Source organism: Mixta calida, assembly GCF_002953215.1.
In the GTDB taxonomy this organism is placed as follows: Bacteria; Pseudomonadota; Gammaproteobacteria; order Enterobacterales; family Enterobacteriaceae; genus Mixta; species Mixta calida.
On the sequence record NZ_CP026378.1, the window covers coordinates 4,166,831 to 4,282,173 of the forward strand.

A 115,343-nucleotide genomic window follows, 5' to 3' on the forward strand; every position below is an offset into this window, starting at 1 on the left:
GTCGTGAATGGTATGGCAAAGAAGGTCCATGCCCGTTAATGGCTCCGTTTCCGTGTCTGCTCGACGATCTTATGCGTGAATGCCGATCTGAAAACGAGGAGACGGTTGGAAACCGATACCGGAAAATTGATGCTAACCGTCAGATTGTTGATGCACTGTGAAGAAAACGCCAGCGTTCAACAAGGGAAACAAACTACAGGTAAGTTCGTAATGCAGTAGATTTAACTTAGCATGCTTCATGCCGGGCGTCTAGCGGTCAGGAAAAAATTACTCGGACCGCCAGCGCCGGCAATGAAATCAGCTCAGGTTCGCGTTCAGGAACTCTTTGAGCTGGCCTTTGGACAGCGCGCCGACTTTCGTCGCCGCCACTTCACCATTTTTAAACAGCAGCAGCGTCGGGATGCCGCGAATACCGTATTTCGGCGCCGTTTCCGGGTTCTCATCGATATTCAGTTTGGCAATGGTCAGCTTACCGTCATACTCTTCTGCTACTTCATCAAGGATAGGGGCGATCATTTTGCATGGACCGCACCATTCCGCCCAGAAGTCCACCAGCGTTAAACCTTCGGCTTTCAGCACGTCGGTTTCGAAGCTTTTGTCGGTCAGATGAACGATTTTATCGCTGCTCATGTCTTACTCCACAAGATTATGCCTGGCTGGTTGGCGTAAAATCTGCCAACGTAGGTTGACTTTATTTCACCGGATACGCTTTCGTAAAGCAATAGTAAGCTGATATTCTACCACACTATGAGCAAAACACACTTAACCGAACAGAAGTTTTCCGACTTCGCCCTGCACCCAAAAGTTATCGAAGCCCTTGAAACTAAAGGCTTCCATAATTGTACGCCTATTCAGGCGTTAGCATTGCCGCTCACGTTGGTCGGGCGCGATGTTGCCGGTCAGGCGCAAACCGGAACCGGGAAAACGATGGCGTTTCTGACGTCAACGTTCCATTACTTGCTTTCTCACCCTGCCGCTGAAGGCCGCCAGGTTAATCAGCCGCGCGCGCTGATTATGGCCCCGACGCGCGAACTGGCCGTGCAGATTCATGCTGACGCCGAGCCTCTGGCGCAGTCGACCGGATTGAAGCTGGGCCTCGCCTACGGCGGCGACGGCTATGACAAACAGCTTAAGGTGCTGGAAAACGGCGTCGATATTCTGATCGGCACCACCGGCCGCTTAATTGATTACGCTAAACAGAATCATATCAACCTGGGCGCTATCCAGGTCGTGGTGCTGGATGAAGCCGATCGCATGTTCGATCTCGGCTTTATAAAAGATATTCGTTGGCTGTTCCGCCGTATGCCGGCCGCGAACCAACGCCTCAACATGCTTTTCTCCGCTACGCTGTCTTACCGTGTGCGCGAGCTGGCGTTCGAGCATATGAACAATGCCGAATATGTTGAAGTCGAACCAGAGCAGAAAACAGGCCACCGCATCAAAGAGGAGCTGTTCTATCCCTCTAATGAAGAAAAGATGCGTCTGCTGCAAACGCTGATTGAAGAAGAGTGGCCGGATCGCGCCATTATCTTCGCTAATACCAAACACCGCTGCGAAGATATCTGGGGCCATCTGGCCGCCGATGGTCATCGCGTAGGGCTGCTGACCGGCGACGTGGCGCAGAAAAAACGCCTGCGTATTCTGGAAGATTTCACCCGCGGCGATCTCGACATTCTGGTGGCGACCGACGTTGCCGCGCGCGGCCTGCATATTCCGGCAGTGACGCACGTCTTCAACTATGACCTGCCCGACGACTGCGAAGATTACGTTCACCGCATCGGCCGTACTGGTCGCGCCGGCGCCAGCGGTCATTCCATCAGCCTCGCCTGTGAAGAGTATGCGCTGAACCTGCCCGCGATCGAAGAATACATCGGCCACGGCATTCCGGTAAGCAAATACAACAGCGACGCGCTGATGACCGATCTTCCGCCGCCGAAGCGTCTGACCCGTAGCCGCCCAGGCAATGGTCCTCGTCGCGCGACCGGCAATAACCGTCGCAGCGGTCCACCGCGTAATAATAACCGTAAACGTTCGGGTTCATGACACTATGCTGAGCGCGTCGTCACTTTATGCTGCGATTGATCTGGGTTCTAACAGTTTTCACATGTTAGTGGTGCGCGAGGTGGCTGGAAATATCCAGACCGTCGCGCGCATCAAGCGTAAAGTACGTCTTGCCGCCGGCCTTGATGGCGACGGAGAACTGTCAGAAGAGGCAATGGAACGGGGCTGGCAATGTCTGCAACTCTTTTCAGAGCAGCTACAGGATATTCCCGCCGATCAGATCCGCGTGGTGGCGACCGCCACGCTGCGTCTGGCGAATAATGCCCGTCAGTTCCTCTCTCAGGCGGAAGCCATTCTCGGTTGTTCAATCAACGTTATTACCGGCGAAGAGGAAGCCCGCCTGATTTATCAGGGCGTTGCGCACACCACCGGCGGTTCCGATCAACGTCTGGTGGTCGATATCGGCGGCGGCAGCACCGAGCTGGTTACCGGCAACGGCGCGCAGGCGACCGCCCTGTTCAGCCTTTCCATGGGCTGCGTCACCTGGCTGGAGCGCTACTTTGGCGATCGCCATCTGGGTAAAGAAAACTTCGCCCAGGCGGAACAGGCCGCGCGCGACATCATTCAGCCGGTAGCCGATCGACTGCGGGAACAGGGCTGGCAGATTTGCGTCGGCGCCTCCGGCACAGTGCAGGCGCTGCAGGAAATTATGGTCGCGCAGGGCATGGATGAACGCATTACGCTCAGCAAGCTACAGCAGCTGAAGCAGCGCGCCATTCAGTGCGGCAAACTGGAAGAGCTGGAAATCGAAGGCCTGACGCTGGAACGCGCGCTGGTATTCCCCAGCGGACTATCGATTCTGATCGCCATCTTTGAAGAGCTGAAAATCGAGAGCATGACGCTGGCGGGCGGCGCACTGCGCGAAGGTCTGCTGTACGGCATGCTGCACTATCCGGTCGATCGCGATATTCGCAGCCGAACGCTGCATAATATTCAGCGCCGCTTTTCCATTGATATTGAACAGGCCGAGCGCGTGCGTCAGCTGGCGGCCAGCTTTGTGCGCCAGGTCAACCCGCACTGGAAGCTGGATAACTATTGCCGCGAGCTGCTGGAAAGCGCCTGCCTGATCCATGAAATCGGCCTGAGCGTTGATTTTCGCCTGGCCGCGCAGCACGCTGCCTATCTGGTGCAGCATCTTGATCTGCCCGGCTTCACGCCAGCCCAGAAAAAATTGCTCGCCACCTTGCTACAAAACCAGAGCAGCGGCATCGATCTCTCCTTGTTGAATCAGCAAAACGCCGTGCCGCCGCGTACGGCTGAGCATATGTGTCGACTGCTGCGTCTGGCGATCATTTTCGCCAGCCGTCGTCGCGACGATACGCTGCCTGCCGTGCGTCTGCACAGTGAGGATGACACGTTGCAGGTGACGCTGCCGCCAGGCTGGTTGAAAGCGCACCCTTTACGGGCGGAGCTGCTGGAACAGGAGAGCCGCTGGCAGTCCTATGTGCACTGGCCGCTTGCGGTGGTGTAAGCTCTTCGCAGGCTGCATAGTCGCTTATATGCAGCCCTCTTTCAGGCCCCTTTTTTCGCTTTATCCAGCATAGCGCGCAGCCCGGCTACACGACTCTGCCCGGTTTTCATGCGTTCTTCAGCGCTCACTACCTTACGCTCGGTTTCCCAAATAAGATCGTCCTGCGGCAGTTCCAGCAGAAAACGGCTCGGCTCCGGGCGCACCAGCTCGCCATACTGCCGACGTTCACGGCACAGGGTAAAAGTCAGCTCTTTCTGCGCTCGGGTAATGCCGACATAGGCCAGGCGCCGCTCTTCCTCGATGTTATCTTCATCGATGCTGCTCTGATGCGGTAACAGCCCTTCTTCCATGCCCACCAGATAGACGTAGGGAAATTCAAGGCCTTTTGAAGCATGCAGCGTCATCAGCTGTACCTGATCCAGCTCCTCATCGCTTTCGCCGCGCTCCATCATATCGCGCAGCGTAAAGCGCGTAACAACCTGCGTCAGCGTCATCGGCTCGTCCAGCTCGCTGCCCTCCAGCATCTCCGTCATCCACTGAAACAGCGTATTCACGTTCTTCATGCGCATTTCCGCCGCTTTCGGGCTGGCGGAAGTCTCGAACAGCCAACTCTCATAATCGATACCGCGGATCAGATCGCGCACGGCGCTGATGGGCTCGCGCTCGGCCAGGCGAGCAATCTCCTGTAGCCAGCCGGTAAAGCGCTGCAAATTTTCCAGACCGCGGCCGGTCAGCGTCTGGCCAAGCCCCAGATCGAAGCTGGCGCTGAACAGGCTTTTATTACGCTGGTTGGCCCATTCGCCCAGCTTTTGCAGCGTCGCCGGGCCGATTTCACGCCGCGGCGTATTGATAATGCGCAGAAAAGCGCTGTCGTCGTCCGGGTTGGTCAGCACGCGCAGATAGGCCAGCAAATCCTTGATCTCCGGGCGGGAGAAAAAGGAGGTGCCGCCTGAAATACGATAGGGGATGCGGTTCTGCATCAGCATTTTTTCAAACACGCGCGACTGGTGGTTGCCGCGATAAAGGATGGCGTAATCCTTGTACTGGGTTTTATTAATAAAGTGGTGCGCGATCAGCTCTCCGGTGACGCGCTCCGCTTCGTGATCCTCGTGATTGGCGCTCAGCACTTTCAGCTCGACGCCATAGCCCAGCTCAGAGAACAGGCGCTTTTCAAAGACGTGCGGGTTGTTGGCGATCAGAATGTTCGCCGCCTTCAGAATACGTCCGGTAGAGCGGTAATTCTGCTCCAGCTTGATCACCTGCAGCGCGGGGAAGTCTTCTTTCAGCAGCACAAGGTTTTGCGGCCTGGCGCCCCGCCAGGAGTAAATCGACTGGTCATCATCGCCTACTACGGTAAAACGCGCCCGCGCACCCACCAGTAGCTTAACCAGCTCATACTGGCTGGTGTTGGTGTCCTGATACTCATCCACCAGCAGGTAACGGATACGCTGCTGCCAGCGCTCGCGCACCTCTTCATTACGTTGCAGCAGCAGCGTCGGCAGCAGGATCAGATCGTCAAAGTCCAGCACGTTGCACGATTTTAGATGCCGATCGTACAGTTCATAGCAGTGCGCGAAAATACGATCGCGCTCCGACTGGGCACGCGCCTGCGCCTGAGCCGGATCGATCAGATCGTTTTTCCAGTTGGAGATCGTTGAGATCAGCTGTTGCAGCAGATTTTTATCATTTTCCAGCCACTGCTCGGTCAGGTCTTTCAACAGCGCCAGCTGATCCTGATCGTCGAACAGCGAAAAGTTGGATTTCATGCCTAGCGCGGCATATTCGCGCTTGATGATCTCCAGCCCTAAGGTATGGAATGTGGAGATCATCAGGCCGCGCGCTTCTTTACGACCAAGCGTTTGCGCCACGCGCTCTTTCATCTCGCGCGACGCTTTGTTGGTAAAGGTAACGGCGGCGATATGACGAGCCTGATAACCACACTCGCGAATAAGGTGAGCAATTTTATTGGTTATCACGCGCGTCTTGCCGGAACCCGCGCCAGCCAGCACCAGGCAAGGGCCGGTGACGAATTCGACAGCGTGTTGTTGGCTGGGATTAAGGCGCATAGAAGTACTCAGTGAAAAGGAGGAGGGTTGATTAACAGCGTGGTAGTATATCCAGCAGCATCCATACGACTCAAGGCACGATCATGGCAAAAACCGCAGCGGCAATGCATATCCTTGTAAAGGAAGAAAAACTGGCGCAGGAACTTCTGGCCCAGCTGGAAAAGGGCGCCGACTTTGAAAAGCTGGCGAAAAAACACTCTACCTGTCCCAGCGGACGCAAAGGCGGACATTTAGGCGAGTTTAAAAAAGGGGCGATGGTGCCCGCTTTTGATAAAGTGGTATTTTCCTGTCCCCTGCTGACGCCTTACGGCCCTCTGCATACCCAGTTCGGTTATCACATCATTAAAGTGCTGTACCGAAACTAAAAAAAACGGGAGAGCGATGCGCTCTCCCGTTTTGCCTTCTACGGCTGCGGCCAATTAGCCGGCAACGCTGATACGTTTCATATCAGTCATGTAGCCGCGCAGCTTGCGGCCGACCGCTTCGATCGGATGGTTGCGCACCGCTTCATTCACGTCGCGCAGCTGAGCGTTATCAACCGCCGCCGGCGCCACTTCTTTTCCTAAATCGCCTGCCTGCAGCGTGGTCATAAACTCTTTCAGCAGCGGCACCGCCGCGTTAGCGAACAGGTAGTTGCCATATTCCGCAGTATCGGAAATCACCACGTTCATTTCATACAGACGCTTACGGGCGATGGTGTTAGCGATCAGCGGCAGCTCGTGCAGCGATTCATAATAGGCGGACTCTTCGATGATGCCGGAATCAACCATGGTTTCAAACGCCAGCTCAACGCCCGCTTTTACCATGGCGACCATCAGCACGCCGCGATCGTAATATTCCTGCTCGGAAATTTTTCCGTCATACTGCGGCGCGTTTTCAAACGCGGTCTGGCCGGTCTCTTCGCGCCAGGTCAGCAGTTTTTTATCGTCGTTCGCCCAGTCCGCCATCATGCCGGAAGAGAATTCGCCGGAAATGATGTCATCCATATGTTTCTGGAACAGCGGCGCCATAATGGTTTTCAGCTGCTCCGACAGAGCGTAAGCACGCAGCTTAGCCGGGTTAGAGAGGCGGTCCATCATCAGGGTAATGCCGCCGTGCTTCAGGGATTCAGTGATGGTTTCCCAACCGAACTGCAACAGTTTGCCCGCGTAAGCTGGATCAACGCCCTCAGCCACCAGCTTGTCGTAGCACAGCAGAGAACCCGCCTGCAGCATACCGCAGAGAATGGTCTGCTCGCCCATCAGGTCAGATTTCACTTCGGCAACGAAGGAGGATTCCAGCACGCCCGCACGATGACCGCCGGTCGCCGCGGCCCAGGCTTTGGCGATCGCCATGCCTTCGCCTTTCGGATCGTTTTCTGGATGCACCGCGATCAGCGTTGGGACGCCGAAGCCGCGCTTGTACTCTTCGCGCACTTCCGTGCCCGGACATTTCGGCGCCACCATCACAACGGTAATGTCTTTACGGATCTGCTCGCCTACCTCAACGATATTGAAGCCGTGCGAATAGCCCAGCGCCGCGCCGTCTTTCATCAGCGGCTGCACTGCCTGCACGACGGATGAGTGCTGTTTGTCCGGCGTCAGGTTAACCACCAGATCGGCCTGCGGAATCAGCTCTTCATAGGTGCCGACTTTAAAGCCATTTTCGGTCGCCTTGCGCCAGGAAGCGCGTTTTTCCGCAATCGCTTCAGCGCGCAGCGCATAAGAAACGTCCAGACCAGAGTCACGCATGTTAAGGCCCTGGTTGAGACCCTGGGCGCCACAGCCAACGATGACGACTTTTTTCCCTTTCAGGTAGCTTGCTTCATCAGCAAATTCGTCGCGCGTCATAAAGCGACATTTACCTAATTGCGCCAGCTGCTGACGCAGGTTCAAAGTGTTGAAATAGTTAGCCATGGGCACTCCGTTTTTGAGGTTGTGTTTACCGTTATTTTATGGCGAAGCCGTATATTGCTTCGTCTGATATAGCCCCATCATATGACAGGAAATCCGTTGCTTAAATTGATATATTAACAACGCCGCATTGCAATAACTGCAACGTAAAAACGAGGCCTGAATCGCATGGATTTACGAGACCTGAAACTTTTTTTACATTTGGCCGAGAGTCGACACTTTGGTCGTACCGCCCGCGCAATGCACGTTTCGCCTTCCACCCTGTCGCGCCAGATACAGCGGCTGGAGGAGGATTTAGGGCAAAGCCTGTTTTTACGTGATAACCGTACCGTCACGCTGACCGAAGCAGGCGAACAACTGCGCCAGTTCGCGCAGCAAACGCTGCTGCAATATCAGCAGCTGCGTCACGCGATAGACCAGCACGGACCTTCGTTAAGCGGCGAACTGAAGCTGTTCTGCTCTGTAACCGCCGCCTACAGCCATCTGCCGCCGATCCTCGATCGTTTTCGCGCCGAGCATCCGCAGGTGGAAATCAAGCTCACTACCGGCGATGCCGCCGACGCGGTTGACAAAGTGCAAACCGGCGAAGCGGAGCTGGCGATTGCCGGTCGTCCTGAGATGCTGCCCGCCAGCATCGGCTTTACCCCGCTAGGGTATATTCCGCTGGTGCTGATCGCGCCAGCGCTGCCTTGCCCGGTTCGTCAGCAGGCGACGCAGCCCGATCCAGACTGGGCACAAATCCCCTTTATTCTGCCGGAACAGGGCCCGGCGCGACGCCGCATCGATCTGTGGTTCCGCCGTCGGCGCATTGCTAATCCGCTGATTTACGCCACCGTTTCCGGTCATGAAGCCATTGTTTCTATGGTGGCGCTGGGCTGTGGTATCGCTCTGCTGCCTGAGGTGGTATTGGAAAACAGCCCGGATCCGGTGCGCAACCGGGTTCTGGTGCTGGAAGATGTTGACGCCGTCGCGCCCTTTGAACTGGGCGTCTGCGTACAGAAAAAGCGGCTCAGCGAGCCGCTAATTAGCGCGTTCTGGCAGCTACTGTAATTATCCCGCCAGGAAAAAACGAAACGCCGGGTTTTCGCTTTCATCATGAAAGTCGTAGCCCAAAGCGGCAAGATGCTCGGCGAAGCGCGGTTCATCCTCGCCCTGCTCGAAAGCGGCCAGTACCCGACCATAGTCGGTGCCGTGACTGCGATAGTGGAACAGCGAAATATTCCAGTGCGCGCCCAGCGTTTGCAGAAATTTCAGCAGCGCGCCGGGCGCTTCAGGGAATTCGAAGCTGAAGAGACGCTCACGCAGCGGCCGGGAAGGTCGACCGCCTACCATATAGCGCACATGCAGCTTGGCCATCTCGTCATCAGAGAGATCGACGACCTGATAGCCACCTGCCGTTAATTCGCTGATAATTTCCCGACGCTCTTCGCGGCCGCGCGTCAGCCGCACCCCGACAAAAATGCAGGCGTTATCGGCATCGGCGTAACGGTAGTTAAACTCCGTTACCGCTCTGCCGCCCAGCGTCTGGCAGAACTTGAGAAAGCTGCCCTGCTGTTCGGGAATGGTAACGGCAAGCAGTGCTTCACGCTGTTCCCCCAGTTCACAGCGTTCGGAAACGTAGCGCAGCCCGTGGAAATTGACGTTCGCGCCGGAAAGGATATGCGCCAGCCGTTCGCCCTGCAGATTGTGCTGTTGGATATACTTCTTCATTCCCGCCAGCGCCAGCGCCCCGGAAGGCTCCGCCACCGCGCGCACATCCTCAAACAGATCTTTCATCGCCGCGCAGATGGCATCGCTGTCGACGGTGACGATATCATCCAGCCAGGCCTGGCAAAGACGAAAAGTTTCGCTGCCGATACGCTTCACCGCCACGCCTTCCGCAAACAATCCGACACGCGGCAGATCGACCGGCTCGCCCGCCTCCAGCGCCGCTTTCAGACAGGCGGAATCCGCCGCCTCTACCGCAATCACTTTAATTTGCGGCATCAGCTGTTTAATCAACACCGCGACTCCTGCCGCCAGCCCGCCGCCGCCGACCGGCACGAAAATGCGATCGAGATGCGCGTCCTGCTGCAACAGCTCCATCGCCAGCGTGCCCTGTCCGGCGATCACCGCCGGATGGTCAAAAGGCGGTACGAAGGTATAGCCCTGCTGTTCCGACAGCTCGATGGCTTTCGCCTTCGCCTCATCGAAATTAGCGCCGTACAGGTAAGTCTCACCGCCAAAGGCGCGCACCGCGTCGACTTTAATATCCGCCGTGGCGACCGGCATCACGATCAATGATTTAATGCCGAGTTTGCTGGCGGAAAGCGCCACGCCCTGCGCATGGTTGCCGGCAGAAGCGGTGACGACGCCGCGCGCCTTCTGCTCTTCGTTAAGCCCGGCGATCATCGCGTAGGCGCCCCGCAGCTTAAAGCTATGGACCGGTTGGCGATCTTCGCGCTTCACCAGCACCGTGTTGCCAAGGCGCGCGGAGAGCTTCTCCATATGCTGTAATGGCGTCACCTGCGCCACTTCGTAAACGGGCGAGCGCAGCACGGCGCGCAGATATTCAGCGCCGCAGGGCGCCTCCGGTAACGGTTGAGACTCAGCCATCCTTAGCCTCCCAGCTTCGATTTGTCGCGTACAGCGCCTTTATCCGCGCTGGTCGCCAGCGAGGCGTAGGCGCGCAGTGCGAATGAAACCTGACGCTGACGCGAATGCGGCGTATACGCGGCGTCGCCGCGCGCTTCTTCCTCTTCGCGACGCGCATGCAGTTCGTTATCCGGCACATCCAGTCGGATGCCGCGATTCGGAATATCGATTTCGATCATATCGCCATCTTTCACCAGCGCGATGGTACCGCCGCTGGCCGCTTCTGGTGAGGCATGGCCGATAGAGAGCCCTGAAGTGCCGCCGGAGAAACGTCCGTCAGTGATTAACGCGCAGCTCTTACCTAATCCCATCGATTTCAGGTAGGTGGTGGGATAAAGCATTTCCTGCATGCCCGGCCCGCCTTTCGGCCCTTCGTAACGGATAACGACTACATCGCCCGCGACCACTTTGCCGCCCAGGATCGCTTCAACGGCGTCTTCCTGGCTTTCGTACACTTTCGCCGGGCCGCGGAAGGTCAGAATCTCTTTATCCACGCCCGCGGTTTTCACGATACAGCCATCTTCCGCCATGTTGCCGTACAGCACCGCCAGCCCGCCATCCTGGCTGAATGCATATTCGCGTGAGCGGATGCAGCCTTCGCGACGATCGTCGTCAAGCGTATCCCAGCGGCACTCCTGCGAAAACGCCTGAGTGGTGCGGATGCCTGCCGGTCCGGCGCGGAACATCTTTTTCACGGCCTCATCCTGCGTCAGCATGATGTCGTAGTTATCAAGCGTTTCACGCAGCGTGGTGCCCAGCACGTTATGAACGCTGGTATCCAACAGCCCGGCACGATCCAGCTCGCCCAGGATGCCGATTACGCCACCAGCGCGGTGAACATCTTCCATATGGTATTTCTGCGTGCTGGGCGCCACTTTGCATAAGTGCGGCACCTTGCGCGACAGGCGATCGATGTCAGAGATATTGAAATCGATTTCGCCTTCCTGCGCCGCCGCCAGCAGGTGCAGCACGGTGTTCGTGGAGCCGCCCATGGCGATATCCAACGTCATGGCGTTTTCAAAGGCGGCCTTATTCGCGATACTGCGCGGCAGCGCCGTTTCATCGTCCTGTTCGTAGTAGCGTTTCGCCAGCGTAACGATGCGCTTGCCAGCATTGATAAACAGCTCTTTGCGATCGGCATGGGTCGCCAGCAGCGAGCCGTTGCCCGGCTGAGACAGCCCCAGCGCTTCGGTCAGACAGTTCATTGAGTTCGCGGTAAACATGCCGGAGCAGGAGCCGCAGGTCGGACAGGCGGAACGCTCGATCTGCTCGCTGTCGGCGTCGCTGACGTTAGGGTTGGCGCCCTGAATCATGGCATCGACCAGGTCCAGCTTGATGATCTTATCGGAGAGCTTGGTTTTACCCGCCTCCATCGGCCCGCCGGAGACGAAAATCACCGGAATGTTCAGGCGCAGCGCGGCCATCATCATTCCCGGCGTGATTTTATCGCAGTTGGAGATGCAGACCATGGCGTCCGCGCAGTGCGCATTCACCATATATTCAACCGAGTCGGCAATCAGCTCGCGCGACGGCAGTGAATAGAGCATGCCTCCATGACCCATAGCGATGCCGTCATCGACCGCAATGGTGTTGAATTCTTTCGCCACGCCGCCGGCAGCTTCAATCTGATCGGCAACCAGCTTGCCCAGATCGCGCAGATGAACGTGTCCCGGCACGAACTGGGTGAAAGAGTTAACGACGGCGATAATCGGTTTGCCGAAATCCGCGTCAGTCATTCCTGTTGCGCGCCACAAGGCACGGGCACCGGCCATATTACGGCCATGAGTAGTAGTGGCGGAACGGTACTTAGGCATGCTCTGTTTACTCCAGTCTGGATAAATAAGCGGGCCCGACCGGGCGCCCGCAACTGTCTGTCTTATGGGTTTACCTGATCTAACCAGCCCCATTTATCTTCGGTTTCACCGGTGAACAGGCCAAAGAAGGCCTGCTGAATACGTTTGGTGATCGGCCCGCATTTGCCTTCGCCGACCTGGATGCCGTCTACGCTGCGCACCGGCGTGATTTCCGCCGCGGTGCCGGACATAAAGACTTCGTCCGCCAGGTAGAGGGACTCACGCGACAGTACCTGCTCGCGTACTTCAATGCCCGCATCTTTCGCCAGCTTGATAATGGCGTCGCGAGTGATGCCCGGCAGCGCGGAAGAGGTGAATGGCGGAGTGAAAAGGATGCCGTCTTTTACTTCAAACAGGTTCTCGCCCGCGCCTTCGGAGATATAGCCGTTGGTATCAAGCGCAATACCTTCCTGATAGCCGTGGCGGCGCGCTTCGCTGCCGACCAGCAGTGAGGAGAGGTAGTTGCCGCCCGCTTTCGCGGCGGTAGGAATAGTGTTCGGCGCGACACGGTTCCAGGAGGAAACCATCGCGTCGATGCCCTGCTCCAGCGCTTCAGCGCCCAAATAGGCGCCCCACGGGAACGCGGCGATGATTACGTCCGTGCTGTAGCCTTCCGGCGGGTTAACGCCCAGGCCAACGTCGCCGACAAAGGCCAGCGGGCGAATATAAGCGCTTTTCAGCTTGTTGACGCGCAGGACTTCGCGGCAGGCTTCCATCAGCTCATCCACGCTGTGCTTCAGCGGGAAGCGATAAATTTTGGCGGAGTCGTGCAGGCGCTGCATATGTTCACGATGACGGAAGACTACCGGTCCTTTGTGCGAGTCGTAGCAGCGGACGCCTTCAAAAACCGACGTGCCGTAATGCAGAGCATGAGACATGACGCTGACCTTCGCCTCTTCCCACTTCACCATCTCGCCGTTGAACCAGATAAAGTCTGCTTTCTTCGTACTCATTCTTATTTCCTTTCGCGACTATGCGCGGATTTGTTGTGTTGTCTGTTGTTGAATCTGGACGCAAGCGACATCCATCAGTTTGCTCAGCTGTGTTGACAGTAAATCGACTGAACGCAGGCTGGCAACGGTCATTTCAATATTAATATTTTCGGCGTTTGCGACGGCGGCCATATTCATGGCGCAAACCTGAAAGCCGCGATGACGGACAACGCGCAAAATGCGTTCCAGAACTTCAGGGCGGAAACGCGCTTCGATAGACAACTGATGCTGGTTCATACGGTTTTCTCCATCATGTTTGCGTTGCTGGCGCCGGGTGGCACCAGAGGCCAGACGTTTTCATGCTCATCAATGGCCACATGCAACAACCAAGGTCCTTTACTGGTCAGCAGAGCATCTAATGCGGCGTCGACCTGATCTTTACGAGTAATACGCTGGCCAGGAATATCAAAGGCGCTTGCCAGCGTCAGAAAATCGGGATTATCAGAAAGGTTGGTTTCACTGTAGCGCTCAGAGAAAAAGAGCTGCTGCCACTGACGCACCATTCCCAAACGTTGGTTATCCAGCAGGACGATTTTGATCGGCAGAGCTTTACGTTTAATGGTGCCTAACTCCTGCACGTTCATCATGAAAGAGCCGTCGCCGGAGACGCAGATCACCATATCGTCAGGACGGGCGACCTGCGCGCCTACCGCAGCCGGCAGCCCGAAGCCCATGGTGCCCAGGCCGCTGGAAGTAATGAAATCCTGGGGCGCGTTGAAGGACATATGCTGCGCTGTCCACATCTGGTGCTGGCCGACATCGGTGGTCACAACAGCCCGCGCCGCTTTGCGGTCTGACAGCTGGCGCAGAAACAACGGCGCATAAATCGCCTCGCCGGGATGATCGTAGCGCCACCCATGCTGCGCCTTTAACGCCATGACTTCCGTACGCCATGCATCAATCTGGCATGGCTGCGTCAAAGCGGGCAGCAGGGTTTTTATATCGCCCTGTAAACCCACGTGCGCGCGGCGCAGCTTATTCAGCTCAGCCGGATCGATATCCATATGAATAACGCTGGCATGCGGTGCGAAGGTATCCAGCTTGCCGGTAACTCGATCGTCAAAGCGCGCGCCGACGGCAATCAGCAGATCGCACTGCTGGACGGCCAGATTCGCCGCTTTGGTGCCGTGCATGCCCAACATGCCGAGATAGCAAGGATCGCTGGGATCAGGCGCACCCAGACCTTTCAGCGTCGCAACGGCAGGTATACCCGTTTGCTGAACGAACTCACGCAACGTCGGTACCGCCTGCGCAATGCCGACGCCGCCGCCGATATATAAAACCGGCTTTTGCGCCTGGGCAATCAACGCGCGCGCCTGCGCGATCTCCTGATGCGGATGAGCCAGTGTTTCCTCTACGGGCAGCAGATGCGGCGTCAAGTCGCCGCTGGCGACCTGAATGTTTTTGGGAATATCGACCAGAACCGGGCCCGGACGGCCAGACTGCGCGATGGCGAAGGCTTCAGCCATCACTTCCGGCAATGTCTCCAGCGACTCGACTAAAAAGCTGTGTTTGGTACAGGCCAGCGACAGGCCTAATACATCGATTTCCTGAAAGGCGTCGGTGCCAATCAAAGGGGCAGCGACCTGGCCAGTGATGGCGACAACGGGAACAGAATCCATCATGGCATCGGCGAGACCGGTAATCAGGTTGGTGGCCCCTGGACCGGAAGTGGCGATACAGACGCCGACTTTCCCGGTAGCACGCGCGTAGCCAATAGCGGCCATGGCAGCGCCCTGCTCATGACGGCACAGTAGGTGTTCGACGCCTCCATCATAAAGCGCGTCGTAAACCGGCATAATCGCGCCGCCCGGATAGCCGAATACGGTTTCTACCCCTTGCGCACGCAACGCTTGAACCACCCACTGCGCTCCAGTCATCGTTATTCCCCTGTATTTTCCGGGGAACAACAGTGTTTTATGCTACTGTACATTGTTTGTTCCTCTTTCATTGACTGCCCCGATGCCTGACCATAAAAAAACCCCCGGACCTTTCGGTGCGGGGGTTCTTTTAGATTCAGGCTTGATTTTTAAGCCTTTCTTCCTCCGAGCGCAGCCCCGCACGGTGTGATAATAATCACCACCACGCTAATCACGACTAGGCTAATCACTCGTAGAAGGGCTTTCATATGATGTTCAAAATTTCACTTATTCGAAGTAATGCCTAAAGAGTTATCACAGACAGGCAGGGTTAGACAACCTTTTTTAATAGTTATTTTCAAGCTGCTTTAATGTAATTAGCAAAAAAGCTTTTTTATTCAAACAATAACCATGACTGAAAGTTATTCATTACGTCCCTTCCGTAATAAATAAAAAGCCTGACCCATTTTGAACCTGACGCTTTTTCATTCCGAACATCACAGGGACGTTTTTTTACGAGACGTCACGCAATGCGTTGTCGGACGCATCGCGTTATAAATAAACTCTGCGCATACTCCAGGCTTAAAGCAAAAAGGAGGGAGTATGTCTTTATCCCACGTTGCCACACGTGCAGCGCTTGGCGTCACGGCGCCACTGGTTACGGTGGAAGTACATATCAGCAATGGATTGCCAGGGCTTTCGCTGGTGGGTTTGGCCGAGACGACGGTAAAAGAGGCGCGCGATCGCGTACGTAGCGCTATCATCAACAGCGGCTTCACCTTTCCGGCTAAACGTATCACGGTTAATCTGGCCCCAGCGGATCTGCCTAAAGAGGGCGGACGTTTCGATCTTCCCATCGCCATCGCAATTCTCGCGGCTTCTGAACAGCTTCCTGAGGCTAAACTGGCACAGTTTGAATTCCTGGGCGAGCTGGCGCTCAGCGGAGCACTCAGAGGCGTACAGAGCGCCATCCCGGCGGCGATGGCGGCAAATGAAGCGGGCAGGACGCTGATCGTACCGGCGGAAAATGCGCCAGATGTCGGTTTAGTAGAAAAGAAAGAATCACTGGTTGCGGGAAATCTGCCGGAGGTATGTGCTTTTCTTCTTAATCAATGTCAGTTGCATCCCGGACACGCAGATTTACCGCAAGACGAGGCGAAAAGTGAAGATCTGCACGATATCATCGGTCAGCAGCAAGGTAAGCGCGCACTGGAGGTGGCCGCAGCGGGAGGACATAATCTGCTGCTTATCGGCCCGCCCGGCACAGGAAAGACTATGTTGGCGATGCGGCTCATTGGTCTGTTGCCGCCGCTTAGCGATCGGGAGGCGCTGGAGTGCGCGACCGTGGCAAGTATCATTAATAGTGGAGACGTTCATAAGCAATGGCGAAAACGTCCGTTTCGAACGCCTCATCATAGCTCAACACTGTATGCTCTGGTTGGCGGCGGTTCGCTTCCTCAGCCAGGTGAAATCACGCTGGCACATAATGGTATTTTATTCCTTGATGAGCTACCCGAATTTAGCCGTAAAACGCTGGATGCGCTGCGTGAGCCGCTTGAGACAGGGGAAATCACTATTTCACGCGCCCGCGCTAAAGTGAGCTGGCCAGCGCGCTTTCAGTTAGTTGCCGCTATGAACCCTGGCCCCTCAGGACATTACCAGGGCAAGCATAACCGCTGTACACCACAGCAGACGCTGCGTTACCTCAGCCGGTTATCAGGGCCGTTCCTCGATCGCTTTGATCTCTCTTTAGAGATTCCTCTTCTTCCCGCCGGAATGCTCAGCCAGCCGCATAAAGAAATGGAATCCAGCGCTCAGGTGCGGCAACGCGTTATCGCCGCGCGTAATCAGCAGTTAGCGCGTCAGGGAAAGATTAATGCATTAATGGATAACAATGAGGTGCAACGGTGGTGCGCGCTGGCGAAAGAGGATGCCGAATGGCTTGAATCAATACTTATTGCCCTGGGACTCTCCGTCAGGGCATGGCAAAGGCTACTGAAGGTATCGCGTACGATTGCCGATCTGGCTGGCGAGGAGGCGCTTACGCGTTCACATCTGCTGGAGGCGTTAAGCTATCGCGGGATGGATCGTATGTTAATTCATTTGCATAAAAGCCTGGAATGAAAATGGGGCCGCAGCCCCATCATTTTAACGCCAGCTTCTCAACAGGCGAGCAGCCTACGATTAATCTTCTGAATCGCTATAGTCTTCAACACCTTCCATCTGCGGCTTACCGCCAGAGAGGGTATGAAAACGTTTCGGACGCTTGATGCGTGTCATGTATTTACTCCATACACGCTCAGCTTCAGTTTGTGGTTCACGTAAACCACGACATACTTCTATAAACTGACGCTCTTCTTCTGTCACAGGTTCACGCCTGGCCAGATCAAGCTCATTGAACGCGTAACCATGCCTTTCGAGAAGCTGAGCTTCTTTAATAGTGAAATCACCGTGACGCGAAAACCCACGCGGGTAGTGTTTGTTATCAAAAAAACGATTAGTTGTTGCGAAGCTATCCGCCATTTTACACGCTCCTAACTCTTCTATGGCCGTGCGATTTATGGCGCGGAGTATTAGTTAGGCTTGACAGAGTGTAAAACAAAACATTTAAATCATTACGACAAACATTTTTTTGGAGTTGGCTGTGGATACGGAATTACTGAAGACCTTTCTTGAAGTGAGCAGAACGCGCCATTTTGGACGCGCCGCAGAAGCGCTCTATTTGACGCAATCCGCCGTCAGTTTTCGCATCAGACAGCTGGAAAATCAGCTGGGCGTGAACCTTTTTACCCGGCACCGCAATAATATACGGCTTACTTCCGCCGGCGAGCGCTTGCTTCCTTATGCAGAGAGCCTGATGAGTACCTGGCTAATGGCTAAAAAGGAAGTCGCCCATACTCAGCAGCATCATGAACTCTCTATCGGCGCCAGCGCATCCCTGTGGGAAGCTTATCTGACGCCCTGGCTACAAACGCTTTATGAAAACCGTGAGAGTCTTCATTTGGAAGCACGCGTAGCGCAGAGGCATCTGTTGGTAAAACAGCTGCATGAGCGACAGCTCGATCTGTTAATTACGACAGAAGCGCCAAAAATGGACGAGCTGACAAGCCAGCAGATCGGTCATATTTCTCTTACCCTTTTCCGCTCACGTAAAAGTGAAAAACGGGAGAAATATGACTATATCAAGCTGGAGTGGGGCGCAGACTTTCATCAGCATGAAAGTTATCTGGCTGGCGCCGATGATGTGCCCGTGCTGACCACAACCTCTGCGCATTTAACTCGACAGCTTTTGCATACAACCGGGGCTTGTGCATTTTTGCCAGATAGCTGGATGCAGCTCTATCCCGATTTAACGGTCATTCCTGATACGCCTGTCGCTGTTCGGCCTTTATACGCCGTGTGGTTGCAGAATAGCGATCAACAAACGCATATCCGACAGCTGCTGAAGTTCCCGGTACTGATACAAGCATGACATTTTAATAAACAGGGAGTTATAAAAGACGGGAGGGGTGAGGCTATTTCCGCTCATCCCGGGAGGATGGAGCCGCCAGGTAAAATAAACGCAAAAAAAAATCCTTTGCGTTAGCAAAGGATCCTTTATCTGGCAGGGGCGGAGGGACTCGAACCCCCAACACCCGGTTTTGGAGACCGGTGCTCTACCAATTGAACTACGCCCCTAAATAGGGTGGCGGTGCGGACGGGACTCGAACCCGCGACCCCCGGCGTGACAGGCCGGTATTCTAACCGACTGAACTACCGCACCACCGAATACTGCATTACCAGCGGGGTCTCGCTGATAACCGGTGTCGACCTTTACAGGACTAACCTTGATTTGATGCCTGGCAGTTCCCTACTCTCGCATGGGGAGGCCCCACACTACCATCGGCGCTGCGGCGTTTCACTTCTGAGTTCGGCATGGGGTCAGGTGGGACCACCGCGCTCTTGCCGCCAGGCAAATTCTTTGTGCCGGAAACGAATCTCTCGCGCTGCTGCTGCGTTGGCCGCATTCGCGTCACTCAGTCACATACCGCTGTATGCTCCTTCCTGACGTCTCATTTGCCGCCTTGCTTCAGCGCAACATCTTTCGTTTCCGCAGATTTCTTTTATCCGGTAAACAATGCTGAAAATCGTCTCTCATCCCCAAAACGCCTGTGGCGTTGTAAGGTTAAGCCTCACGGGTCATTAGTACCGGTTAGCTCAACGCATCGCTGCGCTTACACACCCGGCCTATCAACGTCGTCGTCTTCAACGTCCCTTCAGGAGACTCACGGTCTCAGGGAAGACTCATCTCGAGGCAAGTTTCGTGCTTAGATGCTTTCAGCACTTATCTCTTCCGCACTTAGCTACCGGGCAGTGCCATTGGCATGACAACCCGAACACCAGCGGTGCGTTCACTCCGGTCCTCTCGTACTAGGAGCAACCCCTCTCAGTCTTCCAGCGCCCACGGCAGATAGGGACCGAACTGTCTCACGACGTTCTAAACCCAGCTCGCGTACCACTTTAAATGGCGAACAGCCATACCCTTGGGACCTACTTCAGCCCCAGGATGTGATGAGCCGACATCGAGGTGCCAAACACCGCCGTCGATATGAACTCTTGGGCGGTATCAGCCTGTTATCCCCGGAGTACCTTTTATCCGTTGAGCGATGGCCCTTCCATTCAGAACCACCGGATCACTATGACCTGCTTTCGCACCTGCTCGAACCGTCACTCTCGCAGTCAAGCCAGCTTATGCCATTGCACTAACCTCACGATGTCCGACCGTGATTAGCTGACCTTCGTACTCCTCCGTTACACTTTGGGAGGAGACCGCCCCAGTCAAACTACCCACCAGACACTGTCCCCACGCCAGATTATGGCGCCAGGTTAGAACATCAAACATTAAAGGGTGGTATTTCAAGGATGGCTCCACGCAGACTGGCGTCCACGCTTCAAAGCCTCCCACCTATCCTGCACATCAAGGCTCAATGTTCAGTGTCAAGCTGTAGTAAAGGTTCACGGGGTCTTTCCGTCTTGCCGCGGGTACACTGCATCTTCACAGCGAGTTCAATTTCACTGAGTCTCGGGTGGAGACAGCCTGGCCATCATTACGCCATTCGTGCAGGTCGGAACTTACCCGACAAGGAATTTCGCTACCTTAGGACCGTTATAGTTACGGCCGCCGTTTACCGGGGCTTCGATCAGGAGCTTCTCTTGCGATAACCCCATCAATTAACCTTCCGGCACCGGGCAGGCGTCACACCGTATACGTCCACTTTCGTGTTTGCACAGTGCTGTGTTTTTAATAAACAGTTGCAGCCAGCTGGTATCTTCGACTGGCTTCGGCTCGGGGAGCGGGTCCCTCCACCTACATGCCAGCGTGCCTTCTCCCGAAGTTACGGCACCATTTTGCCTAGTTCCTTCACCCGAGTTCTCTCAAGCGCCTTGGTATTCTCTACCTGACCACCTGTGTCGGTTTGGGGTACGATTCACTGTTACCTGATGCTTAGAGGCTTTTCCTGGAAGCAGGGCATTTGTTGCTTCAGCACCGTGGTGCCTCGTCGTCACGCCTCAGCCTTGACCTTCCGGATTTGCCTGGAAAGTCAGCCTACACGCTTAAACCGGGACAACCGTCGCCCGGCCAACATAGCCTTCTCCGTCCCCCCTTCGCAGTAACACCGAGTACGGGAATATTAACCCGTTTCCCATCGACTACGCCTTTCGGCCTCGCCTTAGGGGTCGACTCACCCTGCCCCGATTAACGTTGGACAGGAACCCTTGGTCTTCCGGCGAGCGGGCTTTTCACCCGCTTTATCGTTACTTATGTCAGCATTCGCACTTCTGATACCTCCAGCATGCCTCACAGCACACCTTCGCAGGCTTACAGAACGCTCCCCTACCCAACAACGCATTCGCGTCGCTGCCGCAGCTTCGGTGCATGGTTTAGCCCCGTTACATCTTCCGCGCAGGCCGACTCGACCAGTGAGCTATTACGCTTTCTTTAAATGATGGCTGCTTCTAAGCCAACATCCTGGCTGTCTGGGCCTTCCCACATCGTTTCCCACTTAACCATGACTTTGGGACCTTAGCTGGCGGTCTGGGTTGTTTCCCTCTTCACGACGGACGTTAGCACCCGCCGTGTGTCTCCCGTGATAACATTCTCCGGTATTCGCAGTTTGCATCGGGTTGGTAAGCCGGGATGGCCCCCTAGCCGAAACAGTGCTCTACCCCCGGAGATGAATTCACGAGGCGCTACCTAAATAGCTTTCGGGGAGAACCAGCTATCTCCCGGTTTGATTGGCCTTTCACCCCAGCCACAGGTCATCCGCTAATTTTTCAACATTAGTCGGTTCGGTCCTCCAGTTAGTGTTACCCAACCTTCAACCTGCCCATGGCTAGATCACCGGGTTTCGGGTCTATACCCTGCAACTGAGCGCCCGGTTAAGACTCGGTTTCCCTGCGGCTCCCCTATACGGTTAACCTTGCTACAGAATATAAGTCGCTGACCCATTATACAAAAGGTACGCAGTCACCCTCATAAATGAAGGCTCCCACTGCTTGTACGTACACGGTTTCAGGTTCTTTTTCACTCCCCTCGCCGGGGTTCTTTTCGCCTTTCCCTCACGGTACTGGTTCACTATCGGTCAGTCAGGAGTATTTAGCCTTGGAGGATGGTCCCCCATATTCAGACAGGATACCACGTGTCCCGCCCTACTCATCGAGCTCACAGCACATGCATCTTCGTGTACGGGACTGTCACCCTGTACCGTGCGCCTTTCCAGACGCTTCCACTGACACACATGCTGATTCAGGCTCTGGGCTGTTCCCCGTTCGCTCGCCGCTACTCAGGGAATCTCGGTTGATTTCTTTTCCTCGGGGTACTTAGATGTTTCAGTTCCCCCGGTTCGCCTCGTTAAGCTATGTATTCACTTAACGATAGTGTGACGAATCACACTGGGTTTCCCCATTCGGACATCGCCGGCTGATAGCGGTTCATATCACCTCACCGGCGCTTTTCGCAGATTAGCACGTCCTTCATCGCCTCTGACTGCCAGGGCATCCACCGTGTACGCTTGGTCGCTTAACCTCACAACCCGCAGGCGTCTTGCGACACCGCATGGTGCGAGAAATTGAGAGACTCTGAACAGTTCTTTATACAAGAAGCTGCTCTTTCAAATTTTCAGCTTGTTCCGGATTGTTAAAGAGCAAATACTGCACAATACATTCGTGAATGTATTCTGGAGTGGTCATCAACCTGACGTTGATGGTGGAGCTAAGCGGGATCGAACCGCTGACCTCCTGCGTGCAAAGCAGGCGCTCTCCCAGCTGAGCTATAGCCCCAGATATACTGTAAAATCACCGTTAACCTTTAATTCCGTTCAGGACAAGGCATGGTTTCGCGAAGCATAGTAAACTATGCAAGCCGGAACCATAACGCCGTACTGGAAGGAATTGGTAGGCCTGAGTGGACTTGAACCACCGACCTCACCCTTATCAGGGGTGCGCTCTAACCACCTGAGCTACAAGCCTGCCGGGATTTTACTGCTCGTTAATTTCTATCAGACAATCTGTGTGAGCACTGCACGGGAAGGTATCAGCTTGGTAAGGAGGTGATCCAACCGCAGGTTCCCCTACGGTTACCTTGTTACGACTTCACCCCAGTCATGAATCACAAAGTGGTAAGCGCCCTCCCGAAGGTTAAGCTACCTACTTCTTTTGCAACCCACTCCCATGGTGTGACGGGCGGTGTGTACAAGGCCCGGGAACGTATTCACCGTGGCATTCTGATCCACGATTACTAGCGATTCCGACTTCATGGAGTCGAGTTGCAGACTCCAATCCGGACTACGACGCACTTTATGAGGTCCGCTTGCTCTCGCGAGGTCGCTTCTCTTTGTATGCGCCATTGTAGCACGTGTGTAGCCCTGGTCGTAAGGGCCATGATGACTTGACGTCATCCCCACCTTCCTCCGGTTTATCACCGGCAGTCTCCTTTGAGTTCCCGCCATCACGCGCTGGCAACAAAGGATAAGGGTTGCGCTCGTTGCGGGACTTAACCCAACATTTCACAACACGAGCTGACGACAGCCATGCAGCACCTGTCTCACGGTTCCCGAAGGCACTAGGGCATCTCTGCCGAATTCCGTGGATGTCAAGACCAGGTAAGGTTCTTCGCGTTGCATCGAATTAAACCACATGCTCCACCGCTTGTGCGGGCCCCCGTCAATTCATTTGAGTTTTAACCTTGCGGCCGTACTCCCCAGGCGGTCGACTTAACGCGTTAGCTCCGGAAGCCACTTCTCAAGGAAACAGCCTCCAAGTCGACATCGTTTACGGCGTGGACTACCAGGGTATCTAATCCTGTTTGCTCCCCACGCTTTCGCACCTGAGCGTCAGTCTTCGTCCAGGGGGCCGCCTTCGCCACCGGTATTCCTCCAGATCTCTACGCATTTCACCGCTACACCTGGAATTCTACCCCCCTCTACGAGACTCAAGCCTGCCAGTTTCAAATGCAGTTCCCAGGTTAAGCCCGGGGATTTCACATCTGACTTAACAGACCGCCTGCGTGCGCTTTACGCCCAGTAATTCCGATTAACGCTTGCACCCTCCGTATTACCGCGGCTGCTGGCACGGAGTTAGCCGGTGCTTCTTCTGCGGGTAACGTCAATGACGGCGCGTATTAAGCACCATCCCTTCCTCCCCGCTGAAAGTACTTTACAACCCGAAGGCCTTCTTCATACACGCGGCATGGCTGCATCAGGCTTGCGCCCATTGTGCAATATTCCCCACTGCTGCCTCCCGTAGGAGTCTGGACCGTGTCTCAGTTCCAGTGTGGCTGGTCATCCTCTCAGACCAGCTAGGGATCGTCGCCTAGGTGAGCCGTTACCCCACCTACTAGCTAATCCCATCTGGGTTCATCCGATGGTGTGAGGCCCGAAGGTCCCCCACTTTGGTCTTGCGACGTTATGCGGTATTAGCCACCGTTTCCAGTGGTTATCCCCCTCCATCGGGCAGATCCCCAGACATTACTCACCCGTCCGCCACTCGTCAGCGAAGCAGCAAGCTGCTTCCTGTTACCGTTCGACTTGCATGTGTTAGGCCTGCCGCCAGCGTTCAATCTGAGCCATGATCAAACTCTTCAATTAAAGTCTGATGCTCAAAGAAAAACGTCGTAATGAATTACGTGTTCACTCTGAGACTTGATACTGCAAATGTGTTTTGCGATACCCGTCCTGTGAGTGCCCACACAGATTGTCTGATAAATTGTTAAAGAGCGGCGCCACATTCTCAGTGGCGCGGGCTGCGTATACTACGCTTTCCCGCTGAAGAGTCAAGAATTTATTTTCTTTTCCCTTCCTGACAAGGCCGACTAAGAAGCCGTTGTTCCGTGTCAGTGGAGGCGCATTATAGGGAGTTCTTTTCGGCTGACAAGTACTAATTTCAAAAAATAAATCAGATGTCGATTTTTTCGTCAAACCGTTAGTTTTTCCAGCTTTTCAAAGCCGTAACGCTGTAAAACGGGCATTAATTGCACAGCGTCCGGCGTCATTTCCATGCAAAACGCGACATTACTCTCTTTAGAGCGTGCGTCCGGAGCTTCATGTTCCAGCAGCCAAACGGTGCGACGCGCGATTGCCGCTCCAGAATCAATCATTCGGGTGCCTTCAGGCAATACCGCCTGCAGCTCGTCAGCCAGCAGCGGGAAATGGGTACAGCCCAGTACGACCGTATCCGGCGGCTCTGCCATCCGCAGCCAGGGCTGCAGGATGCGACGCACGGCATCAAGTGAAACCTGATGACCATGTAACTTCATTTCGGCTAATTCTACCAGCTCGCCTGAACCTAACATTTCGGTCTTACATTCACTGGCGAATTGCGCCACCAGCTCCTGAGTATAAGAACGACGCACCGTCGCCCGCGTCGCCAGAAGACCAACGACGCCATTACGCGTCAGTCTGGCGGCTGGCTTAATCGCCGGCACAACGCCGACAACGGGAAAACCAAAGCGCGCGCGCAGCGCAGGTAAAGAAACAGTGCTGGCGGTATTACAGGCAATCACCACCATAGATAAAGGATAACGACGCGTTACCGCTTCAACGATAGCGACCACGCGCTCAACGATGAACGCTTCCGTCTTTTCGCCATACGGAAAGGCGACGTTATCGAAAGCGTAAAGATAATGAAGATTCGGCAGCAGCTGCCGAATCTCATCATAGACAGAGAGCCCGCCCACGCCGGAATCAAATACCAGCACGGTGGGTCGTAATTCAGAAGCTGTAAGTTCCGCTGAGGTAGTACTCACGTCCTGCGGTTGGGTAGCCATACGCTGTCTCGTAATCTTTATCGAACAGGTTGGCAATTCTACCACGAACCGTCAGGTGAGAGGTGACAGGATAAGAGGCTGAAAGATCCACCAGGCTATAGCTCGGCATACGTCGCTGCTCGCTGGCGAATTGGTTGGTATTGTTGTAATACCCTTTTCCATAATATTGCCAGGCCACATCCATATCAAACCCGAACATCGCCCAGTCCAGCTGATATTTGAACTGTTGACGTGAGCTATGCGCCAGAACTTCATTATCGCTGTCACGACGCGGATCGATATAGCTTAGGGTAACGCGATGCGAAAAGATGCCGGTATCCATGCTGCCGGTCCATTCTACGCCACGGATTGTTGCCGATTGTATATTGTAATAAGCGCCCTGGAACGTGCTGCCGTTATAGAAATAATCAATCAGGTTATCGATTTTGTTCTGATAGGCTGAGAGCCGCCAGTCAACGGGGCCAGTAAGCCCTTCAAGACCTACTTCCCACTGCTTCGACTTTTCCGCTTTCAAATCGGGCGAAGCGACAATATATAGCCGTTGCTGACCATACATTTGCCCTAGCGTTGGCGCCTGAAAAGCCGTCGCATAGGAGAGCGTAGCGCGGTAGCCCGGCGTAAACGTCCAGCCGACGGCAGTCTGCCAGGTCGTATTCCAGCCGAACTGATTGTTATCGTCGCCGCGTAATGCTGCTTCTAGCGTCACGTCATTAAACGCTTGCTGGCCCGTCAGGTAATAACCGGTATTGATACGCTTATAACGATCGGAGGCGTAGTCGTCATGCGAGACCAGCCGTTGCTCCTGTCGATCGATCCCGGCGCTGACCATACCGCGGCCAATGCGGTAACTATTGCCCCATTGCAGGTTGCGCTGCTCCATATCATCCAGCGACGTGCCGCGCTGATAGCGTCCCTGCGTGCTGGCATAGTTATAGTCTTTATATTTTTGCAGGCTCAGTGTGAGCTGCGAGGTGTAATCGCCTTGGGTAAAAGAGAGGCCGCTTTCCCAGGTATGATTGTAAAGCTGGCGGATATCGCCGCCGTCGGGATAATTCGCGTCATATTCGCTTTTATTATCATAGCCGTAACCACGAATAAAGCCTGAAAAGGCATCGCTAAAGCGATGATCGACACCGGCCCAAAATGTTTTACTGCGGAAGCCGTCACGGTCGCTATCCACCACATATGTAGATTGCGGCTGTACGTTAAAGCCTTTCGTATCCTGAAAAGCGCCCGCTACGGTCAAAAGCGTATCTTTTCCTAACGTCTGACGCAGCGCGCCGTCATATTGCTGATAATGGTTAGAACCTACGCCAACCTGAAGCTGGCTTACCGGTTGCTCCGCCTGGGTGATAATGTTGATTACCCCGCCGATAGCGTCAGCGCCATAAACCGCTGAGCGCGCACCCCGGATAAACTCAATGCGCTGCACAAGCGAAATCGGGATCTGATTGTAGTCAGCAATTCCGGTAATACCCGGCTTTGCCAGCGGGATGCCGTCAATCAGCACCAATGTATGGCGCGCCTCGGTACCGCGGACATAGAGGGAATTTACCTGCCCCATTCCGCCGTTTTGCGCAATGTCGACACCTGGCAGACGACGCAACGCGTCCGTTAGCGTTTTTGCTTGCCAGCGATCAATATCAGCTCGCGTAACAATATCAACCGGGGCCAGCACGCTGGATACAGGCTGTTGGGTTCGGTTTGCGGTAACGGTCAGTTCTTCATTATCCGCCGCAGCGCCGGGCTGCGCCCAAAGGGAAATCGCCGTGACGGCCAGCGCCAACGGCGTTTTTTTCATTATCATCATTATCAAAGCATCCGAAAGATCGATCGGGATGCCGCAGGCGTACGGCCAATAGCTCGCGATAGCCGTAAAGTGCGACGTATTGCCGGCAGGTCTTCGGGCTTGGAATCGATAATATGGCGATGACTTCCCATCAGATGACAGTGTCTGCTATTCGCAATCGCCACGACATTCCTTACCGCTGCGCGTCAGCTCCAGATTTACACTGGATTCCCTATTAACTCGGCGGGAGACCGGCCCGCACAGTCTACAATCGCCCTTTTCGGAAGTCCAGACTTCCAGGTTGCTATAATGTGCAGGGAATGACAGAGCTGGACATCCCGTATTGAATCCCTACAATCGCCCGGCAAGTTTGCCATTCAATCAGGAAAAGCCATGACGCCCGAAAAACTGCCCGTCGAACATTATGAAACCCAGCTCGCGGAAAAAGTGACGCGCCTGCAACAGCTGATGGCGCCCTTCTCCGCGCCGGAAATCGAGGTGTTTCGCTCGCCGGTCAGTCACTATCGTATGCGCGCGGAATTCCGCATCTGGCACGATGGCGACGATCTCTACCACATCATTTTCGATCAGCAGACGCGCCAGCGCATCCGTGTCGATCAATTCCCCGCCGCCAGCGAATTGATCAATCAGATGATGCCGCTGATGATCGCCGCGATCCGCAATCACGCGGCGTTGCGACGCAAGCTTTTCCAGATTGATTATCTTTCGACGATGAGCAATCAGATCGTTATCTCCCTGCTTTATCACCGCAAGCTTGATGAAGCGTGGCAGCAGGCGGCGGAAGCGCTGCGCGATGCCCTGCGGGCGCAGGGTTTCGATGTTCAGCTGATTGGCCGCGCCACCAAAACAAAAATCTGCCTCGATCGGGATTACGTCGATGAACGCCTGCCGGTTGCCGGGCGAGAGATGATCTATCGCCAGATTGAAAACAGCTTTACCCAGCCTAACGCGGCAATGAATATTCAGATGCTGGAATGGGCGCTGGACGTAACGAAGAACGCACAGGGCGATCTGCTGGAGCTTTACTGCGGCAACGGCAATTTTTCGCTGGCGCTGGCGCGTAATTTCCGCCGCGTGTTGGCGACGGAGATCGCCAAGCCTTCGGTCGCCGCCGCGCAATACAACATTGCGGCAAACCAGATTGATAACGTGCAAATAATTCGCATGGCGGCGGAAGAGTTTACGCAGGCGATGAATGGTGTACGCGCATTTAATCGCCTGGAGGGGATTGATTTACAGAGCTATCAGTGCGAGACCATTTTTGTCGATCCGCCGCGCAGCGGCCTCGATGAGGAGACGGTAAAACTGGTGCAGGGTTACCCACAGATCCTCTATATCTCCTGCAACCCGCAAACCCTGTGCGACAACCTCGCGACGCTGGCGCAGACTCATGCTGTAACGCGTCTGGCGCTGTTCGATCAGTTCCCGTATACCCATCATATGGAGTGCGGCGTTCTGCTGACGCGTCGCTAATAAGCGGTTTGAGGTCGGAGCCGCGGAATGAGCGGCGAAGCGGGGAAAGATCACGGCCTACTTCCCTGTAGGCCCGATAATTATGCGCTGACGGTCTGGTGTTAGCGCTTCCGACGCAGACGCGTGCCAATCCAGAAGATCAGCGCCACCATCAAGACCACCGGAAGAAAGTTAGAGCCGATTTCAGGATAGTCGGCGCGTACGATCGCGCTGTAGAGCAGGATACCGAGCAGGAAAAAGGCGGCGGCCAGCGAAGGCATGCCTTCCGGCATGGCGCGATTAAGATAACGCTGGTGCAGACACCAGGCCGCCAGCCCCAATGCAATTAGCGGGAAAATCGAAAACGGGACAAAAGCGTTGAAAAGCACGGAAAAAGAACCGTTGATCGCGAGGCCGGTAATAAACGCCAGCAGTAAGGTTCCTTTATCGCGAGGGTTCTGATCTGTCATGTCATATCCTTTTTTATTTAATTAGGACTATCGAGCGTGACCGCTGTCCGCTCCTGCTCACGGCGATACCAATAGTAGGCGCCTTTGGAGATCATACGCAGCTGGAGCACCAGCCGCTCTTCCAGCTTCCGGCGCTGTTCCGCATCAACATCCAGCGCTTCTGCGCCCGCATTAAAAACAATGATGACCATCGCTTCCGCCTGCGCTTCGGTAAAACTGCGCGGCATACGGTTTTCCAGCTCCAGATAATCTGCCAGCTCAGCGATAAAATGCTGAATTTCGCGCGCGACGGCGGCGCGAAAAGCGGCGGAGGTACCCGATCTTTCACGTAACAACAGACGGAAGGCGTTGGGATTGCTTTCAATAAATTCCATAAAGGTGGAGACGGAGGTTTTGATAACGCTGCCGCCTTTGGCGATGCGCTGGCGCGCCTGACGCATAAGCTGCCTTAACATCAGGCCGCTTTCATCCACCATGGTTAATCCCAGCTCATCCACATCGCGGAAATGGCGGTAAAAGGAGGTCGGGGCAATACCGGCTTCACGGGCAACTTCCCGTAAACTCAGACTGGCAAAACTGCGCTCGGCACTTAACTGACTAAATGCCGCCTCAATAAGCGAACGTCGTGTACGTTCTTTTTGCTGTGCTCTGACGCCCATTTTTCTGCCTGTTAGCTTCCCGAAGGCCCACTATAACAAATATTTCAGCGTACAGTCCGTCAAAGTTTGTGAACGGCTGTTAACCTCACGCTTTAGCAAATTGAGGCTAAAATCACACGAAGAATTGGGATGTCCGCGTCGGGATGTTAGAATCTCGTTGCTAAAATGTATATAAAATAAAGGAAGTGCCGGTATGCAACATGCTTACGATTACGATGTTATTGTGATTGGCTCCGGCCCTGGCGGTGAAGGCGCCGCAATGGGCCTGGTGAAACAGGGCGCCCGTATCGCCGTTATTGAGCGCTATCACAATATAGGCGGCGGCTGTACCCACTGGGGGACCATTCCTTCCAAAGCGTTACGCCACGCAGTAAGCCGCACCATCGAATTTAATCAAAACCCTTTATACAGCGACCACACCCGCCATCTTCGCTCTTCTTTCGCTGACATCCTGAATCATACGGAAAATGTGATTAACCAGCAGACGCGTATGCGTCAGGGCTTTTACGAGCGCAACCGCTGCGAACTGTTTCAGGGCGACGCTCGGTTTCTGGATGCCAATACTATCGGCCTGACGCACCCTGACGGCTCGGTTGAACGCCTGACGGCGGAGAAATTTGTTATCGCCTGCGGCTCGCGTCCTTACCATCCGGCGGACGTCGATTTCACCCACCCGCGCATTTATGATTCCGATTCCATCCTGAACCTTCATCACGAACCAGGTCATGTGATTATTTACGGCGCCGGCGTTATCGGCTGTGAATATGCTTCGATTTTCCGTGGTCTCAACGTTAAGGTGGACCTGATCAACACGCGCGATCGTCTGCTGGCGTTTCTCGATCAGGAGATGTCCGATGCGCTCTCTTACCACTTCTGGAACAGCGGCGTGGTGATTCGCCATAATGAAGAGTTCGAGAAGATCGAAGGCGTCAGCGACGGCGTTATCATTCACCTGAAATCGGGCAAGAAAGTGAAGGCGGACTGCCTGCTTTATGCCAACGGCCGCACGGGCAACACCGATTCGCTCTCGCTGGAAAATGTGGGTCTGGAAGCGGATGGCCGCGGTCTGCTGAAAGTCAACAGTATGTATCAGACGGCGCAGCCGCATATCTATGCGGTAGGCGACGTTATCGGCTACCCAAGCCTGGCGTCAGCCGCCTACGATCAGGGCCGCATCGCCGCGCAGGCGGTGATGAAAGGCGAAGCGACCGCGCATCTGATTGAGGATATTCCCACCGGTATTTACACCATCCCGGAAATCAGCTCGGTCGGAAAGACGGAACAACAGCTAACGGCGATGAAAGTGCCGTATGAGGTAGGTCGGGCGCAATTTAAACATCTGGCACGCGCGCAGATCGTCGGCATGAACGTGGGCAGTCTGAAAATCCTGTTCCACCGCGATACTAAAGAAATTCTCGGCATCCACTGCTTCGGCGAACGTGCGGCGGAGATTATTCATATCGGTCAGGCGATTATGGAGCAAAAAAATGGTGGCAACACGATTGAGTACTTCGTGAATACCACCTTTAACTATCCCACGATGGCGGAAGCGTATCGCGTTGCCGCCCTGAACGGATTAAACCGCCTGTTTTAGCGTGGTTTCCATCTGACCTTGCATGTGGCTACGGATAGCCTCGGCCAGCTGCTCATAGCGGCTGCGCAGAGGCGATCCCGGCCGGTAAACCAGCGCGATAGTGCGCTGCGGCACCGGCTTGTAACAGGAGAGATAGGTAATGCCGTCGCGCGTGCGCTCCTGCGGCACCGCCAACGCCGGCAGCAGCGTAATGCCGCTCCCCGCCGCCACCATATTGCGCAGCGTCTCAAGGCTGGTCGCGCGGAAATGGGTATCTTCATCAGCGCCGGCCTGGAAACAGAAGCCCATCGCCTGATCGCGCAGGCAATGTCCATCCTCCAGCATCAGTAATTTCTCGCCAGCCAGATCGGACATCGGCACGCGATCGCGGTCTTTCCACGGATGATCCTGCCAGACCGCCAGCTTCATCGGCTCATCGAACAGCGGAACTTCAATAAAGGCTTCGCTCTCTTTCACCAGCGCCAGAATCGCGCAGTCGAGTTTGCCGCTGTCCAACTGGTTCAGCAGCTGCTGCGTTTGCGCTTCATGAAGATACATTTCCAGCTTAGGGAAGCTTTGGTGCAGCATCGGGATGATATGCGGCAGCAGGTAAGGCCCTACCGTCGGGATCAGACCAATATGCAGCGGGCCGGACATCGCCTCGCCCTGCTGGCTGGCCATCTCCTTCAGCACCTTCACTTCGCGCAATACGGTGCGCGCCTGATCGACCAGCAACAGACCGGCCTGCGTGAACAGCACTTTGCGGCTGGTGCGTTCCAGCAGCATAACGCCCAGTTCATCTTCAAGTTTACGGATCTGTCCGCTCAGCGTGGGCTGGCTGACATGACAGGCATCGGCGGCACGCCGAAAATGACGATGTTCAGCGAGGGAAACCAGGTATTCAAGATCACGAATATTCATTTTATCCTCCGAGCCACGATAGCCCGTGGCAATGAATAGAATAGCAATGAACGATTAGCCCTATCAAGCCTGGATGAGAATAATGCACACCAGAAGTTAAAGAAATCAAACGCAACGTTAATAAAGAGGTATTGATTCTTATGTTTGCAAGTCAGGAAGGTAAAAGCGTCCCACAGGTCACTTTCCATACACGTCAGGGCGACAGCTGGGTCGATGTTACAACTGACGAGCTGTTTAAGGGCAAAACCGTTATCGTATTTTCGCTGCCGGGCGCGTTCACCCCGACCTGTTCTTCCAGCCATCTGCCGCGCTATAACGAACTGGCGGGCGTCTTCGCTCAGCACGGCGTCGACAGTATCCTGTGCGTTTCCGTTAATGACACCTTCGTGATGAACGCATGGAAAGCCGATCAGCATGCGGACAACATCACCTTTATTCCAGACGGCAACGGTGATTTCACCCGCGGGATGGAGATGCTGGTTGAGAAAGCCGACTTAGGTTTTGGTCCGCGCTCATGGCGCTACTCTATGCTGGTGCGCGACGGCGTGGTGGCGAAAATGTTTGTTGAGCCGAACAAACCGGGCGACCCGTTTGAAGTCTCCGACGCTGACACCATGCTGCGTTACCTGGCGCCGGAATTTAAAGTGCAGGAATCCGTTTCTCTGTTTACCAAGCCGGGCTGCCCGTTCTGCACCAAAGCAAAACAGATGCTGCTCGATCGCGGCATTCAGTATGAAGAAATCGTACTGGGACAAGACGCCACTACTGTCAGCCTGCGCGCCATGACCGGCCGCGCGACCGTACCGCAGGTCTTTATCGGCGGACGTCATATCGGCGGCAGTGACGATCTGGAAAAATTCTTCCAGGTTGCTTAAGAATCCGGGAACCGGCTCCGTTACCCAGGCCGGTTTTCAGATGTGCCTATAAAAAGAAATATCTGAAGTCAGAGGTTGGCGGGCAAGAATGCCCGCCTTTTTTTATCCGCTTTTCACGCAAGGCTTAGCGTTGCTGTAGACGCTTTTTCGCCTCAGCTATCGCTGCCGTGACCTGCTGCGGCGCGACGCCGCCTTTGGCGTTACGTTTATCCAGGCAGGATTGCAGCGACAATACCGGATAGACATCCTGTCCGATAATCGGACTGAACTGTTGCAACTGCGTCAACGTTAACGCTTCCAGCGCCACGCCCTGATCGATGGCGGCGACAACCGCTTCGCCGACGATATGGTGCGCCTCGCGGAAGGGAACGCCTTTCGCCACCAGATAATCCGCCAGCTCCGTGGCGTTGGCGTAACCCTGCTCTGCTGCTTCCTGGCAGCGCGAACGCTTCACCTGAATGCCGTCCAGTACCAGCGCCGACATATGCAGGCAATCAAGCCAGGTGTCGAGCGCATCGAACAGCCCTTCTTTGTCTTCCTGCATATCTTTATTGTAGGCCAGCGGCAGCCCTTTCAGCGTCATCATCATGCCGGTCAGCGCGCCCTGCACCCGACCGCATTTGCCGCGAATCAGCTCCAGCGCGTCCGGGTTTTTCTTCTGCGGCATTAACGACGAGCCGGAAGTCACGCGATCGGAGAGCTCAACGAAGTTCGCTTCGCCGGTATTAAAGAAAATCAGATCTTCTGCAAAGCGGGAAAGGTGCACCATGCCGATAGCCGCATCGGAAAGCAGCTCCAGCGCATGATCGCGATCGGAAACGCTGTCCAGGCTGTTGCGTGTGGCGGAGGCGAAGCCCAGCCAGCCGGCCAGCTGCTCACGGTCGATCTCATAGGCGGTGCCGGCCAACGCGCCGCAGCCCAGCGGGCTGACGTCCAGGCGCTTCAGCGTATCTTCTAAACGGCTCTCATCGCGCGCCAGCATCTCGACATAAGCCAGACACCAGTGGGCGAACGTTACCGGCTGGGCGCGTTGCAGGTGCGTATAGCCCGGCATCACCGCGTCCTGATTCGCTTCCGCCGTCGCCACCAGCGCCTGTTGCAGCTCGCGCACCGCGCTCAACAGCAGCAGCACCTGCTCTTTGCACCACAATTTTAAATCGGTGGCGACCTGATCGTTACGGCTGCGCCCGGTATGCAGTTTCTTGCCCAGCGCGCCGACTTTATCGATCAGGCGCCCTTCCACCCAGCTATGAATATCTTCCGCATCGCTTGCCAGAATCTGCTGCGGATTCGCGCGCACTTCCTCCAGCAGCACGTTCAGCGCGGCTTCCAGCTGCAGCTGCTCATCCTGCGTCAGCACGTTTACGGTAACCAGCGCTTTCGACCAGGCGACGGAGCCGATAATATCCTGCTCCGCCAGGCGATAATCAAAGCGCAGCGAGTCGTTAAACTGTTTAAACCGTCCATCGGCCGCCTGTGTAAACCGTCCACCCCATAGTGCCATCTTCAATGCTCCTGAAATCTGTTGCGCGCAAGGCTCTGTCTGCTTGATTCAGGGCGGCGAAACAAACGCCGCCCCTGTGCGTTACTTCTTCTCGTTCAATGCGCGAATGCGTGAAGAGAGCGAGAACAGACGGATAAAGCCGCCCGCATGGCTGTGGTCGTACACTTCATCTTCGCCGAAGGTGGCGAATTCTTCGGAATAGAGGCTGTTGGCGGATTTTTTCTGAATCGCCGTGACCTGGCCTTTATAAAGTTGCAGCACCACTTCGCCGTTGACCTCAGCGGCCAGCGATTCTGCGGCGGCCTGCAGCGATTTGCGCAGCGGCGCGAACCAGCGGCCGTCATAAACCACATAGGACATCTCCAGGCCCAGTTGTTCGCGCCATTTGAAGCTGTCGCGATCCAGCACCAGCTGCTCTATCGCGCGCAGCGCGTTGACCATAATGGTGCCGCCAGGCGTTTCATAGCAGCCGCGCGATTTGATGCCTACCAGACGGTTTTCAACAATATCGATACGGCCCACGCCGTGCTTTGCGCCCAACGCGTTCAGTTTTTCCAGGCACTGGAACGGACTTAAGCGTTCGCCGTTTACCGCCACCACACAGCCTTTCTCTACCGTTACGGTAACCTGCTCCGGCTGATCCGGCGCTTCCAGCGGATCGACGGTCCAGACCCAGCAATCTTTATTCGGCGCGTTCCATGGGCTTTCCAGCACGCCGCCTTCCGTTGAGATATGCCACGCATTCTCGTCGCGGCTGTAGATTTTTTCCAGCGACGCGGTAGTCGGGATATTGCGCTCTTTCAGGTAGTCGAGCAGCGCTTCACGCGAGCGCAGGTTCCATTCACGCCACGGCGCCACCACTTTCAGGTGCGGCGCCAGCGCGGTATAGGTCGTTTCGAAACGCACCTGATCGTTGCCTTTGCCGGTGGCGCCGTGGCACAAGGCGTCAGCGCCGACCTTCAGCGCCAGCTCAACCTGGGCTTTGGCAATAATCGGACGCGCCATGGAAGTGCCCAGCAGATAAGTGCCCTCATACAGCGCGCCAGTTTGCAGCACCGGATAGACGTAGTCGCGGATAAATTCTTCACGCAGGTCGGCAATATGGCACTCAGATGCGCCGGATTGCAGCGCCTTCTTCTCCACGCCGACCAAATCTTCGCGATCCTGGCCGATATCGGCGACAAAGGCGACCACTTCACAGCCGTAGTTCTCTTTCAGCCATGGAATAATGGCTGAAGTGTCCAGACCGCCGGAATAAGCCAGAACGATTTTTTTGATGCCTTGGTTTTGCATTTCTTAATCCTTGAATGTGGTGGTGTTATGCGTGGATCCGGGTGCCAATCGACACGCCATTAAACAGAGAAGGAAGCTGCTCGGCATGGCGCCAGCTGGCGATATCTACCGGGCGGCCCAGCGTGCGCGCCGCGTCCAGCGCCGCATGCACTTTAACGATCATGCCGTCGGTAATGATGCCCTGGGCGATCAGCTGCTCCGCTTTCGCCGCGGTCATTTCCTCAATCCGCTGGCCTTTGCCGTCAAGAATGCCGCTGACGTCGGAGAGTAAAACCAGATCCGCGCCCAGCGTCGCCGCCAATGCTGTCGCCGCCTGGTCTGCGTTGACGTTCATTAGATCGCCCTGTTCAGTAATGCCGATTGAACTGACGACCGGCATATAGCCCGCCTGCAGCAGCGTATTCAGCAGCGCTGGCGAACCTGGCAGCGCATTGCCGACATGGCCCAGCTCCTCGTCAAACTGCGCGACATTGACCATACCGCCGTCGCCCAGGCAGAGACCGACCGCCTGGATATGATGTTTCTTCGCCCAGGCCATCAGCGTCTTGTTCGCCGTGCCCGCCAGCGCGCCGGTGATAATGTCGATCTGATCCGCAGGCGTCACGCGCAGGCCGTTCTTTTTCTTTACGGGCAGCGCCAGCTTTTTCATCAGCTCATCCACCAGGCAGCCGCCGCCGTGAACGATCACCAGCGGGCGCTGATGCGCTTCCCGGTAGGTCACCAGCGCATTAAACAGACGCGCCAGCGCTTCTTCGCTATCCAACAGCACGCCGCCCAGTTTGATAATCAATGGAGTGGTCATAATCTTCATCCGCTTAAATAAGTGACTGGGTTTCCGGGAAACCGAAACGAATATTGAGACACTGCACCGCCTGCGACGCTGCGCCTTTCAACAGGTTATCTTCCGCTGCGACCACGATCAGATGTTCATCCTGCAGCGCGAAGCCGATATCGCAGAACGGCAGCCCTACCACCGATTTCAGCGCCGGCACGCCCTGTTCATAGACGCGCACCAGCGGCTTATCCTGATAGGCGTTGTGAAACGCCTCCGCGATATCTTCCCGGCTGACGCCCGGCTGTAAACGGCAGGTAATGGTGGCGAGGATGCCGCGCGGGAAATTGCCGAGATGCGGGGTAAAGACCACCGGCACGCCGAGATGCGTCTCGATTTCCGGCCGATGACGATGGGTAAACAGGCCGTACGGCTGCAGGCTGACTTCGCAAAAGCTATTGTTCATTGTCGCCTTGCGCCCGGCGCCGCTCACGCCGCTGGTGGCGTTAATCACCGGCCACTGCGCCTCATTCAGCAGTCCCGCTTCGATCAGCGGCTTCAGCGCCAGCTGCGCGGCGGTGGGATAGCAACCGGGCACGGCGATCAGCTGCGCCTCTTTGATAGCGTCGTGCTGCCATTCCGCCAGGCCGTAAACCGCCTTTTCCAGCCATTCCGCATGCTGATGGCTGAAACCGTAGCAGCGTGAATAAAATTCAGGGTCGTTAACACGGAACGCGCCTGAAAGATCGAACACCACGCAGCCCGCCGCCAGAAACTGCGGCGCCAGGTCATGGCTGACTTCATGCGCAGTGGCGAGAAACACCACGTCCACTTTATCGGCATAAACAGCGACGTCGCTTAACGGCTCCAGCGGCAGATCGACCATGCCCTTCAGCTGCGGATGCAGGTCGGAAAGACGTTTTCCGGCATCCGGGCTTTGCGCTGAAACCGCTAAAGCGGTTATGTTCATATGCGGATGGCGATTCAGAAAGGTCGCCAGTTCAACCCCAGCGTAGCCGCTGGCACCAACAATCAGCGTATTCAACATCAGGCCGTCTACCTTATTACAGTCGTTCAGATCCGGTGTGCAGCCCTGTCGCCGCGCGCCCATGAAGTCTAACGTTAAATAGCGGGTTAATTTATTTCCCATCCCGCGCACGTTATTGTATTTTTATTCACTATTAATGCATGAATATTGATACATCCTAACTCAAGGACCGTCAACAGTGAAGACAAAATTACCGCCTTTTATCGAACTCTATCGCCAGCTGATCGCCACGCCGTCCATCAGCGCCACCGACAGCGCGCTCGATCAGAGCAATGAGAATTTAATCACCCTGCTGGCCGGCTGGTTCCGCGATCTCGGCTTCAGCGTGGAAGTGCAGCCGGTGCCAGGCACACGTCATAAATTCAACATGCTGGCCAAAAGCGGCGAAGGCGCAGGCGGTCTGCTGCTGGCGGGACATACCGACACGGTTCCCTTTGATGATGGCCGCTGGACGCGCGATCCCTTTACGCTCGCCGAACATGACAACAAACTCTACGGCTTAGGCACGGCGGATATGAAAGGCTTTTTCGCCTTTATCCTTGATACGCTGCGCGACACCGATATTACGAAGCTGAAGAAGCCCCTCTATATTCTTGCCACGGCGGATGAAGAAACGACAATGGCAGGCGCCAAATATTTCGCTGAATCCGCCACGCTGCGACCGGATTGCGCGATTATCGGCGAGCCGACTTCGCTGAAGCCGGTGCGGGCGCATAAAGGACATTTGTCTAACGCCATTCGCGTGCAGGGGCAGTCGGGGCACTCCAGCGATCCCGCGCGCGGCGTGAACGCGATCGAGCTGATGCACGAGGCGATCGGCCACCTGATGCAGCTGCGCAATACGCTGAAAGAGCGCTATCATCATGACGGCTTCGCCATTCCTTATCCCACGATGAACTTCGGCCATATCCACGGCGGCGATGCGGCGAACCGTATCTGCGCCTGCTGCGAACTGCATATGGATATTCGTCCGCTGCCGGGACTGACGCTGAGTGATTTAGACGCCTTACTGAATGAGGCGCTGGAGCCGGTCAGCGCGCGCTGGCCAGGCCGCCTGACCGTCGCGGAACTGCATCCGCCGATTCCGGGATACGAATGCCCGCACGATCATCAGCTGGTGCAGGTAGTGGAAAAACTGCTCGGCACGCCGACGGAGGTAGTGAACTACTGCACCGAAGCGCCGTTTATTCAGCAGCTCTGTCCAACGCTGGTATTGGGCCCAGGCTCGATTAACCAGGCGCATCAGCCGGATGAGTTTATCGATACGGCATTCATTAAGCCGACTCGCTTGCTGATTGGACAACTGGTTAACCATTTCTGTTACTGATGTGCAGCATTTAGGGCAATTCACTGCTAAAGCGTTAAATTGCCCCAGCAAAGTTCCAACTTTGCTGATAAGAATAACTTATCCCACTTCAGTCTTGTTAAATTTCTTAAATTACTGCGACTTAACGACATTACGCGCCACGTTCTGCGCAATTGACGAATGGGCAGTTACATGGCTAGATAAAAGGCGGCGTTACGCCCGCAAGGGTAAAAATTAAAAGACAAGAAGGGTGTCAGGGGTCATATGAACGAACAATATTCCGCAATGCGAAGTAATGTCAGTATGCTCGGCAAACTGCTCGGGATACGATTAAGGATGCGCTGGGAGAAAACATCCTTGATCGGGTGGAAACCATCCGCAAACTCTCTAAGTCATCCCGCGCGGGAAACGATGCTCATCGCCAGGAGCTGCTTACCACGCTGCAAAATCTCTCTAATGATGAACTTCTGCCGGTCGCGCGCGCCTTTAGCCAGTTCCTCAATCTGACCAACGTCGCCGAACAGTACCAGACCATTTCGCCGCACGGCGAAGGCGCCAATCATCCTGAATTGATGAAAAAAGCGTTCGAGCGTCTTAAGCAGCAGCCCGATCTGAATGAATCCAATATCCGCGAAGCCATCGAATCCCTTTCGCTGGAACTGGTTCTGACCGCTCACCCCACCGAAATTACACGCCGCACCCTGATTCATAAACTGGTTGAGGTAAATACCTGCTTAAAGCAGCTCGACCATAACGATATTTCCGACTACGAGCGCAACCAAATCATGCGCCGTTTGCGTCAGCTGGTGGCTCAGGCCTGGCATACCGACGAAATCCGCAAGTATCGCCCCTCTCCCGTCGACGAAGCCAAATGGGGCTTTGCGGTGGTGGAAAACAGCCTGTGGGATGGCGTGCCTGGTTTTTTGCGCGAACTGAACGAGCAGGTTGAAGAAAGCTTCGGCTATACGCTGCCGGTCGATTTCGTGCCGGTGCAGTTCACCTCCTGGATGGGCGGCGACCGTGACGGCAACCCGAACGTCACCGCCAGCATTACCCGTCACGTTCTGCAGCTGAGCCGCTGGAAAGCGACCGACCTTTTCCTGCGCGATATTGGCGTGCTGATTTCCGAGCTGTCGATGTCGGAATGTACCGATGAACTGCGCGAGCTGTGCGGCGATCCGCAGGCGCAGGAGCCTTACCGTGAAATTCTGAAACGTCTGCGCACGCAGCTGATGACTACGCAGTCTTATCTGGAGCGCCGGCTGAAAGGCGAACGTCTGCCGCGCCCGGAAGGGCTGCTGATCTCGAACGATCAGCTGTGGGAGCCGCTTTATGCCTGTTATCAGTCGTTACAGGCGTGCGGCATGGGCATTATCGCTAACGGGCAACTGCTTGATACGCTGCGCCGGGTAAAATGTTTCGGCGTGCCGCTGGTGCGCATCGACCTGCGTCAGGAAAGCACCCGTCACACCGAAGCGATCGCCGAGATAACGCGCTATCTGGGGCTGGGCGATTATGAGAGCTGGTCCGAAGCGGACAAGCAGGCTTTCCTGATCCGCGAGCTGAACTCCAAACGGCCGCTGCTGCCGCGCCAGTGGGAACCCAGCGAGGAAACGCGCGAGGTGCTGGATACCTGTCGCGTCGCCGCTGAAGCGCCGCGCGGTTCTATCGCCGCCTATGTTATCTCAATGGCGAAAACGCCGTCTGACGTGCTGGCGGTTCACCTGCTGCTCAAAGAGGCGGGCATTCCGTTCGCGCTGCCGGTTGCGCCGCTGTTTGAAACCCTTGATGACCTGAATAACGCCAATGATGTGATGTCGCAGCTGCTCAACATCGACTGGTATCGCGGCTTTATCCAGGGCAAGCAGATGGTAATGATCGGCTATTCCGATTCGGCCAAAGACGCAGGCGTGATGGCGGCTTCCTGGGCGCAGTATCAGGCGCAGGACGCGTTAATCAAGACCTGCGAAAAGGCGGGCATTGCGCTGACCCTGTTCCACGGCCGCGGCGGCACTATCGGTCGCGGCGGCGCGCCTGCGCAGGCGGCGCTGCTTTCACAGCCGCCGGGCAGTCTGAAAGGCGGCCTGCGCGTTACCGAGCAGGGAGAGATGATCCGCTTTAAATATGGTCTGCCGGAGGTGGCAATCGCCAGCCTGTCGCTCTATACCAGCGCCATTCTGGAAGCCAACCTGCTGCCGCCGCCGGAGCCGAAAAGCGAATGGCGCAGCATTATGGATCAGCTTTCCGACGTCTCCTGCGGCATTTACCGCGGCTACGTGCGTGAAAATCCTGATTTCGTTCCCTACTTCCGCTCCGCCACGCCGGAACAGGAGCTGGGTAAGCTGCCGTTGGGCTCGCGGCCAGCCAAGCGCCGGCCAAGCGGCGGCGTCGAATCGCTGCGCGCCATTCCCTGGATCTTCGCCTGGACGCAAAACCGTCTGATGCTGCCCGCCTGGCTGGGCGCCGGTGCGGCGCTGCAGCAGGCGATGGACGAAGGCCATCGGGATCAGCTGGAGGCGATGTGTCGCGACTGGCCCTTCTTCTCTACCCGCCTCGGCATGCTGGAGATGGTCTTTTCCAAAGCAGATTTATGGCTGGCTGAATATTATGACCAGCGTCTGGTCGACGTTTCACTGTGGCCGCTGGGCAAGCAGCTGCGCGATCGTCTGGAAGCGGACATTAAAGCGGTGCTGACTATCGCCAATGATGCGCATCTGATGGCGGACGAGCCCTGGATTGCAGAATCTATCGCTCTGCGCAACGTCTATACCGACCCGCTTAACGTACTGCAGGCTGAGCTGCTACACCGCTCCCGCGCGCAGGAAGCACGTGGTGAAGAGGTGGATCCGCGCGTTGAACAGGCGCTGATGGTGACCATCGCCGGCGTCGCCGCCGGTATGCGCAACACCGGTTAATCATGGCCGAACGGTTCATGCCCTACGGGGCATGAACTTTTTTAACGCGCCGCCTCATTGATGGGCGACCAGCTAAACCAGTAATCCAGCACCCTGACGCCGTACTGATTTACTTCTTCGATCACCTCAATGCGATCCATCCCGCGTTGATGATGCGTATCCATCCACGCTTTGCTGCTGCAAAACTCAATCCAGCGTTGCAGATGTTGATCTTTTATTTTCAATCCCATTTCGCAGCGGGACGATTTGCCGCGCGACGGTCCCGGAAAAGAGACGGTAAAGTCGGTGCGGTATTGCAAACGCTGATGCGGAAGGTAACGCACCAGGGCGCTGGGGATCTGCAGAGAGAAGATGGCGATCATAAAAGCGCTGGTGCCAAAGAGTTTAAGCAGCTTTCGCCCGGTGAAACGCGAGCGGCGGAATAGCCAGCCTGCGCCCGCGATCGGCAGCGCGCCCGTCAGGCCGCAAATCGCGGCGACGCGAAAAGGCAGATCCGGATCGGCCAGGAAGACCTGACGGGAAAGATTGCTCCAGTAGGTCATGACAATAAAGGGCAGCAGAAGCAGAGCAACAGTCATCAGGCAGCCCTTAACGCCGCGCTGCCTCACGCCATCGATAAATCTTTGGAGAACCACGAGAAACCTTCCCTGTTATGGAAGGCGGAATAATAACCAATATGCCGCGCCTCGGGAAGCGCGGCGTTGATATCAGGCCACCAGCGCCGCAGCAGGGCGCACGCCCAGCGTATGGCAAATGGCATAGCTCATTTCGGCACGGTTCAGCGTATAGAAGTGAAAATCTTTTACGCCCTCGCGGCTGAGAATTTTCACCATATCCATCGCCACGTTGGCGCCTACCATTTTGCGCGTTTCCGGATCGTCATCCAGACCTTCGAACATGCTGTTCATCCAGCCGGGAACCCGCACATTGGTCATCGCCGCAAAGCGCTGCAGCTGTTTGAAGTTAGAGACCGGCAAAATGCCCGGCACAATCTCGACGTCGATGCCGGTCGCTACACAGCGATCGCGAAAGCGCAGGTAGCTCTCCACATCAAAAAAGAACTGGGTAATCGCCCGGTTGGCCCCGGCGTCAATTTTGCGCTTCAGGTTAATTAAGTCAGCCTGCGCGCTTTTCGCCTCAGGGTGCACTTCCGGGTAGGCGGCGACAGAAATATCAAATTCCCCGACCTCTTTCAGCAGCGCAACCAAGTCGGCGGCGTACATATCCGGCTTGCCGCTGCCCGGCGGCAGATCGCCACGCAGCGCGACGATATGGCGGATGCCGTTGTTCCAGTAATCCTGCGCAATGATGCGCAGCTCGTCGCGGGAGGCGTCAACGCAGGTTAAATGCGGGGCCGCTTCCAGCCCGGTACGCTCTTTGATGCCTTTGATAATCGAGTGGGTGCGATCGCGCTCACCCGAGTTGGCGCCATAGGTAACAGAAACAAATTTGGGTTTCAGACTGCTAAGGCGATCGATAGAATTCCAGAGCGTTTCTTCCATTTCACTGGTGCGCGGCGGAAAAAACTCAAAGGAAACGTTAATACGCCCGTTCAGTTCTGCCAGGCTTTGGTTCAGCGCTTCGCGCTGGTTGGCGTGAAAGAAACTCATATCCACTCTACCTTTTTAAATTTTTATTTTCGTCATCAATGAACATCTATACATTTAGACGTCCAGATGTTCAAAATGAACGATTCTGGTTAAAGCGTCAACAAAAAATTAAGTTCAGAAGGGTGATAAAAATTCATTCAAGATGAAGACGCTTCATGTTGGTAACAAAAAGGGTGGCCTAAGCCACCCTGGAATTTTTGCATGTGTAAAGCGCGGTTACAGCAGCTGCGCCAGTCGGTTGATATCAGACTGGATAGCGCCTGCGGTAACGTCCCGTCCGGCGCCCGGCCCGCGGATCACCAGCGGATTATCGCGATACCACCGGCTTTCAATAGCGAATACGTTGTCGCAGGGCAACAGCGCCGCCAGCGGATGCTCAGGCCGCACCGCCTCAATGCCGACGCGCGCTTTGCCGTTGGCGTCGAAACGCGCCACATAGCGCAACAGCAGCCCCATTTCCTGCGCCGCCTCCAGACGCTGCAGCATCTGCTCGTTGAGCGCCTCGCTGTTTTCGAAAAAGTGATCGATGGAGCCGCTTTCGCAACCCGACGGCACCAGCGATTCGACGCGCACCTGATCCGGCTCGATGTCATATCCTGCTTCACGCGCCAGGATGACCAGTTTGCGCATCACATCCTGGCCGGAAAGATCGACGCGCGGGTCGGGCTCGGTCAACCCCTGCTGCCATGCCTGATCGACCAGCTCGCTAAACGGCACCGTGCCGTCAAACTGCAGGAACAGCCAGGAGAGCGTGCCAGAGAAAATGCCGCTGATGGAGAGAATGCTGTCGCCGCTCTCGCGCAGGTCGCGCACCGTATGGTTGACCGGCAGACCGGCGCCCACTGTAGCGTTATAGAGCCAGTGACGGTCGGTTTTGGCGAAGGCGTCGCGGATCTGCCGCCAGCGATAGCTGTCTGATGCGCCAGCCACCTTGTTGGCGCTAATCACGTGGAAACCGTGGCTGGCAAAATCGAGATACTGTCCGGCCAGCGCCTCGCTGGCGGTCACGTCCAGCACGACTAAATCATCGTAAGGATGCGCACGCATCCACAGGAAAAGCGACTCTTCATCCTGCGCCACCGCTTCATCCTCAAAGAACGCCAAAGCACGGCTGGCGTCGAGGCCGTCATAGCTCAGCAGGCTGCGACGGCTGTCCACCACGCCCGCCAGCACAAATTCGAAGCCGGTGCGGGCAGAAAGGCTTTTCTGCTCGCGGGCGAACAGCTCCAGCCAGCGCGAGCCGATATTGCCTTTGCCGAACAGCATCAGGCCAATGCGTTTTTCCGCGCGGAACAGCGACTGATGCAGCCCCTGCACCAGATGCTGCGTCGGACCGACGCGCAGTACGGCGACCAGGCTGATGCCCTCTTCCGACTGCCAGATAAACTCCACTGGCTGATCCTTGATCTGCTGCCAGAAGCGGTGACTGTGCAGCGGATTGCGGCTAACGCCGGCGCCGACCAGCGCCACCAGCGCCAGCCCCTCGCGCAGCTGTAAATGACCCGGCAGACCCGCGTCCTGTAGCAGCTCAAACGCGCTGTTGACCACTTCTGAGGTGTAGCAAAGCTGTAACAGGCTGCGATCGCTGTGTACGCCGGTCGCCAGCGGGCGGATCTGCGCGCGCTTTAGCAGATGATCGACCTCTTTATGCAACGTTGCAAAATCATGCTGCGGCGGCACTTCAATTTCAATCAGGCAGACATCGTCATGGCTGGTGACAATCCGGGCGCCGGTGCCAGAAGCCAGCACGCGCTCAATGCGCGTTGAACCCTGCTCCGGCTGGTAGCTACAACGCAGCTGTAAATCGATATCGCTGTTGGAAACCGGTTGCAGCGTGCGGGCATGCAGCACCGGCGCGGCCAGGCGCGCCAGCTCGCTCGCTTCATCCAGACGCAGCAGCGGTAACAGGCAGGCGTCTTTTACTTTGCGCGGGTCGGCGCTGTAAACGCCAGCGACGTCGCTCCAGATGGTGACGCGGCTGACGCCTGCCAGCGCGCCAATCTGCGTGGCGGAGTAGTCGGAACCATTGCGCCCCAGCAGGACGGTTTCGCCCGCCTCGTTGCGGCAGATAAAGCCGGTGACCACCAGACGTTGATGCGCATGCTGTGCCATCAGCTGCTGCAACAGTGGCCAGGATTTGCCTTCATCCACCTGCGGCTGCGCCGCCCGCTCGGCGCGCAGAAATTCGCGCGCGTCCAGCCAGCACGCTTCCAAATCACGCTGTTGCAGCACCGCCGCCATCAGGCGCGCGGACCAGACTTCGCCATGACCGACCACTTCGGCATAAACCGCGTCGGTTATTTTGCCGTCCAGCAGCCCGGCCAGGTACTCCAGATCCTGAATAAACCGCGCCAGCAGAGGCTGCGCCAGATCCGGCGGCAGCAGACCGTTAATCAGATCGGACTGATAGCGGCGCAAGCTCTGCTGCACCTGATGTGCCGACAGCCGATCGCTCTGACTGAGCTTCAGCCAGCTAATCAGTTGATTGGTGGTGCTGCCAGCGGCGGAAACCACCATCAAATCGCCTGGCTGGCTGTAATCGGCCATAATGCCCGCGACGCGCTGATAACAACTGACATCGGCAAGGCTGCTGCCGCCAAATTTATGCAGCTGTCTGCTGGTTTGCGCGCCCGCTGCGGCTGAAATACTCATCTCTTAACCCTCGGCTGCCACCCGGAATGCATTATCCAGATCGGCGATTAAATCTTCATGATCCTCGATCCCTACCGACACGCGCAGCAATGTATCGGAGATGCCCGCTTCTGCGCGCGCTTCCGCCGACATCCCGGCATGAGTCATGGTGGCGGTATGGGAAATCAGGCTTTCTACTCCACCCAGCGATTCCGCCAGGGTAAACAGCTCCAGCGCCTTCAGAAAACGACGCAGGCACGCCTCGTCGCCATCAATTTCAAAACTTAACATGGCGCCGAAGCCGCGCTGTTGACGCACAGCATACTGGTGTCCGGCGTTTTCCGGCAAAGAAGGATGATACAGCTTTTTTACCAGCGGCTGTTGCTTCAGATACTCGACAAGCGCCAGCGCGTTACGCTGCGCCGCCGCCATACGCGGACCAAGCGTGCGCATGCCGCGCAGCAGCAGATAGCTGTCGAACGCCGAGCCGGTTACGCCGATATTGTTGGCCCACCAGGCCAGCTCGGTCGCCGTCGCCGCTTCTTTAGCGATAACCGCGCCGGCCACTACGTCGGAATGGCCGTTCAGGTATTTAGTGCAGGAGTGCACGACCAGATCGGCGCCCAGTGCCAGTGGATTTTGCAGCGCTGGACTCAGGAAAGTATTGTCCACCACGCTGACTGCGCCGACGGCGCGCGCCGCTTCACAGATGGCGGCGATGTCTACCACACGCAGCAGCGGATTGCTGGGGCTTTCCACCAGCACCAGCTTCGGCTTTTCCGCCAGCGCCGCTTGCAACGCCTGGGCGTCGCCCTGATCGACGAATTTCACACGGTAGATGCCGCGTTTGCTCTGGCTGTCAAACAGACGATAGCTGCCGCCATAGCAGTCGTGCGGCGCCACCAGCAGATCGCCAGGCTTCAGGAACAGTGTACAAACCAGATGGATTGCGGACATGCCGGTATTGGTCATCACCGCCCCAGCGCCGCCTTCCAGTTCCGCCAGCGCCCGCTGTACGACATCGCGCGTCGGATTACCGCGACGTGAGTAGTCATGGGCGCGCGGCTGGTTAAAGTCGGTGAAGTTATAGGTGCTGGAGAGGTGGATCGGCGGGACAACGCAGCCATATTGCTCGTCATCATTCAAACCGCTGCGTACTGCGATGGTTGCCTGTTTACGCGTCATGGTGCTTACTGTTCCTGAAAGGCTTGAAAGAAGGCTAACAGGATAGCATTACGTATCTGGACGTCAATACATCTGGACATCTAAATGTCTTTGCGTATAGATTGAGCAAAAGCGCAATAACCGCTAAAATTGCAGGCGATTGCTCCCGCAGTCAGGCGTCTGACCTAAACGGCAAAGTTACGTAGTAAATGCTGACTTTGATTAGTGAGACGCGGAAAGATCGGGCATAATTGGCTGATTTCCGGCACTTTCACTTTTATTAATTAAGGTAACTCATGGCTGAATGGAATGGCGAATATATCAGCCCTTATGCTGAGCATGGTAAGAAGAGCGAGCAGGTCAAAAAAATTACCGTGTCTATTCCGCTGAAAGTATTAAAAATTCTGACAGATGAGCGTACGCGTCGTCAGGTAAATAACTTGCGTCACGCCACCAACAGCGAACTGCTGTGCGAAGCGTTTCTGCACGCCTTTACCGGCCAGCCGCTGCCGGACGATGTTGATCTGCGTAAAGAGCGCAGCGATGAGATCCCGGAAGAGGCGAAGAAGATTATGCGTGAGCTGGGTAAAGACCCGGATACATGGGAATATTAATCCGTCTGTTTTGCCCATAAAAAAACCCAGCCGAAGCTGGGTTTTTCTTGCATCCGCTCCGTCGAAAAACGGTCGCGTCTGCCGGGAAACTTATTTGCTGCCCGGGATGCTGAAGCGTTTGTTGAAGCGCTCAACACGACCACCGGTATCAACAACACGCTGTTTGCCGGTGTAGAACGGGTGGCATTTACCGCACACGTCCAGGTTCAGATCGTGACCCACGGTAGAGCGGGTTTTGATCACATTACCGCAAGAACAAGTTGCAGTAATTTCAACATATTTAGGATGAATACCTTGTTTCATGGGATAACCTCAGTAAAGGCCGTGTCGCTCTCCCGCGCCAGGTAAAACCTGCGCCGGCACCACACGCGGATTAAAAATTCTGGTGATTTTTGATGCGCTGTTTTGCACCAAAGGCGGCGAACTATACAGAAAATAACCGGCTGATGCAATCGAATCCGCACAATGATGGCGACACAGTGTACACTACGCCGTCCAACTCTTTTTACGGATAACGTCATGCCCGTTGCTCAGGTCGCGCTGCCCGTTCCGCTCGCACGCCGGTTCGATTATCTGCTCCCCGCCCATTTGCGCCCCGTTGTCGGCGGGCGCGTGCGCGTGCCTTTCGGCAACCGCAAGGCGATCGGCGTCGTTGTGGGATTCAGCGAGCAAAGCGATCTGCCGGAAGCCCAGCTGAAAAACGTGCTGGAAGTCATCGACGACGAATCCCTGTTTCCCCCGTCTCTCTGGCGCATCCTGCACTGGGCCGCTGATTACTATCACTATCCGCTGGGCGAAGTGCTTTTTCACGCCCTGCCGGTGCTGCTGCGTCAGGGAAAGCCGGCGCAGGAAGCGCCGCTCTGGCAATGGTTTATTACCGAACTGGGGCGCGAAACCGCGCCGGAAAGCCTGAAGCGCGCGCCGAAACAGCAGCAGGCGCTGGCGATTCTGCGCCAGCAGCCGCTTTATCGACACGAGATCGCGCAGCATGATCTGGCCGATCAGGCGCTGCAGGCATTACGGGCGAAAGGGCTTTGCGATCTGCGCGAGCATCTGCCCGCACGTGAAGACTGGCGCGCCAGCTTTAGCATCAACGGCGAGCGGCTGCGGCTGAATACCGAACAGGCGATGGCGGTCGGCGCTATCCGCAGCGAGGATGAGGAGTTCGCGCCCTGGCTGCTGGCGGGCATTACCGGTTCCGGCAAAACGGAAGTTTATCTCAGCGTACTGGAAAATGTGCTGAGCCGCGGCCGACAGGCGCTGGTGCTGGTGCCGGAAATCGGGCTGACGCCGCAAACTATCGCGCGTTTCCGCGCGCGCTTCAATGCGCCCATCGACGTGCTGCATTCCGGCCTCAACGACAGCGAACGCATGGCCGTCTGGCTGCGCGCGCGTCAGGGAGAAAACGCCATCGTCATCGGCACCCGATCCGCGCTGTTTACGCCCTTTGCCCGTCCAGGCGTCATTATTATCGATGAAGAACACGACAGCTCTTATAAACAGCAGGAAGGCTGGCGCTACCATGCGCGCGATCTCGCCGTATTCCGCGCGCGCGAAGAAAATATTCCCATCGTGATGGGTTCAGCCACGCCTGCGCTGGAAACGCTGCATAACGTACAGAGCGGCAAGTATCGTCAGCTCAACCTGAGCAAACGCGCCGGCAACGCTCGCCAGGCGACGCAGCAGCTGATCGATCTCAAAGGCGTTCAGCTGCAGGGCGGTCTTTCTCCGGCGCTGATCCAGCGCATGCGTCAGCATCTGCAGGCGGATAACCAGGTGCTGCTGTTTCTTAACCGCCGCGGCTTTTCGCCCGCGCTGCTGTGCCACGACTGTGGCTGGATAGCCGAATGCCAGCGCTGCGATCACTACTACACGCTGCATCAGCAACAGCGCCAGCTACGCTGCCACCACTGCGACAGCCAGCGGCCGGTGCCGCGCCAGTGCCCGCAGTGCGGCTCCACGCATCTGGTGCCGGTGGGATTAGGCACCGAGCAGCTGGAGCATAATCTGCAAACGCTGTTTCCCGGCGTGCCGCTGTCGCGCATCGACCGCGACACCACCAGCCGCAAAGGCGCGCTGGAGCAGCATCTGGCCGACGTGTTTCGCGGCGGCGCGCGTATTCTGATCGGCACGCAAATGCTGGCGAAGGGCCATCATTTTCCTGATGTGACGCTGGTGTCGCTGCTGGATGTGGACGGCGCGCTGTTCTCCGCTGACTTTCGCGCCGCCGAACGTTTTGCCCAGCTCTATATTCAGGTGGCTGGCCGCGCCGGCCGCGCCGGTAAGCAAGGCGAAGTGCTGTTGCAAACTCATCACCCGGAACACCCGCTGTTGCAAATATTGCTGCATCAGGGGTATGACGCCTTCGCTGCTCAGACGCTAAGTGAACGCAGAAGCGTTCAGCTGCCGCCTTTTACTAGTCACGCCCTGTTTCGCGCGGAAGATCATGATAACCAGCAGGCCGCCGCGTTCCTGCATCAGCTGCGCAATTTGCTGGAGGCGAGCCCGCTGCGCGACGAGGCGCTGTGGATCATGGGCCCGGTGCCGGCGTTGCAGGCAAAACGCGGCGGGCGCTATCGCTGGCAATTGCTGCTTCAGCACCCTGCCCGTCTGCGGCTGCAACAGCTGCTGAAAACGACGATGCCGTTGATCTCTACGCTGCCGCTATCGCGGAAGGTGAAATGGACGCTCGACGTCGATCCGACGGAAAGCTAAAGACGGCTAACGCAAAGGTTTGCGAGCTGGATCTAAAAACGTCGAATAAGTCACACTTTTCATGCAAATTGAGTAACGGCGCCTTCTGCAATCTGATAAAAATGTGATGAACGTCAGCTTTGACCGCAACAGGCGCAGCATGACGAAACATGGCAAATAGTCGGGCCGGTACAACCCGTGCGAGGAGGAAAGCGTTGGAGCAGAACCAGGAGTCGACGGCAGCTACGATGAAACATGTGGCTGAACGTGCGGGAGTCTCAACCGCCACCGTATCCCGCGCGCTGATGAATCCAGAAAAGGTCTCAGCGGCGACCCGCCAGAAAGTAGAACAGGCGGTTATTGACGTCGGCTACTCTCCGCATGCCCTGGCGCGCAATGCTAAGCGCAGCGAATCACGCACCATTCTGGTAATTGTCCCCGATATCTGCGATCCCTTTTTCAGTGAAATTATCCGCGGCGTGGAAGTGACCGCGGCGGCGGAAGGCTATCTGGTACTGATTGGCGACTGCGCTCATCAGAATCAGCAGGAAAAAACCTTTCTCAGTCTGATGCTGACGCGCCAGATCGACGGCATGGTGCTGCTTGGTTCGCAGGTGCCCTTCGATACTGGCGTTGAAGAACAACGCAACCTGCCGCCGATGGTGATGGCGAACGAATTTGCGCCGGATTTGGAACTGCCGACGGTCCATATCGATAACCTGACGGCGGCTTTCGAAGCGGTGAATCACCTCTGGCAACTTGGGCATCGCCGCATCGCCTGCATTGCCGGGCCAGAAGAGATGCCGCTCAGTCACTACCGTTTGCAGGGCTACATTCAGGCGCTGCGTCGCCACGGACAAGAAGTAGAGCCGCGCTATATCGTCCGCGGCGATTTTACCTTTGAAGCGGGCGCCGCGGCCTTCAAGCGTCTGATGGCATTGCCGAAGCCGCCTGAGGCGCTGTTTTGCCATAACGACATTATGGCGCTGGGCGCGATGTCGCAGGCGAAAAGCATGGGGCTGCGTATTCCTCAGGATCTCTCGCTGGTGGGTTTTGATGATATTGAACTCGCCCGCTACAGCGATCCGCCGCTGACTACGGTGGCGCAGCCACGCTTTGCGCTGGGGCGGGAAGCGATGCTGCTGCTGCTGGAGCAGCTGCAGGGGAAAATCGTCCGCAACGGCTCGCGTCTGCTGGAGTTTGAATTAAAACTGCGCGGAAGCACAATACACGCCAGCTAAGCCGGAAAATGCCGTGTATCAGGCAATTTCAGCAGATTCTTAAACGACTCCCTGCTGGTCAAACTTCCAGCCCTTGAGTAACATGGCGGGCTGACAGCCGGATAGCTGCGCCGCCGCCCTCACTCAGCGCCCTCTTATCCGGCAGGCATTTTCTTCTTTGAATTAGCGGAACGATTAGTGGCACAAAAAGATTATGTAGGCCGCGGGCGTTCGACAGGGACGCGTCGCAAGAAAAGCAATAGCCGCAGCAAAAAGCGCAATGGCAGCTCCGGTGTTTCTAAAATTATGATAGGGCTGGCGGTTGCGGTGCTGGTGACTTTTGTTGGCGGGCTGTGGTTTATCGCTCACCATAAAAAAGAAGAAACGCCTGTTATCCCCGATCATAAAGTCAGCGGCAACGGTTTGCCGCCTAAACCGGAAGAGCGCTGGAAATATATCAAAGAGCTGGAAAACCGGCAGATCGGCGTACCGGTGCCGAAAGAACCGTCCGCCGGCGGGGAAGTCCATTCTCAGACGCAGCTTACCGATGAACAGCGCCAGCTGCTTGAGCAGATGCAGGCCGATATGCGTCAGGCGCCAACGCAGCTGAACGAAGTGCCGTGGAACGAACAGACGCCGGTGCAGCGTCAGCAGACGCTACAGCGTCAACAGCAGCAACAGATGCAACAACAGCGCGCCCAGCAACAGCTGGAGTTGCAGCAGCAACAGCAAATGCAGCAGCAGCGCGTCCTACAGCAACAACAGCGCGCACAACAGCAGCAGTTACAACAGCAGCGTGCTCAGCAGCAATATAATCCGCCTGCGCAAACGCAGCATATGCTGCCGCAAAACGCGCCGAAAACGCAGGATAACAACCGGGTTAAACAGCAGGAGACGGCGAAAGCCAAAGCGGTGGAAAAAGAGAAGTCTCAGCGCTGGATGGTGCAATGCGGCTCCTTTAAAGGCAGCGATCAGGCGGAATCGGTGCGCGCGCAGCTGGCGTTTGAAGGCTTTGAAAGCCGCATCACCAGCGGTGGCGGCTGGAACCGCGTGGTTATCGGTCCGTACAACAGCCGCGCCAGCGCCGACAGCACATTAAAACGCCTGCGCAGCGCCGGTCACTCCAGCTGCATTCCTCTCGCTCTTGGGGGTTGAAACCCTCTAAACCTGCCCCATATCTTGTTGCATTAGGCTCCGCGTCACGCTGCGCGGAGCTCTTTTTCCACTGTAACAAGGGGTCTGCCCGTGACAACGATAGTAAGTGTACGACGCAACGGCCAGGTAGTAATTGGCGGTGATGGCCAGGCTACGCTCGGTAATACCGTAATGAAAGGCAACGTCAAAAAAGTGCGTCGTCTCTACCATGACAAAGTGATTGCAGGTTTTGCCGGCGGCACCGCAGATGCTTTTACCCTGTTCGAACTGTTTGAACGTAAGCTGGAAATGCATCAGGGCCACCTGGTCAAAGCCGCGGTGGAACTGGCTAAAGACTGGCGCACCGACCGTATGCTGCGCAAGCTTGAAGCGCTGCTGGCGGTGGCGGATGAAAACGCGTCCCTGATTATCACCGGCAACGGCGATGTCATTCAGCCTGAAAACGATCTGATCGCTATCGGTTCCGGCGGTCCGTATGCCCAGGCCGCCGCCCGCGCGCTGCTGGAAAACACCGAGCTGAGCGCGCGCGACATTACTGAAAAAGCGTTGGGTATCGCAGGTGACATCTGCATCTACACCAACCACAATCTGACTATTGAAGAATTAGCGTCCAAAGCGTAAGGATCGAAATTATGTCTGAAATGACTCCGCGCGAGATTGTCAGCGAACTGAACAGGTTTATCATCGGCCAGGATGGCGCCAAGCGAGCTGTGGCGATCGCCCTGCGCAACCGCTGGCGTCGTATGCAGCTGGAAGAAGATCTGCGCCATGAAGTTACGCCTAAAAACATTCTGATGATCGGCCCAACCGGCGTGGGTAAAACTGAAATCGCCCGTCGTCTGGCCAAGCTGGCAAACGCGCCTTTTATTAAGGTTGAAGCGACCAAGTTCACCGAAGTCGGCTACGTCGGTAAAGAAGTGGATTCCATTATCCGCGATCTGACCGATGCGGCGATGAAAATGGTGCGCATGCAGGCGATTGAAAAAAATCGCTACCGCGCCGAAGAGATGGCGGAAGAACGTATTCTTGACGTGCTGATCCCGCCAGCGAAAAACAACTGGGGCCAGCCGGAGCAAAGCGCCGAGCCGTCCGCAGCCCGCCAGTCGTTCCGTAAAAAGCTGCGCGAAGGCCAGCTGGACGACAAAGAGATTGAAATCAATCTGGCCGCCGCGCCGATGGGCGTTGAAATTATGGCGCCTCCGGGCATGGAAGAGATGACCAGCCAGCTGCAGTCGATGTTCCAGAACCTGGGCGGTCAGAAGCAGAAGCCGCGCAAGCTGAAGATCAAAGATGCGATGAAGCTGCTGATCGAAGAAGAAGCGGCCAAGCTGGTTAACCCGGAAGAGCTGAAGCAGGAAGCAATCGACGCCGTCGAACAGCACGGCATCGTATTTATCGATGAGATCGATAAAATCTGTAAGCGCGGCGAGACCTCCGGCCCGGACGTTTCACGTGAAGGCGTACAGCGCGATCTGCTGCCGCTGGTGGAGGGCTGCACCGTCTCCACCAAGCACGGCATGGTGAAAACAGACCATATTCTGTTTATCGCCTCCGGCGCTTTCCAGGTCGCCAGCCCGTCAGACCTCATCCCGGAACTGCAGGGTCGTCTGCCGATCCGCGTTGAGCTGCAGGCGCTGACCGTCAATGATTTCGAGCGCATCCTGACCGAGCCCAACGCTTCTGTGACCGTACAGTACAAGGCGCTGATGGCGACCGAAGGCGTTAATATCAGCTTTACTGACGATGGCATCCGCCGTATCGCCGAAGCCGCCTGGCAGGTTAACGAAACCACGGAAAATATCGGCGCGCGTCGTCTGCACACCGTACTGGAACGTCTGATGGAGGATATCTCCTATGACGCCAGCGACCGCAGCGGCGACAGCATTACCATTGACGCCAATTATGTGTCTCAACATCTGGATGAGCTGGTGGCGGACGAAGATCTCAGCCGCTTCATTCTGTAACCGGCGGCTTTATCTTTCTAAGGAGGCTTCGGCCTCCTTTTTTATGACCGCTTTTTAACCCTCCTGCAATTTGACGAAGATTAAGGCGTCTGACAGGGTGCCGCCGTAGACTTCATCTACCCCTTTTTAATTAGAGTCGGCTGCGGTTACGCTTATGGAATATATTCAACGAATAACCACCTTTCATTTCCGGGGCTGGCTGGAAAGCCTGCGTTTGCGCACGCTGCCGCTGGCGTTCGCGTCTATTCTGACCGGCTCGGCGCTGGCGTGGTGGCAGGGTCAGTTCAGCCTGACCGTCGCCCTGCTCTGTTTCCTGACCAGCGGTCTGTTACAGGTGCTCTCTAATCTGGCCAATGACTACGGCGACGCGGTGAAAGGCAGCGACGGCAGCAACCGCCTCGGCCCGCTGCGCGGCATTCAAAAGGGCGCCATCACGCTGTTGCAGCTGCGCGCGGGCATTATCGCGGTGACCGGACTGGCGCTGATTTGCGGCGGCGTGCTGATCCGCTACGCGTGCCATACCATCGGCGACGTAGTGAGTTTTCTGCTGCTGGGCGCGCTGGCCGTCATTGCGGCGATTGCCTACACCGTCGGCAAAAAGCCTTACGGCTATCTTGGGCTGGGCGATCTCTCGGTGCTGATCTTCTTCGGCTGGCTGGGCGTCAGCGGCAGCTTCTATCTGCAAAGCCACAGCGTTCAGCCGTTAGTGCTGCTGCCCGCCACCGCCTGCGGCCTGTTGGCGGCGGCGGTGTTGAATATCAATAATTTGCGCGACATAGAAACGGATCGGCAGTGCGGCAAAATGACGCTGGCAGTACGGCTGGGCGCAGACAATGCGCGACGCTACCATCTGCTGCTGCTGAGCGGCGCGCTGCTCTGTTTCGCCGCGTTTGCGTGGACCGGTCAGCACGGCTGGGGACGCTGGCTATTTTTGCTGACCGCTCCGCTGTTCTGGCGCCAGGGCCTCTATATTTTTCGTGAAAAGTCCCCCGGCGCCATGCGGCCGATGCTGGAGAAGACGGTAAAGGCGGCGCTGTTAGCTAACGTGCTGTTTTCTCTTGGCGTACTGCTTTGATCGTCTTATAGCTGATATAACGCAATTTTTGCGGGTTGATGATTTTGCCAACAACTTGAATAAAGCGATATACTTACCGCTCCTGTGGCAAACAGACGAAAATCCTATGAAATACGACACTTCCGAACTCTGCGACATCTACCACGAAGATGTAAACGTGGTTGAACCGCTCTTCTCCAATTTTGGGGGTCGCACCTCGTTTGGCGGCCAAATCACGACGGTAAAATGTTTCGAGGACAACGGCCTGTTATACGATCTGCTGGAAGAAAATGGCCGGGGTCGTGTGCTGCTGGTAGATGGCGGCGGTTCGGTGCGGCGCGCGCTGGTAGATGCGGCGCTGGCTCAGCTGGCGGTGCAGAACGAATGGGAAGGTATCGTCGTATACGGCTCCGTGCGTCAGGTCGATGACCTGGAAGAGCTGGATATCGGCATTCAGGCGATTGCGGCGATCCCCGCAGGCGCGGCGGGCGAAGGCATTGGCGAAAGCGACGTGCGCGTCAACTTCGGCGGCGTCACCTTTTTCTCTGGCGACCATTTATACGCCGATAACACTGGAATTATTCTGTCAGAAGATCCGCTGGATATTGAATAGCGCTGAATGTGATGCTCTTGCGCTGAGGCGCGAAGAATCACGTCAGCAAAAACGGGTGCCTGGGCACCCGTTTTTTATGGTTGATGAAAGCAGCATCCCAACGGATTACACTTCTTCCATCTTACCTAACAAAGCCCGCAGGCGATCCTGCCACTGCGTTTGCTCTTCTTTCAGCTGCTGGTTTTCACGAACCAGCGCTTCGCTGTTTCCCGAGGCCTGCTGTACCTCATGCTTCAGAGTATTGTTCTGCTCTTTCAGCTCTTCGATTTCCATCTGCAGCAAGGTGATGGTATCAATCGCCTGCTGTACTTTCGCTTCCAGTTTCTCGAATACTTCAAATGACATTCTATGACTTCTCCTAATCGCAAGGCGTTGATGATGCCAGCCGCAGACGACGAGACATCACAAAACTCCGTTAAAAACCGTAACACACCGATTGTAAGTAGCCGCACAGCCCAAGTCCAGCGGCGAACGGCGGTGAAGCGCAGTCTGTAACAATTTTCAGCTTATGCCGAAAGCGTTCAGGGCGCCGAATGGCCGATAATCGCGCTTTTGTTAATAAAATGAGCGTAACGCGATGCTTCCGGCGCCAAAAATGATGTTTAAGGAACAGCAAAAGACGCGAAAACGCGCATTTTTTTGATGGAGCACACAGATTTCAATTTCGCTATTTCTCGTTTATGCGCGTTAACGATAAATTTACAACAGCCCCACATTTGTTCGGGCGGTTCAATGGAATGAAAACAACGATTGATAAAATTTAACCTCGCCTTCAGGAATTTCATTATGAGTCAGACAGCAACTAGCACACTTAAAGGTCAGTGCATTGCCGAATTTCTCGGAACCGGCATGATCATCTTCTTCGGCGCTGGCTGTGTTGCCGCAATGAAGTTGGCTGGCGCCGCGTTCGGTCAGTGGGAAATCTGCATTATCTGGGGCCTGGCTGTTTCCATGGCTGCCTATATGACAGCGGGCGTTTCAGGCGCGCACCTGAACCCAGCCGTTACCGTCGCGCTTTGTCTTTTCGCCAACTTTGAAGGGCGTAAAGTCGTGCCTTACATTGTGGCGCAGGTAGCTGGCGCATTTAGCGCCGCAGCGCTGGTTTACGGGCTCTACTACAACCTGTTTATCGACTATGAAGCCAGCCATCAGCTGGTGCGCGGCAGCGTGGAAAGCCTTGATCTGGCCGGTATCTTCTCGACCTATCCTAACCCGCATATCAGCGTAGGTCAGGCGTTTTTAGTCGAGATGGTGATTACCGCCGTTCTGATGTCGGTGATTATGGCATTGACCGATGACGGCAACGGCGTGCCGCGCGGCCCGCTGGCCCCGCTGCTTATCGGTCTGCTGGTTGCCGTTATCGGCGGCGCGATGGGACCGCTAACCGGCTTCGCCCTGAACCCGGCGCGCGACTTCGGCCCGAAAATTTTTGCCTGGATGGCAGGCTGGGGCAGCGTCGCCTTTACCGGCGCGCGTGATATCCCTTATTTCCTCGTGCCGATTTTTGGCCCGCTGGTCGGTGCCTGTCTTGGCGCATGGGGATATCGCTCACTGATTTGCCGTCACCTGCCCTGTAACCTTAACGTGACGCAAAAAACCGAAGCCGATAAGCCCGTCGCGCGAGCTGAACAGCGTAAAGCGTAACCGTGTTCAATCTTTGCACATCAGGAAATGATTATGTCTACAGATAAAAAATATATTGTCGCGCTCGATCAGGGCACAACCAGCTCCCGCGCCGTTGTTCTCGATCATGACGCCAACATTATCGCGGTTTCCCAGCGCGAATTTACCCAGATCTACCCGAAAGCGGGCTGGGTTGAACACGATCCCATGGACATCTGGGCTTCGCAAAGCTCCACGCTGGTAGAAGTGCTGGCACATGCGGATATTCGCTCCGATCAGATCGCCGCAATCGGCATTACCAACCAGCGCGAAACGGCGATTGTCTGGGATAAAGAGTCCGGCAAGCCGATCTATAACGCTATCGTCTGGCAAGATCCGCGCACGGCGGACTACTGTGCGAAACTGAAGAAAGAGGGCCTGGAAGAGTATATCCAGCACACCACCGGCCTGGTAATTAATCCCTACTTCTCTGGCACCAAAGTAAAATGGATTCTGGATCATGTCGAAGGCGCGCGCGAGCGGGCGAAACGCGGCGAACTGCTGTTCGGCACCGTCGATACCTGGCTTATCTGGAAAATGACGCAGGGTCGGGTGCATATTACCGACCACACCAATGCGTCACGCACCATGATGTATAACATCCATAAGCTGGAGTGGGATCAGCGCATGCTGGATATCCTCGATATTCCGCGTGAAATGCTGCCGGAAGTGAAATCTTCCTCCGAAGTCTACGGCCAGACCAACATCGGCGGTAAAGGCGGCACCCGTATTCCTATCGCCGGCATCGCGGGCGACCAGCAGGCGGCGCTGTACGGCCAGCTGTGCGTGCAGCCGGGAATGGCGAAAAACACTTACGGCACCGGCTGCTTTATGCTGATGAACACCGGCACCGAAGCAGTAACCTCCACGCACGGCTTGCTGACCACTATCGCCTGCGGTCCGCGCGGTGAAGTGAACTATGCGCTGGAAGGTGCGGTGTTTATCGGCGGCGCCTCTATTCAGTGGCTGCGCGACGAGATGAAGCTGATCAGCGATTCCGCCGATTCAGAATACTTCGCGATGAAAGTGAAGGACTCCAACGGCGTCTATATGGTTCCAGCCTTTACCGGCCTTGGCGCGCCCTACTGGGACCCGTATGCCCGCGGCGCGCTGTTTGGCCTGACGCGCGGCGCCAATGCCAATCACATTATTCGCGCTACGCTGGAATCGATCGCTTATCAGACGCGCGATGTGCTGGAAGCGATGCAGAACGATGCCAATACTCGCCTGCAATCGCTGCGCGTTGACGGCGGCGCCGTAGCTAACAACTTCCTGATGCAGTTCCAGTCCGATATTCTTGGCACGCGTGTTGAGCGGCCGGAAGTACGTGAGGTAACCGCGCTGGGCGCCGCTTACCTGGCGGGTCTGGCGGTCGGTTTCTGGGAAGATCTGGATGAGGTGCGCGCAAAAGCGGTGATAGAACGTGAATTCCGCCCCAGTATCGAGACCACGGAGCGTAATTATCGCTACGCTGGCTGGAAAAAAGCCGTGGCCCGCGCTCAGGCATGGGAAGAACACGAGGAATAACGCTTCAGGCCCGCGTCGCCATCCGGCGCGGGCTTTTCTCCCGCCCTCCCCCGCTGTGATACACTTTCGCCTCATTTGTTTTCTTCAGAGGCTGGTCATGAAACGAGAACTCGCCATTGAATTTTCCCGCGTTACCGAAGCGGCCGCGCTGGCTGGCTATAAATGGCTGGGCCGCGGCGATAAAAACCAGGCGGACGGCGCGGCGGTCAACGCCATGCGCATTATGTTGAATAAAGTCGATATCGACGGCCGCATTGTTATCGGCGAAGGCGAAATCGATGAGGCACCGATGCTCTATATCGGCGAGAAGGTCGGCACCGGCAACGGCGATGCGGTGGATATCGCGGTTGACCCTATCGAAGGCACGCGAATGACCGCCATGGGACAGGCCAATGCGCTGGCGGTGCTGGCGGTCGGCGACCGGGGCACCTTTCTGCACGCGCCAGATATGTATATGGAGAAGCTGATCGTCGGCCCAGCGGCAAAAGGCTATATCGATCTGAACCTGCCTCTGGAAACCAACCTGAAAAACATCGCCGCCGCGCTGGGCAAATCCCTTAATGAACTGACGGTAACGATTCTGGCCAAGCCGCGTCACGATGCGGTTATCAAACAGATGCAGCAGCTGGGCGTGCGTATTTTCGCTATTCCCGATGGCGACGTCGCCGCCTCTATCCTGACCTGTATGCCCGACAGCGAAGTAGACGTGCTGTACGGCATCGGCGGCGCGCCGGAAGGCGTGGTGTCAGCGGCAGTTATTCGTGCGCTGGATGGCGATATGCAGGGCCGTCTGCTGCCGCGTCATGAAGTTAAAGGCGAAAGCGAGGAAAACCGCCGACTGGGCGAAGATGAGCTGGCGCGTTGCCGGGAGATGGGCATTAACGCCGGCGAACGGCTGACGCTGGAGATGATGGCGCGCAACGATAATGTGATTTTCGCCGCCACCGGCATCACCAGCGGCGACCTGCTGAAAGGGATCACGCGTCAGGGCAATATCGCCACCAGCGAAACCCTGCTGATCCGCGGCAAATCGCGCACTATACGCCGTATCCAGTCGATTCATTATCTCGACCGCAAGGATACGGCGCTGCATCAGTGGATTCTGTGATGGTTAAACCGCCTGCGGCTGCGGGCCTTTAGAAAGCGGCCACCAGCAGAACAGCATCAACAGGGCGGTGGCGCACATCAGCATGCCGAGACTGAACTGGCTGTTCTGCGGCAACTGCGCCGAAAGCCAGGCCACCAGCCCTGAACCGAGATTTTGCAGGCCGCCGATCAGCGCGCCGGCGGTGCCCGCCAGCCAGGCGTAAGGCTCCATCGCGCCGGAGGTGGCCAGCGGAAACATCATACCCGCCCCGAAGAAGAACAGAGACGCGGGCACCAGAAGCGTCCAGATATTCATAATGCCGAACCATGACGGCAGCCACATCAGCGCCGCCGCCAGCAGGCAGCTGTTCACCGCATACCACATCAACGTATGAAAGCTTTTATCATCCCGGCCCGCAAACCAGGCGCCGAAGAAAGCTGCCGGGATCGGCAGGATAAACAGAATGCTGATCGTCATCGCATCGAGACCCAGCACGCCGCCCATTAACACGCCGCAGCTTGATTCATACACCGCGATGCCCGCCAGCGCGCCAATCAGCATCAGCAAATAGCGCACAAAGATGCGATCGCTCAGCAGCGGTCGATAGCGGGAAAACAGCGGGCGCGTTTCGCTAACCGGCGGACGCGTTTCCGGCAACCAGCGCGCCATCGCGCCGGTAACTATCAGACAGAGCAGCAGCAGAAAAGCGAAGCAGGCATGCCAGCCAAACAGGCGCGTCAGCATCGCGCCGATCAGCGGCGCCACCAGCGGGCTGAACAGGATGCCCATATTCAGCAGGCTATTCGCCTGACGCAGCGCGCTACCGGAATAGAGATCGCGCGGCATGGTACGGGCCATCACGCCCGCTACGCCGGTGCCGAGCCCCTGTACCGCGCTCGCCGCCACCAGCCAGTCGATCGACGGCGCAAACAGCGCGCCAAGCGCGCCCACCATAAAGACAATCATGCCCGCGAGGATCACCGGCTTGCGGCCGATGCTGTCTGACAGCGGGCCGTAAAACAGCTGCGAGCCGCCGTAGGTCATCAGATAAGCCGCCATCACGCGCTGCATCACGCCGTCGCGCACGTTAAACGCTTCAGCAATGGTGGCCATCGCCGGGACATAGATGGTTTGCGCCATTTGCCCAACCGCCACCAGAACGATAAGCATCAGCAACAGATGTCCGTTTTCTAATTTTTTCATAGCCACTTAGATGAAAATTACAGAATGAAAGCCTGCCGTTTAGCGTTTGAACAGCAAATCAGCAGGCGAAACAGGATTGATGGCGGCAAAAATAGCAGTTCGCGTAGAGAAAGAAATGACAGCGCAATAAAGATTTTTAGCCATTCTGTCAGCAGAAATTGACCTTCTTTGTAAAACTAACTGTACGGCAGCACAAAGTGCCGCCCCTTTTTGTCGCCCAGAGCTTTCGGATAACGCGCGGGCTGGAAAAAGCGCGCCCAAGTGACGAAGATAGGCACTACGTTAATGAGGTGGAGGAAGCGCAATGGCTGAATGGGTTAATGGCAACGTAAGCGAGGTCACGCACTGGACGGAGAATTTATTCAGCATCAAGGTACATGCTCCCGTCGCGCCTTTTATTGCCGGCCAGTTCGCTAAGCTGGCGCTGGAAGTAGAGGGTGAACGCGTTCAGCGCGCCTACTCTTACGTTAATGCGCCCGCCAGCCCCGATCTGGAGTTCTATCTGGTGAATGTGCCGGAAGGCAAGCTCAGCCCGCGACTGCACGCGCTGAAGCCTGGCGACAGCCTGATGATAACGAAAGAGGCCGCCGGTTTTTTCGTGTTGGATGAGATCCCTGAATGTCAGACGCTATGGATGCTGGCGACCGGCACGGCAATCGGCCCTTACCTTTCCATTCTGCAACAGGGAGAGGGCATGGCGCGCTTCGAACATATTGTGCTGGTGCATGCGGCGCGTTACGCCGCCGATTTAAGCTATCTGCCGCTGATGCAGCAGCTGGCGGAACGCTATAACGGCAAGCTGCGCATCCAGACAGTGGTAAGTCGTGAAACGGCGCCCGGCGCGCTAACCGGACGCGTGCCTGCGCTGATTGAAAGCGGCCAGCTTGAGCAGGCGGTGGGCCTGCCGATAACGGCGGAAAACAGCCATATTATGCTGTGCGGCAACCCGCAAATGGTGCGCGACACCCAGCAATTGCTGAAAGACACGCGAGAAATGCGCAAGCATCTGCGCCGCAAACCGGGCCATATCACCAGCGAACACTACTGGTGAGTACTATTCCCTGTGCCGCGCTTGCCGAAATAGTTCACCGGCTGCGCGGGCTGGCCAAAGCGGTTAGCGCCTGACGATCCGGTTAGCAGCCCCGACTCGATCAGTATCGCCGCCAGAATCAGCGTCGGCGCTAAACGGCCCAGCGCCAGCTGCCAACCCGACCCCAGCACCGCCCAGTTTCCCGCCAGCAGCATCCAGGCGACAATCAGCAGCAGCGCCCAATAGCCGCGGCGATTGCGATCGTGCAGCCGTTTCACCAGCACGGCGCTGGCTGGCCACAGCAAACACACCACGCCAAACGCCGCCATCTGCGTATCCAGCAAATCATTTCCCGCGAGGACGAAAAGCGCGGTCATGGTCAACAACCAGACTAACTGCCAAATCCAGAAATCTCGTCGCCCCAGGCGGCCGCGATAGGAGAAACACCATTGCTGTAGCGTCATTTTTTCGTCCCGAGGAAAACTATAAAATGGTTGCCGCAGTTTTTGACTTTGGCGGGTAAAAACCGTTCTAATCTTGGCTGAGTTTACTGGACAGGGCAGAAAAAATGAAGAAAGCGCCAGGCACTTTGCTGACGCCGCTGCTGTTACTGCTTGCGCTACTGACGAGCACGACGGCGCGAGCCGACGAGACGTCAACGCGTAGCGATGCAATGCCCACAGCGCCTTATCTGCTGCCGGGAGCGCCGACGTTTGATATGACCATCGCGCAGTTTCGGGAAAAATATAATGCGGCGAATCCTGATCTGCCGCTCAGCGAATATCGCGCCGTCGACAGTCGGCTCGATAAAAGCAATCTGACGCGCGCCGCCAGCAAAATCAGCGAAACGCTTTATGCCTCCACCGCGCTGGAGCCCGGTACCGGCAAAATAAAAACGCTGCAAATTACCTGGCTGCCGATTCCTGGCCCGGAAGAAAAGGCGGCGCAGGAAAAAGCGCAGGCCTATATGGCGGCAATGCTGCGCTTTTTCTCGCCGACGCGCTCGCAGGAAGAGAGCGGCAAGCGGCTGAGCGAGCTGTTAAACAAGGGCAAAGGATCGCGCTATTACGCCCAGACGGAAGGCGCGCTGCGCTTTGTGGTAGCGGATAATGGTGAAAAGGGGCTAACTTTCGCTGTTGAACCGATTAAGCTCGCGTTGTCAGCACCCTGAACATCGCGGCAAAAATGACGAAAAGCAAAGCCATTCAGGTTCAAGATCTCTATACTGTCTGGCAGACATCGCTGCCCGGCGGGCAGTGTACTTTACTGGTATAGCGTTACACGTGGAGGATATGATGCGACATCCGTTAGTTATGGGTAACTGGAAGCTGAACGGCAGCAAAAAAATGGTCAGCGAGCTGATCGACGGGCTGCGTAAAGAGCTGAACGCCGTTCAGGGCTGTGGCGTCGCCATCGCCCCACCAGTGATGTATCTGGATCAGGCGCAGCAGGCGCTGGGCGACAGCCAGATCGTACTGGGCGCCCAGAACGTTGATGTGAACCTGTCCGGCGCGTTTACCGGTGAAGTGTCTGCCGAGATGCTGAAAGATATCGGCGCGCGCTACATCATTATCGGCCATTCAGAACGTCGTACTTACCATAAAGAGAGCGATGAATTTATTGCGAAAAAATTCGCCGTTCTGAAAGCTGCGGGCCTGATCCCGGTGCTCTGTATCGGTGAGACCGAAGCGGAAAACGAAGCGGGTAAAACCGAAGAAGTTTGCGCGCGTCAGATCGACGCCGTGCTGGAAACTCAGGGCGCAGAGGCTTTCAACGGCGTTGTTATCGCCTATGAGCCAGTCTGGGCAATCGGCACCGGCAAATCTGCTACTCCGGCGCAGGCGCAGGCGGTGCATAAATTCATTCGCGACCATATCGCGAAGAAAGACGCGAAAGTGGCTGAGCAGGTCATCATTCAGTATGGCGGCTCTGTTAACGATAAAAACGCCGCGGAGCTGTTCGCGCAGCCGGACATCGACGGCGCGCTGGTCGGCGGCGCCTCGCTGAAAGCTGACGCCTTTGCCGTTATCGTGAAGGCAGCAGCCGCAGCGAAAGCCTGATGTTTCACGGGCGGTGAAGACGCCGCCCGTTTCTTTTCCGCTATGGCGATAACATCGCGCAGCGATGATCCTGCAACTCTTCCGCCGAACCCCGATTCAGTGCTAACCAGTTACGCTTAATCGCCATAAGCGCCAGTCTTCCGTCCGGCAACGACGCCAACGCCAGACCATATTTCCCCATCTCCTGCTGCGCCTGTGGCACTTCCTGCGACAAACGGATAAAACTGCTCTGCTGCGTCAGTTCGGCTGGCGTTAACGTGCGGATCAGCCAGCGATGCGCCGTCAACGTATACGGCCGCCACTGCCGATCAAGCTGCGGAGCAAGGCTGTCCAGCGCCTGACGCACGTCCGGGCGCAGGCAGGAGATATGAATATGCAACTGGTTCTGCGTGCGGCCAAATTCAGAATTTATGGTAAGCGAAGCCACGCTATCCGGCACCGCCGCGCCGTGCCGCATTGAAAGCAAACTACGTTGTTGCCAGGCGAGCGCGAAAAAGTCAGGCGTGGCGGCATCGAGCAGCGCCGGGCTCTCAATGCCGCTGATGCGCGCCACCGGCATGAGCAGATATTGTAAAGGGCCATTGCGATCTTTCAGCGTGACGAAACCCTGCGCAAAATCGACGCGCTGGCAGGGGCTGGGGTTATTTTTACTTTGCTGTCCGGGAATACACTGCTGACTAATCATCCGCCAGAGCGCATCGCCATTTTGATGAAAACGCCAGGCGGCGACGCCCAGCGCGATACAGAGAGAGACTACAACAACCGTAACGATCTTCAGAGCGCGTGCAGCAGTCGGCATAGCGGCTATTCCCTTGATGACTCGTGACAATCCTCGCCGCTTCCGCAAGCATTGTCACGTGAATCATTCAAGACGCTTTGCTTAACGCTTCATAATTTGATCGTACGTACCGCCATCGGCAAAGTGGGTTTTCTGTGCCGACGTCCAGCCGCCGAATTTATCATCAACGGTGAACAGCTTCAGCGGTGAAAAGACGTTGGCATATTTTTTCGCGACTGCCTCATCGCGCGGGCGATAGAAGTTCTGCGCGGCGATATCCTGTCCCTCCGGCGAATAAAGGTATTTCAGGTATTCAGTGGCCACTTTACGCGTGTCACGTTCGTCCACCACGCGGTCGACGACGGAAACCGTCGGCTCGGCCAGAATCGATTCGCTGGGCGTGACGATTTCAAACTGATCTTTGCCCAGCTTGTTCACCGCCAGATACGCTTCGTTCTCCCAGGCGATTAACACGTCGCCGATGCCGCGTTCAACGAAGGTGTTGGTGGCGCCGCGCGCGCCGGAATCCTGCACTTCCACATTTTTAAACAGCGATTTGACGAACGCCTGCGCCTTCGTCTGGTCGCCCTTGTTCTGATCGAGCGCATAGCCCCAGGCCGCCAGGTAGTTCCAGCGCGCGCCGCCAGAGGTTTTCGGGTTTGGCGTAATGACCGACACGCCGGGCTTCAGCAAATCAGGCCAGTCGTGGATCTGTTTAGGATTGCCTTTACGCACCAGGAAAACGATGGTTGACGTGTAGGGAGCGGAGTTCTCGGGTAGACGTTTCATCCAGGCTTTATCAATGCGGCCGCGCTCGGCGATAGCATCCACGTCTGACGCCAGCGCCAGCGTCACTACGTCGGCGCGAATGCCGTTGATTACCGAAGTAGCCTGTTTGCCGGAGCCGCCGTGCGACTGGCGGATCACAAGGTTATCGCCCGTTTCCTGCTTATAATGGGCGCTGAACGCTTTGTTATATTGTTCGTACAGCTCACGCGTCGGATCGTAAGAGACGTTCAGTAGCTGAATATCCTTCGCCAGCACGCTGGTTGACGCCAGTAAAACAGCCAGCCCTACACTCCACTTATTCATTGCATGCTCTCCCCAATTTAATTAGCGAAAGCGTGACATAAAGCGAGCAGCGATTTAAAGAATTAAAAATAAGAGTTTATTACTTTATAGAATATAGCGAGGAGATAAAAAGGCGCTGACGGTACAGCGCCCTGAAGAGCATCAGTAAAGTTTTTTCGCCGTTTCCAGCCAGTCGCGTTTAAACGGACGCTTCATGTTTTCAATCGCGTCAATGATGTCGTGATGCACCATTTTTTCGTTCTGGATGCCGACGCAGCGGCCGCCGTAGCCCTGCAGCAGCAGCTCAATCGCATAAGCGCCCATACGGGAAGCCAGAATACGGTCATAGGCGACCGGCGCGCCGCCGCGCTGAATGTGGCCCAGCACCGTGGCGCGGGTTTCACGCCTGGTTTCAGCTTCGATATATTTCGCCAGCTCATCAATGTCGCAAATATGCTCTGTGATAGCGACGATGGCGTGCTTTTTGCCTTTCGCGATGCCCGCTTTAATCTCTTCAACCAGCTCTTCGCGGGTATAAGGGATTTCCGGCAGCACGATAAATTCACAACCGCCGGCAATCGCCGCCGCCAGCGTCAGATCGCCGCAGTAACGTCCCATCACTTCAACAATAGAAATACGCTGATGCGAAGAGGAGGTATCACGCAAACGGTCAATGGCCTCAACCACCGTTTCCAGCGCGGTGAAGTAGCCGATAGTGTAGTCCGTACCCGCCACGTCGTTATCAATGGTGCCTGGCAGGCCGATGCACGGAAAGCCCATTTCCGTCAGTCGCTTCGCGCCCATATAGGAACCGTCGCCGCCGATCACCACCAGCGCGTCAATACCGCGCTTTTTCATATTCTCGATAGCTACCTGACGCGTTTCTTCATTACGAAATTCAGGAAAACGCGCGGAGCCCAGAAAAGTGCCGCCGCGGTTAATCATGTCAGAAACGCTGTAGCGGTCGAGGTTGATCATACGGTCTTCATACAAGCCGAGATAGCCATCATAAATGCCAAAAACTTCCAGGCCTTCACTCAGGGCGGAGCGGACTACACCGCGAATAGCTGCGTTCATCCCTGGGGCGTCGCCGCCGCTTGTCAGTACACCGATTTTCTTGATCATGGCTACCTCTGGACTCAATACTTGATGATGAATTCGTTACGCCGGAAAGTTTCGACGCCCGCTCAGTGTCCGATCTTACCGACTCATATTGGCAAATAGTATATCAAAGCCCTGATGCTGAATTGATTCAGGTCAGACTAGTTTCTGGAAAATCTTTCACGCAACCCGGTCTGGCGCTTTGCTCAAAGCCAGGCCGATATTATTTCACAATTTCGTCTATAAAAAACCCTGCGGCTCGGTTCGCGCCACGGAACACGGGTCCTGATGAATGATGATGTCAGAACCAGGGAACTGCTTTAACAGCGCCTGTTCAACCTGCTCGGCAACCCGATGCGCCTGGAATAGCGGCAGGCTGTCATCCAGTTCCAAATGTACCTGAATAAAGCGGGTAGGACCGGACTGACGGGTGCGTAAATCGTGCGCGCCCTGCACGCCGGGCCAGGTAGTGATGATTTGCACGATCTGTTGCCGCTCCGCATCCGGCAGCGCGCGATCGAGCAACGACTGTACGGCATCATAGCCCATACGCAGCGCACTAAACAGAATCCATGCGCCGATAGCTAACGCAAAAAGCGCATCGGCGCGCGCAAAGCCATACCAGCTTAGTGCCAGCGCCAGAAAAATCGCGCCGTTCATCAATACATCGGACTGATAGTGCAGCATATCGGCACGTATCGCCTGGCTCTGCGTCTTACGCACGACCCAACGCTGAAAAGTGACCAGCAGCAACGTGGAGAGCAACGCAATCAACGTCACCGCCATGCCGACCAGCGGCGCATGCAGCGTTTCCGGGCGCGCCAGATGTTGCAGGCCAGTAAGAAACAGGAACAGGGCGGAACCGGAGATAAACATGCTCTGCGCCAGCGCCGCCAGCGACTCCGCTTTGCCGTGGCCGAAGGTATGCTCCGCGTCGGCAGGCTGCAACGAATAGCGCACCACCAGCAGATTCGTTAGCGAAGCGGCGGTATCTACCAGCGAATCCACCAGCGCTGCCAGCACGCTCACCGATCCGGTATACCACCAGGCGAAGATTTTAATCAGCAGCAGCAGCAGCGCCAGTACCGTTGCCGCCAGCGCGGCCCGGTTAACCAGCCGCGCATAGGAAGCCATCATGCGCACCCCACGAAAGGTAAAAGCTAAGTATAAGAGCAGTATGGCAAAAAGGGGTGTCGCGGATCTAACCTAATCGTCGATGGCGTAAGTAAGCTGACGCAACGGAACGCGCTTACCGCAGAAGAAAGGAAAAACAGGCAAAAAAAACCCCCGCATCATGCGGGGGAAGACAGGGATGGTGTCTATGGCAAGGAAAACAGGGATACTATGTTACTGGTTACTGCCGGTACTGCTCGCGTCATGCAGCGATGGAACCTGCTGCAGATTCGTTAGCTTGCGCAACTCATTCATGCGTTGCTCATGCCTTTGCTGCAAAACAGCCTGTTGCTGCGGCGTTAGCAGGTGATACATCTGGTTGCGGATACGGGACATTTCGACCTGCCGCGCAACCTGCGCCTGTGCTAACTTTTCTGCCTGAGCCCTGACGGCTGCTTCATTAAATTCTTCTGCAATCACTAAATTATGCAGTGTCTCTAAGTCTTTCACGTTGACGGGCGGACGCTCATATTGCGTTTGCTGCATCAGATCGCGCATCTGCTGACGCTGCTGTTCCGAAAGCTTAATGCCGTCAAACATATGGCTTTGCGGATTTTGCGCTATGCTGCCAGTCATCGTTTCAACCGGCTGATGCACCCCGTCAATCGTCGTAACGTCTGCTGCCCATGCGCTGGAGTAACTAAAAACCACCGAGGCTGAAGCAAAGACGACGGCGGTTACCTTGCGCATCGTTTACTCCCACATTCGTTTGCGTCATTTGATTTAACGAAGTCCAGACTACAGAGATAGCTGCAAACTAGCGTCAGGGGGTGTAAAACTACGTAAAGCGATGGAATGGGGTGTGCGATCACGCTATTTTGCCTGCGGAGGGCTTAAGAAAATGAATAAAATCCTGTTGGTAGATGATGACCGCGAATTAACTTCGCTGCTTAAAGAACTGCTTGAAATGGAAGGGTTTAATATTGTCGTTGCCTCTGATGGCGAACAGGCTTTGAACCTGCTTGACGACTCGATCGACCTGTTATTGCTCGATGTGATGATGCCGAAGAAAAATGGTATCGATACCTTAAAAGAGCTGCGCCAGCAGTACCAAACGCCCGTCATTATGCTGACCGCGCGCGGCAGCGAATTAGACCGCGTGCTGGGCCTGGAACTGGGCGCGGACGACTACCTGCCGAAACCTTTCAATGACCGTGAACTGGTGGCGCGCATCCGCGCGATTTTGCGTCGTTCCAGCTGGAGCGAACAGCAGCAGCAGCATGACAACAGTTCCCCCACGCTGGAAGTTGACTGCCTGCGTCTGAATCCAGGGCGTCAGGAGGCCAGTTTCGATAACGTGACGCTGGACCTGACCGGCACCGAATTCACCCTGCTCTACCTGCTGGCTCAGCACCTGGGACAGGTGGTATCCCGTGAGCATCTGAGCCAGGAAGTGCTGGGCAAACGCCTGACGCCCTTCGACCGCGCTATTGATATGCATATCTCCAATCTGCGTCGTAAACTGCCTGAGCGCCGCGACGGCCACCCCTGGTTTAAAACGCTGCGCGGCCGTGGATACCTGATGGTTTCCGCATCATGATAAGCAGTTTGACCACCCGCATCTTCGCCATCTTCTGGTTAACCCTGGCGCTGGTATTGATGCTGGTGCTGATGCTTCCTAAGCTCGACTCGCGTCAGCTTACGTCGCTGCTGGAAAGCGAGCAGCGACAGGGCACCATGATTGAGCAGCACGTTGAAGCGGAACTGATGCAGGATCCGCCAAACGATCTGATGTGGTGGCGTCGGCTGTTTCGCGCCATCGATAAGTGGGCGCCGCCGGGGCAGCGTCTGCTGCTGGTCACCAGCGAAGGGCGCGTGATCGGCGCGCAGCACAATGAAATGCAGATTATCCGTAACTTTATCGGACAGTCTGACAATGCCGACCACCCGCAGAAAAAGAAATATGGCCGCGTCGAGCTGGTCGGTCCGTTCGCCGTGCGTGACGGCGAGGATAACTATCAACTCTACCTGATGCGTCCAGCCAGCAGTTCGCAGCTCGACTTTATCAACTTGCTGTTTGACCGTCCGCTGCTGCTGTTGATTGTCACCATGCTGATCAGTTCTCCGCTGCTGTTGTGGCTGGCGTGGAGCCTGGCGAAGCCGGCGCGTAAGCTCAAATACGCGGCGGATGAGGTGGCGAGCGGCAACCTGCGTCAACATCCAGAGCTGGAGGCGGGACCGCAAGAGTTTCTTGCCGCCGGTTCCAGCTTCAACCAGATGGTCAGCGCGCTGGAACGGATGATGACGGCGCAGCAGCGTCTGCTGTCCGATATCTCGCACGAGCTGCGCACGCCGCTGACGCGCCTGCAGCTGGCGACGGCGCTCATGCGGCGCCGTTATGGGGAAGGCAAAGAGCTGGAGCGCATCGAGCTGGAGGCGCAGCGTCTCGACGGCATGATCAACGATCTGCTGGTGCTGTCGCGCACTCAGCATAAAAATGCGCTGGTCAGCGAAGCGATGAAGGCCAACCATCTCTGGAACGGCGTGCTGGAAGACGCGAAATTCGAAGCGGAGCAGATGGGAAAAATGCTGGAAGTGCCCTATCCTCCGGGGCCCTGGCCGCTGTACGGCAACCCGCATGCGTTGGAAAGCGCGCTGGAGAATATCGTCCGCAACGCGCTGCGCTATTCGCACTCCCGTATCTCGGTCAGCTTCTCCGTTGATAATCAGGGCATTACGGCGCATGTGGATGATGATGGTCCGGGCGTCAGCGCGGAAGATCGCGAGCAGATTTTCCGTCCCTTCTACCGTACCGATGAAGCGCGCGACCGCGAATCAGGCGGGACCGGTCTGGGCCTGGCAATTGTGGAAACCGCCATTCAACAGCATCGCGGCTGGGTAAAAGCGGATGACAGCCCGCTCGGGGGCCTGCGCCTGACTATCTGGCTGCCGCTGTACTCTGTGCGCTAATTTGGTATGCTTCGGCCCTCGTTATCGGGGCCTTATGCTGAATATCGTCTTATTTGAACCTGAAATACCGCCTAACACCGGCAACATCATCCGCCTGTGCGCCAATACCGGCTTCCAGCTGCATCTGATTGAGCCGCTGGGCTTCGCCTGGGATGATAAACGTCTGCGCCGCGCCGGACTGGATTACCATGAATTTACTGCGATTAAACGCCACGCCAGCTTCGAGGATTTCTGCCTCAATGAGAAGCCGGAACGTCTGTTTGCGCTAACCACCAAAGGCACGCCCGCCCACAGCGCGGTCAGCTACCAGGTGGGCGACTATCTTCTGTTTGGCCCGGAGAGCCGCGGCCTCCCGGACACCATTCTGGGCGCCCTGCCGCCGCAGCAAAAAATCCGTATTCCAATGCTGGCACAGAGCCGCAGCATGAATTTGTCGAATGCGGTTTCCGTGGTGGTATACGAAGCATGGCGGCAGCTGGACTATAGCGGCGCGCTGTTAAAAAGCTGACAGCGCGTTCTGAGTCGATTAGATGCCATCGCCGAATTCAAATCCCGGCACGGTGCCGTTAAAGTGCTGATCCATATCCATTGAGGGCTTTTCACTGGCAGGTTTGCCGACAATACGCGCCGGCACGCCAGCGGCGGTGGTATGAGGCGGCACCGGCTGCAACACCACCGAACCGGCGCCGATTTTCGCGCCGCGTCCGACTTCAATATTGCCCAGAATCTTCGCGCCCGCGCCGATCATGACACCTTCACGAATCTTCGGATGACGATCGCCGCTGGTTTTGCCGGTTCCGCCCAGCGTTACCGACTGCAAAATGGAGACGTCGTTTTCTACTACCGCCGTTTCGCCAATAACGATGCCGGTGGCATGATCGAGCATAATGCCGCAGCCAATGCGCGCCGCAGGATGAATATCCACGGCGAAAGAGACAGAAATTTCGTTTTGCAGGTAGACCGCCAGCGCCCGACGGCCTTCATTCCACAGCCAATGGCCGATGCGATAGGCCTGTAGAGCGTGGAAGCCTTTCAGGTAAAGCAGCGGCGTAGAATATTTATCAATCGCCGGGTCGCGCAGCAGCACGGCCTGAATATCGCGCGCGGCGGCGGCGATCATGGAAGGGTCCTGACGGTAAGCCTCTTCAACGATTTCGCGGATGGCGATGGCTGGCATAATGGCGTTAGCCAGCTTGTTCGCCAGCATATAGCTCAGCGCGCCTTCCAGATTTTCATGCTTGAGCAAAGTCGCATGGAAAAAGCTGGCCAACATCGGTTCACAATCCGCAAGGGCTCGCCCTTCTGCTTTGATGTTATTCCAGACCATGTTCAGTTCATCATCCGACATTGCTCTCTCCCGATAAAAAAATAGCGTCCGGTTAGCCCGGAACGCCACAGGTACGACAGCCGGGACTCCGCCTCAGCGACTGCTGTTTTCATCCTTACGGGCACGCCCCAGCAAACTCAATGCTGCCTCGCGCGGTGATTTTTCGCAATACAATACCTGATAAATTTGCTCGGTTATTGGCATTTCGACGCCGTAGCGCGCCGCCAGCGCTTTCACCTCTTTGGTGTTGCGATAGCCTTCGACCACCTGTCCGATCTGCGCCTGCGCGCTTTCCACATCAACGCCCTGGCCCAACATCATGCCGAAACGACGATTGCGCGACTGGTTATCAGTGCAGGTCAGCACCAGATCGCCCAGCCCCGCCATGCCCATAAAGGTGGTAGGATCGGCGCCCAGCGCCTCGCCAAGACGGCTCATCTCCGCCAGACCACGCGTAATCAGCGCGGTGCGGGCATTGGCGCCGAAGCCGATGCCGTCTGAGATGCCAGCGCCGATAGCGATAACGTTTTTCACCGCCCCGCCCAGCTGTACGCCGATAAAATCAGGGTTGTTGTAAACGCGGAAACTTTTGCCACAGTGCAGCAGCTGTTGCAGATCGTCGGCGAACTGCGGATCGGTGGCGGCCAGCGCAATGGCGGTCGGCAGGCCAGCGGCCAGTTCCTTAGCGAAGGTGGGACCGGAAATGACCGCCAGCGGCAGCGCATCGCCCACGATTTCGCGCGCAACATCCTGCAGCAGGCGACCGGTTTCACGCTCAAGCCCTTTCGTAGCCCAAACGATGCGCGAATCGGGACGCAGATGCGGCTTAATCTGGGCCAGCACCTCGCCAAATACATGGCTTGGCACCACAATCAACAGATCGCGGCTGGCGGCGACGGCGTCGGCCAGATCGGGGTCAGTCGAAAGGGTATCGGGGAAAGGCACATCCGGCAGAAAAGCGGCGTTGCAGCGATCGGCTTCCAGCTGCGCTAAATGTTGAGGATTATGACCCCACAACAGCACCTGATGGCCGTTGCGGGCTAAGGTAATGGCCAATGCGGTGCCGTAAGATCCGGCACCCAGCACGGTAACTGACGCGTTACGCTTATTCATCAGGCATCCTGACGAGGTTCGCCGCCTTCTTGCTGCTGCAGGTAGTTCATAAACAGCGCATCGAAGTTGACCGGCGCAAGGTTAAGCTGCGGGAAGGTGCCGCGAGAAACCAGACTGGTGATGCACTCACGGGCGTACGGGAACAAAATGTTCGGGCAATAGGCGCCGAGGCAGTGCGCCATCTGGGTGCCTTCAATACCGGAGATAGTGAAGATACCCGCCTGCTGCACTTCGCACAGGAAAGCGGTGTCGGTGCCGACGGACGCCGTCACGGTCACGCGCAGCACAACTTCAAAGACGCCTTCGGCCAGCTGGCTGGATGCGGTATCCAGATCCAGTTTCACTTCCGGCTCCCACTCTTTCTGGAAAACCTGCGGCGCGTTAGGCGCTTCAAAAGAAATATCTTTCGTATAGATACGCTGGATCTGGAATGACATTTCGCTGGTGTTTTGTTCTGACATTATTATTGAGTCCTGTTAGTTAAAAAAATCCATCGGTACGCCAGTGGCCATTACTTCAGCAGAGGATCAAGCCCTCCGCGGCTGTCCAGCGCGTAAAGATCGTCGCAGCCGCCAATGTGCTGCGCATCGATAAAAATCTGCGGTACGGTGGTACGGCCGCTGCGCTTGATCATCTCTTCGCGCTTGTTCGCATCGCCGTCAATCGGGATTTCCTCGAAAGCGACGCCTTTCTGGGTCAGCAGCGCTTTTGCCCGGTGGCAATAAGGGCAGGTTGCTTTGGTATAAATCTCTACGTTAGCCATATTCAGCACCTTATGAAGTTATTTGCCGCGCACCAGCGGCAGATTTTCACTGCTCCAGCCTGCGACGCCGTCTTTCAGCACGCTGACCTGTTCAAAACCCGCCGCACTCAGCTGAGCCGCGGATTCGAATGCGGAATTACCCGTCGCGCAAACTACAATTATGGGCTGGGCTTTATGCTTTTCCAGTTCGCTGAAGCTGCCCTTTTTAATATCCGCCGCCAGAATATTATGCGCGCCGGAAATGTGACCTTTACGAAACTCATCGCGGGAGCGGATATCGACGACAACCGCATCTTCCTTGTTAATCAGGCGTGTGGCTTCCCCACGGCTGATGGTTTTAACTTTGGAAAACATGCCTTTAAAGGTGGTCACGATTACCAAAACCAGCAACACGACCCATGCCATACACAGAATGGGGTGATTGCTTGCGAATTGCATAATTTCTTGCATGAGGGGTAACAACTCCCGACAGGGTTAATAAGCGAAAATGAGGTTTCTGAGTATACCTGCGCCACTTCTCATGTACAGTCGTGAAGCGGGCAGAGTGTCGTTTTCTGCGGCATAAAGAGGAAAAAAATTGCCGTGGCGCAAACCGGAAGGAAACCAAACGCGCAAAAGAGGCGGCAGAGCACATAATTATCCGCTAAGGTCCTTTTGACAGAACGAACGGCCTGTTTTTAACAGATATTGCGTGGTTAAAGCGCCAGCTTTGACATGAACAGAAACGGAAAAGCGCGGCCGATTGCTGGCAAGCCGCTATTCATCGTGGAATAATCGGTTCCTTATGAGGGAAAAAGCATCAGTTTCACACACATGGACTCCAGGTAACTTTATGCCCTGTTACGCGCCGTTACGCAGCAGTTTGTCCGCGCTTTCCGTCAGCCTGTTATGTGCTGGCGCGCTGCTGTTGCCGCTTTATGCTGGCGCGGCGGACGACAGCAAATCCCAGCTGAAATCTATTCAGCAGGACATTGCGGAAAAAGAAAAAAGCGTCCGTCTACAGAAGGAGCAGCGCAGCAGGCTGCTGGATCAGCTGCAAAGCCAGGAAAAAGTCATTGCCGAAGCCAGCCGCAAGCTGCGCCAGACGCAGCAGCAGCTGACGCGCCTGAACAAAGATATCGACGCCCTTACCCGCTCTATTGAGCGGCTGCAAAAGCAGCAGGCTCAGCAGGAAAAGCTGCTGGCGCAGCAGCTTGACGCCGCTTTCCGCCAGGGTAAGCACAGCGGCTTACAGCTGCTGCTGAGCGGCGAAGAGAGCCAACGCAACGAACGCATCCTTTCCTATTTCGGCTACCTTAACGAGGCGCGCCAGAAAACCATCGGCCAATTACAGCAAACGCGCAGCGATCTTGCGGCGCAGAAGGCCGATCTACTGAATAAGCAGAACCAGCAAAAGTCGTTGCTTAGCGAGCAGCAAACCCAGCAGGCGCGTCTGGAAGAGGCGCGCGCCGCGCGCAAGAAAACCCTGGCTACGCTGGAAAACGCGCTGGAGAAAGACCAGGCCGACCTGGTAGAAATGCGCCAGAACGAAAGTCGGCTACAGGACAAAATCGCCCGCGCCGAGCGCGAAGCCAAAGCGCGCGCCGAACGTGAAGCGCGCGAGGCGGAACAGGTGCGTAAACGTCAGGCGCAGGCGAAAGCGAAAGGCTCCACCTATAAACCGACCGAAAGCGAACGCTCGCTGATGTCGCGCACCGGCGGCTTAGGACGTCCTGGCGGACAGGCATTCTGGCCGGTGCGTGGCCGTATCGAACATCGCTTCGGCGAAACGCTGCAGGGCGAGCTACGCTGGAAAGGCCTGGTGATCGACGCGCCCGAAGGCGCAGAAGTCAAAGCGATCGCCGACGGCCGCGTGCTGATGGCCGACTGGCTGCAGGGATACGGGCTGGTCGTCGTGGTCGAGCATGGTAAAGGCGATATGAGTCTTTATGGCTATAACCAGAGCGCGCTGGTCAGCACCGGCGATCAGGTAAGAGCCGGGCAGCCGATTGCACTGGTCGGCACCAGCGGCGGACGCGGTACGCCGTCGCTTTATTTTGAAATCCGTCGTCAGGGACAGGCGGTCAACCCACTCCCGTGGTTAGGAAGATAGTTTTGTTCTCAGTAAAAAAAATTGCCGCCGCGCTGGGCGGCCTGCTGCTGGCCGCTTCGGCAAACGCCGGCAAACTGGCGATCGTGATTGATGATTTCGGCTACCGCCCGCAGCAGGAAAACCAGGTGCTGCAAATGTCTAACGCCATTTCGGTCGCGGTGCTGCCGACCGCCCCGCACGCGCATGAAATGGCCACCAAAGCCCACCAGCGCGGCCACGAGGTGCTAATCCACCTTCCGATGGCGCCGCTTAGCAAGCAGCCGCTGGAGCGCGATACGCTGCAACCGGAAATGAGCCAGGAGGAAATCGCGCGCATTATCCGCAGCGCGGTGGCGAACGTGCCCGGCGCCGTGGGCATGAATAACCATATGGGCAGCAAAATGACCTCCAGCCTGCCGGGCATGGTGAAAGTCATGCAGGTGCTGGATCACTACAATCTCTACTTTCTCGACAGCATGACGATCGGCAACAGCCAGGCGACGCGCGCGGCGGCGGGCACCCAGGTGAAGGTGATCAAGCGCCGCGTTTTCCTTGACGATAATCAGAACGAAGCGGAGATCCGCAAGCAGTTTAATCGCGCGGTGCATCTGGCGCAGCGCAACGGTTCCGCGATCGCTATCGGCCATCCTCATCCCACTACCGTGCGCGTGTTACAGCAAATGCTGCCGAACCTGCCCGCGGATATTACGCTGGTGCGTCCCAGCCAGCTGCTGAACGAGCCGCAAATCGATCGCCCTGCGCCTGCGCCGTCAACCCCCACGACGCCGAAGCCGAAGCCGCGTAATCCGTTCCGCGGCCTGGCCGTTTGTCAGACGCCGCAACCGGTCGCGCCGGTGCCGGCAACGCGCGCGCTGTCGGTCATCGCCGACAGTATTCAGCAGAGCGCGCTGGTGAAAAAAATAGGCAGCCTGTTCTGATCGGTTGCCCATCGTCAGGGCGGCCGTAAATCACTATAATGCCGCCCTGATATTTCACCTTCCGTGAGCGTAAGGACAGAGCGCGATGACGCAACCTCGACAAAAAATCCTGTTACTGGATAACGGCAGAGAATGGGGCGGCGGCACGAACAGCATGCTGGAGCTGCTCAGGCGCATCGATCGCGACCGTTTCGATATTACCTGCTGCTTTTATTACAACTATCAGCGCGGCGAAGGTGAAACTATTGAGTCGGTGCTGACGGAGCTTGGCATTCCGGTCATCTTTATTCCGCAACGCAAGCAGCCGCTTTCTGCCAAGCTGCAGAAAGAGCTGCTGCGTTCGCTGCTGTTTTTCAGCCGTCCGCTAAAAAAACGCGCCACGGATGCAGTTGATCGTCGCTGGCGCGTGGAGCCGAATGCCCGCAGTCTGCGCGCGCTGCTGCAACAGGGCGGCTATCACACGCTTTATATGAACAACCAGCCCAGCACCAACGTTGAAGGCTATCTGGCGGTAAAAGATCTGCCTGTTGGACTGGTGCAGCATTGCCGTATCGAACCGCAGCTGAATCCCGCGCTGGTGAAGATGATCAACCAGCGCGTCGACGCCATTATCGCCGTTTCTCACGGCGTCAATCAGACGCTGCGCGCTAACGGCGTCGATGCCGCACGCTGCTTTACGGTATCCAACGCGATTGATATTTATCAGCCGCTGCCCGATCGCGTGACCGTGCGTGCCCGGCTTGGCCTGCCGACCGACAGCTTCCTGTTTGGCAGTATCGGCTCGCTAATCGCGCGCAAGGCGACGCATCACACGTTACAGGCGCTCAGCGCCTTCCGTCGCGCCTGTCCGCAGATAAACTGGCATATGGTGGTGGTCGGCGCCGGTCCGGAACGGGAAAATCTGCAACTGCTGGCGGCGCGGGAAGGCATCGCCGATCGCGTAATCTTCACCGGCTTTCGTAATAATGCGCTTGATTACCTGGCGGCGATGGATGTCTTTGTGCTGGCGTCACGCAGCGAAGGCCTACCGCGCGTCGTGCTGGAAGCGATGCTGGTTAATACCGCCGTTATCGGCTCGCGCGTCGTGGGCACCGCCGAACTGATTGATGACGGACGCACTGGCCTGCTGTTTGACTATGGCGATACGGCGCGTCTCTGTGCGCATATGCAGGCGCTGTGTCAGAATAACGCGCTGCGCCAGCAGCTGATTTCACAGGCGAATGCCAACGTTAAAGCCCATTACGCTATCGAACATTATGTCGCAGGCGTCGAAGCGCTCCTGCAGAGCGTGGCAAAGGAACCCCTACCGCATGTTTAACTTTCTTAATCCGCAATACCGTTACATTACTTCTCGCCATAATATCCCTTACGCCCAGGCGGATGTGCAGGGCGAGGTGCCGGTTACCTCTGTGGTCATTCCCTGTACCGGCGCAGATTTTATTGAAGAAGCGGAACTGAGCGCGCTGTTCGCCGCTCGCTACGCCACGCAGGCTGAAGAGATCGTGATCGTCAGCGACCAGCCCGCCGAGCTGTTCCGTCAATTGCCGGAAAAAACCCGTGTGGTCACGCTGGATGTGCCGCAGCGTGAAGAAAATTACCGCTATAAGCAAATCTACCGCAGCCGCCTGATTAAGCTACAGGCGCCGTTGCAGGCACAGACTGACGGCATTTTGATGATCGATTCCGATCTGAATCTGCTGCAGATGCCTGATATCCGCATGAAAGAAGGCCACATTTACTCCAGCTTCCGTCAGGGGAAAATGATCGCCAAACTGGATAAGGCCGCGCCGGAAAAGCGCCCTGCTTACTATGCGCGCACTATCCGTCCTTTCCTGGTCGATCACGTTAACGGCGCATTTTTGGCAGCCACGCGCCAGACATGGAAACGCATTTGCCCGCTCTGGCTGACGCTGTTTCAGGATACATGGGAACTGATGGATGATTCACAGCCGCCGACCGATCAGCTGCCGCTGGCCGCCCTGCTGGATATGCTGGATATCAAAACCATCAACCTTGGCGAATGGATGAACTGGCCGGTTTCCAAACGGATTGGCGGCCAGGAGGCGGTGATTCCAAAAGAGGTGGTCGGCGCTCATGGCGGCTTTCCGCTATCGGAGTGGCAGAAATACCTCCAGTCCGCTGATGCTCCGCTGCTGTTTAAAGGCCAGGACTACACGCGTAAAGTGCGGTACCTGACCGACGCCGAGAAGAAAAAGCAGTAAACGTTCTACAGCCCGCAACGTCCGTTGCGTTGCGGGTAAAAATACAGCAGAGTTAATCCCAGCTCAGTACGACCTTGCCTGAACGGCCGGACCGCATCTCGTCGAAGCCCTGCTGAAACGCATCGATATGATAGCGATGAGTAATGATCGGCGTCAGGTCGAGCCCTGACTGAATCAGCGCCGCCATCTTATACCAGGTTTCAAACATCTCTCGTCCATAGATCCCTTTGATAAACAGACCCTTGAAAATTACCTGATTCCAGTCAATCGCCATATCTGACGGCGGAATGCCCAGCAGCGCAATGCGGCCGCCGTGATTCATCGCCTCCAGCATCGCGCGGAACGCCGGCGGCGCGCCCGACATTTCCAGACCGACATCAAAGCCTTCGGTCATGCCCAACTCGCTCATCACCTGTGACAGCGATTCACGACTGACGTCGACGGCACGCGTTACGCCCATCTGACGCGCCAGCTCAAGGCGGTAAGCATTCACATCGGTAATCACCACGTGGCGTGCGCCTACATGTTTACAGACCGCCGCGGCCATAATACCGATCGGCCCCGCGCCGGTAATCAGCACATCTTCACCGACCAGATCGAACGAGAGCGCGGTATGCACCGCGTTGCCGAAGGGATCGAAAATGGCCGCCAGCTCATCAGAGATATTTTCCGGGATCTTAAAGGCGTTAAAGGCAGGGATAACCAGATATTCGGCGAAGCAACCCTGTCGGTTTACACCGACGCCGACAGTATTGCGACAAAGATGGGTGCGTCCGGCACGACAATTACGACAGTGGCCGCAGGTGATATGCCCTTCGCCGGAGACGCGATCGCCGACAGAGAAGCCCTTCACCTCCTGCCCCATCGCCACCACTTCGCCCACATATTCATGGCCGACAATCATCGGAACCGGGATGGTTTTCCGCGACCACTCATCCCAATTGTAAATATGAATATCGGTGCCGCAGATAGCGGTTTTACGGATTTTAATCAGTAAATCGTTATGGCCAGGTTCAGGGATCGGCGCATCCGTTACCATCCAGATGCCTTCCGTCGCCTTGAGTTTTGCAAGTGCTTTCATGACCGTACCCCTCAGGCAATCACGCCCAGCTGTTTGCCAATACGCGTAAACGCATCCACCGCCCGTTCAAGCTGCTGATGCGTATGCCCCGCTGAAATTTGCGTGCGGATGCGCGCTTGCCCTTTCGGCACCACCGGATAAAAAAAGCCGGTGACGTAAATGCCTTCGTTCTGCAATAAACGCGCAAACTCCTGCGCCACCTTCGCTTCTCCCAACATCACCGGAATAATGGCGTGATCGGCGCCGGCCAGCGTAAAGCCCGCCTTTGTCATCGCCTCGCGGAAATAACGTGCGTTCTCCCACAGGCGCTGCCGCAGCCCGTCGCCTTCGCTCAGCAGATCCAGCACCCGCAGCGACGCGCTGACGATAGCGGGCGCCAGCGAGTTAGAGAACAGATAAGGACGGGAACGCTGACGCAGCCACTCCACCACCTCTTTTTTCGCCGCCGTATAGCCGCCGGAGGCGCCGCCCAGCGCCTTGCCCAGCGTGCCGGTAATGATGTCGACGCGCCCCATCACGCCGCAGTATTCATGAGTGCCGCGCCCACCGGCGCCGACGAAACCGACCGCATGGGAATCATCCACCATCACCAGCGCGTCAAACTCGTCAGCCAAATCGCAAATGCCCTGCAAATTGGCGATCACGCCATCCATAGAAAAGACGCCGTCGGTAGCGATAAGGATATGACGCGCATCGGCCGCGCGCGCCTCTTCCAGCCGCGCACGCAGCTCCGCCATATCGTTATTGGCGTAGCGGTAACGGCGCGCCTTGCAAAGGCGAACGCCGTCAATGATGGAGGCGTGATTCAACGCATCGGAAATGACCGCATCCTCCGGCCCCAGCAGCGTTTCAAACAGGCCGCCATTGGCGTCGAAGCAGGAAGAATAGAGAATGGCGTCTTCCATGCCGAGAAAATCGGCCAGGCGCTGCTCCAGCTGTTTATGGATATCCTGCGTGCCGCAGATAAAACGCACCGAAGCCATGCCGAAACCGTGGCTATCCATGCCCTGCTTCGCCGCCAGCACCAGCGCCGGATGGTTGGCCAGTCCCAGGTAGTTATTGGCGCAGAAGTTGATCACGTCCTGGCCCGCGCCGATGCGGATATCGGCCTGTTGCGCCGAGGTGATGATACGTTCCTGTTTAAACAGGCCTTCCTGCTGCGTCACTGCCAGCTGTTCATTGATTTGACGATAAAAATCTGCAGGCATTTTTATTCTCCGTTACCGTCTTAGAGTCGGCACATCATACTGAACGGCCGCCGGTCAAACGATAATCGGCGCAACAGAATGTCAATTTTGCAGCATATATCACGCCTGCCTGGTTAGTTACATTCCGTTACGGACTCCTCTGGCTGCCTGCACGCCGATGAAATGTTATGATAATGGGTAATTAGGCGCGGAACCCCCTGTTCCGCCTCACTGTTTAAGGTTAAGCACATGATTATTGTGACTGGCGGCGCCGGCATGATCGGCAGCAATATTGTCAAAGCTCTGAATGAACAAGGCATTACCGATATCCTGGTGGTGGACAACCTGAAAGATGGCACCAAGTTCGTCAATCTGGTCGATCTCGACATCACCGATTACATGGATAAAGAAGACTTCATCGCCAGCGTGATGGCGGGCGACGATCTGGGCGATATTGAAGCGGTGTTTCATGAAGGCGCCTGCTCCGCAACGACGGAGTGGGACGGCAAGTACATGATGGACAATAACTATCAGTACTCCAAAGAGCTGCTGCATTTCTGCCTTGAGCGCGAAATCCCGTTCCTGTACGCCTCTTCCGCCGCCACCTACGGCGGACGCAACGATAACTTCATCGAAGAACGCGCCTACGAGCAGCCGCTGAACGTTTACGGCTACTCAAAAATGCTGTTCGATCACTATGTGCGTCAGATACTGCCGGAAGCGAACTCGCAGGTGTGCGGCTTCCGCTATTTCAACGTTTATGGACCGCGGGAAGGTCATAAAGGCAGCATGGCGAGCGTCGCTTTCCATCTGAACACGCAGCTGAATAACGGCGAGAACCCTAAGCTATTTGAAGGCAGCGATAACTTCAAACGCGACTTCATCCACGTCAGCGACGTCGCGGCGGTCAACCTGTGGTTCTGGAAAAACGGCGTTTCCGGCATCTTCAACTGCGGCACCGGCCGTGCGGAATCTTTCCAGGCGGTAGCGGATGCGGCGCTGGCTTATCATCAGAAAGGTCAGATCGAATACATTCCGTTCCCGGATAAGCTGAAAGGCCGCTACCAGGCTTATACCAAAGCGGATCTCACCAAACTGCGCGCCGCAGGCTACGACAAACCGTTTAAAACCGTGGCCGAAGGCGTGGCTGATTATATGGCCTGGCTGAACCGCGACGCATAACGAAAAGGAAGACGTACCGGCATGAAGATACTGGTAATCGGCCCTTCCTGGGTCGGCGATATGATGATGTCGCAAAGTCTCTATCGCACGCTGAAGGCCGAGCATCCTGATGCCGTGATTGATGTGATGGCACCAGCCTGGTGCCGCCCTCTGTTGTCGCGCATGCCGGAAGTCAACGAAGCGCTGGCGATGCCGCTGGGACACGGCGCGCTGGCATTGGGCGAACGTTATCGCCTGGGAAAAGCGCTGCGTCAGAAAAACTATCAGCGGGCCTGGGTGTTGCCCGGCTCGTTTAAATCGGCGCTGGTACCCTTCTTTGCCGGCATTCCACTGCGTACCGGCTGGCGCGGCGAGATGCGCTACGGCCTGCTGAACGATCTGCGCGTGCTGGATAAACCCGCTTTTCCCCTGATGGTCGAGCGCTATGTGGCGCTGGCATACGACAAAACGCGCATCCGCAGCGCGCGCGATCTGCCGCAACCCTTACTGTGGCCACGTTTGCAGGTTGAGGAACAGGAAAAAATCGATACCGCTGCGCAGTTCGCGCTGACCGCCGACCGACCGCTTATCGGCTTCTGTCCCGGTGCGGAGTTCGGCCCGGCCAAGCGCTGGCCGCACTATCACTATGCGACGCTGGCGCAGCAGTTGATCGCGGCGGGTTATCAGGTGGTGCTGTTTGGCTCCGCTAAAGATCATGCTACCGGCGAAGAAATTCGCCAGACGCTGAGCGAGACGGACCGCCTCCACTGCCGCAATCTGGCGGGCGAAACCCAACTGGAACAGGCGGTGATTCTGTTAGCGCACTGCGACGCGGTAGTCACCAACGATTCCGGCCTGATGCATATCGCTGCCGCGCTCGATCGGCCGCTGGTCGCGCTTTACGGCCCCAGCAGTCCTGACTTCACCCCGCCGCTGTCACAGCGTGCGCGCGTTATTCGCCTGATTACCGGCTACCATAAAGTGCGTAAAGGGGATGCGGAGCAGGGTTATCATCAAAGCCTGATCGATATTCAGCCAACGCGCGTAATGGAAGAACTGCACGCCCTGCTGGGCCAGCGGGAGCATATATGAAGGTATTGATCGTAAAAACGTCCTCCATGGGCGATGTCCTTCATACACTGCCGGCTTTAACCGACGCAATGCGCGCGATCCCCACGATTCGCTTCGACTGGGTGGTTGAAGAAAACTTTGCGCAAATCCCGTCGTGGCATCCGGCGGTGGATCGCGTTCTGCCGGTGGCGATTCGTCGCTGGCGCAAGCACTGGTTTGGCAGTCAGCAGCGTGAAGAGCGTCTGCGTTTCAAACAGGCTTTGCAGTCACGTGAATATGATGTGGTGATCGACGCGCAGGGGCTGATTAAAAGCGCCGCGCTGGTGACACGCCTGGCTAAGGGCGTTAAACATGGTCAGGATAGCCGCAGCGCGCGCGAGCCGTTCGCCAGCTGGTGGTATGACAAACGTCATGAGATCAATAAACAGCAACATGCGGTAGAACGTACCCGTGAGCTGTTTGCCAAAAGCCTGGGCTATCAGAAGCCGCAAACGCAGGGCGATTACGCCATCGCGTCGCATTTTCTCGCCCGTCCGCCTGCGGACGCCGGTCGCTACCTCGTTTTCCTGCATGCCACGACGCGCGACAACAAGCACTGGCCGGAAAGTCACTGGCGCGAGCTGATTTCGCTGCTTGAACCTGGCGGCCTGCGCATTAAACTTCCCTGGGGCGCAGAACATGAGCATCAGCGCGCCCAGCGTTTGGCGGCCGGTTTCACTCACGTTGATGTCCTGCCAAAACTGACGCTGGAGCAGGTCGCCCAAACGCTGGCGGGCGCGAAAGCAGTAGTCTCAGTGGATACCGGCCTGAGCCACCTGACCGCAGCGCTCGACCGGCCAAACATTACGCTTTACGGCCCAACCGATCCCGGTTTGATTGGCGGCTATGGGTTGAATCAGCAGGCGCTGCGCGCGTCGGAAAAGGGTGATATGGCAACCATCAGCGCAGCTCAGGTCAATGCTGTGTTACAGCTATTATTAAGCACGGAAGCGTAATAATGATGCCGCCTCGTCTGAGTATTATTGTTACCGCTCATAACTGCGCAACCTGGTTACAGGATACGCTCGACAGCATCGTCGCCTCGGCAGGTAACACATTATCCAGCTGCGAGATCATTCTTGTTAACGATGCTTCAGAAGATGATACGCAGGCGATTATTGAGCGTTTCGCCGCCGTTTATCCCCAGACCCGACATCAACAAACCTGGCTGCGCAATATTGGTCAGGTTCGCAACCACGCCGTTGCGCAGGCGCGGGGGATTATATTTTAATGGTCGATGGCGATGACAAAGTGTTACCTGGCGCTATAGCCGATCATCTGCCTCAGCTGGAAGCACAGAGACCGGATATCTATTTAAGCAAAATTATCGAAAAACGCAGCGCTGATATGAACCCTGTCCCCCCCTGGCATGCTGGAACGCCTGTCGTTTTAGCGCGGGATGAGGCGATTACGCGTTTTTTGATCCATCGTGATTTCCAGGCGCATTTTATCGGTCAATACTTCCGTCGCCATTTGCTGCAGGAAAACCCCTTCCCCTCTTTCATCTGCTACGAGGATGCCTGGCTTTTTCCGTTACTGCTGACCAAAAGCGAAAAAATCCTTTATTCAACCTGCGGCTTTTATCTCTACAGAAAGCATGCTGCCAGTCTCTCAACCACTATGCAGCCCGAAAAAATTGTCTGCTTGCTGGCTGCGACACAGCATATGGATGAGGTATTGCCGACACGTTTTCAGGCTCTGATTACCTGCCACTGGCTGGATATCGTTAATCGGCATAGCACCGAACTGAAAAAGCAGGGGGTATGGGAACAGGTTAAAAAGCGTATCCACCAGCAGAGCCTGTGGGCATTCCTGCTTAATGGGAAGATACGGGTCAGCTATAAACGTAAGATGCTGAAGCTAAGGCGGCTAAACTAGCCGCCTGTAAACTATTATGGCTGAGGCGAAGACGCCGCGACAGGGCTTTTCCACATCACACATAAGATCAGCAGAAGCGAAATACAGATAGTGATTTCACGGCTGATAAATAACACGTCTGTCAGGCCGCTTACCACGGTCACCAGCATAACGGAAAGCAGCAACGCATTATTTTTACGCAGCGCTCTGAGTATTAGCGCTAAATAAAATGCCAACACGATCACCATTCCTGGAATGCCCTGTAGCGTTGCGCTGTCGAGCAATTCATTGTGCAAATGAATCGAAACAAACTCTAAGGCGCTGGCGTCACGGTGGTTTTCCTTCACATAATGCTTAAACCAAGCCGTTCGCTGCTCCATATTCATTCCCAACGGATTCGCTGCGAAGCAGGCGGCGCCAATATTCCACATCGCCAGCCGGCTGGTCAACGAACCGCTTTTATTCCCCTCCGCCTGTTCATATCGCGTGAGCTCCGCCATTGAAGCATCGATTCTGGGCTTAATCATCGGTTTATAGCACGCGGCGATTAATAAAACGATAGCGGTTAAAATGCCCAGCGCAGCTTTCCAGCCTAAATGACGAAAGCGTAGCAGCCCAACGAAAAAGATAATTAAGGGAAACGCGGCGATCATATTGCGAGTGCCCGTCTGGATGATAATAAACCAGGCGATGACAAATACGCCAAGGCATAACAACAGCTGGCTGGCGCTATGTCTTTTTGCTGCCAGCATAAACAGCGTTGCCGCAGCCAACATCGCATAACCATAGGCGGAAAGCGTAGCGCGATCGAGCGCAAACTCAACGCGCCGGGCACCATTTGTATATTGGTAAAAACCGTAGACCGTTGCGCCGACAAACGCGACAATCAATCCCCATTCAACCATACGGCGAGTTAGCTGAGGCAATCTTTCCTGCTGACTAAACAGGTAATAACCGATTACGGCCGCGATTAGCAGACGTTTACCCGCGTTCAGATAATCATTATAAGGGTCAAAATGGGGTTGTCCCAGATAATCCCAGTAAAACCAAACGACTTTACTACAGCCCAGTAACGCCAACCATCCTGCCAGCCAAAAATGGCGACGATTAACAGGACGCAAGTGGGTAATAATCCCTAAAAGGGAAAAATAAAAAGCCCAGTAAAAAGCAACCTTCGCCGTCTTTTCATGGATAAAGGTAAACATAACGGCCAGCAATACCGCCGTCAGCGCTAAAAGATAAAGCGCGTTGCGCCAATGAGTTTTGATCAGCGCGCTATTCATCCAGCCTGGGTAAGAGATATCCCTGTTCATTTTTATCGTGCCTGAAAGTATTGATAATATTCCGCCAGCGTCATGCCCTGCGTACGTGTTTGCAGCCAGCTAAACAGCGCCTCTAAATCCTGGTACAGTCTTTCAATATCCGCTTCGTTTTTAAAGGTCGGGCTGCCGTCCGGCATAAATTCTGAGGAGTGAAGCATAAACTCGACATAATCATTGCCTTCCGCCAGGCTCATCTCCGCCACGCGCTTCATCGCAGCCAGGTTGCCGCCTGAAGGCCGTAGCCAGTGAACGGAAGGCCCGCGTTTTTTACCGCGCAGGCGATCGTAGCCCTGCTTCAGGCGATTCATCAATGCGGTGTGCTTGTACTGAATGCTCATCGGTACTTCCAGCAATCCCGAATCGCCGCTGCGCGAGATATCTTTTGGATCAAGAAAATAGGCGTGATGCGGGAAATGCGTATAGTCTGTTCCGCCCTTTCCCTGCGGCGCGCCAGGCGAATTGCGCCAGCTTACCCGCGGCGTCACCGAGCAATCGACCTGATAGCCCAGCTCGCGCAGCACCGTCGCGTAACGCTCATCAAAGGCCCAGCGTCCGGCACGATGGCTCAGCATTTTCGTCTGGAAGGTTTCCTCCAGGAGATCGGTCATAAATTTAACTTTTTCACGCAGCAGATTATCTGGGTATTCAATCAGATAAGGCTGCCAGCGCCAGTCATCATCCGTCAGCGGCGCTTCCGGCGGGCTGTTCCAGGCGTGCAGATGCATGCCAACCTCCCCTGACCGCGTGCAATAACATCTCGAGCGAACTCGACATAGGCAGGATCGCTGGCCATCTCATAGTTAGTCAACCAGGTCGGTTTAAAGCCATATTTTTCACAGAGCGCCTGAAAACGCGGCAAAAAAAGCGTATTGCGGGTAGTGATGGTACGGCGATTGCGCCACAGATTGTCGCCTTCAGTATCAATTGTGATGAGAAAAGCCGGTTTATTCATCTTCTTTCCAACGCTCCACTGGATGTCGCCGGTATGTTACGCAGGCGCTTTCTTAAGGGCAAAATAATTTCATTCCGATAAATCTCCTTCTTTTACTTTTCATGGCAAACTAAGCTTCGCTTGATTAAGCTCTTATACAGGCGTTGCCCGTTTCGTTTACCGGATGTCGTGAAGCGCGACGCCGATGAAAAAGGAAAGGTCCGGCACACAGCCTTATCGATATTAAAAGCGATAAAAAACTTAATTCCCAACAAAATAGCTTTTACACTTTTGCCAGTGGCCTTGCTGCACACATAAGGATTTAAACATTGTCCAGGCGTATCTTGATGATCATTGATGGCTTACCTGGAGGCGGCGCAGAAAAGGTAGTGCTGACGCTGGCGAAGGGGCTGTTGTCGCTGGGGCATCGCGTTTCGCTGTTCTCATTACGCAGCGTATGCGATTACCCACTTCCGGCAGGGCTGGACTATCAGGTGCTTCAGGATCGCTGCCGCAAACCGTGGCGTAAGCTCACAGAGCTACAGCGTCGCGCGTGTCAGTTGGATCGCGCCATTATCAAAGCCGAGCAGCAGAGCGGCGCGTTTGATTTAATCATTTCCCATCTGCATAAAACGGACCGAATCGTGAGTCGCTGTCGACATCTCGACCCGGCAAAAACCTGGTACTGCCTGCACGGCGTTTTCTCCGCGTCTTATCTGGCGCGACGCAAAGGCTTTTCCCGCTGGCTGAAGATTCAAAAAACCCGCCGGGTTTACCAAAATCGCAACGTTATCGGGGTGTCGCAGTTCGTTATTGACGATTTGAAGCAGCACTACAGCATCCAGCCGGCGCGCGAAGCGGTCATCTTCAATCCGTTCGACGCTGAACTGATTTTACAGCAGGCCAGCGAAGCGTGTGAGCTGTCTGGTCAGGACTATCTGTTGCACGTAGGCCGTTTCCATCCAACCAAGCGCCACGATCGCCTGCTCCAGGCCTATGCACGCAGCGGATTGCAAGCGCCGCTGGTGCTGATAGGCCAGGGCGATGCCGCGCGTATCGCCGCGCTGAAAGCGTTAGCTGACGAACTGGGCATTGCCGACCGCGTAATTTTCAAAGGTTTTACCCATAATCCCTATGCATGGATAAACCATGCACGTATGCTGATCGTCAGCTCAGACAGCGAAGGCTTTGGGAACGTACTGGTTGAAGCATTGTTCTGCCAGACGCCGGTGGTCAGCACTCGCTGTCCCGGCGGCCCGGAAACGATTCTACAAGGTGAACTGGCGCGCGGACTGGCGGAAATGTCCAGTGAATCACTGGCGGAAAAAATAAAGGACATTTATCATCAGCCCCCCGAACTTCATCAGCTCGATCTTTCGGCCTACCATATTGAGGCCATCTGTCAGCGCTACCTCGCGTTGATTGAGCGCTGATTACCATGCGCAACAATGGAATAATACTTTTTGCAGGGGATGGTTATGCTTTGCCCCGTTGCCAGACCGCTGAGGAAACGGTGTGAACTATATTTTTATTTTTATCTTACTACTGCCGCTAAAGTGGGTAAGAAAGCTTTTCCGTAAGAAGGAAGGGCGCAACCTGGTGATCCAGACCGCCAAGATCGGCGATTTTATTAATATCACGCCGCTGCTGGCGCATTTGCAACGCAGCGATGCGCTGCTGAGCCGTACCGTCGCGCCGCTGGCACGGCATGACGATACGCTGCAACACATCTGGTATATCGAAGATTATAAATCCGGCCTGCTGGCGAAAATTCGTCTTGCGCTGCAGCTGATGAACCGCTACGACAACGTCTACCTACTGCATCCTAATAACGTCAATTTGTTCTATGCGGCCTGCTGTAACGCCAGCAATAAGCAGTTCCTTTCCAACTACCGCCGCAAGTGGTATCAGGCGCTGTTCTACTGGACGGCCAGCGGCGTTGTGCAGCATGAGAAGAATACACTGACGCTGGAAAATTACCTCAAGCTGGCGGATCCGCAGCTGACCAAAGAGAGTTACCCAAAGCACGCCACCCGTCCGCTTTATCCCCTGGCCCCCGTTCCCGCCGCACTACAACGCCAGGATGGGATTAAGATCGGTTTAAGCATCTCCGCAGGTAATCAGGCGAAAACCATTCCCCCAGCCATCTGGAAAGATCTGTTTGATCGGCTGGCCGACCTGCCCTGTCTGTTTTATGTATTTGGCGCGCCTTCGGAAATGGATCGCTTGCAGGATCTGTATAAACTCACAGGGGAACGTGAAAATATTATCAGTATGATTGGCAACATTCCGCTGGAAGGCTTGCCGCATGCTATCAGCATGATGGATTTTTACGTTGCTTCCGATTCCGGCAACGTTTATATCGCCGACGCTGTCGGCGTACCGGTTATTTTAATTTACGGCCCCTGCTGTGTTGAAGAACAACGGCCTCTAGGTGATGTGCTGTTGATTGGACCGGACCATATTGCGCCTTCATCGTTTGTATTCGCCGCGCTTTATCAGTTCCATCATCCCGCAGAGCAGCTTTACGCACTGGATAGCCGCAAACTCGACGATATTCACGATTTTATTGCCGCACGCCAGCCGGAACGGCTGCGCCAAACCAAGCCCCATTAACATGACACAACACGCTGACACCGCTTCTCCTTTACTGAGCGTTATCATTCCGATGTATAACGCCGGCAGTATGTTCGATACGTTTATGGCGTCGCTTCTGGCGCAAACTTTTACCGATCTTGAAGTCATTATCGTTAACGATGGCTCGACGGACGGCAGCGCCGAGCGCGCGGCGGACTATGCCGCGCGTTACGCGCATATCAGCGTCATCAACCAGCAGAACGGCGGCGTTTCACGGGCGCGCAATGCAGGCCTGACGGTCGCGCGCGGCAAATATGTCACCTTCCCGGACGCCGACGATACGCTGTCGCCTGAGATCTATCAGACGCTGGTCGGGATGGCGGAACAGGACGATCTCGATGCGGCCCAGTGCAACGCGGAATGTTTTTATACCGGCAGCCAGCGCGTCAGAACGCTGATCCCGCACGACAGGCTGACCTCAACCGGCGTGCTGGACGGCGCCGCCTGGCTGAGCAAGGCGCTGGCGACCCGGCGCTATCTGCATGTCGTCTGGATGGGCATTTACCGTTTATCCGTGATCAAATCTCACGAACTGATGTTTGAACCGGGCCTGCATCATCAGGATATTCCCTGGACCACCGAATTTATGCTGAACGCGCGCCGGGTGCGCTACACCGACACCCCGCTCTATCGCTATCACGTTCACGATCAATCGATCAGCAACCGTAAACGCACCGGGCAGCGCAACGTAGAGTATCAGCGTCACTACCTGAAAATTGCGCGGATGCTGGAAGAGATAAATCAGCGCTACCGCGGCAAAGTGAAAATCTATCCGCAGTTTCACTATCAGATTACGCACGAGGCGCTTAGCGTCTGTCATGCGGTGCGGCGCGAGCCGGAAGCCGATGCGCGTCAGGCAATTATCGCCGATATCTTCTCGACGCAAACCCATCGTCGTATGCTGCGCAACGCGCGCGGCGTGAAACAGTGGTATCAGCTGCTGCTTTGGCTGAGCCGCCTTTACCGCTGGCGTCAGCGCTAACCGGGCAAAGCCGGGAAGAAGCGGCATGCGACGCTTTTCCCCCTGGCGGCTTTGACCTAAAATCGGCTCACTTCTTTCTGAGACAGGTTTTGTATGGCAAGTCAGATCCCTGCATCTTTTACACCACGCAATATTCTGGTGATCAAACTACGTCATCACGGCGATATGTTGTTGACCACGCCGGTTATCAATGCGCTGCATCAGCGCTATCCCGGCGCCGCGATCGATGTGTTGCTCTATCAGGAAACGCGTCCGATGTTACAGGCGCATCCCGCGATTCGTCGGCTGCATCTGATCGATCGGAAATGGAAAAAGCAGGGCGTCTGGCGTCAGCTAAAGCATGAGCTGGCGCTGGTGAACGCCATTCGGGACAGTCATTACGACCTGGTGATTAATCTGGCCGATCAGTGGCGCAGCGCGCTGATAACTAAACTTACCGGCGCGCCGGAGCGCATCGGTTTCGCCTATAACAAGCGCGACAGCCATTTCTGGCGCGCCTGCCATAATCACCTGGTTTCAACGGCGAATTTTAGTCAGCTGCATACCGTCGAACAAAATCTGCTGGCGCTCTCGCCGCTTGATGTGCCGATGGAGAATGCGCCCGTTACGATGTATTACGCGAATGAAGACTGGCTGGCCGCCGAACAACAGCTTCAGAAGCAAGGCGTTACCGGCCCTTATATTGTGATTCAGCCCACCTCGCGCTGGACATTTAAATGCTGGGACGACGATAAGGTCGCCGCCTTAATCGATCGGCTTAATCAGCCCGGCCAGCATATCGTGCTAACCGCCGCCCCGGACCGTAAAGAGCTGGCGATGATTGAGCATATTCTTTCGCTCTGTAGTAACCCGCAGGTTGCCACTATTGCCGGGCAGCTCAGCCTGACGCAGCTGGCGGCGCTTATCGATCATGCGCGGCTGTTTATCGGCGTCGACTCGGCGCCGATGCATATGGCAGCGGCGCTGCAAACGCCCTGCGTGGCGCTGTTCGGCCCGACCAAACTACAGCAGTGGCGTCCGTGGGGCGCCCGTAACCGGGTCATTTGGGCAGGCGATTACGGCCCGCTGCCGACGCCCGATTCTATCGATACGAAAACCGAGCAGCGCTATTTAAGCGCCATCCCGGTTGACGATGTGGCCGCCGCCGCGAGGAGTTATCTGGATGCGTAATATCCGCCTGGCGATTGTGCGCCAAAAATACCGTCCCGACGGCGGGGCCGAGCGCTTTATTTCACGCGCGCTGGAAGCGCTGAACAACGAGCGGCTCGATCTGAATATCATCACCCGCAGCTGGCAGGGCACGCCGAAACCAGACTGGCATCTGCATATCTGCAACCCGCCAAAATGGAGCCGCGTGTCGCGCGAGCGCGGGTTTGCCGCGGCGGCGCGCGCCTGCTGGGAGCGCGAGAAATTCGACATCGTTCAGAGCCATGAACGCATCGCCGGCTGCGATATTTTTCGCGCCGGCGACGGCGTACATCGCGTCTGGCTGGAGCAACGCGCGCGCATCGTTTCACCGATGCAGCGTCTCAGCGCCTCGCTCAGCCCCTGGCATCGCTATGTACTGCGGGCGGAAGAGGAGATGTTTCACTCCGCCGCGCTAAAGAAAGTGATCTGTAATTCGGAGATGGTGAAGCAGGATATTATCCGCTGCTTCAATCTGGCGGATGATCGCATCACCGTGATCTATAACGCTATCGATTCACAACGCTTCCAGCCAGCGACAGAAGCCACGCGCCATGCGACGCGGCGGCAGCTCGCGATACCGGAGCAGGCGGTCGCGCTGATTTACGTCGGTTCAGGCTTTGAGCGTAAAGGTCTGAAGGCGGCGATTCAGGCGATCGCTAATAGCGATCGCTATCTGATCGTGGTGGGTCAGGATAAACATCAGTCGCGTTATCAGCAGCTGGCCAATCAGCTTAACTGCCTCGATCGTCTACGTTTCGTGGGCGTACAGCAGGATGTGCAGCCGTTTTATCACGCCGCCGACGGCTTAATTCTGCCAACGCTATACGATCCCTTCCCAACGTGGTGCTGGAGGCGATGGCTTGCGGCCTGCCGGTGATCACCAGCACCGGCTGCGGCGGCGCGGAATTTATTGTGGAGGGGCAGCAGGGGTTTGTCTGCGATGCGCTGGATATCAAGGCGTTGCATGAAGCAGTGCAGAACATTCCCGCTAAAGTGCAGGAGTCGTCGATGGGCGAGGCGGCGCGCGCCAGAATTATGCCTTATACCCCGCAGCGGCTGGGCGCGGAGTTACATTCCCTTTATCAACAGCTACTTTCAGGCGCGGCGGAAGATAGATGAGTGCAGGAGAGTTATCTGCTAACATGCCGCATTCCGCATATTTTGCTTAGGTTTGACGCATAAGTGTCGTAAAGATCGGTATGACGACGATTTACACCGCCCTGCTTTACCTTATACAGCCTCTGATTTGGCTGCGCCTCTGGCTGCGCGGCCGCAAAGCGCCTGCCTATCGTAAGCGCTGGGCGGAACGCTACGGTTTTTGCGTCGGCAAAGTAAGCCCAGGCGGAATCCTGCTGCATTCGGTTTCCGTTGGGGAAACGCTGGCGGCGGTGCCGCTGGTGCGGGCGTTACGTCACCGCTATCCTACGCTGCCAATCACCGTCACCACCATGACGCCGACCGGATCGGAGCGCGCCCAGTCCGCTTTCGGCAAAGATGTGCATCACGTCTACCTGCCCTACGACCTGCCCGATGCCATTAACCGTTTTCTGAATACGGTCGATCCCAGACTGGTGATCATTATGGAAACCGAGCTGTGGCCCAACTTCATCAAAGCGCTGCACGATCGGCAGGTGCCGCTGGTTATCGCCAACGCGCGGCTGTCGGCGCGCTCGGCGAAAGGCTATAAAAAGCTGGGTAAATTTATGCGTCAGCTGTTGCAGCGCATCACGCTTATCGCCGCGCAGAATGAGGAGGATGGCGCGCGCTTCGTCGAGCTGGGCCTGAAGCGCTCCCAGCTGGCGATCACCGGCAGCCTGAAATTCGATATTTCCGTGACGCCTGAGCTGGCGGCGCGCGCGGTAACGCTGCGTCGTCAGTGGGCGCCGCGCCGCCCGGTCTGGATCGCCACCAGCACCCATGAAGGCGAAGAGAGCATTATGCTGGAGGCGCATCGCCGTCTGCTGGCGCACTTCCCCGACCTGCTGCTGATTCTGGTGCCGCGCCATCCTGAACGTTTTGAAGACGCCCGTGAAATGACGCAGAAAAGCGGCTTCAGCTATACGCTGCGCAGCAGCGGCGAAATTCCATCCAGCAGCACCCAGGTAGTGATCGGCGATACCATGGGCGAACTGATGCTGCTCTACGGCATCGCCGATCTGGCGTTCGTCGGCGGCAGTCTGGTGGAGCGCGGCGGTCATAATCCGCTGGAGCCGGCCGCGCACGCGATTCCGGTGCTGATGGGCCCGCATACCTTCAACTTCAAAGATATCTGCAGCAAACTGAAGCAGGCCGACGGCCTGATTACCGTGACGGACACTGCCTCGCTGGTGCATGAAATCGGTAACCTGCTGGTGGATGATGACTATCGACGCTATCACGGCCGCCACGCCGTTGAGGTGCTTCATCAGAACCAGGGCGCGTTGCAACGTCTGCTTCAGCTGCTTGAACCTTACCTTCCGCCACGGAATCATTAAATGACCGAACGCCAACGTCTGTCAGTCGTGATGATCGCCAGGAATGAAGCTGAGCTGTTGCCCGACTGCCTGGACTCCGTCAGCTGGGCCGACGAGATTATTCTGCTCGATTCCGGCAGTGAGGACGCCACGCTCTCCATTGCGCAGCGATATGGCGCGAAAGTGTTTCAGTCTCACTCCTGGCCGGGCTATGGCAAACAGCGCCAGCAGGCCCAGGCGCATGCCAGCGGCGATATGATTTTGATGATCGATGCGGACGAGCGGGTCACGCCGGAACTTCGCGCCGCGATTGAGCAGGTGCTGAACGGCACGCCGCAGGCGGATAAGGTTTACAGCCTGGGACGGCTCAATCTGTTTCTCGGCCGCTTTATGCGGCACAGCGGTTGGTACCCGGATCGCGTGGTGCGTCTCTATCCGCATACCTACCGCTATAACGATAATCAGGTGCATGAATCGCTGGAAACCGGCACGGCGCAGGTGATTGCGCTGCCGGGCCATCTTCAACACCTCACCTGTCGCGATTTCTCCGCTTTTCAGCGCAAGCAACTCGCCTATGCCGAAGCCTGGGCGCAGCAGCGCCATCAGCAGGGTAAACGCTGCGGCGTTTTCTCCATCTTCAGCCATACGCTGGGCGCGTTCTGCAAAACGCTGCTGCTGCGCGCTGGCTTTCTTGACGGCCGACAGGGCTGGATACTGGCGATGGTGAATGCGCAATATACTTTTAATAAGTACGCGGCGCTGTGGGCGCTCGGTCAGTCAGCTACCGGAGGCAAATCATGAGTACCAGAGCTATCTACCCCGGCACCTTCGATCCGCTGACCAACGGTCATCTGGATATTTTAAGCCGCGCCGCGGTGATGTTTGACGAAGTGATTCTGGCTATCGCCGCCAGCCCAGGTAAGAAGCCGATGTTCAGCCTGAACGAGCGCGTGGCGCTGGCGCAGCAGGCGACGGCGCATTTAGCCAATGTGGAAGTGGTCGGTTTTAGCGATCTGATGGCTAATTTCGCCCGCGATCGTCAGGCGAACGTGCTGGTTCGCGGTCTGCGCGCGGTATCAGATTTCGAGTATGAGCTACAGTTGGCGCACATGAACCGGCACTTGCTCCCCTCGCTGGAAAGCGTGTTCTTAATGCCTGCGGAAAAGTATTCCTTTGTTTCTTCTTCGCTGGTGAAAGAGGTGGCGCGCCATGGGGGAGAAGTAGAAGCTTTCCTGCCTGAGCCTATTTACCAGGCGCTGCTGGCGAAGCTGTCCGCATAAAGCGCAGCCTCAGAAAGGCACGTATTCTGAGGCTATAGACGAAGCCAATTTAATCGCTACTTCTGGCAACTGCGGCAAAAAAAGGTGCTGCGCTGTCCATGCTTCGCGCTTTCAATCGGCGCGCCGCACGCGCGACAGGGCTCTCCGGCGCGACCATACACCTGCAGCTCCTGAGCAAAATAGCCCGGCTTGCCGTCGCTTTGCAGAAAGTCTCGCAGCGTCGTACCGCCCTGCTCAATAGAGCGCAGCAGCACCGCCTTGATGGTTTTCACCAACAGCGCAGCCTCTTCATGCGTCAGCGACATCGCCGGACGATCGGGCAGGATCCCAGCGGCGAAAAGCGACTCGCTGGCGTAGATATTGCCCACGCCAACCACCAGCTTATTATCCATCAGCCAGGGTTTTACGGCGGTACGCTTGCCGCGCGATTTTTCAAACAGATAATCCGTATTAAACTGCTCGCTAAGCGGCTCCGGCCCAAGATGCGCCAGCACATTGCTGCCCTGCAGGTCGCTGCTCCATAGCCAGGCGCCGAAACGACGCGGATCGGTGTAGCGCAGCACTTTGCCGTTGCTCATCACCAGATCGACATGATCGTGTTTCGCCGCCGGGATCTCTTCCGACAGTACGCGCAGGCTGCCTGACATGCCCAGATGAATGATGATCCACCCCTTCGGCAGCTCCAGCAGCAGATATTTCGCGCGCCGCTGGACGCTCAGCACCGGCTGATCGCTCAGGGCGTGAATCTCCTGAGAAACGGGCCAGCGCAGGCGCGGATTACGTACCACCGCGTGCAGAATCGTCTCTCCCACCAGGTGCGGTTCAATGCCGCGACGGCTGGTTTCTACCTCAGGTAATTCAGGCATGGCAGCTCCTCACGTTTTACGGTTTCATAAAAAACAAAAAACCCGGCCGGAGCCGGGTTTTTCATGGAAGCCGCAATTATTTAATTTTAGCTTCTTTGTACATCACATGCTGACGCACAACCGGATCGAACTTTTTCAGTTCCAGTTTTTCCGGCTTAGTACGTTTGTTCTTCGTGGTGGTATAGAAGTGACCTGTACCAGCAGAGGAAACCAGCTTGATCTTCTCACGAATACCTTTAGCCATGATTCAGTTCCTTAGTACTTCTCACCACGGGCACGCAGATCGGCCAGAACCGTATCAATGCCCTTCTTGTCAATTACACGCATACCTTTAGCAGATACGCGCAGAGTAACGAAACGCTTCTCGCTCTCAACCCAGAAACGGTGAGAGTGCAGGTTCGGCAGGAAACGGCGTTTCGTCGCGTTCATTGCGTGGGAACGGTTGTTACCGGTCACCGGACGCTTGCCAGTTACTTGGCAGACTCGTGACATGTCAATTCTCCAAAAATCAAATCAGCTCGAGCTTTAAAAATTAGGTTTTGGCCGCCTCGTCAGGCTTGTAGCCCATCCAGGCGAGTTCCATGCGAACCCGCTGAGCAGGCCTAAACGCCAAACCCGAGATTCTCAAAGGTGGCGTAGTATACGCCTTGTCGCGCCAGCGCTCAAGTCCCGAACAGATAAAGATCCCAGGGGATCGCTGAAACTGTACAGAAAAGAGCCGTTTTTCTTCTTACAGCCAGCCTCTTTCGGCAAAAGAAACGTATTCGCCCTTTCCAATGACCAGATGGTCAAGCAGACGAATGTTCATCAGCTGGCAGGCCTGGCGGATCTGCTGGGTAATATCGCGGTCGGCGGCGCTCGGCTCGGCGCAGCCGGAGGGGTGATTATGCGCCAGGATCAGCGCCGCCGCATTAAGCTTAAGCGCCGCGCGCACGATTTCACGCGGATGCACCTCCACGCTGGCGATGCTGCCGGAAAACATCTGCTGCGCCTCTAATACACGGTGCTGATTATCGAGAAAAAGGGCCATAAAGATTTCCCGCTCCTGATGAGCCAGCACGCTTTGCAAATAACGCCGTGTCACCTGCGGGCTTTCCAGCGCGTTTTCCAGCATCATCTGCGCGCTGAAAAAACGGCGCGCCAGTTCCGCCACCGCATGCAGCTGCGCCAGCTTGGCGTCGCCTACGCCTTTTATCACGCTGAACGCGCTTTTATCAGCGCTCATTAAGTGATAAAGCGAACCGAACGCCTGCAGCAGCTCATCCGCCAACGCCATTACCGGTTTGCCGCAGGCGCCGGTGCGTAGAAAAATCGCCAGCAGCTCGGCGTCGCTTAGCGCCGACGCGCCCAGCTTATGCAGCTTTTCGCGAGGTTTTAACACGTTCGTCTCCGCTCGGCATGTTAGTTTGCCAGGTCGCCACTTTGCGCCGGTCAGGGTAAAAGACGCTACCAAACGTGCTTAACTTTTCGGGACGGCTCGCAAAGGTGGCGGGATGCTAAACGGCGCCACGGGAAGAGTGTGGTAAAATCGCCGGATGATGTCACCGCCTGGCATGGCCAAAGGCGATTAAGGGCAGGAGTAAAAAATGATGGGATTAACCGGGAAACATATCGTATTAGGCGTAAGCGGCGGTATTGCGGCGTACAAAACGCCAGAGCTGGTGCGGCGTTTACGCGATCGCGGCGCGGAAGTGCGCGTAGTGATGACGGAGGCCGCCAAAGCCTTTATTACGCCGCTGACCTTACAGGCCGTTTCCGGCTACCCGGTCTATGACGACCTGCTCGACCCAGCGGCGGAAGCGGCGATGGGGCATATCGAACTGGGCAAATGGGCCGACCTGGTGATTCTCGCGCCCGCCACCGCAGACCTTATCGCCCGCGTAGCGGCGGGCATGGCCAACGATCTGGTGACGACGCTCTGTCTGGCGACCGCCGCGCCGCTGGCTGTGGTGCCGGCGATGAACCAACAGATGTATCGCGCGCTTCCAACCCAGGAAAACCTACAACGTCTCGCCGGACGCGGCGTCATGCTCTGGGGGCCGGACAGCGGCAGCCAGGCGTGCGGCGATGTCGGGCCTGGACGGATGCTCGACCCACTGGAGATTGTCGATCGCGCTGTCGCCTGGTCAATGCCGGTCAACGATTTGCAACATCTGAATATTATGATCACAGCTGGTCCGACGCGCGAAGCGCTTGATCCGGTGCGCTATGTTACGAATCACAGCTCCGGCAAAATGGGCTTTGCGATTGCCGCCGCCGCCGCCGCCCGCGGCGCGAACGTCACGCTGGTCGCTGGCCCGGTTTCGCTGCCGACGCCTGCCGGAGTGACGCGTATTGACGTCACCAGCGCGCTGGAGATGGAAAAAGCGGTCATGGCGCAAATTACGCGGCAGAACATTTTTATTGGCAGCGCAGCCGTGGCAGACTACCGCGCGGTGGAAATTGCGGCGGAAAAAATCAAAAAACAGGGTGATGAAATCACACTAAAGATGATAAAAAACCCTGATATCGTCGCCGGCGTAGGCGCCATGCGCGAACAACGCCCTTACGTCGTAGGGTTTGCCGCTGAAACCCGTAATGTGGAAGAATACGCCCAACAAAAACGTGTGCGGAAAAATCTGGACCTAATCTGCGCCAACGATGTTTCTAAATCCGGGCAAGGTTTCAACAGCGATACCAATGCTCTTCACCTTTTCTGGCAGGAGGGAGAGAAAGTTTTGCCGCTTGCGGACAAAACGCTCCTTGGCCAGCAGTTATTAGACGAGATTGTCAGCCGTTATGATGAAAAAAATCGACGTTAAGATTCTTGATGCGCGCGTCGGCAAAGATTTTCCGCTGCCGACGTACGCTACCTCTGGTTCCGCAGGTCTGGATTTACGCGCCTGCCTTGATGCGCCGCAGGAGCTGGCGTCGGGCGCAACGACGCTGCTGCCGACCGGCCTGGCTATTCATATCGCCGACCCTTCGCTGGCCGCGGTGATTTTGCCGCGCTCCGGTCTCGGCCATAAGCACGGCATCGTACTGGGCAATCTGGTTGGCCTGATTGATTCTGATTATCAGGGCCAGCTGATGGTTTCCGTGTGGAATCGCAGTCAGGAGAGTTTTACGATTCAGCCTGGCGAGCGCATCGCCCAACTGGTTTTTGTGCCGGTGGTGCAGGCGGAATTCAACCTGGTTGAGGATTTCGACGCCAGCACGCGCGGCGAAGGCGGTTTCGGTCACTCCGGTCGGAATTAAACGCACAGCGAACACCCTCCACAACCCGAATTTTTTATTTTTCAGCACCGTGAGTCGCCTTCTCACGGATGTTGCGTGGGCCTTTGCCCGTTTATGGTAAATCTCAGGGGTTTATAACGTCATGGCAGAAAAAAAGAGCGCGAAAAGGAATCGTCGCGATGAAATCCTGCAGGCTCTGGCGCAGATGCTGGAATCCAGCGACGGCAGTCAACGCATCACCACCGCCAAGCTGGCCGCCACCGTAGGCGTTTCAGAAGCGGCGCTCTACCGCCATTTTCCCAGCAAAACGCGCATGTTTGACAGCCTAATCGAGTTTATTGAAGACAGCCTTATTACCCGCATCAACGCTATTCTGAAAGATGAAAAAGAGACCATGACGCGCCTGCGGCTGATCGTGCAGCTCATTCTGGGCTTCGGCGAACGCAATCCTGGCCTGACGCGTATTCTGACCGGCCATGCGTTGATGTTTGAGCAGGATCGCTTACAGGGCCGCATTAATCAGCTATTTGAACGTATTGAGGCGCAGCTGAGACAGGTGATGCGCGAAAGAAAAATGCGCGAGGGCGAAGGCTTTGTCACTGATGAAACCCTGCTGGCCAGCCAGCTGCTGGCGTTCTGCGAAGGGTTGCTGTCACGCTTTGTACGTTCCGAGTTCCGCTATCAGCCAACGCAGGAGTTTGAAGCGCGCTGGCCGCTGCTGGCGGCGCAGCTGGTCTAACTGTGCAGAAAACGCCGGGCGGCGATTTTGCCCGGCGTCCTGACTTTACATCAGATGCCGTAGTTTTTACGGTAGGCGCGCACCGCCGCCAGATGGTCAGCCATTTCCGGTTTTTCTTCCAGATATTCAATCAGATCGCTTAGCGTAATAATCGCAGTGACGTGACACTGGTAATCGCGCTCCACTTCCTGAATCGCTGAAATCTCGCCGCGTCCGCGCTCCTGACGATCAAGTGAAATCAGCACGCCAGCCAGACGCGCGCCGTTGGCGGCGATAATTTCCATCGATTCACGGATGGCGGTGCCAGCGGTAATCACATCGTCGACCAGCATCACGCGCCCTTCCAGCGGGCTGCCGACCAGCAGGCCGCCTTCGCCGTGATCCTTCGCTTCCTTACGGTTAAAGCAGTAAGGCACGTCGCGCTGGTGGTGGTCAGCAAGCGCAACGGCGGTAGTAGTGGCGATCGGAATGCCTTTATACGCCGGGCCGAACAGCAAATCGAAGTCAACGCCGGAATCAACCAGCGCCTGTGCGTAAAAGCGCCCCAGCAACGCCAGGTCGCGCCCGGTGTTAAACAGGCCTGCATTGAAGAAATAAGGGCTTTTGCGCCCCGACTTCAGAGTAAATTCGCCAAATTTCAGTACCTGCTTGTTTAAAGCAAACTCAATAAAATCACGCTGCCAGGCTTTCATCTTTGCTCTCCTCAAAAATCAGATATAAAAAAGGCGACTCTCTGGTCGCCTGAAATAATCAGTTGTTCAGCGCCGCTTTCTGCGCCTGGATCAGGGTATCAATGCCGCCTCGCGCCAACGCCAGCAGCGTTAACAGTTCTTCGTGGCTGAACGGCTCGCCTTCTGCGGTGCCCTGCACTTCGATCATGCGGCCATCCTCCAGCATCACCACATTCATATCCGTTTCGGCAGCGGAATCTTCTACATATTCCAGATCGCATACCGCTTCGCCGTTAACGATGCCGACGGAAATCGCCGCGACCATGCCCTTCATCGGATTTTTAGCCAGCTTGCCTGCTGCGACCAGCGCATTAAGCGCATCCGCCAGCGCCACGCACGCGCCGGTAATCGAAGCGGTACGGGTGCCGCCATCGGCCTGTAATACATCGCAATCCAGCGTAATGGTGAATTCGCCCAGCGCCTTCAGGTCAACCGCCGCGCGCAGCGAACGTGCGATCAGGCGCTGGATTTCCAGCGTGCGGCCGCCCTGCTTGCCTTTTGCGGCTTCACGCGCGTTGCGGCTGTGAGTAGAGCGCGGCAGCATGCCATATTCGGCGGTAATCCAGCCCTGTCCCTGACCTTTCAGGAAGCGCGGCACGCCCTCTTCTACGGTGGCGGTGCAAAGCACTTTGGTATCGCCGAATTCAACCAGGACAGAACCTTCTGCATGTTTGGTGTAGTGACGGGTCAGGGTGACGGGACGCACCTGCTGTGTGAGACGGCCTGCTGGACGCATGGTTTTTCTCCGGCTTGCTAATATTGGCTGCGCATTATACGGTCTTCAGCCTGCTCTGCCTACCGGCCCTTTCCCCGCTTTGTCTCAGAAAAACCGGGGACGCGGCATTAGTCCAGCGTTTTACGGTAGGAAGCGAGCGCCACCGTCATCACTATTACCGCCAGGCCGCCCAGCGGCAGCAGATCGGGCAACAGCTCCGCAAACGTATAGCCTTTCAGCATAATGCCTTTAATCAGACGGATAAAGTAGGTTAGCGGCAGGCAGGAGCCCAACCACTGGGCCCAGACGGGCATGCTGATAAACGGGCTGATAAAACCGGAAAGCATGACGGAAGGAATAAAATAGAAAGAAGACATTTGCAGCGCCTGCAGCTGATTCTGCGCCACGCTTGAAATAGTGATGCCAATTGATAAGCAGAGAAAAACGTAAACCATCAGCACGCTAAAAAGCAGAAAAACGTTGCCCAATAACGGGATGTGAAACAGAAACACTGCGCAAAGCAGGATCAGGACAGACTGAAAAATGCCGATTAATACATAGGGAATAATCTTGCCGGTAATCACTTCCAGACTGGTCAGCGGGGAAATCAGCAGATTTTCTATCGCGCCGCTTTCCCGCTCCCGGGTAATGGCAAGCGCGGTCATAAGGATCAATGTGGTGCTGAGTATCGAGCCGATAATACCCGGTATGGTATTGTACTGCGTAATCCCCTCGGGATTAAACATACGATGGATCACCAACTCAAAATCGTCCGCGCTTATCTCGCTGCGCAGCGCTGGCGGCAGCGCATGCTGAAACAGGGTTTTTGACGCCTGTGTAATGGCGCTCAGCGCGTTGCCTATGGTTAAGGGATCGATAGCATCGCCTTGTAGCAGGATCTGCGGCTTTTCGCCGCGCAACATTTTTTGCGTAAACCCTTGCGGAATGGTCACGATAAAAATGACTTCGCCGCGTACAAACGCGGACCGCGCCTCTTTTTCCGAAGCCACAGGCATCATTGAAAAGTAGCCGGTATTTTGCGCTGCCGAGACAAAAACCTGACTTAAACGCTCGGTATCGTAGTTAATCAGCGCGGCAGGAATATTGCGCGCATCCATATTGACGGCATAGCCAAGTATGGTGAGCTGCAGCAGCGGCGTTACCACCACCATAGCGATGCTGATCCTGTCCCGACGCAGTTCGTGAATTTCTTTTATCACTACGCCAAGCCAGCGTAACAGGGAAAAGTTAACGCGTATTTTCTTTAGCATTGTTTTTCATCAGCCAGGTAAAGGCGTCTTCCAGGTTGGTTTCAACTCTGCAAACGTGATAGTCGGAAGGAACATGCTTCGAGACGATAGCGCTTAACAGGCTTTCGTCATTTGAGGTAACAAACAGGCTATTGCCGAATATTACCGTCTGTTCAATACCGGGAAGATTCAACAGCTCACTTTCCAACGCAGTCAGCCTGCTGCCGCTTATTTTGAAGGTGATAAGCTGCTGCGCCTCGATAATCGACCGCACGCTTCCGCTGGCCAGCAGGTTGCCGTAAGAGAGGTAGGCGACCCGGTGGCAGCGCTCAGCCTCATCCATATAGTGGGTACTGACCAGAATCGATATGCCCTGATCAGACAGCTGGTGCAGTACCTGCCAAAACTCACGACGCGCTTTAGGGTCAACGCCGGCGGTCGGCTCATCCAGAAAAAGCAGGGAAGGTTGATGCAGCATACAGGCCGCCAGCGCCATACGCTGTTTCCATCCGCCGGAAAGAAACTTCGCCAGCTGATGCTGACGGGAGATCAGGCCCAGCTCTGCCAGGGTGCGGTCAACGCGCTGTCGATATCGGTCCAGGTTATAAATACGTGCGATAAACAACAGGTTTTCGCGGATGGAGAGGCTGCCCCACATTGAAAAATGCTGCGTCATATAGCCTATATGTTTTTTAATCTTTTCGCGCTGCGTAAAGATATCCATATTCAGGCAGTGGCCGCTGCCGGAGTCGGGCGTAATTAAACCGCACATCATACGAATCGACGTCGTTTTTCCGCTGCCGTTCGGTCCAAGAAAACCGTAAATCTCCCCTTTTCTCACAGTAAGAGAAAAGTCTTTTACGACATGGTTTTCGCCGAAGCGTTTATTGAGCTTACAGACTTCGATACAGTTTTCATTCATCAGCAACGAGCTCAACGTTAACGGGCTGTCCTGTTTTAAGGAAGGGCGCATCCGCTTTTACCGGTACCGCCTCCGCCATAAACAGCAGCTTTTCCCGTCGCCGGGTGCTGTAGATCACCGGCGGAGAAAACTCTGCCTGCGGGCTGATATAGCGAACGTGACCGGAAAGCGCGCGTTTGCAGCCGTCACAGATTATGTTAACCCGGGTTCCGTGGCGGATCTCACCCAGCCGTTTTTGCGGCACGTAAAAACGTACTTTGATATTCTCCGGCGCAAGCAGGCTGATAATCGGCTTGCTGGCCGCAGGCATTTCGCCGGGCTGATATAAAATGTCATACACCACGCCGTCCAGCGGCGCCGTCAATAGCCTTTGCTGCAGCTCCCAGGCGGCTTTATCACGCTGAAGCGTTGCCGCCTGAACACGGGAACGTTGATGAGTAATTTCCGCCTGTCGCGCTGGCAGCCTTTTCAACGCCAGCTGATGCTGTAGCTCTTTTACCTGCGCATTTTTCTGCGCATACTCCCCTTTCGTAGCCTCCCACTCCGCAACTGAAATCATTTTTTCGCTATACAGGCGCTTTTTCCTGTCAAGCTGACTTTTCGCCACGCTGGCGGCCGATTTTGCCCGTTCAAGCTGCGCCTCGATCATCTCAATGCCCTCAGGCCGCTCTCCCCTTTGTAAATTTCGCAGCAGCGCCCGCTCCGCCTGAACATTCTCCTCAGCGACCCGTAGCGCGTTCTCCGCTAAAAAAGTCTCCATCTGCGCCAGCTTTTGCCCCTTTTTTACAGACTCACCTTTAGCGACAAACAACTGTTCGACTTTGTCCGTAAAAGGCCGCGACAGATAGGTAAATTCTCCGTAGGTATAGCCTGGCAGCGTAAAAGAGCCGGAGCCGTCACAGCCTGAGAGGCCCATTATTATCGCCAATAAATATAAACTTCTGGCTATCAGCATTATTCATATATCCCAAACACGATGCGCGCACCGTCGAAAGTCATTAACACTTAACTTATTTCTGTTAATACATTACAGGATTCTATATCTGCTCCACAGGCAGTATCTTTTGGGGTAAATAACGCCGACAGTACATTTTATTTAGCTTATTGATTTCGCAAAAATTCAGGCCGGCAATGGAATTAAACGTGCTATCTTCAACGAAGGCTATTATTTTAGACCCGCCTTCGCTGTACCATTTAACCGCCTGCTTATAGGGCCACGGCAGTTCATAACCCTTATCACGCAGCAGGTGGTTCAGCCTGCACCAGTCTTGCTGAAAATTATCGCCGCTAAAAAAATGCAGAATCTCGTTCTTATTTACCCCATATCTTTTCTCGGGCGCGCATAAGATTTCATCTGAGGAGAGGTAGGCCTGATAAAACCCAACCATCAGCTTTTGCACGTAGGGTGAATAACTTCGGGGAATGGTTAAAACGCCAATAAGGTATTTGTAAGCCTTATGCCTTAGCGCAACGTGAAAAATTCCCTTCCAGAGTTCGTCCAGCGCATGGGTTTTTTGATACTGTTTTTGTATAAATCCGCGTCCAATCTCAATACTTTGGCTGATAACGGCCAGCGCCTCAGGTTGATAACGGAACAGGCTATGGCTGTAAAGCCCTTCCAGGCCATGCCTGCCAATTTGTTCGCCAGCAAAGACAAATCGATAGGCGCCGGCAATTTCAAGCCGGGCGGGATCCCATAAAATAATGTGGTAATAATCATCATCGTAGCGGTCGTTATCATATTTCTTGCCCGTTCCTGCGCCTATCGCCCGAAAAGATATCTCTCGCAGGCGGCCAAGCTCACGCAGCACCGGCGAATAACCTTCGCCATGATAGCGATAAAGCAGCACGCTTTTCCCGTCAGCAAGTTGCTTTAATCGTTCGCACTGGCTTAGCGCGGCATTCAACAAGCTGCGGTTTTCCGGCGGTGCCAGCGGCGCGGCGAGTGGTAATACAGGCGGCTTATCTGTTGCCATTTGCTGTACATGCTGCTGAAAAGATGCGGCAACAACGGCTAACTGTTTTTTTTCACAGTCGATTCTGGCGAGGTCAATCTGCCGACCAATTTTAATGTGCAGCTTTCCCCCACGATGCCGAAGACATTCGCGCAGTATCATCAGATTAGAGAGAGGACGCCAGACAATGGCGGTGAGATAATAACGTAAGCTGTTAAATCCTCTGATATATACCGGCACCAGAGTAGCATGCGTTTTTTTAGCTAATTGCAGAAATCCAGGATGCCAGGGAAACTCTTTTAACCCGACAGGATTGATGCCAGCCAGCTTTCCCGCCGGAAAAATAATCAGCACGCCGCCGCTTTCCAGATGCTTGCTCATCTCTTTATACTGACTTACCGCTATTTTCCCTTGCATATTTCTGATGCCGATAGTCAGCGCTTCAATTTGAGGCAACAATAATGGAATAACATGATTAGCCACTACCTTGATATCTTTCCTGACTTTTGCCACTGACGAAATCAAGGCGATGCCGTCAATAACGGTAGGATGATTTGAGAAGAGAATAGTCGGACCCTGCGCCGGTATATTGTCATAGTCGTCGCAGTGGACATTGAAGCGAAACGCAAGTATTTCTGTAAAATTTTCAATCCAATCAATACCCTGCTTGTCTGATACCCTATCCGTATAAGCATCAATCTTATCTTTTCCTATTGCCCACCTGAATAAGCTTTTCTGCCATCCAGGTATTTTCTTATCCGGAAAGAACTCTACTAACAACTTATTAACAACATCCATGTCATCACCTTAGCTTTCTTGTGAGTTTTTTAATAGTCATCCTGTGCAGATGCGGCTCTCACATTAAAAACCGTCTGTTCCCTACTGCCAGAACAGACGACTGCCCCAGCCGAAGCGAGAGAATATCTTTCCTCTTTAATAAATCAACATACCGGCCAGATAAAATTATCGTATCCGCCGACACTGCCTATGTTACTGACTAGCCAGCAACATCACAGTTAATCAGGAGTTATTATCGATGCAGAGGAAAGTCTGCTTACTTCGACTGTATGATGGTTGCTATTTAAGATACTATTAATTTTTTCCTTTAATAGGCAACCACAAAAAATTAATAACTCCTTTTTTCTGGCGAAATGAATACAGCTTGCCCGGCGAATAAATGGCGGCGCCAATTTTTACTTAACGTTCACGTTTTTAGGCAATATCGTCGGATAGCACCGGCTATAGCCAGGCCTTCATCGGTGAATGCGCCCCATTCGGGCAACCTGCAATTGCCTGTCTGGCTAAATAAGCATGACGAAAAATAAGCTTGTCCATCGACAACGCCTCATTTCCGCCGTTTGCCTAATAAGATGTTTCTAATGCTATCAAAACCTGATAGCAGCTTAATAATTTCCGCCATAAACCGCTTTTCATGTCCCTGGCGCAATCGACGCTTAAACCTGTTAACGGAGAGGCGGCATCGCTATAATCTCCCCATCTTTCCTGAATACGGGTACGCACAATGATCCGCAGCATGACCGCCTACGCCCGGCGTGAAACCAAAGGCGAATGGGGCAGCGCAGCCTGGGAGCTACGTTCCGTGAACCAGCGCTATCTTGAAACTTACATCCGCCTGCCGGAGCAATTCCGCAGTCTGGAACCGGTTATTCGTGAACGTCTGCGTAATCGCCTGACGCGCGGAAAGATTGAATGTAACTTACGTTTTGACGCCGATCCGGGCGCGCAAAGCGCGTTGATCCTTAATCAACCGCTGGCGAAGCAGCTGCTGGAAGCCGCGCAGTGGGTGAAGCAGCAAAACGCGAATGGCGAAATCGATCCGGTTGATATTTTACGCTGGCCGGGCGTGATGTCCGCGCAGGAGCAGGATCTGGACGCTATCAACGTCGAGCTGCTGGCCGCGCTGGAACTGGCGATCGATGATTTCATCACCGCGCGTGAAAGCGAAGGCGCCGCATTGAAAACCATGATTGAACAGCGCCTTGAAGGCGTCAGCGCCGAAGTGCAGAAGGTTCGCGCCTGGATGCCGGAAGTCCTGAAATGGCAGCGCGAGCGGCTGGTGACCAGGCTTGAAGAGGCGGAGATACAGCTGGACAATAATCGTGTCGAACAGGAATTGTTGATGATGGCGCAACGCATCGACGTTGCCGAGGAGCTCGATCGCCTGGAAGCGCATGTTAAAGAGACGTACAACATCCTGAAGAAGAAGGAGGCCGTTGGCCGCCGTCTCGACTTTATGATGCAAGAATTCAACCGTGAATCGAACACGCTGGCATCGAAATCGATCAATGCAGATATCACCGCCTCGGCGATTGAGCTAAAGGTGCTGATTGAGCAGATGCGCGAGCAGATTCAGAATATTGAATAACCGCGCATGGCCTTACCGCAAGCGTAAACCTGTGCAGCCCGCCTCTGGCGGGCTTTTTTATAATGTCCTTCTCCGGCGCCTTCCCCTCTCTTTCTTGCAATTTTTAACGCGTCGGCGTTGTTATATCCATGACGACAACGCCGCCAGCGTACCTTGCCGTTAACGCAACGGTTGAAAAACGTCAGTCTTGTCTGCCCCTTTCCCACGGGCGTTGTACACTGCTTAAGGCACTGAAGTTTCTTAACGGAGGGAATATGTTGCCGTCACACACGCTCAGTTTGACCATTATGCGTCACTGGTTAGATCTTTATGAAACTGTCTGGAAACCAGAGTTTTTCACGAAATGGGTATCGGCAATTGGCGAATCACCTCTTCAGCCAGAAGGCAGCATCTGGAAAGCTCAGGGACCAGACGGCGCAATCAAGGTTCGTTTTACTGAACATAATGCGTTTGGAGTAATGGACCACTGGCTGGATAACGGTTTCGGTAAAGAGATATATATGCCGATGCGCATTGTGCCTAATCAGGAAGGCGCGCAGGTACTGCTTACGCTTTTCCGTCAGCCCTTTACCACAGACGAAAAATTCCAGCAGGAGCTGTCGTTAATCGAGCAGGACCTGCAGAAACTGCATCGGTTAGTGACAAGCTGACAGTAAGCTTTGTTGCGGAGGGGAAAAGAACCTTATCGGCATCTCTCCCCCGCAGCTTTTTCACGCTAACGCAAATTTCGTTGGCTCTGTGAAAAATAATCCTGCTTTATCGCCCTCCTCTTTAATTAACTCTCTATGCGTTACGGCACCATAAACCTGCAAAGATGTTAATCTGTTCTTTCCGGGAAAAATCTTAAGCACCTAACGAAAAAACACCTTTAAAACAATAAGATACTCAATAAATCTATTCTGATAACTCATTCCCACCAAATGAAACTTTAAAGGTAACGATGTTTTGATTGGTTTCTTAATGAAACCAATTCAGATTTATACAACCATTTATTTCTCGAACATTAATTTCAGATATTTCTTATGGTGTTTCTTTCATCAAAAAAAGCTATAAATCTCCCTGCACACAGCAATTTCTAATAATCAGACATTCCAGGAACATTCTATGGAACGCACATCTCTGCAAGAATTTACTGAGCAAGAATTTACTGAGTTTGCAAGTAAAATATTGATTGCTGATTTTGAAACAACCGAAGGGTTGTTAAAAGCAGCAATGGAATTTGTTTTATTAGCGGGTCATCCTGCGGGTACCGATCTTATCTGTTACCCGCAGGATTTTAATATTACCACTCCGCAAAGCATGGTCGATGTGATCAAAAGCTGGCGTGAGCAACATGGCCTCCCTGGTTTTCGAAATCAAAAAGCCTCACTTTCAATATAATAAAAAACCCATAAACCATAATAATAAAAATATGGGTTTTTATAACCTATTCAATGGCATTTACCATTAAGAGCACATTATGAGTTTAAGGCAGAAGGCGCTCAATGGCGCTAAATGGTCAGCCGTTTCGTCAGTTATGACGATTGGCCTTGGCATTTTACAACTGGCCTTGCTTGCCAGAATGATTGATCCAAAAGAATTTGGATTATTGACTATTTCTCTGGTTATTTTGACGTTGGTAGATACGCTTTCTGATTTTGGTTTATCCAATTCAGTCATACAACGTAAAGATATGTCGGAGACAGAACTTTCCACTTTATACTGGTTGAATATTATTATTGGCGCAGTAATTTTCCTGCTGGTTTATTGCAGCAGCGATTTTATTAGTGCTTTATTACATCAACCGCAACTGAGCGAACTTATTCAGGCGCTTTCCGTGGCCTTTATTATCATTCCTCAGGGTCAACAGTTTCGTGCTTTATTGCAGAAAGAGCTCGCCTTTACTCAGATTGGCCGAACGGAAGTGATAGCGGCGCTGGCAGGCTTTGCCGTTACGCTGCTTTCAGCGCTGTTTTATCCCTCTGCGCTTTGCGCTATCTGGGGTTATCTCACAATGATCTCTGTGCGTATGCTGCTGTTTTGCTATTACGGCCGTGAGATCTATCGGCCACAGTTTGTCTTTGAACTGAAAAGCGTGAGCAGCAACTTACGCTACGGCGGTTATCTTACCGCAGACAGCTTGATCAATCAGCTCAGCATGAATATGCCCACTATGCTGCTTTCCCGGCTATTGGGCGCGGTAGCCACCGGCGGTTATAACCTGGCGTTCAACCTGGCCGTCATGCCGCCCGCTAAAATCAACCCTATTTTGACGCGCGTCTTGTTTCCGGCGTTCGCTCAGATGCAGGATGACCGGCCGCGTTTACGTCATAACTTTTATAAAATGCTGTCTATCATGAGCCTGCTGAACTTCGTTGCGCTGCTGGGCATGATTGGCGTCGCGCATAATCTGGTATTGAGTGTTTTTGGCGAACGCTGGTTGTTTATTACACCGGTGCTACAAATCTTATGCGTTGCCGGCATTATGCGCGCCATTAACAACCCTGTCGGCGCTCTGGTCATGGCAAAAGGCACCGTGGATATCAGTTCCAGACTGAATGCGATCCGCCTGATACTCTCAGTACCGGCTGTCTGGCTGGGCGCGGAATGGGGCGGGCTGATGGGCGCGACTATCGGTTTCACCGCCTTGCAGGCCTTAACGGTATTAATGAACTACTTTGTGCTGATTCGCCCTATCCTGGGCGCGAGCGGCAAAGAATACATTGTCAGCCAATGGATGCCGCTGCGTATGGCATTGCCGACACTCTGGATTAGCTACGCGCTTGGCTTTGTGTTGGAAGATGTGATGCCCGCTTCCGCAGCGTTGGCGATACAAATTTCTGCCGGCGCGCTGGTGTGGGGGTTAATGATGCTTAGCAGCCGCGAACCTTTAGTGCTGGAGTTAAAGCAGATCGTACAAAGCAAAGCGCGTCCGAAAGTGACGCTGGAAAGCGAAAATACATTGATATAATAATAAAGCTGTTTATGGGTGGAAAAGTACCCGTACCAGGGTATTTTATTAAGCGTGCTGCTACAGCACGCTTTTTTTATGCTCTCTTTTTACTGGATTATCACCGCTTCGCATAAAAAGAACTAATCCGTAAGCGGATGCCTTAGAAATTTTCACTCGTCTACATTCAGGGAAGCGCTGTAGGCTTGCCACCGTTTTCCTGGAGCTAGCTATGTTACTGACTGTACTCTATATCATAGGCATTACTGCCGAAGCGATGACCGGCGCGCTCGCGGCTGGCCGACGTAAAATGGATCTGTTTGGCGTCATTATTATCGCCTCGGTAACGGCCATCGGCGGCGGCTCGGTGCGCGATATGCTACTAGGACACTATCCGCTCGGTTGGGTAAAACATCCTGAGTACATTATGATCGTTGCCGCGGCAGCGGTCATTACCACCGTTGTCGCTCCTCTGATGACCCATCTGCGCAAAGTCTTCCTGGTGCTGGATGCGCTGGGCCTGGTGGTCTTCTCTATTATTGGCGCTCAGGTCGCGCTGGATATGGGACATGCTGCTGTTATCGCGGCGATCAGCGCGGTCATCACCGGTGTCTTCGGCGGCGTTCTGCGCGATATGTTCTGCAACCGCATTCCGCTGGTATTTCAGAAAGAGCTGTACGCCGGTATCGCTTTTGCCGCGGGCTGGCTCTATATCCTGCTGCTAAAAACACCGCTCTCCCATGAAACGGTCATCATAATTACATTGCTGTTTGGCTTTTTATCGCGCCTGCTGGCGCTGCGTTTTCGGCTTGGGCTGCCCATTTTCAATTATCCGCATCCAGAACATTAATTGCAGGCTGTACGGCGGGGCGTGTGGTTGTCGGGGTATTTATAGCCGAACCGGACGCCGCCTGCTGCTGCTGAATAAATGCAATCAGTTCTCTGACCTCTTTATCCCGCAGCCAGTTTTCGATTCTCTCCGCTAACGTGACGCCAATGCCCGGCAGTTGTTGCCAGTCGTGAGCATCACGCGCCAGCAACGCCGTCCAACTGCTATCCGGCAAGGCCAACAGCGCCGCTTCCGGTATCGGCGCGCCCAGCGCCTTTACCCAGCGTCGCAGAGGCTGGCGCTGCGCCAGATTAAAATGATGAACGATCTGCTGCGCACGCTGCGGCGTGATCCCCGTGATTGTGGAAAGCCGATCGGCGCTCATCGTCATCCATGAAAAAATATGCGTGAAGCCGGGCTGCTGGAGCAGGCGCAGCCATGTGCTGCGTTGAATGCCGGGCAAATCAAGTACGTTTTTTCGACTCATCCAGCTTAAACGGGAGATAAACTGTTTGCGGCAATCCGTGCTGTAATAGAAGCAGCTCAGGCTGTGGTATTGCTGCGGATCGGGCGCTACGGGCCGATCGCGCTGAACCACCCGCCAGACCACGTGTTCAAAGCGGGGAATGCCCTGTCCCGCCAACCCAATAGCCACCTGATCGCCGGGCACGATATCCAGCGCCTGCCAGCGCGCCAAAGACCCCAGACTGACCCGCCGCACGGTTTTATCATCCAGCTGTACCGGGGCGACGTTAAGCACTACGGCAATTTTACCTGTACGGCCTACTGGAAATTCAACGGACTGCACTTCGCTGCTGATAACCGGCGGCGTATATTTCCAGGCTGCGCTCTCTTCACTGCTGCCCGGCAGCCACTGTTTACCCGTTGAGCGTTTGTCCTGATGAATCACCACCCCATCCGTAACAAAAGGCAAGGGGGAGCGAAACCAATGGTTACGCCAGCGAGCGACATCCTCTTCATCTGATACCGGCCGCGTCCAGTCGCCGGATAAGCCAAACCCCAGCCGCTTAAGCGCCTTTTGCCGCATCGCCATTGTTTCCGGGCCATCCGGCCACGCCCAGATGAAAATGCCCAACTGAGACAGGATCGGCGAGGGCAACTGGCGCATTAA

The 115,343-nt window shown here is 55.6% G+C and carries 102 protein-coding genes, 4 tRNA genes, 3 rRNA genes, 3 pseudogenes and 1 riboswitch (1 of these 113 cut by a window edge); of the genes and pseudogenes, 53 read left to right on the plus strand and 59 right to left on the minus strand.

The window, feature by feature from the left end; all coding sequences use genetic code 11:
- Positions 1 to 297 precede the first annotated feature (297 nt).
- Positions 298 to 630 (minus strand): thioredoxin TrxA, encoded by a 333-nt coding sequence (gene trxA / locus C2E16_RS19805; RefSeq protein WP_038628985.1) that lies wholly within the window; start codon positions 628 to 630, stop codon positions 298 to 300.
- A gap of 117 nt (positions 631 to 747) precedes the next feature.
- Here trxA and rhlB point away from each other — a divergent pair, with 117 nt between their 5' ends.
- Both rhlB and ppx read left to right on the plus strand, forming a co-directional pair.
- The gene (gene rhlB, locus C2E16_RS19810) at positions 748 to 2,043 is read left to right on the plus strand and encodes an ATP-dependent RNA helicase RhlB (protein ID WP_038628987.1); all 1,296 of its coding nucleotides are present in this window, start codon (positions 748 to 750) and stop codon (positions 2,041 to 2,043) included.
- 4 nt (positions 2,044 to 2,047) lie between these two features.
- Complete coding sequence (ppx, locus tag C2E16_RS19815; protein ID WP_038628989.1) at positions 2,048 to 3,532, plus strand: exopolyphosphatase; 1,485 nt, start codon at positions 2,048 to 2,050, stop codon at positions 3,530 to 3,532.
- A gap of 41 nt (positions 3,533 to 3,573) precedes the next feature.
- Here the strand turns inward: ppx and rep are convergent, their stop codons facing one another.
- Positions 3,574 to 5,598 carry a DNA helicase Rep gene (rep, locus tag C2E16_RS19820; protein ID WP_038628991.1) on the minus strand — a complete coding sequence of 675 codons (2,025 nt, stop codon included), beginning with the start codon at positions 5,596 to 5,598 and terminating at the stop codon, positions 3,574 to 3,576.
- A gap of 83 nt (positions 5,599 to 5,681) precedes the next feature.
- Here rep and ppiC point away from each other — a divergent pair, with 83 nt between their 5' ends.
- Positions 5,682 to 5,963, plus strand: a complete 282-nt coding sequence (gene ppiC / locus C2E16_RS19825; protein WP_038628993.1) for a peptidylprolyl isomerase PpiC — start codon at positions 5,682 to 5,684, stop codon at positions 5,961 to 5,963.
- A gap of 54 nt (positions 5,964 to 6,017) precedes the next feature.
- On the opposite strand, the gene ilvC is transcribed toward ppiC, so the two are convergent.
- A complete protein-coding gene (gene ilvC / locus C2E16_RS19830; protein WP_038628995.1) occupies positions 6,018 to 7,493 on the minus strand; it encodes a ketol-acid reductoisomerase in 1,476 nt (491 codons plus the stop codon).
- Positions 7,494 to 7,658: 165 nt separating this feature from the next.
- Here ilvC and ilvY point away from each other — a divergent pair, with 165 nt between their 5' ends.
- Positions 7,659 to 8,540 (plus strand): HTH-type transcriptional activator IlvY, encoded by an 882-nt coding sequence (gene ilvY, locus C2E16_RS19835; protein WP_038628997.1) that lies wholly within the window; start codon positions 7,659 to 7,661, stop codon positions 8,538 to 8,540.
- On the opposite strand, the gene ilvA is transcribed toward ilvY, so the two are convergent.
- The 6 genes from ilvA to ilvL form a co-directional block, all read right to left on the minus strand.
- Positions 8,541 to 10,085, minus strand: a complete 1,545-nt coding sequence (gene ilvA, locus C2E16_RS19840) for a threonine ammonia-lyase, biosynthetic (protein WP_038629000.1) — start codon at positions 10,083 to 10,085, stop codon at positions 8,541 to 8,543. It abuts the gene before it with no gap.
- A gap of 2 nt (positions 10,086 to 10,087) precedes the next feature.
- On the minus strand, positions 10,088 to 11,938 hold the full coding sequence (ilvD, locus tag C2E16_RS19845) for a dihydroxy-acid dehydratase (protein WP_038629002.1): 1,851 nt from the start codon (positions 11,936 to 11,938) through the stop codon (positions 10,088 to 10,090).
- Between the two features lie 62 nt (positions 11,939 to 12,000).
- A complete protein-coding gene (gene ilvE / locus C2E16_RS19850) occupies positions 12,001 to 12,930 on the minus strand; it encodes a branched-chain-amino-acid transaminase (protein ID WP_038629004.1) in 930 nt (309 codons plus the stop codon).
- Positions 12,931 to 12,948: 18 nt separating this feature from the next.
- Positions 12,949 to 13,206, minus strand: coding sequence for an acetolactate synthase 2 small subunit (gene ilvM, locus C2E16_RS19855; RefSeq protein ID WP_038629006.1), 258 nt, complete (start codon positions 13,204 to 13,206; stop codon positions 12,949 to 12,951).
- Entirely contained in the window at positions 13,203 to 14,849 is a 1,647-nt protein-coding gene (gene ilvG / locus C2E16_RS19860) for an acetolactate synthase 2 catalytic subunit (RefSeq protein ID WP_038629008.1), read from the minus strand. Before ilvG ends, ilvM begins: the two co-directional genes overlap by 4 nt.
- Positions 14,850 to 14,998: 149 nt before the next feature.
- Positions 14,999 to 15,097 (minus strand): ilv operon leader peptide, encoded by a 99-nt coding sequence (gene ilvL, locus C2E16_RS19865; protein WP_071883719.1) that lies wholly within the window; start codon positions 15,095 to 15,097, stop codon positions 14,999 to 15,001.
- Between the two features lie 334 nt (positions 15,098 to 15,431).
- Between ilvL and C2E16_RS19870 the strand changes: the two genes are divergently transcribed.
- The gene (locus C2E16_RS19870; RefSeq protein ID WP_038629011.1) at positions 15,432 to 16,952 is read left to right on the plus strand and encodes a YifB family Mg chelatase-like AAA ATPase; all 1,521 of its coding nucleotides are present in this window, start codon (positions 15,432 to 15,434) and stop codon (positions 16,950 to 16,952) included.
- Between the two features lie 60 nt (positions 16,953 to 17,012).
- Here the strand turns inward: C2E16_RS19870 and C2E16_RS19875 are convergent, their stop codons facing one another.
- The gene (locus C2E16_RS19875) at positions 17,013 to 17,351 is read right to left on the minus strand and encodes a MaoP family protein (RefSeq protein ID WP_038629013.1); all 339 of its coding nucleotides are present in this window, start codon (positions 17,349 to 17,351) and stop codon (positions 17,013 to 17,015) included.
- Positions 17,352 to 17,472: 121 nt separating this feature from the next.
- On the opposite strand from C2E16_RS19875, the gene hdfR reads away from it, so the two are divergent.
- Positions 17,473 to 18,300, plus strand: coding sequence for an HTH-type transcriptional regulator HdfR (gene hdfR, locus C2E16_RS19880; protein ID WP_038629015.1), 828 nt, complete (start codon positions 17,473 to 17,475; stop codon positions 18,298 to 18,300).
- Positions 18,301 to 18,430: 130 nt separating this feature from the next.
- On the opposite strand, the gene C2E16_RS19885 is transcribed toward hdfR, so the two are convergent.
- The 9 genes from C2E16_RS19885 to btuB form a co-directional block, all read right to left on the minus strand.
- A tRNA-Trp gene (locus C2E16_RS19885) sits at positions 18,431 to 18,506 on the minus strand.
- Between the two features lie 8 nt (positions 18,507 to 18,514).
- Positions 18,515 to 18,591 (minus strand) — tRNA-Asp (locus C2E16_RS19890).
- Positions 18,592 to 18,665: 74 nt separating this feature from the next.
- A 5S ribosomal RNA gene (gene rrf, locus C2E16_RS19895) occupies positions 18,666 to 18,781 on the minus strand.
- A 208-nt stretch (positions 18,782 to 18,989) separates the two neighbouring features.
- Positions 18,990 to 21,894 (minus strand): 23S ribosomal RNA (locus C2E16_RS19900).
- 178 nt (positions 21,895 to 22,072) lie between these two features.
- Positions 22,073 to 22,148, minus strand: a tRNA-Ala gene (locus C2E16_RS19905).
- 112 nt (positions 22,149 to 22,260) lie between these two features.
- Positions 22,261 to 22,337 (minus strand) — tRNA-Ile (locus C2E16_RS19910).
- 73 nt (positions 22,338 to 22,410) lie between these two features.
- Positions 22,411 to 23,953 (minus strand): 16S ribosomal RNA (locus C2E16_RS19915).
- The 16S, 23S and 5S rRNA genes sit together here with 4 tRNA genes alongside, the layout of an rRNA operon.
- 326 nt (positions 23,954 to 24,279) lie before the next feature.
- Entirely contained in the window at positions 24,280 to 25,131 is an 852-nt protein-coding gene (gene murI, locus C2E16_RS19925) for a glutamate racemase (protein ID WP_038629016.1), read from the minus strand.
- The gene (gene btuB, locus C2E16_RS19930) at positions 25,076 to 26,938 is read right to left on the minus strand and encodes a TonB-dependent vitamin B12 receptor BtuB (RefSeq protein ID WP_038630176.1); all 1,863 of its coding nucleotides are present in this window, start codon (positions 26,936 to 26,938) and stop codon (positions 25,076 to 25,078) included. The genes murI and btuB overlap by 56 nt, the downstream gene beginning before the upstream one ends.
- Before the next feature lie 70 nt (positions 26,939 to 27,008).
- A riboswitch (cobalamin riboswitch) is annotated at positions 27,009 to 27,191 on the minus strand.
- Positions 27,192 to 27,313: 122 nt separating this feature from the next.
- On the opposite strand from btuB, the gene trmA reads away from it, so the two are divergent.
- Positions 27,314 to 28,414 (plus strand): tRNA (uridine(54)-C5)-methyltransferase TrmA, encoded by a 1,101-nt coding sequence (gene trmA / locus C2E16_RS19935; protein WP_038629018.1) that lies wholly within the window; start codon positions 27,314 to 27,316, stop codon positions 28,412 to 28,414.
- Between the two features lie 101 nt (positions 28,415 to 28,515).
- Here the strand turns inward: trmA and C2E16_RS19940 are convergent, their stop codons facing one another.
- Both C2E16_RS19940 and fabR read right to left on the minus strand, forming a co-directional pair.
- Entirely contained in the window at positions 28,516 to 28,863 is a 348-nt protein-coding gene (locus tag C2E16_RS19940) for a YijD family membrane protein (RefSeq protein WP_038629020.1), read from the minus strand.
- Between the two features lie 17 nt (positions 28,864 to 28,880).
- The gene (gene fabR / locus C2E16_RS19945; protein WP_038629022.1) at positions 28,881 to 29,522 is read right to left on the minus strand and encodes an HTH-type transcriptional repressor FabR; all 642 of its coding nucleotides are present in this window, start codon (positions 29,520 to 29,522) and stop codon (positions 28,881 to 28,883) included.
- 193 nt (positions 29,523 to 29,715) lie between these two features.
- Between fabR and sthA the strand changes: the two genes are divergently transcribed.
- Positions 29,716 to 31,116, plus strand: coding sequence for a Si-specific NAD(P)(+) transhydrogenase (sthA, locus tag C2E16_RS19950; RefSeq protein WP_084969907.1), 1,401 nt, complete (start codon positions 29,716 to 29,718; stop codon positions 31,114 to 31,116).
- Here sthA and oxyR read toward each other — a convergent pair.
- A complete protein-coding gene (gene oxyR / locus C2E16_RS19955; protein WP_038629026.1) occupies positions 31,099 to 32,016 on the minus strand; it encodes a DNA-binding transcriptional regulator OxyR in 918 nt (305 codons plus the stop codon). The two genes, sthA and oxyR, sit on opposite strands and share 18 nt — an antisense overlap.
- 140 nt (positions 32,017 to 32,156) lie before the next feature.
- Here oxyR and C2E16_RS19960 point away from each other — a divergent pair, with 140 nt between their 5' ends.
- Positions 32,157 to 32,891, plus strand: a complete 735-nt coding sequence (locus C2E16_RS19960) for a redoxin family protein (protein WP_038629028.1) — start codon at positions 32,157 to 32,159, stop codon at positions 32,889 to 32,891.
- Between the two features lie 124 nt (positions 32,892 to 33,015).
- On the opposite strand, the gene argH is transcribed toward C2E16_RS19960, so the two are convergent.
- The 4 genes from argH to argC form a co-directional block, all read right to left on the minus strand.
- On the minus strand, positions 33,016 to 34,395 hold the full coding sequence (argH, locus tag C2E16_RS19965; protein ID WP_084969906.1) for an argininosuccinate lyase: 1,380 nt from the start codon (positions 34,393 to 34,395) through the stop codon (positions 33,016 to 33,018).
- Positions 34,396 to 34,476: 81 nt separating this feature from the next.
- On the minus strand, positions 34,477 to 35,688 hold the full coding sequence (locus tag C2E16_RS19970) for an argininosuccinate synthase (protein WP_038629031.1): 1,212 nt from the start codon (positions 35,686 to 35,688) through the stop codon (positions 34,477 to 34,479).
- Between the two features lie 25 nt (positions 35,689 to 35,713).
- Positions 35,714 to 36,490 (minus strand): acetylglutamate kinase, encoded by a 777-nt coding sequence (gene argB, locus C2E16_RS19975; protein WP_084969909.1) that lies wholly within the window; start codon positions 36,488 to 36,490, stop codon positions 35,714 to 35,716.
- Positions 36,491 to 36,503: 13 nt separating this feature from the next.
- Positions 36,504 to 37,508 carry an N-acetyl-gamma-glutamyl-phosphate reductase gene (argC, locus tag C2E16_RS19980; RefSeq protein ID WP_084969908.1) on the minus strand — a complete coding sequence of 335 codons (1,005 nt, stop codon included), beginning with the start codon at positions 37,506 to 37,508 and terminating at the stop codon, positions 36,504 to 36,506.
- 178 nt (positions 37,509 to 37,686) lie between these two features.
- Here argC and argE point away from each other — a divergent pair, with 178 nt between their 5' ends.
- A complete protein-coding gene (argE, locus tag C2E16_RS19985) occupies positions 37,687 to 38,835 on the plus strand; it encodes an acetylornithine deacetylase (RefSeq protein WP_084969905.1) in 1,149 nt (382 codons plus the stop codon).
- Between the two features lie 243 nt (positions 38,836 to 39,078).
- A pseudogene (ppc, locus tag C2E16_RS19990) lies at positions 39,079 to 41,729 on the plus strand (phosphoenolpyruvate carboxylase).
- Between the two features lie 41 nt (positions 41,730 to 41,770).
- Here ppc and C2E16_RS19995 read toward each other — a convergent pair.
- The 4 genes from C2E16_RS19995 to metB form a co-directional block, all read right to left on the minus strand.
- Entirely contained in the window at positions 41,771 to 42,307 is a 537-nt protein-coding gene (locus C2E16_RS19995) for a hypothetical protein (protein ID WP_133052037.1), read from the minus strand.
- Between the two features lie 129 nt (positions 42,308 to 42,436).
- Positions 42,437 to 43,339, minus strand: coding sequence for a methylenetetrahydrofolate reductase (gene metF, locus C2E16_RS20000; RefSeq protein ID WP_038629038.1), 903 nt, complete (start codon positions 43,337 to 43,339; stop codon positions 42,437 to 42,439).
- Positions 43,340 to 43,555: 216 nt separating this feature from the next.
- Positions 43,556 to 45,991, minus strand: coding sequence for a bifunctional aspartate kinase/homoserine dehydrogenase II (locus C2E16_RS20005; protein ID WP_038629039.1), 2,436 nt, complete (start codon positions 45,989 to 45,991; stop codon positions 43,556 to 43,558).
- 3 nt (positions 45,992 to 45,994) lie between these two features.
- On the minus strand, positions 45,995 to 47,155 hold the full coding sequence (gene metB, locus C2E16_RS20010; protein WP_038629041.1) for a cystathionine gamma-synthase: 1,161 nt from the start codon (positions 47,153 to 47,155) through the stop codon (positions 45,995 to 45,997).
- A gap of 275 nt (positions 47,156 to 47,430) precedes the next feature.
- On the opposite strand from metB, the gene metJ reads away from it, so the two are divergent.
- Positions 47,431 to 47,748: a met regulon transcriptional regulator MetJ gene (gene metJ / locus C2E16_RS20015; protein WP_038629044.1), complete on the plus strand. Its 318-nt coding sequence runs from the start codon at positions 47,431 to 47,433 to the stop codon at positions 47,746 to 47,748.
- Between the two features lie 90 nt (positions 47,749 to 47,838).
- Here the strand turns inward: metJ and rpmE are convergent, their stop codons facing one another.
- A complete protein-coding gene (rpmE, locus tag C2E16_RS20020) occupies positions 47,839 to 48,051 on the minus strand; it encodes a 50S ribosomal protein L31 (protein WP_038629045.1) in 213 nt (70 codons plus the stop codon).
- Positions 48,052 to 48,267: 216 nt separating this feature from the next.
- On the opposite strand from rpmE, the gene priA reads away from it, so the two are divergent.
- The 7 genes from priA to rraA all read left to right on the plus strand — a co-directional run bounded on the left by priA (position 48,268) and on the right by rraA (position 56,448).
- The gene (gene priA / locus C2E16_RS20025) at positions 48,268 to 50,463 is read left to right on the plus strand and encodes a primosomal protein N' (RefSeq protein ID WP_038629047.1); all 2,196 of its coding nucleotides are present in this window, start codon (positions 48,268 to 48,270) and stop codon (positions 50,461 to 50,463) included.
- 194 nt (positions 50,464 to 50,657) lie between these two features.
- Complete coding sequence (cytR, locus tag C2E16_RS20030; RefSeq protein ID WP_084969903.1) at positions 50,658 to 51,683, plus strand: DNA-binding transcriptional regulator CytR; 1,026 nt, start codon at positions 50,658 to 50,660, stop codon at positions 51,681 to 51,683.
- A gap of 177 nt (positions 51,684 to 51,860) precedes the next feature.
- Positions 51,861 to 52,817: a cell division protein FtsN gene (gene ftsN / locus C2E16_RS20035; protein WP_038629051.1), complete on the plus strand. Its 957-nt coding sequence runs from the start codon at positions 51,861 to 51,863 to the stop codon at positions 52,815 to 52,817.
- A gap of 90 nt (positions 52,818 to 52,907) precedes the next feature.
- Positions 52,908 to 53,438: an ATP-dependent protease subunit HslV gene (gene hslV, locus C2E16_RS20040; RefSeq protein ID WP_038629052.1), complete on the plus strand. Its 531-nt coding sequence runs from the start codon at positions 52,908 to 52,910 to the stop codon at positions 53,436 to 53,438.
- Positions 53,439 to 53,449: 11 nt separating this feature from the next.
- On the plus strand, positions 53,450 to 54,781 hold the full coding sequence (hslU, locus tag C2E16_RS20045; protein ID WP_038629053.1) for an HslU--HslV peptidase ATPase subunit: 1,332 nt from the start codon (positions 53,450 to 53,452) through the stop codon (positions 54,779 to 54,781).
- A gap of 154 nt (positions 54,782 to 54,935) precedes the next feature.
- Positions 54,936 to 55,856, plus strand: a complete 921-nt coding sequence (locus C2E16_RS20050; RefSeq protein ID WP_084969902.1) for a 1,4-dihydroxy-2-naphthoate polyprenyltransferase — start codon at positions 54,936 to 54,938, stop codon at positions 55,854 to 55,856.
- Positions 55,857 to 55,962: 106 nt separating this feature from the next.
- Complete coding sequence (gene rraA, locus C2E16_RS20055; protein ID WP_038629056.1) at positions 55,963 to 56,448, plus strand: ribonuclease E activity regulator RraA; 486 nt, start codon at positions 55,963 to 55,965, stop codon at positions 56,446 to 56,448.
- A gap of 105 nt (positions 56,449 to 56,553) precedes the next feature.
- Here rraA and zapB read toward each other — a convergent pair whose 3' ends face one another.
- The gene (gene zapB, locus C2E16_RS20060) at positions 56,554 to 56,793 is read right to left on the minus strand and encodes a cell division protein ZapB (RefSeq protein WP_038629057.1); all 240 of its coding nucleotides are present in this window, start codon (positions 56,791 to 56,793) and stop codon (positions 56,554 to 56,556) included.
- 441 nt (positions 56,794 to 57,234) lie between these two features.
- Between zapB and C2E16_RS20065 the strand changes: the two genes are divergently transcribed.
- The 3 genes from C2E16_RS20065 (at position 57,235) to glpX (ending at position 60,745) form a co-directional block, all read left to right on the plus strand.
- Positions 57,235 to 58,092 carry an MIP/aquaporin family protein gene (locus tag C2E16_RS20065; protein ID WP_084969901.1) on the plus strand — a complete coding sequence of 286 codons (858 nt, stop codon included), beginning with the start codon at positions 57,235 to 57,237 and terminating at the stop codon, positions 58,090 to 58,092.
- A 30-nt stretch (positions 58,093 to 58,122) separates the two neighbouring features.
- A complete protein-coding gene (gene glpK / locus C2E16_RS20070) occupies positions 58,123 to 59,637 on the plus strand; it encodes a glycerol kinase GlpK (protein WP_038630181.1) in 1,515 nt (504 codons plus the stop codon).
- 97 nt (positions 59,638 to 59,734) lie between these two features.
- On the plus strand, positions 59,735 to 60,745 hold the full coding sequence (gene glpX, locus C2E16_RS20075) for a class II fructose-bisphosphatase (RefSeq protein ID WP_084969900.1): 1,011 nt from the start codon (positions 59,735 to 59,737) through the stop codon (positions 60,743 to 60,745).
- 3 nt (positions 60,746 to 60,748) lie between these two features.
- Here the strand turns inward: glpX and emrD are convergent, their stop codons facing one another.
- Complete coding sequence (gene emrD, locus C2E16_RS20080; protein ID WP_038629061.1) at positions 60,749 to 61,927, minus strand: multidrug efflux MFS transporter EmrD; 1,179 nt, start codon at positions 61,925 to 61,927, stop codon at positions 60,749 to 60,751.
- Between the two features lie 304 nt (positions 61,928 to 62,231).
- Here emrD and fpr point away from each other — a divergent pair, with 304 nt between their 5' ends.
- Positions 62,232 to 62,978, plus strand: a complete 747-nt coding sequence (gene fpr, locus C2E16_RS20085) for a ferredoxin--NADP(+) reductase (RefSeq protein ID WP_038629063.1) — start codon at positions 62,232 to 62,234, stop codon at positions 62,976 to 62,978.
- Here fpr and C2E16_RS20090 read toward each other — a convergent pair.
- Positions 62,969 to 63,421, minus strand: coding sequence for a DUF805 domain-containing protein (locus C2E16_RS20090; protein WP_052133973.1), 453 nt, complete (start codon positions 63,419 to 63,421; stop codon positions 62,969 to 62,971). The two genes, fpr and C2E16_RS20090, sit on opposite strands and share 10 nt — an antisense overlap.
- 104 nt (positions 63,422 to 63,525) lie before the next feature.
- Here C2E16_RS20090 and C2E16_RS20095 point away from each other — a divergent pair, with 104 nt between their 5' ends.
- On the plus strand, positions 63,526 to 64,128 hold the full coding sequence (locus C2E16_RS20095) for a DUF1454 family protein (RefSeq protein WP_038629065.1): 603 nt from the start codon (positions 63,526 to 63,528) through the stop codon (positions 64,126 to 64,128).
- A gap of 124 nt (positions 64,129 to 64,252) precedes the next feature.
- Positions 64,253 to 65,017, plus strand: a complete 765-nt coding sequence (gene tpiA, locus C2E16_RS20100) for a triose-phosphate isomerase (protein WP_071883720.1) — start codon at positions 64,253 to 64,255, stop codon at positions 65,015 to 65,017.
- A gap of 40 nt (positions 65,018 to 65,057) precedes the next feature.
- Here tpiA and C2E16_RS20105 read toward each other — a convergent pair whose 3' ends face one another.
- The 5 genes from C2E16_RS20105 to cpxP all read right to left on the minus strand — a co-directional run bounded on the left by C2E16_RS20105 (position 65,058) and on the right by cpxP (position 69,830).
- Positions 65,058 to 65,816, minus strand: a complete 759-nt coding sequence (locus C2E16_RS20105) for a CDP-diacylglycerol diphosphatase (protein WP_084969899.1) — start codon at positions 65,814 to 65,816, stop codon at positions 65,058 to 65,060.
- Between the two features lie 81 nt (positions 65,817 to 65,897).
- The gene (locus C2E16_RS20110) at positions 65,898 to 66,887 is read right to left on the minus strand and encodes a sulfate ABC transporter substrate-binding protein (protein WP_038629071.1); all 990 of its coding nucleotides are present in this window, start codon (positions 66,885 to 66,887) and stop codon (positions 65,898 to 65,900) included.
- Between the two features lie 141 nt (positions 66,888 to 67,028).
- A complete protein-coding gene (pfkA, locus tag C2E16_RS20115; protein ID WP_038629072.1) occupies positions 67,029 to 67,991 on the minus strand; it encodes a 6-phosphofructokinase in 963 nt (320 codons plus the stop codon).
- Positions 67,992 to 68,207: 216 nt separating this feature from the next.
- Positions 68,208 to 69,104, minus strand: a complete 897-nt coding sequence (fieF, locus tag C2E16_RS20120; RefSeq protein WP_038629073.1) for a CDF family cation-efflux transporter FieF — start codon at positions 69,102 to 69,104, stop codon at positions 68,208 to 68,210.
- Positions 69,105 to 69,314: 210 nt separating this feature from the next.
- Positions 69,315 to 69,830, minus strand: coding sequence for a cell-envelope stress modulator CpxP (cpxP, locus tag C2E16_RS20125; protein WP_038629076.1), 516 nt, complete (start codon positions 69,828 to 69,830; stop codon positions 69,315 to 69,317).
- 151 nt (positions 69,831 to 69,981) lie between these two features.
- Between cpxP and cpxR the strand changes: the two genes are divergently transcribed.
- The 3 genes from cpxR to trmL are packed head-to-tail and all read left to right on the plus strand — an operon-like array spanning position 69,982 to position 72,558.
- Entirely contained in the window at positions 69,982 to 70,680 is a 699-nt protein-coding gene (gene cpxR, locus C2E16_RS20130) for an envelope stress response regulator transcription factor CpxR (RefSeq protein ID WP_038629079.1), read from the plus strand.
- Entirely contained in the window at positions 70,677 to 72,050 is a 1,374-nt protein-coding gene (cpxA, locus tag C2E16_RS20135; protein ID WP_038629082.1) for an envelope stress sensor histidine kinase CpxA, read from the plus strand. Before cpxR ends, cpxA begins: the two co-directional genes overlap by 4 nt.
- A 34-nt stretch (positions 72,051 to 72,084) precedes the next feature.
- On the plus strand, positions 72,085 to 72,558 hold the full coding sequence (gene trmL, locus C2E16_RS20140; protein ID WP_038629084.1) for a tRNA (uridine(34)/cytosine(34)/5-carboxymethylaminomethyluridine(34)-2'-O)-methyltransferase TrmL: 474 nt from the start codon (positions 72,085 to 72,087) through the stop codon (positions 72,556 to 72,558).
- An 18-nt stretch (positions 72,559 to 72,576) separates the two neighbouring features.
- Here the strand turns inward: trmL and cysE are convergent, their stop codons facing one another.
- The 5 genes from cysE to C2E16_RS20165 form a co-directional block, all read right to left on the minus strand.
- Positions 72,577 to 73,398 (minus strand): serine O-acetyltransferase, encoded by an 822-nt coding sequence (cysE, locus tag C2E16_RS20145; RefSeq protein WP_038629086.1) that lies wholly within the window; start codon positions 73,396 to 73,398, stop codon positions 72,577 to 72,579.
- Between the two features lie 72 nt (positions 73,399 to 73,470).
- Positions 73,471 to 74,490 carry an NAD(P)H-dependent glycerol-3-phosphate dehydrogenase gene (gene gpsA, locus C2E16_RS20150; RefSeq protein WP_038629087.1) on the minus strand — a complete coding sequence of 340 codons (1,020 nt, stop codon included), beginning with the start codon at positions 74,488 to 74,490 and terminating at the stop codon, positions 73,471 to 73,473.
- Positions 74,490 to 74,951 carry a protein-export chaperone SecB gene (gene secB / locus C2E16_RS20155; protein WP_038629089.1) on the minus strand — a complete coding sequence of 154 codons (462 nt, stop codon included), beginning with the start codon at positions 74,949 to 74,951 and terminating at the stop codon, positions 74,490 to 74,492. The genes gpsA and secB overlap by 1 nt, the downstream gene beginning before the upstream one ends.
- Before the next feature lie 50 nt (positions 74,952 to 75,001).
- On the minus strand, positions 75,002 to 75,253 hold the full coding sequence (gene grxC / locus C2E16_RS20160) for a glutaredoxin 3 (protein ID WP_038629091.1): 252 nt from the start codon (positions 75,251 to 75,253) through the stop codon (positions 75,002 to 75,004).
- Positions 75,254 to 75,271: 18 nt separating this feature from the next.
- On the minus strand, positions 75,272 to 75,703 hold the full coding sequence (locus C2E16_RS20165) for a rhodanese-like domain-containing protein (RefSeq protein ID WP_038629093.1): 432 nt from the start codon (positions 75,701 to 75,703) through the stop codon (positions 75,272 to 75,274).
- Between the two features lie 334 nt (positions 75,704 to 76,037).
- Between C2E16_RS20165 and envC the strand changes: the two genes are divergently transcribed.
- From envC to C2E16_RS20185, 4 genes are all read left to right on the plus strand, one after another.
- A complete protein-coding gene (gene envC / locus C2E16_RS20170) occupies positions 76,038 to 77,345 on the plus strand; it encodes a murein hydrolase activator EnvC (protein WP_038629095.1) in 1,308 nt (435 codons plus the stop codon).
- A 2-nt stretch (positions 77,346 to 77,347) separates the two neighbouring features.
- Entirely contained in the window at positions 77,348 to 78,262 is a 915-nt protein-coding gene (locus tag C2E16_RS20175; protein ID WP_038629097.1) for a divergent polysaccharide deacetylase family protein, read from the plus strand.
- Between the two features lie 85 nt (positions 78,263 to 78,347).
- Positions 78,348 to 79,580, plus strand: coding sequence for a glycosyltransferase (locus C2E16_RS20180; RefSeq protein ID WP_084969898.1), 1,233 nt, complete (start codon positions 78,348 to 78,350; stop codon positions 79,578 to 79,580).
- On the plus strand, positions 79,573 to 80,484 hold the full coding sequence (locus C2E16_RS20185) for a hypothetical protein (RefSeq protein ID WP_038629102.1): 912 nt from the start codon (positions 79,573 to 79,575) through the stop codon (positions 80,482 to 80,484). The genes C2E16_RS20180 and C2E16_RS20185 overlap by 8 nt, the downstream gene beginning before the upstream one ends.
- Positions 80,485 to 80,536: 52 nt before the next feature.
- On the opposite strand, the gene tdh is transcribed toward C2E16_RS20185, so the two are convergent.
- Both tdh and kbl read right to left on the minus strand, forming a co-directional pair.
- On the minus strand, positions 80,537 to 81,565 hold the full coding sequence (gene tdh / locus C2E16_RS20190; protein WP_038629104.1) for an L-threonine 3-dehydrogenase: 1,029 nt from the start codon (positions 81,563 to 81,565) through the stop codon (positions 80,537 to 80,539).
- 11 nt (positions 81,566 to 81,576) lie between these two features.
- Positions 81,577 to 82,773, minus strand: a complete 1,197-nt coding sequence (kbl, locus tag C2E16_RS20195; protein ID WP_084969897.1) for a glycine C-acetyltransferase — start codon at positions 82,771 to 82,773, stop codon at positions 81,577 to 81,579.
- 228 nt (positions 82,774 to 83,001) lie between these two features.
- On the opposite strand from kbl, the gene rfaD reads away from it, so the two are divergent.
- From rfaD to C2E16_RS20215, 5 genes are read left to right on the plus strand one after another with little or no spacing between them, the layout of a single operon-like run.
- A complete protein-coding gene (rfaD, locus tag C2E16_RS20200; protein ID WP_038629111.1) occupies positions 83,002 to 83,934 on the plus strand; it encodes an ADP-glyceromanno-heptose 6-epimerase in 933 nt (310 codons plus the stop codon).
- Between the two features lie 21 nt (positions 83,935 to 83,955).
- A complete protein-coding gene (rfaF, locus tag C2E16_RS20205) occupies positions 83,956 to 85,005 on the plus strand; it encodes an ADP-heptose--LPS heptosyltransferase RfaF (RefSeq protein ID WP_038629113.1) in 1,050 nt (349 codons plus the stop codon).
- On the plus strand, positions 85,002 to 85,979 hold the full coding sequence (gene rfaC / locus C2E16_RS20210) for a lipopolysaccharide heptosyltransferase RfaC (protein WP_038629115.1): 978 nt from the start codon (positions 85,002 to 85,004) through the stop codon (positions 85,977 to 85,979). Before rfaF ends, rfaC begins: the two co-directional genes overlap by 4 nt.
- Before the next feature lie 2 nt (positions 85,980 to 85,981).
- Positions 85,982 to 86,254, plus strand: a complete 273-nt coding sequence (locus C2E16_RS21275) for a glycosyltransferase family 2 protein (RefSeq protein ID WP_257152243.1) — start codon at positions 85,982 to 85,984, stop codon at positions 86,252 to 86,254.
- Positions 86,254 to 86,901 (plus strand): hypothetical protein, encoded by a 648-nt coding sequence (locus C2E16_RS20215; RefSeq protein ID WP_257152244.1) that lies wholly within the window; start codon positions 86,254 to 86,256, stop codon positions 86,899 to 86,901. Before C2E16_RS21275 ends, C2E16_RS20215 begins: the two co-directional genes overlap by 1 nt.
- Before the next feature lie 14 nt (positions 86,902 to 86,915).
- Here C2E16_RS20215 and C2E16_RS20220 read toward each other — a convergent pair whose 3' ends face one another.
- Entirely contained in the window at positions 86,916 to 88,163 is a 1,248-nt protein-coding gene (locus C2E16_RS20220; protein WP_167401682.1) for an O-antigen ligase family protein, read from the minus strand.
- A 32-nt stretch (positions 88,164 to 88,195) separates the two neighbouring features.
- Positions 88,196 to 89,154: pseudogene (locus C2E16_RS20225) on the minus strand (polysaccharide deacetylase family protein).
- Positions 89,155 to 89,480: 326 nt separating this feature from the next.
- Between C2E16_RS20225 and C2E16_RS20230 the strand changes: the two are divergent.
- The 8 genes and pseudogenes from C2E16_RS20230 (at position 89,481) to coaD (ending at position 97,673) form a co-directional block, all read left to right on the plus strand.
- On the plus strand, positions 89,481 to 90,566 hold the full coding sequence (locus C2E16_RS20230) for a glycosyltransferase (protein WP_084969895.1): 1,086 nt from the start codon (positions 89,481 to 89,483) through the stop codon (positions 90,564 to 90,566).
- A gap of 82 nt (positions 90,567 to 90,648) precedes the next feature.
- Complete coding sequence (locus C2E16_RS20235) at positions 90,649 to 91,749, plus strand: glycosyltransferase family 9 protein (protein WP_038629123.1); 1,101 nt, start codon at positions 90,649 to 90,651, stop codon at positions 91,747 to 91,749.
- Between the two features lies 1 nt (position 91,750).
- Entirely contained in the window at positions 91,751 to 92,752 is a 1,002-nt protein-coding gene (locus tag C2E16_RS20240; protein WP_071883721.1) for a glycosyltransferase, read from the plus strand.
- A gap of 93 nt (positions 92,753 to 92,845) precedes the next feature.
- Positions 92,846 to 93,922, plus strand: coding sequence for a putative lipopolysaccharide heptosyltransferase III (gene rfaQ, locus C2E16_RS20245; protein ID WP_038629125.1), 1,077 nt, complete (start codon positions 92,846 to 92,848; stop codon positions 93,920 to 93,922).
- Positions 93,915 to 95,059: pseudogene (locus tag C2E16_RS20250) on the plus strand (glycosyltransferase family 4 protein). The gene rfaQ and the pseudogene C2E16_RS20250 overlap by 8 nt, the downstream one beginning before the upstream one ends.
- An 80-nt stretch (positions 95,060 to 95,139) precedes the next feature.
- A complete protein-coding gene (waaA, locus tag C2E16_RS20255) occupies positions 95,140 to 96,414 on the plus strand; it encodes a lipid IV(A) 3-deoxy-D-manno-octulosonic acid transferase (RefSeq protein WP_038629129.1) in 1,275 nt (424 codons plus the stop codon).
- Entirely contained in the window at positions 96,415 to 97,194 is a 780-nt protein-coding gene (locus tag C2E16_RS20260; protein WP_038629131.1) for a glycosyltransferase family 2 protein, read from the plus strand.
- The gene (coaD, locus tag C2E16_RS20265) at positions 97,191 to 97,673 is read left to right on the plus strand and encodes a pantetheine-phosphate adenylyltransferase (RefSeq protein ID WP_038629134.1); all 483 of its coding nucleotides are present in this window, start codon (positions 97,191 to 97,193) and stop codon (positions 97,671 to 97,673) included. The genes C2E16_RS20260 and coaD overlap by 4 nt, the downstream gene beginning before the upstream one ends.
- A gap of 56 nt (positions 97,674 to 97,729) precedes the next feature.
- On the opposite strand, the gene mutM is transcribed toward coaD, so the two are convergent.
- From mutM to radC, 4 genes are all read right to left on the minus strand, one after another.
- The gene (mutM, locus tag C2E16_RS20270; protein WP_038629136.1) at positions 97,730 to 98,539 is read right to left on the minus strand and encodes a bifunctional DNA-formamidopyrimidine glycosylase/DNA-(apurinic or apyrimidinic site) lyase; all 810 of its coding nucleotides are present in this window, start codon (positions 98,537 to 98,539) and stop codon (positions 97,730 to 97,732) included.
- A gap of 76 nt (positions 98,540 to 98,615) precedes the next feature.
- Positions 98,616 to 98,783, minus strand: coding sequence for a 50S ribosomal protein L33 (gene rpmG, locus C2E16_RS20275; RefSeq protein WP_013094893.1), 168 nt, complete (start codon positions 98,781 to 98,783; stop codon positions 98,616 to 98,618).
- 11 nt (positions 98,784 to 98,794) lie between these two features.
- Positions 98,795 to 99,031 (minus strand): 50S ribosomal protein L28, encoded by a 237-nt coding sequence (gene rpmB / locus C2E16_RS20280; protein WP_038629143.1) that lies wholly within the window; start codon positions 99,029 to 99,031, stop codon positions 98,795 to 98,797.
- Positions 99,032 to 99,269: 238 nt separating this feature from the next.
- Entirely contained in the window at positions 99,270 to 99,920 is a 651-nt protein-coding gene (gene radC / locus C2E16_RS20285) for a RadC family protein (RefSeq protein WP_084969894.1), read from the minus strand.
- Positions 99,921 to 100,125: 205 nt separating this feature from the next.
- On the opposite strand from radC, the gene coaBC reads away from it, so the two are divergent.
- The 3 genes from coaBC (at position 100,126) to slmA (ending at position 102,494) form a co-directional block, all read left to right on the plus strand.
- Positions 100,126 to 101,340: a bifunctional phosphopantothenoylcysteine decarboxylase/phosphopantothenate--cysteine ligase CoaBC gene (gene coaBC / locus C2E16_RS20290; protein WP_038629147.1), complete on the plus strand. Its 1,215-nt coding sequence runs from the start codon at positions 100,126 to 100,128 to the stop codon at positions 101,338 to 101,340.
- Complete coding sequence (gene dut, locus C2E16_RS20295; protein ID WP_038629151.1) at positions 101,318 to 101,776, plus strand: dUTP diphosphatase; 459 nt, start codon at positions 101,318 to 101,320, stop codon at positions 101,774 to 101,776. The genes coaBC and dut overlap by 23 nt, the downstream gene beginning before the upstream one ends.
- 121 nt (positions 101,777 to 101,897) lie before the next feature.
- Positions 101,898 to 102,494: a nucleoid occlusion factor SlmA gene (gene slmA, locus C2E16_RS20300; RefSeq protein WP_038629154.1), complete on the plus strand. Its 597-nt coding sequence runs from the start codon at positions 101,898 to 101,900 to the stop codon at positions 102,492 to 102,494.
- Positions 102,495 to 102,544: 50 nt separating this feature from the next.
- On the opposite strand, the gene pyrE is transcribed toward slmA, so the two are convergent.
- The 6 genes from pyrE to C2E16_RS20330 form a co-directional block, all read right to left on the minus strand.
- Positions 102,545 to 103,186: an orotate phosphoribosyltransferase gene (gene pyrE / locus C2E16_RS20305; RefSeq protein ID WP_038629156.1), complete on the minus strand. Its 642-nt coding sequence runs from the start codon at positions 103,184 to 103,186 to the stop codon at positions 102,545 to 102,547.
- A 58-nt stretch (positions 103,187 to 103,244) separates the two neighbouring features.
- Positions 103,245 to 103,961, minus strand: coding sequence for a ribonuclease PH (rph, locus tag C2E16_RS20310; protein ID WP_038629158.1), 717 nt, complete (start codon positions 103,959 to 103,961; stop codon positions 103,245 to 103,247).
- A gap of 107 nt (positions 103,962 to 104,068) precedes the next feature.
- Positions 104,069 to 105,211, minus strand: a complete 1,143-nt coding sequence (locus C2E16_RS20315; RefSeq protein ID WP_038629160.1) for an ABC transporter permease — start codon at positions 105,209 to 105,211, stop codon at positions 104,069 to 104,071.
- Positions 105,189 to 106,112, minus strand: a complete 924-nt coding sequence (locus C2E16_RS20320) for an ABC transporter ATP-binding protein (RefSeq protein WP_104951613.1) — start codon at positions 106,110 to 106,112, stop codon at positions 105,189 to 105,191. Before C2E16_RS20320 ends, C2E16_RS20315 begins: the two co-directional genes overlap by 23 nt.
- Positions 106,105 to 107,028, minus strand: a complete 924-nt coding sequence (locus C2E16_RS20325) for an HlyD family secretion protein (protein WP_244555246.1) — start codon at positions 107,026 to 107,028, stop codon at positions 106,105 to 106,107. The genes C2E16_RS20320 and C2E16_RS20325 overlap by 8 nt, the downstream gene beginning before the upstream one ends.
- A 121-nt stretch (positions 107,029 to 107,149) precedes the next feature.
- Entirely contained in the window at positions 107,150 to 108,865 is a 1,716-nt protein-coding gene (locus C2E16_RS20330; protein ID WP_104951614.1) for a lysophospholipid acyltransferase family protein, read from the minus strand.
- 724 nt (positions 108,866 to 109,589) lie between these two features.
- On the opposite strand from C2E16_RS20330, the gene C2E16_RS20335 reads away from it, so the two are divergent.
- From C2E16_RS20335 to C2E16_RS20355, 5 genes are all read left to right on the plus strand, one after another.
- Positions 109,590 to 110,453, plus strand: coding sequence for a YicC/YloC family endoribonuclease (locus tag C2E16_RS20335; protein ID WP_038629162.1), 864 nt, complete (start codon positions 109,590 to 109,592; stop codon positions 110,451 to 110,453).
- Positions 110,454 to 110,707: 254 nt separating this feature from the next.
- A complete protein-coding gene (locus tag C2E16_RS20340; RefSeq protein WP_084969890.1) occupies positions 110,708 to 111,103 on the plus strand; it encodes a polyketide cyclase in 396 nt (131 codons plus the stop codon).
- 454 nt (positions 111,104 to 111,557) lie between these two features.
- Positions 111,558 to 111,833 (plus strand): bacteriocin immunity protein, encoded by a 276-nt coding sequence (locus C2E16_RS20345; RefSeq protein ID WP_038629166.1) that lies wholly within the window; start codon positions 111,558 to 111,560, stop codon positions 111,831 to 111,833.
- Between the two features lie 79 nt (positions 111,834 to 111,912).
- Positions 111,913 to 113,403: an MOP flippase family protein gene (locus C2E16_RS20350; RefSeq protein WP_052133974.1), complete on the plus strand. Its 1,491-nt coding sequence runs from the start codon at positions 111,913 to 111,915 to the stop codon at positions 113,401 to 113,403.
- A 211-nt stretch (positions 113,404 to 113,614) separates the two neighbouring features.
- Positions 113,615 to 114,232: a trimeric intracellular cation channel family protein gene (locus C2E16_RS20355; protein WP_084969889.1), complete on the plus strand. Its 618-nt coding sequence runs from the start codon at positions 113,615 to 113,617 to the stop codon at positions 114,230 to 114,232.
- Here C2E16_RS20355 and ligB read toward each other — a convergent pair.
- Positions 114,207 to 115,343, minus strand: partial view of an NAD-dependent DNA ligase LigB gene (ligB, locus tag C2E16_RS20360; protein WP_084969888.1) — the 3' portion only. 615 nt of this gene lie beyond the right edge of the window; the window shows 1,137 of its 1,752 coding nt (coding positions 616-1,752); its start codon lies off the right edge, out of view — the gene reads right to left on this strand; its stop codon occupies positions 114,207 to 114,209. The genes C2E16_RS20355 and ligB overlap by 26 nt on opposite strands.

Excerpts from the sequence above, each read along its gene's own strand:
- C2E16_RS20065 (WP_084969901.1), top strand. The coding sequence starts at position 57,235 with ATGAGTCAGACAGCAACTAGCACACTTAAAGGTCAGTGCATTGCCGAA.
- rfaF (WP_038629113.1), top strand. The coding sequence starts at position 83,956 with ATGAAGATACTGGTAATCGGCCCTTCCTGGGTCGGCGATATGATGATG.
- cpxR (WP_038629079.1), top strand. The coding sequence starts at position 69,982 with ATGAATAAAATCCTGTTGGTAGATGATGACCGCGAATTAACTTCGCTG.
- rhlB (WP_038628987.1), top strand. The coding sequence starts at position 748 with ATGAGCAAAACACACTTAACCGAACAGAAGTTTTCCGACTTCGCCCTG.
- dut (WP_038629151.1), top strand. The coding sequence starts at position 101,318 with ATGATGAAAAAAATCGACGTTAAGATTCTTGATGCGCGCGTCGGCAAA.
- emrD (WP_038629061.1), bottom strand. The coding sequence starts at position 61,927 with ATGAAAAAATTAGAAAACGGACATCTGTTGCTGATGCTTATCGTTCTG.
- tpiA (WP_071883720.1), top strand. The coding sequence starts at position 64,253 with ATGCGACATCCGTTAGTTATGGGTAACTGGAAGCTGAACGGCAGCAAA.
- rraA (WP_038629056.1), top strand. The coding sequence starts at position 55,963 with ATGAAATACGACACTTCCGAACTCTGCGACATCTACCACGAAGATGTA.
- trmL (WP_038629084.1), top strand. The coding sequence starts at position 72,085 with ATGCTGAATATCGTCTTATTTGAACCTGAAATACCGCCTAACACCGGC.
- fabR (WP_038629022.1), bottom strand. The coding sequence starts at position 29,522 with ATGGGCGTCAGAGCACAGCAAAAAGAACGTACACGACGTTCGCTTATT.
- cpxP (WP_038629076.1), bottom strand. The coding sequence starts at position 69,830 with ATGCGCAAGGTAACCGCCGTCGTCTTTGCTTCAGCCTCGGTGGTTTTT.
- C2E16_RS20110 (WP_038629071.1), bottom strand. The coding sequence starts at position 66,887 with ATGAATAAGTGGAGTGTAGGGCTGGCTGTTTTACTGGCGTCAACCAGC.
- C2E16_RS20095 (WP_038629065.1), top strand. The coding sequence starts at position 63,526 with ATGAAGAAAGCGCCAGGCACTTTGCTGACGCCGCTGCTGTTACTGCTT.
- C2E16_RS20345 (WP_038629166.1), top strand. The coding sequence starts at position 111,558 with ATGGAACGCACATCTCTGCAAGAATTTACTGAGCAAGAATTTACTGAG.
- C2E16_RS20230 (WP_084969895.1), top strand. The coding sequence starts at position 89,481 with ATGATCATTGATGGCTTACCTGGAGGCGGCGCAGAAAAGGTAGTGCTG.
- oxyR (WP_038629026.1), bottom strand. The coding sequence starts at position 32,016 with ATGAATATTCGTGATCTTGAATACCTGGTTTCCCTCGCTGAACATCGT.
- grxC (WP_038629091.1), bottom strand. The coding sequence starts at position 75,253 with ATGGCTAACGTAGAGATTTATACCAAAGCAACCTGCCCTTATTGCCAC.
- C2E16_RS19960 (WP_038629028.1), top strand. The coding sequence starts at position 32,157 with ATGTTTGCAAGTCAGGAAGGTAAAAGCGTCCCACAGGTCACTTTCCAT.
- fpr (WP_038629063.1), top strand. The coding sequence starts at position 62,232 with ATGGCTGAATGGGTTAATGGCAACGTAAGCGAGGTCACGCACTGGACG.
- C2E16_RS20180 (WP_084969898.1), top strand. The coding sequence starts at position 78,348 with ATGACGCAACCTCGACAAAAAATCCTGTTACTGGATAACGGCAGAGAA.
- coaD (WP_038629134.1), top strand. The coding sequence starts at position 97,191 with ATGAGTACCAGAGCTATCTACCCCGGCACCTTCGATCCGCTGACCAAC.
- metF (WP_038629038.1), bottom strand. The coding sequence starts at position 43,339 with ATGAGTTTCTTTCACGCCAACCAGCGCGAAGCGCTGAACCAAAGCCTG.
- ppiC (WP_038628993.1), top strand. The coding sequence starts at position 5,682 with ATGGCAAAAACCGCAGCGGCAATGCATATCCTTGTAAAGGAAGAAAAA.
- gpsA (WP_038629087.1), bottom strand. The coding sequence starts at position 74,490 with ATGAATAAGCGTAACGCGTCAGTTACCGTGCTGGGTGCCGGATCTTAC.
- ppx (WP_038628989.1), top strand. The coding sequence starts at position 2,048 with ATGCTGAGCGCGTCGTCACTTTATGCTGCGATTGATCTGGGTTCTAAC.
- rfaQ (WP_038629125.1), top strand. The coding sequence starts at position 92,846 with ATGGCAAGTCAGATCCCTGCATCTTTTACACCACGCAATATTCTGGTG.
- priA (WP_038629047.1), top strand. The coding sequence starts at position 48,268 with ATGCCCGTTGCTCAGGTCGCGCTGCCCGTTCCGCTCGCACGCCGGTTC.
- rpmE (WP_038629045.1), bottom strand. The coding sequence starts at position 48,051 with ATGAAACAAGGTATTCATCCTAAATATGTTGAAATTACTGCAACTTGT.
- C2E16_RS20340 (WP_084969890.1), top strand. The coding sequence starts at position 110,708 with ATGTTGCCGTCACACACGCTCAGTTTGACCATTATGCGTCACTGGTTA.
- rfaC (WP_038629115.1), top strand. The coding sequence starts at position 85,002 with ATGAAGGTATTGATCGTAAAAACGTCCTCCATGGGCGATGTCCTTCAT.
- cysE (WP_038629086.1), bottom strand. The coding sequence starts at position 73,398 with ATGTCGGATGATGAACTGAACATGGTCTGGAATAACATCAAAGCAGAA.
- rph (WP_038629158.1), bottom strand. The coding sequence starts at position 103,961 with ATGCGTCCAGCAGGCCGTCTCACACAGCAGGTGCGTCCCGTCACCCTG.
- argB (WP_084969909.1), bottom strand. The coding sequence starts at position 36,490 with ATGACCACTCCATTGATTATCAAACTGGGCGGCGTGCTGTTGGATAGC.
- trmA (WP_038629018.1), top strand. The coding sequence starts at position 27,314 with ATGACGCCCGAAAAACTGCCCGTCGAACATTATGAAACCCAGCTCGCG.
- C2E16_RS19875 (WP_038629013.1), bottom strand. The coding sequence starts at position 17,351 with ATGGCGGATAGCTTCGCAACAACTAATCGTTTTTTTGATAACAAACAC.
- ilvG (WP_038629008.1), bottom strand. The coding sequence starts at position 14,849 with ATGACTGGAGCGCAGTGGGTGGTTCAAGCGTTGCGTGCGCAAGGGGTA.
- ilvL (WP_071883719.1), bottom strand. The coding sequence starts at position 15,097 with ATGAAAGCCCTTCTACGAGTGATTAGCCTAGTCGTGATTAGCGTGGTG.
- C2E16_RS19870 (WP_038629011.1), top strand. The coding sequence starts at position 15,432 with ATGTCTTTATCCCACGTTGCCACACGTGCAGCGCTTGGCGTCACGGCG.
- C2E16_RS21275 (WP_257152243.1), top strand. The coding sequence starts at position 85,982 with ATGATGCCGCCTCGTCTGAGTATTATTGTTACCGCTCATAACTGCGCA.
- C2E16_RS20105 (WP_084969899.1), bottom strand. The coding sequence starts at position 65,816 with ATGCCGACTGCTGCACGCGCTCTGAAGATCGTTACGGTTGTTGTAGTC.
- C2E16_RS20050 (WP_084969902.1), top strand. The coding sequence starts at position 54,936 with ATGGAATATATTCAACGAATAACCACCTTTCATTTCCGGGGCTGGCTG.
- argH (WP_084969906.1), bottom strand. The coding sequence starts at position 34,395 with ATGGCACTATGGGGTGGACGGTTTACACAGGCGGCCGATGGACGGTTT.
- C2E16_RS20185 (WP_038629102.1), top strand. The coding sequence starts at position 79,573 with ATGTTTAACTTTCTTAATCCGCAATACCGTTACATTACTTCTCGCCAT.
- sthA (WP_084969907.1), top strand. The coding sequence starts at position 29,716 with ATGCAACATGCTTACGATTACGATGTTATTGTGATTGGCTCCGGCCCT.
- kbl (WP_084969897.1), bottom strand. The coding sequence starts at position 82,773 with ATGCCTGCAGATTTTTATCGTCAAATCAATGAACAGCTGGCAGTGACG.
- waaA (WP_038629129.1), top strand. The coding sequence starts at position 95,140 with ATGACGACGATTTACACCGCCCTGCTTTACCTTATACAGCCTCTGATT.
- ilvA (WP_038629000.1), bottom strand. The coding sequence starts at position 10,085 with ATGGCTGAGTCTCAACCGTTACCGGAGGCGCCCTGCGGCGCTGAATAT.
- C2E16_RS20315 (WP_038629160.1), bottom strand. The coding sequence starts at position 105,211 with ATGCTAAAGAAAATACGCGTTAACTTTTCCCTGTTACGCTGGCTTGGC.
- ilvE (WP_038629004.1), bottom strand. The coding sequence starts at position 12,930 with ATGAGTACGAAGAAAGCAGACTTTATCTGGTTCAACGGCGAGATGGTG.
- coaBC (WP_038629147.1), top strand. The coding sequence starts at position 100,126 with ATGATGGGATTAACCGGGAAACATATCGTATTAGGCGTAAGCGGCGGT.
- C2E16_RS19940 (WP_038629020.1), bottom strand. The coding sequence starts at position 28,863 with ATGACAGATCAGAACCCTCGCGATAAAGGAACCTTACTGCTGGCGTTT.
- C2E16_RS20355 (WP_084969889.1), top strand. The coding sequence starts at position 113,615 with ATGTTACTGACTGTACTCTATATCATAGGCATTACTGCCGAAGCGATG.
- metJ (WP_038629044.1), top strand. The coding sequence starts at position 47,431 with ATGGCTGAATGGAATGGCGAATATATCAGCCCTTATGCTGAGCATGGT.
- btuB (WP_038630176.1), bottom strand. The coding sequence starts at position 26,938 with ATGATAATGAAAAAAACGCCGTTGGCGCTGGCCGTCACGGCGATTTCC.
- C2E16_RS20220 (WP_167401682.1), bottom strand. The coding sequence starts at position 88,163 with ATGAATAGCGCGCTGATCAAAACTCATTGGCGCAACGCGCTTTATCTT.
- pfkA (WP_038629072.1), bottom strand. The coding sequence starts at position 67,991 with ATGATCAAGAAAATCGGTGTACTGACAAGCGGCGGCGACGCCCCAGGG.
- C2E16_RS20215 (WP_257152244.1), top strand. The coding sequence starts at position 86,254 with ATGGTCGATGGCGATGACAAAGTGTTACCTGGCGCTATAGCCGATCAT.
- C2E16_RS20350 (WP_052133974.1), top strand. The coding sequence starts at position 111,913 with ATGAGTTTAAGGCAGAAGGCGCTCAATGGCGCTAAATGGTCAGCCGTT.
- C2E16_RS20335 (WP_038629162.1), top strand. The coding sequence starts at position 109,590 with ATGATCCGCAGCATGACCGCCTACGCCCGGCGTGAAACCAAAGGCGAA.
- hslU (WP_038629053.1), top strand. The coding sequence starts at position 53,450 with ATGTCTGAAATGACTCCGCGCGAGATTGTCAGCGAACTGAACAGGTTT.
- ilvY (WP_038628997.1), top strand. The coding sequence starts at position 7,659 with ATGGATTTACGAGACCTGAAACTTTTTTTACATTTGGCCGAGAGTCGA.
- C2E16_RS20090 (WP_052133973.1), bottom strand. The coding sequence starts at position 63,421 with ATGACGCTACAGCAATGGTGTTTCTCCTATCGCGGCCGCCTGGGGCGA.
- mutM (WP_038629136.1), bottom strand. The coding sequence starts at position 98,539 with ATGCCTGAATTACCTGAGGTAGAAACCAGCCGTCGCGGCATTGAACCG.
- glpX (WP_084969900.1), top strand. The coding sequence starts at position 59,735 with ATGAAACGAGAACTCGCCATTGAATTTTCCCGCGTTACCGAAGCGGCC.
- rpmG (WP_013094893.1), bottom strand. The coding sequence starts at position 98,783 with ATGGCTAAAGGTATTCGTGAGAAGATCAAGCTGGTTTCCTCTGCTGGT.
- C2E16_RS19995 (WP_133052037.1), bottom strand. The coding sequence starts at position 42,307 with ATGACTGTTGCTCTGCTTCTGCTGCCCTTTATTGTCATGACCTACTGG.
- C2E16_RS20325 (WP_244555246.1), bottom strand. The coding sequence starts at position 107,028 with ATGGGCCTCTCAGGCTGTGACGGCTCCGGCTCTTTTACGCTGCCAGGC.
- argC (WP_084969908.1), bottom strand. The coding sequence starts at position 37,508 with ATGTTGAATACGCTGATTGTTGGTGCCAGCGGCTACGCTGGGGTTGAA.
- tdh (WP_038629104.1), bottom strand. The coding sequence starts at position 81,565 with ATGAAAGCACTTGCAAAACTCAAGGCGACGGAAGGCATCTGGATGGTA.
- murI (WP_038629016.1), bottom strand. The coding sequence starts at position 25,131 with ATGGCTACCCAACCGCAGGACGTGAGTACTACCTCAGCGGAACTTACA.
- envC (WP_038629095.1), top strand. The coding sequence starts at position 76,038 with ATGAGGGAAAAAGCATCAGTTTCACACACATGGACTCCAGGTAACTTT.
- metB (WP_038629041.1), bottom strand. The coding sequence starts at position 47,155 with ATGACGCGTAAACAGGCAACCATCGCAGTACGCAGCGGTTTGAATGAT.
- C2E16_RS19970 (WP_038629031.1), bottom strand. The coding sequence starts at position 35,688 with ATGCAAAACCAAGGCATCAAAAAAATCGTTCTGGCTTATTCCGGCGGT.
- cpxA (WP_038629082.1), top strand. The coding sequence starts at position 70,677 with ATGATAAGCAGTTTGACCACCCGCATCTTCGCCATCTTCTGGTTAACC.
- rfaD (WP_038629111.1), top strand. The coding sequence starts at position 83,002 with ATGATTATTGTGACTGGCGGCGCCGGCATGATCGGCAGCAATATTGTC.
- zapB (WP_038629057.1), bottom strand. The coding sequence starts at position 56,793 with ATGTCATTTGAAGTATTCGAGAAACTGGAAGCGAAAGTACAGCAGGCG.
- ilvC (WP_038628995.1), bottom strand. The coding sequence starts at position 7,493 with ATGGCTAACTATTTCAACACTTTGAACCTGCGTCAGCAGCTGGCGCAA.
- slmA (WP_038629154.1), top strand. The coding sequence starts at position 101,898 with ATGGCAGAAAAAAAGAGCGCGAAAAGGAATCGTCGCGATGAAATCCTG.
- trxA (WP_038628985.1), bottom strand. The coding sequence starts at position 630 with ATGAGCAGCGATAAAATCGTTCATCTGACCGACAAAAGCTTCGAAACC.
- secB (WP_038629089.1), bottom strand. The coding sequence starts at position 74,951 with ATGTCAGAACAAAACACCAGCGAAATGTCATTCCAGATCCAGCGTATC.
- ilvD (WP_038629002.1), bottom strand. The coding sequence starts at position 11,938 with ATGCCTAAGTACCGTTCCGCCACTACTACTCATGGCCGTAATATGGCC.
- C2E16_RS20260 (WP_038629131.1), top strand. The coding sequence starts at position 96,415 with ATGACCGAACGCCAACGTCTGTCAGTCGTGATGATCGCCAGGAATGAA.
- C2E16_RS20240 (WP_071883721.1), top strand. The coding sequence starts at position 91,751 with ATGACACAACACGCTGACACCGCTTCTCCTTTACTGAGCGTTATCATT.
- fieF (WP_038629073.1), bottom strand. The coding sequence starts at position 69,104 with ATGATGGCTTCCTATGCGCGGCTGGTTAACCGGGCCGCGCTGGCGGCA.
- C2E16_RS20005 (WP_038629039.1), bottom strand. The coding sequence starts at position 45,991 with ATGAGTATTTCAGCCGCAGCGGGCGCGCAAACCAGCAGACAGCTGCAT.
- rpmB (WP_038629143.1), bottom strand. The coding sequence starts at position 99,031 with ATGTCACGAGTCTGCCAAGTAACTGGCAAGCGTCCGGTGACCGGTAAC.
- C2E16_RS20330 (WP_104951614.1), bottom strand. The coding sequence starts at position 108,865 with ATGGATGTTGTTAATAAGTTGTTAGTAGAGTTCTTTCCGGATAAGAAA.
- rep (WP_038628991.1), bottom strand. The coding sequence starts at position 5,598 with ATGCGCCTTAATCCCAGCCAACAACACGCTGTCGAATTCGTCACCGGC.
- C2E16_RS20320 (WP_104951613.1), bottom strand. The coding sequence starts at position 106,112 with ATGAATGAAAACTGTATCGAAGTCTGTAAGCTCAATAAACGCTTCGGC.
- C2E16_RS20165 (WP_038629093.1), bottom strand. The coding sequence starts at position 75,703 with ATGCAAGAAATTATGCAATTCGCAAGCAATCACCCCATTCTGTGTATG.
- ilvM (WP_038629006.1), bottom strand. The coding sequence starts at position 13,206 with ATGAACCAGCATCAGTTGTCTATCGAAGCGCGTTTCCGCCCTGAAGTT.
- pyrE (WP_038629156.1), bottom strand. The coding sequence starts at position 103,186 with ATGAAAGCCTGGCAGCGTGATTTTATTGAGTTTGCTTTAAACAAGCAG.